We start from the raw sequence: 109,690 nt of genomic DNA on the forward strand, positions 1-109,690 counted from the left end.
TGGACCAGAGCCGTGACTTCACGTACAAGGCCACGCCCAGGCTGTGCCGGTTCGGTAGCGTGATCATGGTGCCGGTCGTGCTCGTCCATGTCTCCATCGTCCCGCCCAGCTGCAGGGCCGGGCCAGGGGGTACAGAAGCACCGCCCGGCCCGCGGGCTCGGCTTACGTCAGCTAGCCCTGTGCCCGCCAGTGCTCCAGCTCCTCACGGGTGCGGCCGACGTCTTCGTGATTCCTGCCGAGCAGGCGTAGCCGATCGGCCAGTAGTTGCTCGAACGCCGCGACGGCTTCAGGGATTTCACCTGCCAGCGCCTGCCAGTGGGCCAGTTGGTGGCGGGTGCGCAAGGTGACGGGGTGATCGGCGCCCAGAACACGTACCCGATCGGGAAGCAGTTGGGCGAAGGCGGTTGCCGCGCCGGCAGGATCACCGGCCACACCCATCCAATGGGCGAGCTCGTCACGGATGGGCAGTACCGCCCGGTGATCGGCCCCGAAGGACGGCAGCAGCTCGTCGAGGAGATGCCTGAGGCTGGTCTCAGCTTGTGCGGCCTGACCTGACCGCCCCAGCATGACAGCCATTTCCCGGCGCGTCGTCAAAGTGTCATGGTGGCCGTCCCAGAGCTCGTGCCACTGCTGCTGGAGTACCTCGAGGAGTTCCTGGGCGATCTCGCCGCACCTCTCCGGCTCGCTGATCCGCCCCTCGGCACATAGCAGTTGGCAGCGGGTTCGCAGCGTGTCGCGATGGCGGGCGCCGTGCAGGCGTTCCAGGTCGGGCAGCAGGTCCCGGAACGTGTCGATGGCCGCCAGTTTGTATCCTGCTGCCACCTGCCAGACTCCGAGGTCGTACCGGGTGCTCAGGGCCTCGGGATCGTCCTCGCCCAGCACCCGTTCCCGGTCCTCCACCAGGTCGCCCAACGCGTTCACCGCGCCCGCGGCATCGCCCACGACGCCGCGCCAGTGAGCCAGCTGATGAGCTGTGGCGAACGTGTCGCGACAGTCCGGGCCGAGCACGCGCAACCGGTCGGCAAGCAGGTCCTGCAGGTTGGCCACCGCCGTCTTGGGATCTCCGGTGCTGCGCCGGGCGCTCATCGTGTGCGCCCGGACCCTCGTGCCGTCCGCTCGAACGTACGACGCTCCTGACCGAGCACGGTGGTCGGGCCCCGGAGGCGGCTGCCGGATGTACCACACAGGCCGGGAAGCCGGCACGCCTGTCGTGGGTCATGTCGGGGGGGTTCAGGCTCAAGTGCGACCTCCGTTCCTTGCGCTACAGAAGCCGAAGGACGCAGGGTGTAACGCTCGTGGGTCGGCTGGACACATCTGTGGTGGAGGGTGCATGGAAACAGTGAGCGATGACCAGCGGTTCACCGAGATATACAGGGAGCACTTTGGTGCGATTGAGGCATACGTCGCGAAGCGTAGCGATCCGACCAGGACAGCGGACGTGGTAGCTGACGTCTTCTTGACCGCGTGGCGTAGGTTTCCGGACCTTCCGCGTACCGCACCTTTGCCGTGGCTCTACGGCGTTGCTCGACGCACCCTTGCCAACGATCGGCGCTCTCAGCAACGCCAGCTGAAGCTCGCGGAGCTCCTCGTAGATCAGCGGCCGGCCGCTGATTATGGCCCTCACCCAGACGATGTGATCGCAGAGCTTGACCTAGTCAAGGCTTTTGACCTGCTGAGCGCCAATGACCAAGAGGTCCTACGGCTTGCACTCTGGGAAGAACTGTCAATTTCCGAGAGTGGCAAGGCGCTGGGTTGTTCAGCAGCAAGCGCCAGAGTGCGCCTCTTCCGGGCCCGCAAAAGACTAAGGACTCTACTCGCGAAAATTTCGTCCAGCCAAACCATCAGCGGCGGGGATCGCGCGCGGAAGGAAGCTCATGCGTGATGTTGAGGAAACTTTGGCAGCGGCCGGTTCGCGAATCCAGGTGGCCCACGCCTTGCCAGAGGAGAGAGAAGCTCTCCTTGAGCGGATCCTGTCTGAACCCCAGTCCCGAACTCGTGGAAAAGTACGGCGCCGCAAAGCTTCAAGGAGGAGGGTGGGACTGACGGTTGCGCTGGCGGTGACGGGTGCGCTCGCGGCCACAGCAGTAGTTGTCAGTGACTTGCTTCCAGGGTCTTACCCGGAGCCGGCGTACGGCGCCACGCCGCCGATGCTCAAGATCAGTTCGGCACGTGACCTGTCTGCACGCGCGGAACTGGAGGCAGTTGCCCGCCGAACTGAGAGGCTGAAGGAACCTACGTCATCGAGCGATCACTTCGTGCAGGAGACCTGGTCCCTTAGCACCAGGATCGGGGGACGGCAGATCACCTCTGCCGTCGTTCCCGAACGCCGGGATTCCTGGAAAAGCGCTGACGGAACCATCAAATGGTCGGTGCGGGCAGAAGATCCTCAGTTCCAGAATGCCAAGCAGAAGGAAATGTGGCAGGAGCAGTGGGACTCGATAGACGAACCCACGACACGCACTGGTAACGGTGGCTCTTCCTACGGCAACCCGCCGGGGCCTGATGGGATGCGTAAGTGGCTCGCAAAGGGTTCGCCCGGGGACACTGCTGGATTTATCTCTGAATCTCTGGTTCAGAAAATGATGACCAATCATCTCTCGCCGCGGCAGCGAGCGGCAGTGCTCCGCGCGCTGGCAGCGAAGAAAGGTCTGCGCTTTTCTGGGTCCACGACTGACCGAGCGGGTCGAGAGGGTGTGGCATTTACCGTAGAGTCAACTAATTCTGTGGTGCCTTCTAAGCATATATTGATCATCGACCCCCGCCTCGGTCGCGTGCTGGCTTACGAGGAGGTACTGACCGGTGACCCTGGAATGCTGAAAGTGAAGACGCCGGCGGTCGTCAACTATGTGACGTTCCTGAAAGGCTAGCGACCTGGCGGCACTGGGCGGTACACATAAGAGGTCGATCCAAAAAAGACGGGGGTGGCGCGAGCACCACGTCACCCCCGCAACAGACCTACGAGTCAGACGTCCAGAAGCAGTCGGCCCTGTTGTCCAGGCTGGTTCCTACGAAGGAGTCGCTCGTGTGGGGCTGCTCACCCCACAAGAAGATCGCCCTGCTGTCGTAGCAAGACTTATCGAGACCGGTCTCGCCGCGCCCCTCAACGTAGATGACGAGGCCCCCCTTGTTTGACCAGGACGAGGTCTTGTTCTCGAACCCCCACTCGGAGAAGAACTTGATGTCGTTGTGGTTGTGCGGCGCGTTCCACTGGAGGCGCTGCCCGCCGAAGTTCTCGTACTGGTAGAAGCAGTACCAGTCGTTGCCGAAAACTTCCGTGGGGCAGTCGTCGCTGGCCGCCAGTTCGGCCCCTGCTTCCCTGGATGCCTGGACCGACTTGGTCGAGACTCCAGCGCGCTTGGCCTGCAGCTTGACCGCGGCGGGGCTGCTAGGCGGCGCATCGCGGTGACCCGGAAGCGGGAAGGCCAAGATGGCCTCGCCACCATCAAATGCGATCTCGTTGCGACTGATCTGGGTACCACCTTCTGTGGTTGCCAAGACCTTGTCGATCTTCTTCTGGAGGCTGTCTTCTCCAGACGCGGCGTTCGCCTGGGTGAGTGTGACCATGCTCAACAGGGCAGCGCTGAGCAGCGTAACTGTCTTCCGGAATCTAATGAGATCCCCCCCAAATATTCGGACACTTGTGCGTCCGGCGACAGTATGTGATCAAGGGATAGCCCTGCGCAAGCCGCTTGCTTGAACAGATCCCCCTCTGTCTATTTGGTTATAAAACGTCCTCAATCATTCAATTATGTTGGGGATCGTGCGGGTCCAAGTCGGAGGCCGGCCATCTGCCGGTGTCTGTGCTCGGAACTACCGGGACTACAGCCGTCGGGTCGATGTCCGACTTGCCCGTACCGCCTGCGGGCCCGCTCTGCTTGAGCCGGCAGCCCTGTCCTTCAGACGCTGACGCGCCCGCGGTCGGTGGCGCGTTCCGCTTCAGGGGGATTCGTGCGTGTACAGCCACACCTCATGCGCCGCGCTACTGCCCCGCCGGGCCTCGCCCTCGATCCGATTCAAAATCGTCTGCACCTGCTCCGAGTTCACAGCGCACTGCGCCAGCTCGACGTATGCGTGAATCGCGTCAAGAGACACGCGAAGCTCACGGATGGCATCCCCCAGGGCCTTCGGGCTCATGCCCACATCATCTGTGCCACACCTGTGAAACGCCTTGGCGCCGTCCAGGCGCTCCAAAGCGCCCTCTCAGGCTGAGTGGATCTCTTTGATCCTCGAGCTGAGGAGCGGGCGGCTCAGTCCTGGCGCTTCTTGCGGCGTCTGAGCCAACCGGCCAGTCCCGCCCGCCAACGGCGCCGCGGTGGCAGCGGAGTTGAGGCCGGCCGCGGCGGACGGGAAGGCTTGGGCGGGGCCGGCGGCACGGCAGGCGTGATGGGCTCCTGGTCGGCGGACGGCGCGGCAGGAACGGGAGGCGGAGTCCGAGGCTGGCCCGCAGGCGGGCTCTGCGGAGCTGCGGGGGCCGGGGGTTGTGGCTGCTGCTGCGTGGAGTCGGGCTCCGCGACTGCCAGTGGCGTGGGCAGGGTGGGCGGCGCGGTCCGGGGGATCGCAGGGTGCGGTGTCGTCGTGTGGCGTGTGGGAACGTCGCGGCGTCGACCGGAGCGAGCAACGGCCTTGGTGGGGCGGCGTGCTCGTGTGGAGGGCGTGCGGGCGGGCCGTTCGGTGGCGCGTTGGTGCGGGGTCAGGGCGGGCGGGCTGGTCGGCTGGGTTGCGGTGCCGGTGTTCTCGTCGCTGTGCCAGTAGGCGATCTGCCAGGCCTCGTCGGCGAACATCACCAGCTGAGGTACGCGGCCGCGGTTGAAGATTTTCCATTTGCCCACGGCCAGGACGTGTGTGCTGGCGGTGAGCGGTTTGATCAGGGTGGGGTGCATGGAGCGCAGTACGACTTCGAACTTTGTGCCGTCGAGGTCGCTGTGGTCGGCGAGGGAGACGAAGGGCCGGCCGCTGTCGTCCGGGCGGGCTCGTTGGACCGTGCCGTAGACGGCGATCGGGTGCGAGGGTGCTGCCTTTTCGGGGCGCTGCGGGTCCAGGCGCGCGGCCAGGTCTGCGTAGGCGTCGGTGGTGGGCCCGTAGCAGAAGCGTCCCCACGGGATGGTGGTCTTGCGGCCGTAGGGCTGCACCTTGAACTTCGCGACGACCTTGTCGTCGAAGGCGTTCAGTTGCAGGAACCGGGCGATCTTCGCGGCGCAGTTCAGCAACGGCGGCAGGGGCGGCGGCACGGTATCGATCTGCTGGGCCCTCACGTCCTGCGGCGGCAGCTCCGGCTTCGTCTCGTCCGGAACCGGCGCCACGTCGGCGAGGTCGCCCGGGAGGGTCAGCTTCAGCACGCCGTCGTCCACGTGCGCCAGGCCCTGGGCGCCCTGCGCGATCGAGGTGATCACTTCGACGGGGTTGAACGGGCAGGTCGCCGTGTGGCGGGTGTTCGGGTTGAGGGCGAAGTGCGCGCGGTAGCTGGCTCCGTTGCGCTTCACGTAGGTGCCTTTGGCGTTCACCCCGGCGTCGCATGTCCAGCAGATCAGCTTGTGCTTGTCCGTGTACCAGGCGGGCTCGTTGTCGATCTGCACGGCGAAGACGTGCAACCCGTTGTCCTTGATCCTCGCTCGGTACACGGCTCCCCCTACGCCTGATCCTGTGGTCCAGGTGATCACACTTGGTGTCGGCGCGGGGCAGTCTCCGCGCACATGGCAGCCGTTGTGGCCGGATCCGTAAGCGTGACGTAGAGCCGTCATACGCGTCAGTAGAGGCCGATTCTGTGACGGCTGTATGTCACGCTGCCCGCGCTCTGCGCGCCGCCCGGAGGCGCCAGGCTCTTGATCGACACCGCCCGGAGCAATACAGCGCGTCTCGGCGGCGGTGCCCGCCGGCGAATGTGATGTGGCCGCAGACCGGGCAGGTCAGCAGCCGGATCATGCCGGTGTCACGGTTCCATTCCGCCTCACCGAGCATCAATCCGAGGCCCCAGTCCCGGTCGGTGATCTTCCGGTCCCGGTACGCGTGAGCCCGACAGACGTCGTCGCAGTACCTTCGGCGGGTCGACGCATCCTTGGGAAGTCGTGCCCCGCAGGAGTCACAGAAGCGGAGACGGGCCATGCCTCCAGGGTCGTTCGCCGCAGTGCCCAACGCACCTAGCCAGCGCTGTCGGAACTCGTGGACAGAGCCATCGGATACGAGACGATCGGCGTCGGCCGCGGCCTGTCCCAGTCCCGGAACTTCACCGGATACACGGCCGTCGACCGGGGCCGGGGCACCTTCTTTCCGGAGCCCTCTGCGCTGCCGTTCCCTGTGGTGCTGGCGAAGTCGACGACCACCAGGGCGATCCCGCGGCCTGAACCTCCGCACTGGCGTGCTGGCCGAGGTGCATCCGGAGCGGTGGCGATGGAGGCTTAAGGCATGAGGGCCCTGTGGTCCGGCGTGATCCAGTTCGGGCTGGTCGTGCTGCCCGTGAAGCTGTTCTCGGCGACCGAAGAGCACACAGTCCGGCTTCGGGAGATCCATGCCGCGGACAGCGGCAGGGTGCAGCATCGGCGGTTCTGTGAGGCCGAGGACCGTGAAATCGGGTACGAGGAGGTCGGGCGCGGCTGGGAGCTGCCGGATGGGCAGCTGGTGCCGCTCACGGATGAAGACCTGGCGCGTCTGCCGCTGGCGACTCGGCACGTCGTGGAGGTGCTCGGCTTCGTGCCGTGGGAGGACATCGACCCGATCTCGTTCAGCAGGCCGTACTACGTCGGGCCCGGCGGCCCGTCCGCGGACCGGGCGTACGCGCTGCTCGTCGAGGCGCTCGCCCGCACCGGGCAGGCCGGCGTGTGCAAGGTCGCCGTCCGCTCGAGGGAACGGATCGCACTGCTGCGCCCCCGCCACGGCATCCTGATCCTCCACACGCTGCTCTGGCGGAACGAACTGCGCGACCCCGGCAACCTCGCCCCGTCCGCACCGGTCACCGACCGGGAGCTGGAACTCGCCGAGGCACTGATCCGCGAACTCCCAGGCGTCGAGGTCGACCAGCTGCGGGACGAGTACCGTCACGCGCTCGAGGAGCTGGTCGAGGCGAAGGCGTCCGGCGGCCAGCTCGCCGCGCCGCCCCAGCCCGCGCCGGCGATCGACCTGATGACCGCGCTTCAGGAGTCGGTGCGCGCCGCACGCGCCCACCAGGCAGGCTGAGTGACGGCAGGACGGCTCGGCGGTACTGCCAGGGGTGCGGTGATCCTTTGCCGGTGTGGTTGGCGGCAGAGGCGTTGTTCGTGGGTGGAGAGAAGCAGGTACCGGCCGGGGGCCTCTCTCGTGCCAGACAGTCACGGAGGCCGGCCACCGGCCGGTGTCTTTGTTCGGACCTGCCGGGACTACATCGGGTCGATGTCCGGCTTGCCCGTACCGCCTGCCTGCTCGCTCTGCTCCTTGAGCTGGCGGGCCTTGTCCTTCAGACGCTGACGCTCCTGCGGGTCAGTGGCACGTTCCGCGGCCTGTTCCAGGTCCGCGGCCCGGGCACGCATCTGCTTCTGCTGGGCACGACCGGACTCGCCTGCAGCGCTCATGATCACTCCTAGGATGGGAAGAGCGGGCCACCTCAGCGAAACAGGCCTCGTCACCCCCTGCATCTCGATCAATCACCCACTGCTATCTACGCAGTTGAGAAAGCCCTCCCGGGACGATTCCCGTGCGCTCACGGTGTGGGGCGCTTTCGCGCAGTGCCTGTTTGCGATGTCGAGGTTGGAGAGGGGCCTGGTCTGAGGGGGCGAGGCGGGTGGAGAGTAAGGGCATTTGCGGGCGTGGCCTGGCTGCAGTCCGTGATGAACTTCGGAGGAGGACGGACCTTGTGATCTGCCCCAAGTGCAAGCGTCTTATGAAGGTAAGGACGGATGGCTCCCGGGTCTGCTTCAGGTGCGGCATCGTCCGGCAACCTGAGGATGAGTGCCAGCCGGTCCCGGAACCTGACCTGCCGGGAGGCGCCGGGAGTGGCCGCGTAGTCGACCGCGCGTACTGCTCGCCCCAGAGGTAAAATAGGGGCGTAGCGGGAGACGCGTTAAGTGCTCTGATCAGGAAAGTTCCCATGGGCGGCCCCATGGAGATGCCCCCTCTCCGGAGGGGGTTTTCCCATGTCTGGGACCACTCGGAGGGGGCTTCAGGGCGTACAGGACGGGACGGCTGCCGGTCACAGGTGCGTACTGCGGCGGCCCGGTCAGGGAAGCAGCTGGTTCGGCACGGGCCCGTTCGCACCGGATCGGGCGCGTGCCGGCTCCCAGGTGCGTCGTCAGGTGGTTGGGGGCACGGCGCGGGTCAGGGGTTGGAGGTCGCCGTAGAGGGCGGCGTGCAGGGCGGCGGCCAGTTCGCGGGCCCGTACCTCGCCGTCCACGTCGTGCAGGTCGAAGGTGACGGGGCCGGCGGAGGAGTCGGGACGGATCTCCCCGGAGCGGATGAGGCGGATGACGGCCTCGCGCACCGCGTTGTACACCGTGCTGTCGATGGTGTGCTGCGGGGCGGTGAGCGCGTCGGCCTTCACCGTCCACGGCGGCTTGGGCCCGCCCTGTTGCTCGACCGCGATGAACACGACGCGCTGATCCTTGGCAGCCTTGCAGGCGGCCTCGAACGCTTCCAGACCGGTCGCGTCCGGGATCCGGTCCGCGGGGCATGGCGTCGGCAACGGCTCCATATGACAAGCATCCTCCCAGGAGACAGGTCAAGGCGCCGTGCGGTGACGCGGAGGTGTCCACGCGGGCAAAGCAATCGTTGTGATGGTGCGCGACAAACGGCTTCCGGCTCCGCCTCCCCCGGACCGTGCGAACCAGGGCCCTGGCCTGCCCCGTTTCGGGGCGTGGCCAGGGCTTTGCGCTGGGGGGCGGTGTTCCGGCCAACCTGCCGATCTGGTGGACTGGTGGGGCTGCTGCCGTGCCGGGGCCCCCCGGGGGGGGCCCCGGCACGGCAGCCCTGGAGCCGCGGTGCCGGCGTGTGCCTTGCGGCTCCTCGGGGGAGCGGTGGGGGGGGGGGGGGGGCCCCGCCCGCACCGCGCGGACGACGCCTTGCCGCAACCACGAGCCGAACGGCCACCCTCGGCGTCCGGATCACCGGCCCCGGCATGGCCCACGAGCGCGACGCGACCCGCCGAGAGCCTCCGTGAGCTGCGACAACGCCGCCCAACTGTCACCCTGGAGCCGGACAGCCCCGCGCCAGCCCGCCGGGACCACGTACGGCCGAAAGACACGGCAAGCGGAGGCCATCATGCCGATCAGTCACAGCGTCGACGGCGACACCCTGCGCGTGACCCTGCACCACAGCCTCGACGTCCACGCTCGGGCCGCGGCCGCCGCAGCGATCGAAGCCCTCGTCCACACCCACAGCCCCCGCCACGTCACCGTCCAGGTCCCCGCCGGAGAACCCACTCCCGCAACGCTCAGCGTCATCGTCCGCGCCCACCGCATGTGCAAGAACCTCGACATCCCCCTCAGCCTGACCGGAGCCACCAACGCCACCCAACGCCTGTTCACCACGAACACCGCCTAGGGCCTTGGGCGGGGCTGCCCGAGGGGAGGGGCCCAACCCTGACCGGCCGGTCCAGCAGCCTCGAAACCGGGCAGGTCGGCGAGGCTGCCGGCCGGTACAGCGGGTGCGGGACCCGGGGGGATGGAGCTCACCGCACCACGCTGGTCTATCGGGTGGGCCACGGGCACCTGTCTGCCAGTCTGTCCCATTCCCGGTCCATCTGCCCGGGCACGACACGTCCCTCCGCCTTCCAGCGGGTGGCCAGCTGCGTGAAGATCGGCTCACCAGACGCTGGAGGAATCGTTTCGTCGCCGGTGACCGGGGCTGGCTGCTGGGTTTTCGTGGTCACGTGGTTCTAACGCGCGAATCCGGCTGCGGTCACCCGTCGGATGCCGCGTGTCGCTCAGTGGCTCCGGTCCCACGGGATCGGGTACGAAACGGTCGGCTTCGGCCGGGCCCGCGGCCTGTCCCAGTCGGGAAACTTCACCGGGTAGACGGCCGTCGACCGGGGCCTGGGCTTCGGCTTTCCCGAGCCTTCCGCGCTGCCGCTCCCCGAGGTGCCGGCAAAGCCGACGACCACCAGGGCGATGGTGGCCAGGACACTCATCTCCCGCCGTGCGCCGGGCGCCCAGCGCGAGTGCTCCCTCACCCTCGTGCCGTCCGCACGGACGTACTCCCTCACGCGCACCACGTGGCTACTCCCCCGTCCAGACCAGTCCCGTGCGCCCCTGCGCACACGGGACCCACCAGCAAAGCAGCCACCACCGACAACACACCAGGAATGGCGGGCAGTTGTGGTTCCCAGGGAGCAGATCCGGTCACGGTCTGAGCCCGCGCGCCCGCCGCGCCTGACCGGCCGGGAGCCGCCGGGAACGGCCCCGTAGCCAACGCGGGTCCTGCTCGCCCCAGAGGTAACCTTAGGAGGGAAGCGGTACCCGCGTAATCTGCTCTGACCAGGGAAAACCCCTATGGACGGTCATGGGAATGCCCCCTCTGCGGAGGGGGCATTCCCATGTCTGGCTCGGTGGTGCGCGCGGCTGCCGCGCCGCTTCACCCAGGACGGGTCGTCGCGCCGATCGTGCGCAACCGGCAGTCTGCGCGCGGAAAGGGGCACGCGCGCGTGCCGCACGACACCTCTCCGTGCGCCATCGCCATAGCGGTGAGGTCACTCGAATGGCCAGGTCACGGATGCGGTAGCCAGCGCCCTCACGCGAGGATCAGCAAGAGCCCCGCCCGGACACCCACGTCTCTGCCGGCCGGGCGGGCTCCATCAGCTGACCAGGCACCCCGGCATCAGACCGGGCCTCTACGCATGGTCAGGCGCCTCGCCGGCGCGAGCCTTCTCCTTCACGTCCGCCTCGGCCTCATGCCGGGCGATGCCCTGCTCCTTCGCATAGTCCGTGACCGCGGCCTGCGTGTCCCGGGCCAGGTCCCGCCAGGCCCGCCACGCCGTCTCATACGTCGCCGTCTGCGCTTGTCCCCAGGGCGTCGCGGTGGGCGGCCCATATTCGTCGCGCAGGCGCAGAACCTCGCGGTGCGCAGCGTTGGCAGCCTGCTGTCTCTCGACCAGTTCGTCGAAGGTGTGTGCCACCAGCGGATCTTAAGACGCGCCAGGGTAGTCCAGCTGTCGGCACGTCCGTGCACACGCCGTGCCTGCACCCGTGGCAGCCGGACAGCGGCGCTTTGCAGGACGGTGCCGTCAAGGGCGCGGCGGTCGCCGGAGATCGCGTAGCGGCGGGCCGCGAGACCGTTCTCGAGGGGTTCGCCGATCTCGTCGCACAGCGGCGCCAGGACGTCGGCGGCCTCCGTGTCGGACAGGTGGGCCGGGGCCACTTCCAGCATCAGCTCCCCGATCGCGTACGTGCTGGCGGCGAGGTCGTCGACCAGGGTGCGCAGCGCGGTGAGCGCGGGATCGGCCGGCGCATTCTCGGGCGGCGGGTTCTCGGGTGCCGGCGGCGGGGTCGTGGTGCGGACGTCGTGGACGGCCTGACGGACCACCGCGCGCACGGTGGGCTCATCCAGGGGCGTCCCGCGGCTGTGGGTGAGCGTGGCGAGGCGGCGGGTGATCAGCTGGGCGACGTCGCCGCTGCGGGCGGAGACAGCGATCAGAGCACGCTGGGACAGGCCGTAGTCGAGCGCGGTCGCGGCGCCTGAGTTGCTGTCTCGCGTGCGAGACAGATCGGAGCTCGCCGTGACGGCTCCGTGGATCGCGGCCAGAGCGCGGGCGACGTCGAGGAGCCGGTACGCCTGCGCACAGGAGATGCCGAACTCCGCCTCACAGAACGACGCCCAGTTCTTGTAGCCGAGCGGCGACCACACCCGGACGGCGTGCGCGTCCCGGACCCGGGCAGCGAGCACCGCCACCGAGCGCCGCACGTCGTCCATCGCCTCGCGCAGCCCGGCCGTCACCTCACGGGCGCGGGCCTCGGTGAGCGGCGGGTGCGCCGGTTCGACGACGCCGGCCTGGTCGTGCTGGGCCATGGCTCCATCGTCCTGCGCAGCTGCGGGTCGGGCCAGGGCGTGCGGAAGCGCACAGCCGCGAGCCACGCTGCGGCCCCGGGTCAAAGGTCGAGGACGGCGCTCAGCGCTTGGTCGACGCGGGCCATGGTGGCGGCCTCGACGCTGCCGCGGTAGGTCTCGCCCGCAGGTGGTCGAGGGGATCCGCGCGGCAGCCCAGATCCTCCTCACCCGCGGGATGAACTCACCGGCGAGTGAATCAGGGCTGTGAACGCCCTGACCGCCTCGTGCGCACCGCTGACCTCGGCATCGTTGCCGGCGTTCCCTCGGCACCAAGAAGGTTGGCGAGATCGCTCATCGGCGCCCCCGCGAGGAAGACATCGCCACCGCGAAATCGGGCTCCCTTCCCCGATCGCTGACAAGACACGACGTCAGGCCGTGCTGTGTGGCATGAGGCGGGATACCTGATTCTGGTCGTGTCTCCACGGCTGAAGGCGCGTTAGCCAGGCGGCCGTCCCAACAGTGTCGAGGCTCTTCGCCACCGGGACGGCGCCCAGGTCCTGCTCAGGCAGACCCCCTCACAAACACAAACGCAAAGAGAGCGAGTCATGATCCTCATGAAGAAGACGCTTGCCGTCGCAGCTGTCACCGGTGCCGTCGTCCTGGGTGGCGCAGGCTTCGCGGCCGCCGACTCCGGCGCCGAAGGCTACGCGGTGGGCTCCCCCGGCGTGCTCTCCGGCAACCTGGTGCAGGCGCCCATCCACATTCCCCTCAACGTCTGCGGCAACACCGTCAACGTCATCGGGCTGCTCAACCCGACCTTCGGCAACACCTGCGTCAACCGCTGACCTGACCCAGCTCCCAGACAAAGCCCCGTCGGACCCCGTGTCTGCAGGGATGCTCGGCGGCAGGACTTCCTCCCCGGCCACCACGCCCCCGCATCGACAGCCACCGACGTCTGACGGCAGCAGGTAAAGGGCCGGAGCCACTGCCGATGGCCCCGGCCCCTCTTGTACGCCCGCGCAGTCAGACGCGTGACAGCGATTTGGGCCGAACTGGGCGACATGAAGGGCGAGCTGAGCGACGTGAAACGACTGCTCTGGGCGCCCGCGCGGGCTCAGGGCATCGACCCCGACGCCACGTAGGTCGGCCGGACAACGGCCGCTCAGAACGCCATCAGGGGCCCGGCACGCATGATGCGCGCCGAGCCCCTGTGGTGTCGGTGCGGGGCACGGTCCGGCCCGGGTCACAGGTCGAGGACGGCGCGCAGCGCCTGTCGACACGGGCCATGATGGCGGCCTCGACGGTGCCGCGGTAGCTCGCGTCGATGAAGCGGGCAGCGCGTAGTTGCTGAAGGTGCACGGCGATGGCGGTGCAGGGGATCGCGTGAGCACTACGCCCCGTACCCCTTACTGACCGGCAGCGCCGCACCGTCGCGCGGGCGCGTGACTCGTGGGGCGCATGTCACGGGTAGGCAGCGGCCTTCGCATCCGTGAGCGTGGGAAAGATCCGAAAGACCCTGTCGGTCCCCGTCACCTCAAGGGTGCGTGCAGACGGTGAGCTGAGCGGTCCACACAGCCAGGGCAGCCGGCCCCCGCCGCGTCCCGGCTTGAGCAACTCGCCCAGCAGATGCGCGCCCATGAACTGCACCCCGGACAGGTCGACCACAACCTGCTTGCCAGAGCGACCCGCGGACTCAAGGGCCAGACCCACCAGCTCCATGGCCGCATCGTCCTCGATGTCACCGCTCAGGAAGACGACGAAGAGATGCGTCTGCTCACTCATGAACTCGATGGGGCCGGGCGACGGGAACTGCCGATGCATGCAGCCATGATCTCGCACACCCCGTCGAGCCAGCCGGTTGATGGCGACAAAGCCGTCGACGGTGGGGTGGCTTCGTACGCGACAATGAGCAGCCTTTCGACAGCAGTTCGGGCGGCACCGAGGACGCCGTCGCCTCTCGGATGTTCACGGCTGAAGTTGGCTGCCGGTCTCCTGAGGGTGTGCTTCCGCATTTTTGATCTTCTGGGCTCATCGGGGGGCTCCGCGGCTTTCGTCTGCCTGCGGAGTGGGAGGTCCAGGCAGTATCAGGCTGGCCACGAGCAGGAGGGCTGTAGCGGCGGTGGCGGCTGCAAATGCCTGGGTGAAGCAGTGGTTCAGGTGCGTGGGATTCGTGTCGGAAGTGAGCACCGCGCGTTCCAGCTTCGGCGGGGCAGGCCAGCCGGGAGGCCGCAGGGCGGCTTTGTTCACGCGAACCGACAGCACCTGTAGACGAGTTTGGGCAGCACTCGAAGGCTCAGCAGAAATCGAACAGTTCATGCCTTCAGGCAGCACGGGCCCCTGCCGAGAGTTCAGCAGGGGCCCACGGTGTAGACGGTTACGGAGGGGCGGGACCTGTCCTCGATGAGGAGGGGTATGCCGGCGACATCAGCTGCCGTCTGCTGCCGGTCTGAGGCGCGGCCTCATTTCAGGTGCCGGGTGAAGAACTGGGCCGCGGCATCCCCCGCGAACTGCGGGACGCCGGTGTGCCCGCCCATGTTGGCGTGCAGCGACTTCTCCTTGGAGCCGAAGGCGTCGAACAGGTCCAGGGCCGTCTGCCGGTCGTTACCTTCGTCGTCCCACTGCAGCAGGACGTGCAGCGGAATGGTGACCTGGCGGGCTTCCTCGAACATGGCGCGAGGCACAAGACTCCCCGCGAACAGACCGGCGGCCACGATGCGCGGCTCGACCACCGCCAGCCGGATCCCGATAGAGATCACTCCCCCCGAGTACCCGACCGGACCACCGATCTCGGGCAGCGACAGGAGAGCGTCGAGGGCGGCCTGCCATTCCGGGACCGCCTTGTCGACCAGCGGGAGGATGAGGGCGTCGACAATCTCGTCGCTGACCGGCTCGCCGGCCTGCATCACCCGGCGCAGGTCGGCGCGGGCCTGGTCGAGGGAGGCCCAACTGGGCCGGTCGCCGCTTCCGGGGAGCTCGATGGTGGCCGTGGCGAAGCCCTGTGCCGCGGAGTGCCGGGCCCGGGCCACCAGCCGGGGGTACATCTTGGCCAGCCCGAGCGTGGGGTGGCCGAGCAGGATCATTGGCACTGGTGCGGAAGCGGATGCGGCTCCGGGCGTCCACAGGATGCCGGGGATCTCACCGAGGGTGAATTCGCGTTCGAGGACGCCGTCGTCGAGGCGTTGCTCGGAAGTGAAATGCATGGTCGTGCCTTTCGGGAGTGCACTAGAACGGCGCTCCCGGACGACCTGTCTATCGCCCGACCGTGACCCCGGAGGGGAGCACCCATGTCAATACTGTGTTCACGGGTACCACCTCCTCGTTCTCTCGCACGGCCTCCGGAAATGTAGCAGTGGTCGACCCTCGTCCGTCAAACGGTTTTGCGGGGGCTCCGTGGCCGGGCGCCGCCACGGAGACACTGCCAAGAGCTGCTGGGGGTGTCGTCGCGGCTTCCCGAGTTGCGGCTCTGCGAGGGTGGAGTGCATTGGCGCTGTCGTTTCTTACGAACATCGAACACGACGCACCGCCGACGGCTCCCAAACTCGTGTACAGGTGCTGCCGGTTCTCGCGAACAAGGCCAGCAGGGGCCAGGGCATCGTCACCACACTCCATAACTGATACAGACTCTTTCAGCCGACCTGGCCGGGCCGTCAGACCGACGCCGATTCCGGATTCACTCTCAGACGGGCGCGAGCTGCTGTGTCAGATGTCGAGGACGGCTAGTAGGGCATGGTCGACACGGGCCATCGTGGCCGGGTGGACGGTGCCGCGGTAGGTCGCCTCCGCGAAGCGGGCAGCGCGCAGTTGTTGGAGGTTCGTGGCGATGGCGGTGCAGGGGATCGGGTCGTCGATGACGACGGATATCGCAGTGTCGGGGTAGCGGTCGGCGGGGTGCAGCACGAGTGTGAGGACGGCTCCGTACGCCTCGTCCAGGCCCGTGAGGGAGACGACCAGGACGTCGCGGCCGTCGGAGAGGGTCCAGACGTCTGCGCGCTTGATCTCCTGGCTCACCTGGTGTCGCCCTCGCCCGCCAGGTCCTGGCCGAGGCCGAGGGCGGCGAGCTGGTGGTCGGCATCCAGGGTCGCGGCGCGGCGGGCGGCACGGACGATGTAGGCATTGACGCTCAACCCGGCCGCCTTCGCCGCCTGTCTGATCGCGGGGGCGAGTTCGTCGGGGACGCGCAGCGTCATCGTGGTGATCGACATGACGCGAGACTAGACACCGCAAAGTGGTGGCGTCAGGCAGTGGCGGCGATTGCCGGGCCCGGGTGCCTGTGCCCGTGGCATCCGGGAAGCGGCGGCTTACAGGATGGTGCCGTGAAGGGCGCGGCGGTCGCCGGAGATCGCGTAGCGGCGGGCGGCGAGGGCGTGGTCGAGGGGTTCGCCGATCTGCTCGCACAGTGGCGCCAGGACGTGGGCCGCGGCCGTGTCGGTGAGGTACGCGGGGGCGACTTCGAGCGTCAGCTCGCCGATCGCGTAGGTGCTGGCGGCGAGGTCATCGGCCGCGGCGCGCAGCGCGGCGAGCGCGGGATCCGCCGACGGGCAGGCGGGCGGTGGGGGCGGGGTGGTGCGGATGTCGTGGACGGCCTGGCGGACCACCTCGCGCACGGCCGGCTCGTCCAGGGGCTGTTGGCCGGTGTGGGTGAGCGTGGCGAGGCGGCGGGTGATCAGCCGGGCGACGTCGGCGCGGCGGGCGGCGACGTCGATCAGGGCGCGCTGGGACAGGCCGTAGTCGAGCGCGGCCGCGGGGTCGGTGTCTCGCGTGCGAGACAGGTCGGTGCTCGCCGTGGCCGCGTCGTGGATCGCGGCCAGGACGCGGGCGACGTCCAGGAGCCGGTAGGCCTGCGCGCGGGAGATGCCGAACTCCGCCCCGCAGTAGGAGGCCCAGCTGCTGTGGCCGAGAGGGAGCCAGATGCGGGCGGCGTGCGCATCGCGGACCCGGGCGGCCAGCGTCGCCACGCAGCGCACCACGTCGTCCATCGCCGCGCGCAGCCCCGCCGTCATCTCCCGGGCGCGGTCCACGCCCGGCAGATCACAGCCGGGCTGCGCCGGGTCGGCAACGTGCCCCTGGTCCTGGTCGCGGGTGCCCATGCCTCCATCGTCCTCCGGGCCGGTTGGTGGGACCAGGGCGTACGGAAGCACTCGGGCCACGGTGCGGCCGGGGTGAGAGGCGGTGCCGGCGGTGGACTTGATGGCCGCACTGGAGGAATCGGTGCGCGCCGCACGCACGCACCAGGGCGGCTGACCCGGTCTGCCGCCTCCAAGCGGCGCCACAGCATTTCCGCAGGTCGTCCCCGAGTGACGGGTTTTCCGGCAGTCGGGGACGACCTGGTTAAACGAAGCGTTTCCGCAGGTCGTCCCCGAGTGACGGGTTTCCCGGCTGTCGGGGAAGGCTGGAGGCACTCGGCCGCGCGGTCAGCGGTCGGTTGCCTTGGGGTGGCCGGTGGATGCGCGGTCGATCCAGACCGTGCGGCGCTCGACGTCGAGCAGGTACCAGACGCGACCGCCGGCCGTGACCTCGATCTGCCAGCGGTCCATCGTCTCGCCTCGGTGCTCGCCGCGGGCCAGCTCGCCCTTGAGCCGGTGATGGCGCTCGGTGCGGGCGGCCGGGGCCGGGTCGGTCCGCATCAGGAGCCAGGCGGCGCGCGTGTTGCCCGCGGCCTGGGCACCCAGCTGCTCCCATCCCTTGGCGGCCTCCCCATTGGCGAAGCGGATGTCCCACTCGTCGGGGCCCGGCGGCGGGGCGGCGCGCTCTCCGCGCTTGGGGCTCACGCCGCGGTTCCGGGTTCGGGCACCGGTCCGTAGTCCTCGCCGGAGTCGGTGGTGAGCGCGGCGTAGAGCTCGGGGTCGGCGTGCACCTCGGCGGTGTGGCGCCACTCGGTGAGCAGCTGGGCGACGCCCGCGGTGTTGTCCAGCAACGTTGCGGCGCCGAGCGCGTCGACCAGCTCGACGGAGAAGGCGCGCACGTCGTGCGCGGGGAGGTAGCGCACCCAGGGGAAGGTCGCGGGCAGCACGTCCAGGACCAGGGTGCGGCCCTGGGGGGTGCGCATCATCTCCACGAACATCCGGCTGGTGGCGCCCATCACCTCCAGGTCCTGGTCGGCCCGCGCGGCGGTGGTCAGCACCAGGTCCTCGTCATCGCGGCGTCGGAGCACTATCCGCCGCGTGCCGCGCAGGTTCGCCAGCGTGGCCTTGGGCTTGTTCAGCAGCTCCGAGAGAGTCAGCTCCAGTGCGCTCATGAGTTGAAGCTTAGTTGACAAGTCCAGGTTTCGCGCGGTCACGGGGACCGGGGCACTCGGATTTTCCTGTCCCGTGACAGCGGATCTTGAGCGTGTGCCATCGAAGTCTGAGTGATCGAGGCGGTCCCTGGGAAAAGGCGGTGCGAACGACTCGCCTCACGTTGGTGGTTGAGCGAGTGTGTTGCGCTCGACCAGGTCCATCAGGAACGAGTTCAGTGCGTGTCGAGCATCCTCAGCTTTAGCCAGGGACTGGCGCAGTTCTGTCAGGCGCTCCGGGGACGGCGCCTCGTCCGCGAGGAGGCGTTCACGCACCAAACGCGTGGCGTCGGCCAGGGCAGCAGTGGCTGCGATCACCTCTGGCTCTAGCGGCTCGTGCCATCCCGGAGGGTGGTAGCTGGGACTTCCCGGCCCTTGCGGCACCCGCACACCGTCGTGCGCCGCTTCGTCGACGGCCGCGCGAGCATCTCGTGCCACTTGCCTCATTTCTTGATCAAAGTTCTCTACGGACAGGCTTCGCCGCCACGTCAGGTCTTGCTCGTACCGGTGCAGGAGGGCATCCCATTCCCGGGTTGTGGAGCGGATACGAGTGAGCCGCATGAAGGCTTCAGTCCGCTCGGCGCGGCGCCGCTCTTCGTCCTGTCGCTGTTCGGCTGCGCGTGCCTGTTCAGCTTCCCGCAGCTCAGCGGCTTCGCGCGCGGCCTCCTCACGCTGTCGGGCACGCGCCGCCTCTTGTCGAGCCTCCGCAAGGGACCGGCGTTGAAGGTGCAAAGGCCCGGCATAGGCGGCTGCGGCGGTAATCACTGATCCGGCGAGGGCGCCAATCAATCCATACAGTGCATCCGACATGGCGTCACCCTGCCCCGAGCGCAGCGTGAGGCGCCAGGGCTTCCGATGCTTTTTCGGCCCCAGGGGCGGCGGGTTGCCCGGCCGGCCGGCAGCACCTCCGGCGTGGTCAAACTTCGTCGGCAACCGACCAGGGTTCGCTGACACAGGACATTTCCGCGGAAAATTTCCACTCTTGTCGACCCGACGGCTCGCCCAGAAAATCGAACACGTGATCTACTGAAATGCATGAGCACTATCGCCCCGTATGCCCTGACCGACCGGCAGCGCCGCATCGTCGCGTGCGCACGTGAGTGGATCGCCGAGCACGGTGAGGCGCCGTCCGTGCGCGAGCTGGGCGCGGCCGTGGGGCTGACCAGCTCCTCCAGCGTCGCGTATCACCTGCGGCGCCTGCGGGAGCACGGCCTGACCGTGGAAACCCGGGGCCGCCGCAGCGACCGGTGCCCGCACTGCGGGCAGTGATCGCCCGTTCCAAAATTCTGGAACGACCCGGCGGATGCGGGCCGACGTGTCACTCGTCGTCCTCGCATACGTGGCCGGACTCGACGATGGAGCCGTCCTCGAACCCGGCCTCACCGCGCCATCCGCAGTCGCCGCACTCCGCTTCCGCCGTCCAGTGCACGTCGGCCATCTCGGAGTTCCTCTCGTCCTGCTTCGGGTTCGGGAAACAGAGTGGTCAGGCGCCGATGCCGACGGAGGCCACGTAGGCGTAGGCGGCGTAGTCGCTGTCGAGGTCGGTGATGATGTCGTCCCAGATCTCGTCCATCAGGTCGGCGTTCTGGTCGGCCCAGGCGTCGACCATGTCGGCCCACACGTAGCGGACCGTGATCGAGCGTTCGGTGATGTTCGACCGGGCCCGGGCTTGGGGGACGGCGTTCTGGTCGACGGGGTAGATCTCCACGCGGCGGCCCTGGCCGTCGTTGTCGAGGTGCCGCTTGACCCAGCCGGAGCGGATCAGGTTCTCGCGGCGTCGGACCCAGTAGGCGCTGTCGAGGCGTTCCAGGTTGGCCTTGCCGGGGCGGGACTTGCCCCGAAACCACGAGCCCATGGCGCGGTCGCTGACGCCCTGGGCGCGCAGCTCGGCGCGGCCGGCCTTGCTGTCGAGGTAGTGGATGCGGGCCCTCTGGCCGCGCGTGGAGGTGATGGGCGAGGAAAAGCCGGACTCGTAGACGATGCGGTTGAGTTCCAGGATCAGGGCCTCGCCGCCCTTCAATCCCCTGGCGTCGTATTTCCTCCACTCGCCCCAGCGTGCCCACAAGTCTGGCGACCCGCCCATTAACGGTTACCCCCGAGGGTGTAGGTGTTCTTCGCCTTGACCTGGTTCAGTGCGCGGCCCTCCGGGAAAACCGGGCGCCAGTCCCCGGCGACATGCAGTTCGTCGGTGCCGGAAATCTCGACCACACTCAGGCCCGCCTTATTGGCTTTATAGGCCTTGCGCCACAGGTTCGTGAACGCCTTCGACCGAATAATGTGCATCCAGTCCGGGCGGCGAATATCCGTGTTCGCGCTGGATTCACCGATCGTGGACACGAACTTAGAATACATGGCCTTCACGTACTCCACGACAATTTCGTCGTCTTCCGCGATAGCACTCTGCCGGGTTTCCGCGAGGGCCCGGCGGAGCTTTTCCAGAAGGCTTTCCGTACCGCCGGACAGCATCGCCCGGTGGATCTCGGGCGCTGTGCACAGGTTCCATTTCGCGCAGTCGAGCAGCAGGCGGACCATGGAGTCCGGGACCCAGACCGGGCCCGGCTCCTTGCGGGCGCCGAGCGGGTTGGGCAGGTCCGCGTGCTCCCACACCGGCGGGGTGATCTGGTAGACACCGGACCGCCTCGGATCATGCACACCCGTGGTGTCCTCCACGAGTTTCCCGACCGGCAGCCAGCATTTGAACGCGGACAGATAGGCCGCATTCATGTCCAGCGCGGTCACCTCGATGGGATCGCCCTTCTTCGCCGCGTCGAAAGCGGCCTTGTTCCGCCACTTCGGGCGGCCCTCCCAGATCTCGTCCGCACCCTTCTGCGATTTCTTCCGCAGAATGTCATCGGTCGGCGGGAATTTCGAATGCGCGTAGCGTCCACCGACCCGGGAACGCTCGAACAGCGCCATCACGTCCGGGATCGCTGTCTTGATGAGCGCGGCCTGCGCGGCCTCGATGTCGCCCTGCGACCACGCCAGGACATCCCGCACCCGGGCATGGATCTGATCGACAAGGGTCTCCGAGGCGTAGCCGGGCGCCCGGCTCGCAGCCGGCGTCGTCGTCTGGTCGGCTGCGGTAGTCGGAGCAGAGTCCGGCTCTTCGGCGGCGAGCTCCGCGGCTTCTGCGGCGGGAGCGGGCTCCGCCTCGGGCGCCTGCCCGGCGGGCTCGCGCGCCGCAGGAACGGGCACGACGACGTCCACACCGTCGTCCACGGGCACAGGCTGCGGGTCACCGGGGTGCGTCGTCACGGGCTCACCCGGGCCCGTGGGCGCGAACTCCTCGTCCTGGTCCTCGTCTTCGGCGTAGTCGGCGATCGGATCAGCGGCGTCCAGGGCGGCGATGCACTCCTCGCGCGTCAGGTGCTGCCACATGCCCTCCACCGCGTCCGTAGCGGGCTCACCGCACAGCACACACGGCCCGCTCAGCGCCTCGATGCGCGGCACCGACACAGCCTTGGAGGCGGGAGCTGCGGGCGGCACTGGGAGCGGGAGAGATGCCTGCCCGGCTCCGGTGCCGGTGCCGAGGGAGGACAGGACCGTGACCGCGTGCGTCGGACCGGCCAGCAGATCCAGCACACCGATCCGGTAGTGCGCCGCCAGGCGGTCGACGTCCTCCAAGGTCCAGTGCTGCTTCCCGCTCTGTTTGCGCGACACCTGCGCCTGCGCCTGACCCAGCGCCGCCGCGAGATCCCCCTGCCGCTCACCGGACCGGCTCATGAGCGCCGTCACCGTGAGCCTCAACAGTTCTTCAGTACCGAGCGTCACGCATAACACCCTAGCACTTCGCATGCGCTTTCCGTATAGAGAATTCCAAATATGCCTCTCTGTAGGGTGGTCGCCCCCACGGGAGGACACAGCGATGGCAGGCGTGCGTGACCGCCCTATGGCCCGTGGCGTTACTCAGGCGTGCCTGTGAGTGATGAGGCGGTTCGGGCTGTCGTGATGCTCAAAGAGAGCGTGGACCAGGTCCTGGCCGTTGAGAGCGAGCGTCAGCGTGTGGGGGACTTCTGTCTGCGGGTAGGGCAGGCCGCCCTGGGCGTGGGCGTAGATCCGGCAGTGGTGTACGGCGAGTTGGCCCGGCTGCAGCAGTCGTCGAGTGCGGCTGGCATACGGCCCGAAGAGAGCCGTATCGATCTCGCGGCCGAGCTGCGCGCCTGCACCTCGAAGAAGGCAGCACTCACGATGCTGTACCACGAACGGATCAAGGCGGACGACAGCCGCAGCCTCAACGCCATTGCCGAGCAACTCATCAACGAGCTGGCCGGCTACGGCATCACACTGGACCGAGGCGCCGCCCACAAATACGTCACCGCACTGCACCAGCGCTGACAGCCCCGCCCGCCCCCGGCCCGGCCGCAGACGAGGAGATCCCCATGCCCGGTCCCGACCTCCCACCGGCCAGTCAGCCCATGACCGTCGAAGCCCTGCTCGCCCGCTGGCCCACAGGCGCCCACAACAGCGAGCTGATCGACGGAGTCCTGTACTTCACCGGCACCTTCGACGAGCGCGACAAGGCCTGCGCCGAACGCACCTATCCAGGCCGACGAGCCCTCATCAACTCCGCAGGCAATCTTGAGGTCCATCCCGCAGGCGAAGACGAGCCCATCTCCGTACTGGACCAGCATCGCTGAACGCCCCGATCCAACCGGCGACGTTCAGGCTGCTCGGATTTTCCGGGGAAATTTCCGACCCTGCCGACAAGGAGACGCGTGGCGCGGTCGACGGTCAGGCCACAGAACGCGCAGGCGGGCCGCTCGCACTGGTCACTGTCGACCGTGGTGAGGGCGGAGCCCGGGGCGGTGAGCTGATCGACGCGAGACGTGATCCCCGACGAGCCTCCTGCCAGCACCGTCATGGCGAAGATCCGGCAGGTCCGGCGTTGGGAGTGTCGTTCAGGAGACCTTGCGTAGCGAGGGGCCTTCGGCGCTCAGGTCTTGCCTGTAGGCGGGCAGGTCCTTGGGGTTGAGGTCGCGGAAGCCCTTGCCGTGGTTGTCGAGGACGGTGGTGCCTGTCTTGCCGTCCGCGACCCATTGCAGGGTGACGGTGTAGGTGCAGTCCTTGTTCGGTCCGCAGCCCTTGACCGGGGTGAGTTTGAAGACTTCCGGATCGCTGAGGGAAATCTTGTAGGGGAACTTCACGGCGGGGGTGACCTTGCCGAAGTTGTCAGCAGGCTTCGCCGTGTAGGTCGGCGGGGTGCGGGACAGGTCGAGATCGAAGTTGCGTACCTCGACTCCGCCGCCACACTCGCCGTACGAGACGACGATGCCGTGGGTGGGTGCCGGTTCGCGGGAGGTGACCTGCACGCGCATGCCGGTCAGGATCACGCTCTGCTGGGTGCGGCCCTGGATGGTCGCCTCCACCGCCTCGCCCAGGGGGACGGCGTTCTGCGGGGGCGCCGGAATCGCGGTCTGTGCGGCGCGATACTGGTCGGGAGTTCCGTCGAAGTAGGCCGAGCCGCACACATCGTGCAGGTTCTGTGCCTGCACGGCCAGGGGCGGCCGGCCCCTCCAGGCGTCTTCGTCCGCGGCGGCTCCCCCGGACGGCGAGGACGGGCGGGCGCTGTCGGACCCCTTCGTCGTCCGCTGCGTCGATGTGCTGGTCGGCGAGGTGGGGCCCGCGGCATGGTCCCCCGTGTCCTGGCTGGCTGAGGCGCCGTGGTCGAAGGGGTCGGTGAGCACGAGCGCCGTGATACCGAAGGCGACGACTGCTGCGAACGCGCCGGCTCCCAAGATCACCGGTAACCGGTACCTGGTCCCGCCCTGGGCGGGGACGGGCAGCGGCTCCACGCCAGTGGAGTCAAGGGGGGCAGTTGCAACGGGCAGTGGGTCCACGCCAGCGGAGTCAAGGCGAGCAGTTGCAACGGGCAGCGGGGGAACCGCGCCGCCGTCGGCCGCGCCCGCCTGCCCCGACTCTGCCGGGACGTCGCTCTGGGCGCGTTCTTGCCTCTGCCGGCGTTCCAGCTCATCGCGCCGGTTCCGTGCCTGGGCGTACAGACGGTCGGCCTCCCCCGCCGCCTCCCGCCCACCAAGGGCCCGCGCGATCGCGACGACCGTCTCATACCGGGGAAAGCCCCGGCCCTTGAACGTGTTGGTCAACGTGGACATCGACAGCGACGAGGTCGCATCGTTCGCCCGGATCCTATCGATGATCACCTGATAGGCCGGGGCCCCGTTGCTGTTGCGCAACTCCCCGAGCCACCGCGCCAGATCCTGACCCGGATCCTGTGGCGGTTCACTCTTCCCGCTCACCCGCAACCCCCTCAACTACCGTGATTCCACGTCAGGTTAGCCCCGGCAGACCCCGCACGGCAGAGGCCGGCTGTTCAGCGTTCTTCAACGGTTTTCAGAGACCTTCAATGACCTTCAGACCAGCGGACAAGGCCAGGTCACGGCGGTGAACTGAGGACATCCCCTCAGCCCGGCTGCCGCCCGAACGCGGCACGCCCTCACCTGCCCGGAGGCACCGTGACCGCCGACCGCAACCAGTCCCGCCACCACCACAACACCCCCTGGTGGGAACACGTCTGCGCCCGCGACGTACTGCGGGTCATCGCCGCCTGGGACCACCTGCGCACCCTCATCCCCGCCGACACCCCACACCCCTCCCGCTACCTCCACCACCACACCCGCCTCGCCCTCCACCTCCTACGCGACCTGCAACAGGTCCGCACCGTCTGCGCCCACCCCCACATCCGCACCCTCACCCAGACCGACCTCGACCGCGCCCTCACCACCGCCTACCACGCCATCGCCCGCCTCAACGAGCACCCCTGACCACCGCACACGCCCTGGGTGATCCGCACGGATCACCCGTGCCCAGCCCCGCCCGTCGCGCCGCCACAGACGACGGTGCAACTAGTCCCGAAACGCCCTGCCCCCACCGGATCTCGCGCTCTGCGGCAGGGGGCCAGGTCACGACTTGGAAAGGCCAGGGGGCCAGGGGCCGCCCGCCCACGAGGGACAGTGCCGGGCGGTCGATGGGCAACCGGCTGCACACGTCGCCGGCCGCGATGCGCGTGTCTCGCGTGCGAGACACTCCGGTGCGGCTAACCGGTCCGCTGCTCTTCCTCGTTCAGCTGACCCAGCAGCGCGCCGTACTCCTCGGGAAACTGCTCCCGCAGCAGCACCACAGGCTCGCGCACCTGTCACGAAGTTGGGCCCGGTCATCTTGTGGTGAAGGTGCCGAACGATGAACCCCGGACTGTCGTACGGCAGCCTCTTCGGCTGACCGTCGCCCCCCTCCGCGTCGGCGGGCGGCTGCTCCTCGGGCGAGGTGTAAACGCCGTTTACGGTCTGCGAGGCACGAGGCCCCTTGCTCCGTTTGCTGCGACACAGTCGCGCACGCGTATCGCCACCGCATAATTGCGACTTTTGTCTGGTTTTGTGCTGAGTGCTGAGGCTGCCTGTCGGGCGGCCCTGGAATTGTTCGGAGACGCATGATGCGTAAGACAGTTGTCGCTGTCGCCCTGGCCGCCCTCGCGGCCACCGCCGCCCCGGCAGCCGCCGCCGTCCAGGCCCCCGTCGGCTGGGGCAGTGCCGGCAAGGGCCTGTACAGCGTGGGCCTGACCAAGGACCAACGCCTGGTCGGCTTCGACGTGCGCACTCCCGGCGACACGTGGGACCTGGGCCGGATCAGTGGCCTGTCCGGTGACCGCACGCTGATCGGGATCGACTTCCGCGTGCAGAACGGCAAGCTCTACGGTGTCGGCAACGCCGGCGGCATCTACACCATCAACAGCAGCGCCAAGGCGGTGAAGGTCTCCCGGCTGACCGTCGCCCTTTCTGGCAAGAACTTCGGAGTGGACTTCAACCCGGCTGCGAACCGCCTGCGGGTCATCAGCGACACCGGCCAGAACCTGCGGCACAACATCGACGACCCTGCCGCGCCGTTCACCACCACCGTCGACGGCACGCTGACCAACCCCACGACCCCGCCGACCACGGCACTGGGAGTGACCGGGGCCGCCTACACGAACAACGACCTCAACACGGCGACCGCGACCACGCTGTTCGACATCGACACCGTCAACGACCGCGTCGCGGTGCAGTCCCCCGCGAACGCGGGCAACCTCGCCCCCACCGGCAACCTCGGCGTCAACGCCGGCCCCTCGGCCGGCTTCGACATCTACTACAACCGGAAAACCGGGGACAACAAAGGCTTCGCCTCACTGAGCACCTCAGGCAAATACCGCTTCTACAGCGTCAACGTCCTCAACGGCCAGACCAACAACCTCGGCGTCTTCCCCGCGAACCGGCAGGTCTTCGACATCGCCCTGCCCCTCGACCAGAACTGAACCAAGCCGGCGCTTTGGGGCCGGGCACCGCTCAAGCGGAGCCCGGCCCCCAGCGCATTCTCCAGCACGCCACACTCCCGCCCGCCGCACAGACGTGCCGGCCACCGACCATCACCTGCAACGTCATCCAGGCGCGCTCACCACCGGCAGGCACCCTCTCCTCCTCCACCGCCCCGATCGACTCCGGCCACACCTTTCTCGACATCAAGGCCTCCCCTGCCGCCGCGGTCACCGGACAGCTCCCCACATCCAAGGAAATACGTTCAGGGCTGTACCCGCCTCAGCGGGTACAGCCCTGAAGATTCAAACGGTTACCGCGGGTGGGTAGTCAGGTCAGCCGGTGTGGGCCTTGCTGTGCGCCGTGCCGGTCGCGCGTGCGGTGCCGGAGTCGCCGCCGCGGGCACCGTGGCCGCCATCAGTCCAGGACGTGTTCCACGCGTCACCCGAGTCACCGGTCTTGCCGGTCATGCCCGAGTCACCGGACGTGGCCCAGGCGCCCTGCTTGCTGTCGTGGTGCTTCCAGGCGCCGTGGTGGCCGCCCCGGTTCTGGCCGCCGAGGATGGCGATGGTGCCGGCCTGGTTGCCGCCGGTGGCCCCGGAGTCACCCGAGTCACCGCTGTTCCCGGACTGGGCCTTGTTGCTGCTGGTGGCGTTGCCGCCGTCCCCGCCACGGCCGGTGCCGCCCGAGCGGGCGCCGGTGCGGTTGTCGGCCTGCGAGGAAGCGTTGCTGCTGCTGGAACGCTCGTGGTGACGGGTCCAGCCCCAGCGATGCGAAGACGTCTGCTGCTTGGCATCGGACATGCTGTGCGCCGTGCCGGTGGCGTGCGCCGGGCCGGAGTCGCCGCCGCGGGCCCCGTTGCCGCCGGTCGTCCAGGACTTGTTCCACGCGTCACCCGTGCTGCCGGTGTCGCCGGTCATGCCCGAGTCGCCGGAGGTCGCGGAGGCCTTCGAGCCGCCGCTCATCCAGCTGTGGCCCCAGTCCGAGGCGCCCCAGCCGTGGCCACCGCCGTGGCGCCCGCCACGGTGCTCGTTGCCGCCGAGGATCGCGATGGTGCCGGCCTGGTTGCCGCCGGTGGCCCCGGAGTCACCCGAGTTACCGCTGTTGCCGGGCTGGGCCTGGTTGTTGCTGGTGGCGTTGCCGCCGTCCCCGCCGCGGCCGGTGTCGCCCGAGCGGGCGCCGGTGCGGTTGTCGGCCTGCGAGGAAGCGTCGCTGCTGCTGGAACCGCCGTGGCCCCAGCTGCTGCCGAAGGCGGGCAGGATTCGGTACTGGCCTTCACGGCCCCAGCTGCGCTGCTCCGACCACGCGGCAGCGTTCGCCATACCCATGGCGTGGGCCGGGCCGGAATCCCCGCCGCGGCCACCCCAGCCGCCCGACGTCCAGGACTCATTCGACGCATTACCCGAGTCACCGGTGTCGCCGGTGTCGCCCGAGTCGCCCGACGTGGCCGAGGCCTCACACCGCGCGAGGATGCAGATGTTCCCAGCCTGGTTCCCCCCGGTCGAACCGGAGTTGCCCGAGTTGCCGGTGTTCCCGGACTGGGCGTGGTTGTTGCTGGTGGCGTTGCCGCCGTCCCCGCCACGGCCGGTGTCACCCGAGGCCGCACCCGACTGGTTGTGCGCGGAGGCGCTGCTGTCCGTGCTGCCCTTGCCGCCGCTGTGCCGGCCGGAGCTGTTCGACTTCGCAGCGGAGGCGGCGTGGCTGGAGCCGTGCGCCTTCGCCGGGCCGGAGTCCCCGCCGCGGCCGGCGTCGCCGCCACTCGTGTGGGAGGAGTTGGAGGCGGTGCCGGAGTCGCCCGTCTTCCCGGTGTCTCCGGAGTTGCCGGAGGAGGCATGGGCGGTGCAGTCCGCGAGGATGCAGATGTTCCCGGCCCTGTTCCCGCCGGTCGAACCGGAGTTGCCCGAGTTGCCGGTGTTCCCCGACTGCGCCTTGTTGCTGCTGGAGGCGTTGCCTCCGTCGCCGCCACGGCCGGTGTCGCCCGTGTGGGCGCCGGACTTGTTCGACGCGGAAGCGTCGGCCGCCGGACCGAACGGGCTCTTGCCCTGCTGATGTCCGCCGCCGAGCAGACCGTCGACGACGGTGGTGATGCCGCCGCGCTCGTGCTGCGCCGGCTGCTCGGAAGCCTGCGCAGCGGCCTGACCCAGGAAGAAGATTCCGCCGGAGGCTGCCGCGACCACCAGGCCGCGCTTGAGGTTCACGTTCATGAGAATCTGCGTCCCTTTTCGAGAAGCCCAAACACCCCGCTCGAACCGCCGAACCGTCGGCAGCAGGAGGGCGCTGGACAGGAAGTGGCACACGCCGTGTGCCCTGGTCCGTCGCTACTCGAGGAACGTCATCCGGGCAGTCGTGGGCCACGGGCGTCGTACAGCAGGCCGGACGCGGCCACGTCCCACGCGGTCGATGCCAGCAGCCCGTGCCTCGTATCTGCACAGCCACTCGCGGGGCCGGTCCACAGCAGCGGGCCGAACAAGCCGCCCGAAGGCGAAGAGCCGCTGCCTGCGGGACCCGCGGGCGTGGTCGCACCGCCCGGCAGACCCTGCGGCATCGTCGACCCGCTGGTGTCCGAACCGGCTTGGCCCGCGGCCGAACCCGAAGCGCTCGCACCCGGACCGTGCTGCCGGGCCTGCTGCGGGTCCCAGGTATGGGTCGCCGTGGCTGCGGTCGGAATGGTGATGGCGTCTGCTGTGTCTGCACCACCGGGGGGAGGCGGTACAGACACAGCGGGCGGCACCACCGGAGACGACTCCACGGGCGGAACAGGGGTGGTGTCGGCCGGCGCCGGGGAGATGCCGACGGGTGCGGTCACCTCACCCAGGCCCGCACCACCGGTCACCGGCTCCAGCACCGGATCCAGCGGCTTCGTGACCGGACGCAGCACCGGCCCCGTGACCGGCGCGAGCACTTCGGCCACCGGGGCCACGACATGCGCGACCGGCTCCGTCACCGGCACAAGCGCCGCCGTCACCGTGGCCAGGGGCTGCGTGAGCGGAGCCAGCGCACGACCCGCCGGAGCCAGCACCGGCGAAGTCAGCTCCCCCACCGTGCGCCCGACCCCACGAAGGGCACCGTCCGACCCGGCAGGCCTTGCCGCAGCAGTCTCGCCGTTCGCAGCGCCCTGACGAGGTACCTGGGTCTTCTCCGGCGTCTCGGGCTGAGGCACCGCGGCAGGGGGCCGTTCGGACGAAGCGATGCCCGGCTTCTTGCTGTCAGCTGAATCGTTGGCCGCCGCACGCGAGAGGGACGGCGCCGAAGCACCGTCCCTCTTCTGGCTACCCGGCAGGCTCGTGGTCTTGGACGGCTTGTCCACGTGCGTCGACGCTCCGACGCTCTTCACGACACCGACCACACCGGAGACCAGGCCGCCGCCGGATTGCCGCTCACCCCCATGAACAGAGTCGGCGGCGCTCACGTGTGATGCAGCGGACCGGGGGTCGTGGTCGCCGGCCGAGGCGGAGGCGGAGGATGCGGCGATGAGACCGGCGCCGAAGAAGGCCCCGGCTATCCCCGTGACGGTCAGGGCCCGGCGCAGCAGACGCGCACGCGGCGAGACGTTGTACGTCTCGTCGCCCCTGCGTCCCGCTATCCGTCCCGGCACCCTCAACCCTCCCGAACCACACCACAGTTGTCGGTCAGTCACAGGCTGATCCGATGCCAATGGGCCAGCGGATTGGTCAGATCAACCGATTGATGGCGAAGCAGTCCACGCCCGGACGAACTCCCCAGGTCAGGGACCGGCAAGGGCCGGGAGAGGAGGGAGAGCCGTTTCGCGGTCGACGGTGGCGAGAGCCAGGAATCGTGTGCCAGAGCACCTGAGGTAGGGCGTCAAGCGATCGCTACAGGCCGCCCCGGCTTCGATGTCGACCTGCGCAGCATCGTGCAGGGCGGGCCGCTCCCACTGCTCTTGCCGTCGAGCGGCCCGCTCTGTCCCGCCACCGGTCACCTCCAAGCACCCGGCGGCGGGAGTCTCAGTCTGCCTGCTTCTCGCCGGGCCGCCGCGGCCAGCTCGTGCCAGCGCGGAAGCCGTTGGTGAGTGAGCCGCTGTAGAAGTGCCGGTGCACGCCACCGTGACCGGCCGACAGGGTGCAGCGCCGCGCGCTCTCCGGCTCTCGGACGAAGCAGATGCCGGGAATCTCCACGTATCCCTCCAGCGTCGTCCGCTGCGCGCTCATCGCCGTACCTGCCGCATCACGAGACGGAACCACGTTCCCGGAGCGCAGAGCCCCGGGTCGTCGGTGCACTGCTCGCAGATCGCCGTGTGGTCGAGCTGCGCGGGATACACGCGGCGCATCGCGCAGGGGCGGCAGCCGCGGGGAAACCAGCGGCCCACGGTGCCGTGGGCGTCCGTCTCCCGCACTCCGAGATCGATAGCGGTGGAATTGTTCAGCGCGACGGCGCACCACACGCACGCCGCGCCCCGCACCTGTGCCTGCGTCAGGGTGGTGATGGGAGACAGCACAACGGCTGCCAGATCGCCTGTCGTCGTCGCCATGACGGCACCGTAGAAGGCTGCGCGGTGCCGCGTCAGGAAGATTGCGCCGGATTGCTCGGCCTGCTAGGCGGTTGGGGCGGGTTGCTCAGGCGGCTGCAATCGCGGCCCGGGCACGCGCGATGAGGCGGTGCGCCTGGTGTCCGCGGGCGGCGGCCTGGTCGAGCTGATCCCACGTCCGCCCGTACAGGGCGAGGTCGTCGGCAGAGTCGTACTGCAGCTCGGTGTTGATCGTCTCGACGACGACGCGCTCCTCGTCGAAGATCCAGAACCCATGCTTCGGAGTGAGGGGCATCGGGGCGCCGAGAGGCACGATGCCGAGCTCGACGGTGGACATGCCGATCAGGCCGGCGAGGCGGTCGAGCTGGCCGGCCATCACCTCGCGGGTGCCGACAACGGCGTGCAACGCCGCCTCCCAGAGCAGCACGCGGAACAGCTTGCCCGGCTCGTACAAGACCTCTTGACGGCGCATACGTGCCTGTACAGCAGCGTCGGTGTCCCGTGGGGAGCGCATCAGTTCGGCGTTCTGCGTCAGGAGTTGGCGTGCGTAGGCGGGGGTCTGGAACAGGCCGGGGATGACGGTGGCCTCGTAGCCTCGCATGGTCGCGGTGCGCCGGTACTCGACGACGTACCGGTCCTGCACCGGGGCGTGCCCTGAGGAGAGTTGGCGCCGCCAGTGCCGTTGCTGAGACTCCAACCCGCGGAGCCGGGCCTTCAGCTCGGCCGCCTGCTCAGGCACACCGACAGCCCCGGCCCAGGCTTCCACGTCCTCGTCCGTGGCAGTCTGGCGTCCGTTCTGGAGCCGGGACACCTTGGAGCGCTGCCAGCCAAGCAGCTCGGCGAGGCTCTTACCGTCGAGGCCGGCCTCGACACGCAGCTCGCGCAGCCGCGCGCCGAGGGCTTCCCGGCCGTGCTGGAAGTCCGTGCTCACACGGACGAACGTACCCGCGCCCACACCTCGGCAGAAGGCCGTGCAGCCGCCTGCGCCGCATCACGGGCCCGGCACGCGGCGAGCACCTCGGTGGCGTCGTCGACCAGCTCGACGCCGACCGTGGTATCGGTGTCGTCGATGTGCATGCGCACCAGGGTGCGGGAGTCGAACAGCCAGAAGTCGTAGTCCGGCAGTTCGAGGCGCACAGCTTCGGCCCGGGGCACAACGCGGATGTCCTCGCCCGCCTCGACGTTCCCGGCGGCCGTGGCCATGAGGAACCGTTGCCCGTCCGTGGGCGGCTCATCGACGATCCGGACGCGGGAGAACCGCGCCCCCCGCTCGGCCTTGTCCCGCACGTTCACGTTCCACGGGTGATCCGGCTCCGGCACGGGGTCGACGCCACGCATGAACGCCTTAAACCGGGCACCGGCCCGGTCGGTGGCGTAGCCGCGGCGGGTCTCCAGCCGGAACGCGGTGCGCTCGAACTCGGCGAACAGATAGGTGATCTCCTCGAAGGGGATCAGGGACGGCACTGGTCACTCCTTGGGGGCGAAGCGGGCGAGCAGCTCGCGGGGGATGACGACAGCAGTCTCACGGACGCCGAGATCGCGAAGCTGCGCGAGGTGCTCGCCATCGGTGAGCTGGTCGCCCTGGACGACGATGTCGCCCGTCTCCACGACCTCGTACAGGGTCGGACAGTTCCCGTGCTCGGACGTGGTGCCGATGAACCTGAGCGTCATGTCGTCCTCCGTCTGCGCCGATTGGATGTCCAGCATGCGGCGCCGGCCTGCCGGGCGGGGGTGGATTGCCGGGGATTGCCCCGTGCGCTCAGCTGCCTGCCCGCAGCGCGCAATCGGCACAGCAACGAGCCGCCCCCGCGGTGCCATGCAGCCGCACCCAGTGGTGAGGGGGTGAGGTCCGATCTCGTCCAGGCCTGGCTTGGTGGCCTCGGCCCACGGCTCGGGCACGTCCGGGCCGCTCGAATTTTCCGCAGAAAATTCCGCCCCTGCCGTCGCCCGGGTCGGTTTCGCTGGCGCTGGGCAGCGTCCCCATCCAGGCGAACCGATGACCGGGACATCGACACCGCCCAGCGGACATACCCAGGACGCCGCGTACCGCACCCACCCGCCCGCCCACCCTAGGGCGAGCGGAAGGCAGTGAGGTGCGCCAACCACTCGCTGAATGAGGGTTGTTGGATGCCTTTCAACTGTGCGTTCGTAGCTGACATGCAGTCGAACGATGCCCCCACCGGAGTGATAGTCAACGCGAGCGCCGGAGACTGACGGCCTTGACAAGCACGAGGCCCCGGACCAGGAGCTGGTTAAGGGCCGTCGTGTGCTCCGCCGGCACCAGGTCCGGCAAAACAAATGGTCCGCACGCCGACCGGCATGCGGACCAAAAGAAAGAGGGGCAGTGGCCATAAATGGCGAGTGCCCCTTCAAGTCTGCACCGATTGTAGCACGGGAGACACGTTTGCCGGTTTCTGCTGGTCAGGCTCCGCTAGGGTGCCCAAATGGTCTCCACCGCAGTCCAGGACCCCTACGCACGCCATGTCCTTGCGCGTATGTCCGACTTCTTTGCCGACGAGCGTACGCCCTGGCCCCGTCGCCTGTGGGACATAGGCTCCGTCCTCGCACTGGAGGAACTGTGGGAGGCCGGCCACTGGCAGGCTCACAACGTGCTGTCGTCCTCCGCGTGCGACTGGCAGCGCCATGAGCTCAAGGCCATCCTCGGCCGGGACGCCGGTCTCGGCGACAAAGACCTCCGCAAGGAGATCACGAACCTGCTCAGCAAGCCCCTCCTCGACCCCAGCCCGGAGCGGCGCCGGCTGAAGGAGGTCATCGGGCACCTGCGCCCCGGCTACCTGGACCGGTGGGTGACTGCGACCGCGGTCGAGGAAGCCAAGCGGGTCAAGCCCGAGCGGTTCTCGCGGACCGTGGCCGCCCACCTCCTGGACCTCGGCTACAGCGGCCTCCACCTGCGCAACTGGGCACGCGGCCTCAAGACCGCCCGGGTGACGGCCACCGACATCGCCGAGAGCGCGGCAGAACTTACCCGCGCCCGCACGCAGACCTTCGACGTCCTGGTGGCCCTCGACAAGGTGCCCCACCGCGAACTCGCCGAGCCGCTGCCGAACTGGCTCGACAAGGGCAAGGTCGGCGCCTGGCTGCGCGAACACGGCCACAACACCGCGGGCTTCCGCACCGGCGGAGGCTTCGTCTACCAGCTCCAGGCGCTCGATCCCCTCGGCGCGGCCGACCAAGCCCGCCAGCTCCTGGACCGCATGACCGCCCGCTCGGAGTTCCTGCGCGGCCGCCGCGGAGGCGTACTGCCTCTGCCGTTCATCTGGGTCGCCGGGTACGACACCCCCGTACCGCTGGAACCTCCGGCCCGCGGCGTCGACGTCCTCTCCCTCGTCTACGAGGGCCACCTCTACAAGGTCGACAGCCGAGAACGCATCGACGACGCCCTCGAACTCGCCGCCGTCAGCAACCGCGGCGCCCTCGCACCCGCCGTCGCCGGCGGCTGGGCAGCTGTCGAGTCCCTCCTCGTCCACCCCGACGACCCCCGGGGCGACGGAGAACGATCCGGAAAGGCCGTCGCCGCCGACCGGATGGCCGCGATCATCGCCTGCTCCTGGCCCCGCGCCGAGCTGACCACACTGGCCCACCGCCACGCCCCCGCCCAGCCGGACGCCCTCTCCGAGGCCGTCGCGGCCTGCACCGCCAACCGCGAACGCGCCCGGCTCGTCGCCGACGCCCTGTGCGCCGGAGGACCCGAAGCCCTCGCCCTGAAGTACACCGACACCGCGGCCGCCCAGCGCATGGCCGCGCTCGTACAGAATCCCGGAAAACAGCTCGCCGAGGTCAACCACGCGTTCCGCATCGCGATGCGCCGCCTCTACCGCACCCGCAACATCATCCTCCACGGCGGTGCCACCCAAGGCGTGGCCCTGGACGCCTCCCTGCGAACAGCCGCACCCCTCCTGGGCGCCGGTCTCGACCGCATCGTCCACGCCTCATACACCGAAGGACTCGACCCGCTCGACCTTGCCGCCCGCGCCGAAGTCGCCCTCCAACTCGTCGACGGCGAAACCGGCCTGGCCACCGTGGACCTTCTCGAGCCGCCCGGCTGAGCACGGCCGGGGTGGCCGCCTCCTCTGTGCTAGATAGTTCAATGCGCCAGGTGTGGGTGCGGGGGCGCCGTCACCTAGGGTGAGTTGAGGTGCGGTGCGCGCATAGCCACGGGGGCCATGCGGTGCGGAGTCGCCCGCGGGAAGGGCGGACGGTCGGCGGCTCCGCGGCGTCCGGCCTCGGCCCCTTCCAGCACAGTTCTTACGATGTCCTCGCGTGGCCGGCAAGGCGGCGCCGGACTCCACCACGCGGTCCAAGCCGTCTCCCGCATGCACGCACGACCTCGCCCTCGCCGCATGAGCAGAGCAACCGAGCCCCCGCACTGACCTGCCCGAATACAGCCTTCTGCAACATGCTTCAGATGCGAATCTCGCCTTGGTTCGCGTGCAATGCCGCTGGCTGGCTTGGTCAACGAAGAACCCGCCCACGGCACTGCAGGAAATGATCAACATCGTCGGCACTATCAGGCCCCTGAACCTGTGCATCCCAGCCAATCAGCCACCACTAGGGTTTGTACACACGGTGACATCCGACTCCTCGCCCGCAGCCAGTCCCGCCTCGCAGAGTCGGCCGCCTTTTCGCGCAGGTCGAGGTAGAAGCGCGTGGTCTTGCCGTCTTGCTTGAGGCCGTGGATGCGTTCGTCAATGTAGCCGAGGCCGTTTAGGCGGTGCCGCCGACCTGACCCGGTCACCGGCTAGATGATGGGCGGTGGCCCGAGGCGGGCCACGTTCCGACCGCCGCCCGATCCGGCGTAACGGGACGCAAGGAGCGTGGCATTGCACCAGCCTGCAACACACGGGATCACACCAGCAGCTCGTCAGGATTCATTGACGTGCCGGGATCGGGCAGGGGCGTCAGGAAGGCACTGCTGTGAGCGACCGCTCGTCGTGGGAGTCCCGCAAATTCCGTTACTGGTCCGAGTGCAGTGGGCAGTCCCGCCGCACCGGCCTTCGCACCAGCCACCCGGCGCCTGCGGTCTCGCCGGCGCAGGCACGGCTGGAGAGCCTCGTCCTCGAGCAACTGGGCACCTCTCCGGACTTGTGCGCACACCCCTTCGGCATCGCTTCGCTGAGCCGCGTCGGCACGTCCCTCACGCTGCACCTCGACGCCTACTTGGGCCAGAGACGGTACTCCTTCCCTGAACACTGCCTAAGCCGTCTGCTGCCCACGACTCCCGCACCAGGCGACGGCACCGATGTGCCAGGGATCCCCGGCCTGCGGGTGAGTGGCATCGAGGCCAGCGGCCGGCAGCTGCACCTGCACCTGGTGAAAGACCCTGGGCAGACAGCTACGCTCGTACTCGCCCTGCCCAAGGGGCTGCCGGAGAGCTGGGGGGACATCGAGCGCCGGCACCGGCACTGGTGCGAAGAGCACGGTCTGCGGCCGCTGTGGACGGCCCCGCAGCTCGACGGCGTGGAGGCCAGCTACCTCAGCGCCTATCCCAGTCTCGAAGGCTCGCGGGCCAGGCGGGCCGCGGTGGGCAGCGCGCTGCTCCGGCGTATCTCGCTCTTCCACACCGTCACCGCCTTCTACCGGGTCCAATGCTGGGACGACGGCGACAGCTGGAAGATCGACGCCCGCACCGCCCACCCCCGAGCACGCTGGCACGACCAGCTCCTCCAGCGACTGTGCCACCCACGATGGGGCCTGCCGGTTCGCGTAGCCCACCGGTTCTGCCGCTGCGCCGAGCAGGACGCCCCATACCAGTGGGACCACACCTGCGCCTTCTACTTCGACGGCCACACCACCGGCAACGACGATCTACCTGCGCGTCCACGCCAGCCCCGAAGGGCACGACTACGACCGACAGATCGAAACACTGCGCCAGGTCGGCGCACCAGCGGGCTGGATGGCCCGTGCCTTTCCCGAGCAAGCAGTCCAGCACCACGACCGGCACCGTCAGGCGGAGCGGCTGCGGTAGCAGCACGTCTGTCACCGAATGAGAGGATGCCGCGCATGCCCGGACCGGACCTGCCACCACCAACAGCCCCTATGACGGCGGAAGCCCTGCTCGCCCGCTGCCACCGCCGCGCAGAAGGCAGAGCTCTTCCACGGCGTGCTGGTGTTCGCTGGTGACTTCGATGAGCGTGACCTGGAGACCGCGCGGCGCACCTATCCAGGCCGTCGTCCCGTGCTGAACTCCGACGGCGGCCTGGAAGTACATCCAGCCGACGCTGGAGCCCCCACACCGCTCGCAAGCCGGGCAGCCGGAGTTTCCGGGCCGGAGGACGGCACCTGACGTTACGTTGTCGAAGCGCCGGACAGCAGTACTCCATGAGGCAGATCCGCGCTGATCGTCGAGTGCGGAAAGCACAGGGATACGGGTCTCGCGTGCGTCGCGAAGCGGCGGCTTGGGACGGCACGCTGATCTCGGTTCATGAGCGCGGCATAAGGTAGCGACATGGATGAAAAGCGCCGCAACGACGATGACGAGACGATGACCGGCATACCTGCCGATGACATTGAAACGTCCGATGACGAGCCGGACGACGAGCCAGCCGACGCATGGCTGGCAGTCGATGGTGATGCAGGCGGAGGCTGGTAGGTCAGCCCGGTTTCGAGCACGGAACCGGCTTTGGCTCAACTTCTGCGAGCTACTCCTGAGGGCTCAGAGAGACGCTCCGCGTCACAGAGATAATCGGCGACTCACCGCTCCCCCGGGGCAGCCGTGGCGGTGGCCGCCACCGACGGCTGCTGGCCAGTCCAGGAGGGTCCGCCAGGGCAGCCAGACAGGTCGTCCGTATTGGTGCGTACAGGCTCCATTCGCTGGCACGCATGCGGAGATGACCTCACAACCCTGGAACGTCAGCGGAAGGGTCTGCTGCAGCGTTGGGTGACAGGTTGTCACCCAACGCTGCAGCAGACCCTTCCTCCTCATCATCTCGATTCGTTGAAACGACCCGGATATTCGACGGAGATACCTCTCCCCACGTGCGACTCCACTCGACCACCACACTACGGATCTGATCCAGCGTGGCGGGAGATATGTAGCTGTCACTGAACCTCTTTCATCCTGGATAGTCGCAGGTCAGTAGCGTGTGGACGGCTTGGACGATGGTGCCAATGCGGCGGGTGGAACATCTTGCTCGTCGGAGCAGTCGCCAGGACTTCAGCTGGGCGAAGGCGCGCTCTCCGGGGGCCCTCAGCTGGCGTGGTCGCGGTTGAACTGCTGGTAGTGCTCCGGCTGTTCGCGGTGGTGGTAGTAGGGGGTGCGGAAGGTGGCGCCGGTGCCCTGGTAGGCGCGGTCGGCCAGGACCAGGATCTGCCGGGTGAGACAGGCCAGGACGATGCCGTGGGCACGGGCCGCGGTCAGGTCGTGAGTGCGGCCTGGCGTCGCGCGGGAGAACCACAGCGGGGTGCCGTCGGGGCGGGCGATGACCTGCACGTTCATGCCGTGCTTGCGGTGTTTCATCGAGTAGTACGGCTCGTCCGCGCGGATCCGGTCGGTAGGGATCAAGGTGCCGTCGACGATGACGTGGTCACCTTCACCGAGGCCTGTGAGGACTTCGTGGAGGCCGGGCGCCCAGCCGACCAGGACGTCCAGGGCCTCGTCGACGTACCGCCAGGCGGTGGCTTGGGATATCCCGAAACCTGCTCCGAGCTGGGAGAACGTCTCGTTCTTGCGTAGGTGCACGAGAGCGAGGAGCGCCTGCTGGAAGCAGCCGAGCTTGCGCCAACGTGTGTTGCGGGCGCGGCGGTGCTCGTACAGCAGCCAGGCGACATGCTCGACGAGCTCATACGGGACGTCGAGCGTGGCAGGATACGGAACCAACAGGGCCCCTTCGGTCGCCGGTGTGATGAGTGGAATCACCACGCCAACGACGAGGGGCCGTGCCTCGTCACCACACCTGCTGACCAGCCCATTTCACCCTCCAGCACAGGATGAAAGAGGTTCACTGACATCGCTCATTGTTCCTCCGAGTGCTCATCGCGCGGGAACTCCTCGCCCAGCTGGGCGAATCCGACTGGCTGCGCCTGCCCGCCTACAGGGCTGAGCGGGTGGCGCTGCCCATCTTCTTCTCGCGCCCACACCCGCCGCCACGGACGCCTTGGGCGCCTAAGGGACGGCGGCCTCGACCTGGACCAGGTCGCCGCGTTCTGCACCCCAACAGGTCGGCGAGCACGCCGAACTGCTCCTGGCCGCGGACTGGCTCACCGACAGCGCAGTCGACGCCGATCAAGGACGACTGCGCGGGCAGCTCACCGAGCCCGGAACGGGCATCCCGCCCCCGCCGAGTCACTCCCTCTGCTCTGATCTTGCCGGGTCAGGGGTCGGACCCGGCGGGGAGGGAGGCGTCGGAGATCCCGGCATGAGGACAATTGCCTCGGTTCCGCCTCCTTCGGCAGGTCGCAGTGAGACAGTCCCCCCGGATCTCTGCACCACTCGCGCGACGATCGACAATCCCAACCCACTACCGGGCAGACTCCGGGCTGTGGGCGAACGCCAGAACCGGTCGAATACATAGGGCAGATCGTCCGGCATCACCCCGGGTCCCTCGTCGCGCACCGTGAGCTGTCCGCCGGTGAGCGCTATTTTCACGGTCCCCTTTTCAGGAGAGAACTTGACAGCATTGTCCAGGAGGTTCACTACTGCGCGTTCCAAGGTGGCCGGGTCTGCGAGAACGAACCAGTCCTCCATGGCGCTCGTGAACGCGAGGTTCTTGCCGCGCAATTTGGCCCGTTCCAGAGCCCGCCTCGCGACCTCGTGCATGGGTACCACTTGAAGGGAAGTCCCCCCTCCCGGTGCGCTGTCCGGGCGGGACAGCTCCTGGAGATCGCCGATCAGGCCGGCGAGTTCGCCGATCTGCGCAGCGACGGATGCAAGCAGATCAGCCCGCGCTCCCTCGGGTAGTTGTCGTCCCGACTTCTCGCTACGAATGAGGAGTTCAATGTTGGTGCGCAGCGAGGTGAGTGGTGTGCGTAGCTCGTGGCCGGCATCAGCGATCAGTTGCTGTTGGCGATCCCGGGAAGTGGCCAGGGCCTCGGTCATCGCGTTGAATGATTTCGCCAATCGCGCGATCTCATCGTCGCCGGCGGCCGGAATGCGCACGGTCAAGTCTTCGGTGCGAGCGATGTGTTCAACGGTCGCGGTGAGCCGTTCGACTGGGCGCAGCCCCGCCCGAGCGATGCCGATGCCCGCGGTGGCCGACGCTATGACGCCGATTCCGGCCACGCCCAGAAGGAGCAGCGCGAGGCTGTTCAGCGGTTGGGTGACGGAACTCAGCGGCTGTGCGATGGATACGGCGTAGGTTCCGCCAAGCCCCCGCGGGAGGTTCGGACGCGAGGTGGCAACACGCATTTCCTGCCCGTCCTCGGACTGGGCATCATGGAGTGACGAGGCCAAGACACCGCGAGCCACGGAGATGTCTGTGTCGACCACTTTGATAGCCGTGCTACCCGGTGCCGAGCACACCGCCCCGTCAGAAGTGATGACCTGCACCGTATAGGGCGTCGGCGTTCGATCTCGCTGGTCGGAGGCGGGCTGCTTGATCCCACAGGTGCTGAGCAGGTCCTGGACAAAACCTGGTGGAGCTTCGACGCTGCGCAGATTTGAGTCAAGCTGGCCAGTCAGCTGCTCACGGGTGACAATCCACGCCGCAGTGGCCACGGCACTCACTGCGATCGCCACAGCGAGAGCGGCAAGCAGCCCGAGCCGGGCGCGCAGCGTCAGCTGCCTCATGTAGGTGTTCAACGGCGATCGCCTTTCGGCAGGCTGGACATGGTGCAGAGTTCCTGGGAGACGCGAGGGCGGCGATGGTCGTCAATCTGATTGACGACAGCGGACCGCCCCAGGGTGCGGCGGCGCGTCGCCTTCTGTCGGCTCTCCTCGCGGGACGGTGCTTCCTGCCGCCAGGCCCCGCCGATCGACGCGGTCACTGGTGACGTAGGCGTCGCCCCCCAAGCGCGCATGGACGGAGTATCGGCGGCGAAGATGAGAATGTGCTGAAGGAGTTGACCGCCTCAACCACGCTGACTACCACTGGGCCTTCTCCGCCATCACCGCCTCATCAGGCCCATGACTCACTAAGTAAGTGCTTGAGATCTATTGACCTACTTTCAGCGAGATTGGTGCGTGTATAGCCACACCTCATGCGTCGCGCTGCTGCCACGCTGGGCCTCGGCCTCGATCCGTTCCAGAATGGCCTGCACCTGCTCCGAGTTCACCGCACGATGCGCCAGCTCGATATATGCGTGAATCGCGTCAAGAGACGCGCGAAGCTCACGGATGGCGTCCCCCAGGGCCTTCGGGCTCATGCCCACATCATCTGTGCCATATCTGTGAGACACCTGTGAAACGCCTTGGTCCCGGCGAAACACCGCCGTCACCCACGAGGTCGGCGACAGCGGCACCACACACTCCAGGCCGTACGACCGGGCCACACCGCCTGAGCCCATGCCCTCCAGCATCCCGGCCTGCGAGTTGCACGATCAGACATCACTCATCAGCGGCCGGATCAGTCGGGGGAGATCAGGGCTTGGCCGCGATGCATCCGCAGCGGTGGCGATGGACGCTGGATGCATGAGGGCCCTATGGTCCGGCGTGATCCAGTTCGGGCTGATCGTGCTGCCCGTGAAGCTGTTCTCGGCCACCGACGAGCAGCAGGTACGGCTGCGGGAGATCCATGCCGCGGACAACGGCAGGGTGCAGCACAGGCGCTTCTGTGAAGCCGAGGATCGTGAGATCCGGGAGTGCGGCGGTGGTCCGTTGCCGGTGTGGATGGCGCCGCAGGCGTTGTTCTGCGGCGGGGACGGCAGGGACCGGCCGGGGGCCTCCGGCATTTCGGGAGGCGGCCGGAGCCGCCGCCGAAGTCGATGTTCACGAGAACGGGCTCGTCCCTGGCAGGCCCGGCTTGTAGGGCCCAGCCCCGTTGGTGAGGGTGGGTCCCTGGGCCGGTGATTATCGATCGGCGACTCTTGATCACTTCTGAGCCTGCTGGCTAGGTTGGCCGGCATGACTGACCCCAGAGCCCTCGCTTGGCCACCTGCCCCGATCAAGACCGAGCGGCTCGTACTCCGCGAGTCCGAACCCCGGGATCGTCCGGCGGTCATCGAGCTCAACGCCTCGCCAGAGGTGGGCACCTACCTCGGTGGCCCCCAACCGCGTGCCGACCTCGAACGCACGGTGCCCGAGGTACCCGGGCAGCGCCCCGGCTTTTTCGTGATCGATCTTGACGGGGCGATGATCGGCACGATCATGCTCGGTCCGCACGCAGAGGGTCCGGGGCACGTCCGTCCGGACGTCGGGAAGACCGAACTCGGCTACCGGCTCCTGCCGCAAGCGTGGGGACACGGGTACGCCACCGAGGCGTGCGCAGCGGCACTCGACTGGTTCGCCGACGCGCTTCCCGGCGAGGCGGTGGTGCTGCGCACCCAGACCGCCAACGAGCGCTCGATGCGCCTGGCGGCAACGCTGGGGTTCACCGAGGTGGAGCGGTACGAGGACTACGGCGCCGAGCAGTGGTTCGGCGTGTGGAGGCCGGTCACGCCGTCCGATTGAGCTCGTGCTCGACGACGCGGATCCGCAACTCGACAGCACCGCTGCGACGGAGCCCAGCGCTGTTGAACTCGTGAACATCTCACCAGGCGGAGACGGCCGAATGCCTCCCGAAACGCTGTCGAAGCGCTGCCCGTTCTCGGGCTCTGGTCCCCTTCTTGTGGTGCGGTCACTCGCTGTCGGATCCGAAGCCGAGTTCCTGCGGCAGGTATTCCCAGGCGATCCCGGCGTGCAGCACGAACAGACGAGAAATACGCGGGTATCGGGATCAGCGACCGAGGAATGACCAGCGCCGTTTCCTATGCGGCGTAGGTTCCGGCTCGATCTCTCGCGGCGCGGGGGCGATCCGGTCCGGCTCCACTTCCACCTTGTCGGGGTGCACAGAAGCGGCCGGTGCGTTACTGCTGGTCGCCGCTAACCTGCTCGGTCTCGGCCTGGTCGGTGCCACCGTGGTCGAAGCCGTCCAGGACCAGACCGTGCCTGTGCCGGATACCGGGGCGGGCGTCTGAACGAGCGGATACGGTTCCCCCATGACAAAAACTGCCCGGACCATGAAACGTACGGGAGCCCTCGTCGCGACAGCCGCCGTGGCCGCGCTCGCCTTCCCCGCCCAGGCCCACGCCGCTGCCGTCGCCTGCGGCGGCGGGGTCTCGACGCAGAACATCGGCGCCCGGGGCTGTATTTCCGCCGAACGCTGGAAGGAGGGGGGAGTCTTCTGGCGCGACATCACCGCCCACGCTCTCATCACCAACTCCCGCTCCCACGCCTCATGGGTCGAGTACGAGGCGTACCTCCAGGCGGGCAGCGGCGACTGGGTGAAAATGGGCAGCGGCCGGACCATCGTGGAGCGGCGTTCCACGGTCGGCCCGATCGCCATCGCCTCCAAGTCCCGCATCTGTGACACGGTCAAAGCCACGATCCGCGTCCACGTGAGGCCAGCGGGGGGCGCCTGGTCGAACTGGTCCAGCGCGGCCACCTCGCAGTGCCAGACCTGACGCCGCCAGACCTCGCACACCGCAGCGCCCCCGCCTCCGCGACCAGGAGGACGGGGGCTCGCGTGTTTTCTGCGGGGGAATTATGCGGCTACGGGACGCCTGTGCAGCTCCTTGTCCTTGCAGTGGTCGCCGCCGCCGGAGACGTTCCTCGCGCTCGCGGTTGTGTGGTCGGTCACGGACTGGGCCGCCGCTGCGGTGGGGCCCGCCACGCCGGCCGCCAGGCCCAGTGCCAGCGAGGCCACCATTGCGGCCTTCTTGAACCTGTCTCGCGCCAGCGGCCCGAGAAGCGAAGAGGACCTGCACTCAGGACTCATCAACGAACTCCTTGCCTCAGGGCGTCGACCCGGCTCTTTCGTGATCGATCTCGACGGAGCGATGATCGGCCAGATCACACTCACCAAAACAAACGGGACACCTTCGTCAGGCCCAGCAAAGCCGAGCCGGTTTCTGTTGCTTCCGCGGGCTTGGGGATTCGGATACGCCGCGGTCGTCGTAGTCCAGCAGGAGGTAACCGGCGAGCTGGTAGATCTCCTCGCGGCCTAGGCGGCGGGGGTCCTTGGTGGCTTTGCAGTCCAGCAACAGGCCGCCGAGGATGTAGTCGGCGTCGGCGATGTCGCCGCTGCCAGCAAAGCCCGGACCGCACACGCGGGCCCTTTGCGGCATGGCCCGGAAGGCGGCGAACGGACCGTCGGCGAGCCGCATCTGCTGGTCGATGTCGGTCACGACGTACTCGGGGACCACCGCGGTGAGATCGTCCAGGGTCGTGGCGGGAGTGGCAGAGCTGAGCATGCTGAATCGGCGGATCTCACCGGTGCGGGCGACGTCCTCGAAGAAGCCGGCCACGAAGCACAGCCGGACGAGCGCGTTCTCGTCCAGGCTGCCGGGGTGGGTGAGGTAGGTGTCGACGGTGGCCAGCAGAGCATGACACCGGCGGCAACGGCCAGTCCGAGCCGCCCGCCCAGGATGAGGCGGAGGTGGTAGTCAATGGCGTGCCCGAGCGCCGACCAGTTCGGGTACTGCACGTCGATCGGCTGCACCGGGTGCGGGAGGCCGGCGATACGCGTCTGGTAGTCGCGGACCAGGTTCTGGCTGTAGGGCAGCTGGGCGGCCATGAACTGCGAGATGGGTGAGGAGTCGTACTTCAGCTGCCCGGTCAGACTGAGCTCGATCATCGGCCGCCCGGCCATTGTGCCGTCCCGGCCGGTGCCGGCGATGGTCTTTTTCATAACTGTCGATCCAGACGATGCCCTCGGTTGATTCCTCTCTGGGACGCGCGGCTTCATGTACCGCAACCCCATAGGCTGAAACAGCCGATGACCGCACCCGCGCCTGGAAACTCGAACTCGCCCAGTTCGCCGCCGAAACAGGGCTGACCATCACCGTGTGTCACCTACCGCCGGGCTCCCGGCCACCTCACCGGCGCCGACCGTCTCGTCGTCGTAGGGCATCGCGTGCAGAGTGGCTTTCAACTTGCCGTCGTCGCCCATTACCAGCAGAAGGAACTCGTCAGCGAGTTCAAGAACAACGGCCGCCAGTGGCGGCCGATGGGTGAGCCGGTGCCGGTGTACGTGCATCTGATCACCGGCTGGCCGCTGTCCCGGTGCTCGCGGGCCTGCTCGTTGAGATAACGGAACTGGGCATCGCGGTCTGGGTGCTGGCTGCCCTCGATCATCTTGGGCGTTGGCCTGCAGACTGAAGCCTTCCTCTCGCAGCAGGCCGGCGACAGTATCGGCACTGACGCGGTGCCCGGCCTGAGTCAGCTCCCGCGCAAGCGTGCGGGTGGACTTCACCGTCCACCGCAGCGGCGACGTCGGGTCACCCCGCACATCCGGCTCAACCAACGCCAACAGCGCCGACCGCAGCCCCGGATTCAGATCCACGACACGCTTGCGACCCCCGCCCGGACGCCGCACCCGCCCCAAAGGCTCCTCACCCGCCTCAAGTTCGAACACGCCCTTGCGTACCGTCGTCTCGCTGACCGCTGCCGCCTGGGCGACAGCTCGGACGCCGACGTGTCCCAGCCCCCGAACCTCCGCAGCCAGCAACAGCCGTCGCTGCCGCTCGTCCAGATGCGGGAGCAACACCGCGAACTTCACGGCGAGTTGGGTACGAGTCTCATCCGAGATACGCATACCACGCCAACGAGATTCAGGGCGGGAAGCAACACCTTGATTCCCTGCAAGCCCTTAAATCCCCTCATCCGGCCACCGTGAAACGATCCGGCCGTCTTCACCTGGCACGACAGCCTGGATCAGCGGCGCATCGTCTTCTGGCCACAGGAAATATCCCAGTTCATCACCCGCCGGCAGCTCGGTCTCACTCGGAATCTCGACACCCTCGCCACAGGTGACTGTTTGGAGAGCCGCGCCTTCCGCCCGTGCGACGATTACGACGCGTGGATCGTCTCCATCCATCAAGGATCTGACCGTCCGAACGAGTTCGTCTCGGCGAGCCCACTGAATCTCCAGATCCGTGATCGCTGTGATGAGCGAGTGGGGCCGCACCGACTCAGCAACCGGTCTTGGATTGCCCTCCTCGGCGAGGTGCCAGCGCTCCCCGTAGCTTCCCCGTGCCCAACGTTCCAGGATGACCATCGGAGACCGTCTGATGTGGGATTCGGATGCGACCTCGGCCCAGAATTCGGCGTCGGCAGGCCGGGAGATGAGCTCTCCCTCGTCTTCTTCCCAGCATGGTACGCGCACGGGGTACAACCCCATCCGTTCGATCTGCGCCAGAGAATCGACCGCGCTGTCTGGAAGCTGCACCGACAGGTAGAAATCGGTCTCGACCGCAACCTTCAAGACGTCTGCGCTCCGCAGAGAACACGAGACGTCCCCATCGCGAAGCATGCGCCGGAGCAGGCGCAGAGCAGTCCCTAGGTCGACAACTCTCCCGTCATACATATTGCCCAGCCATGAGGGTTCAGGAGAGCTCAGTATGATGTCGCGCATCTCGAACTGGTTCACGCCGGCTTCATGAGCCAAGTGCTCGACCGCGAAGACGTAAAGGTCCTCCGTGCGTTGGTATTCCTCAGCCGTGAGGACGCGACCGTCGAAGGACTCACCAATGTCGTCGAAAGACGTCCAGTCAGCGATCTCCCCTTCGCGTCTCGCCTTGTCATACTTGGAGATCAGAAGGCACAGAGTCATTTGCGGATCCACTTCAGCGTCACGTCGTTGCCCTTGGTGTACTCGACATCATAGGAGCCACTCCGAAGGTTGCTCTTCGTCGTCTGAAGCGACTGCTTCGTAGGCCCAGCCTTGAAGAGTCCACCACCATGCCCAGTCGTGTCCTGCGTGATGAATCTCTCCGCTGCAGGCGCCTTTCTGTTCTCCCAAATCTTGATTCCCTTCCTTGCGGAGTCATCCTTCGTCACCTTTGTACCCCAAGCGCTCAGCCATCTGCTTCGACTGTTCCTTGGTGAGGATCGGGCCTTCCGACCGATTTGGCTTGGAGAACCCCGAACCGGAACTGGAATTCGACTTCGCCTTGGCGAAGGCTTGCCCAAGTCCATTGTTGATGTTGCCGATGCCATCTCCGATAGTGACGGCCCCGCCACCAATCAGACCGGGTGCGGCTGGTTGTTCGTCGTGAAGGTCGGGTCAGTGTCATTGGTGCTGCAGGGCCGGGCGACCGAGCGGCTACGGGAGACAAGGGAGTTGATTCCCTTGGCGTCGTTGCGCGCGTACCAGGTGCGGGTGCAGGTCTCGTCGCCGGTCACCGAGTCGTCGCCGTCGTCCTCGACGGTCTCGGCGAGGCCGTAGTCGTCATAGGTCGTCTTGGTGGTGTGGACCCGGTCGTACGGGCTGATCTTGCTCGTGATGTTGGTGCGGGTGTGCGTTGCGGCGGTGCGCGTGTAGTAGGCCTCTGTGTCGGCGTACGACTTGTGCTGCGTGGCCGTCTTCTTTGACCAGAGGTCATTGACCGATCCGGAGACCTCGGTGGCCCCGTCGTAGGTCGCTGTCTCGCGTGTGAAGCCGGCGAACTGTTCGGAGTCGGTGATTGGGCCGGCCTTGATGCCAGAGACGTCGACGGACTTGCGTTTGTCTGGGTCGGGTGTCTTGCCGTCGGCGCCCAGGACGCGGTCGCCGTTCATGCCGCGCAGGTAGACGGTTGCCGTTTTGGACTGGGTGTGTCCGGCGACGCCGGTGATGTGGGTGACCTTGTCGTAGCCGCGCCAGATGGACCAGGTGCGCTCCTTGGCCGGGGTGATCGGGTCCTCGTCGTAGTGCCAGGCGCCGCCGTTGGCGGAGTACTGGTAGGTGTCCTGGACAGCTTCCGAGCCGCCTTGTTGGTCTGCGGTGGACACGGAGGTGACGGGGTACTTCTGGAACCAGTCCAGGCTCGGGTCTTTCTCGCCGTTGGGTGACCAGTACACCGGGTAGCAGCGCTTGGTGTTCTCGTCGAGTTTCGGCTTGGTCTGTCCTGCCGCGCATTCCTGGTTGGCGTAGTTGACTGTCGTCACCGCGCCGGTTTCGGATGTGATGGTGTAAAGGCGCGGCTTGTTCAGCGGAAGGATGTTGTCAGATGCACCGTCTACCCGGTTGGGGCGCATGACGTGGGTGAACTTGACCGGGTCCAGAGCAAGGTCGGTGCCCCGCTTGCCGGTGTGCTTGATCTCGTCGAGCCACAGTGACTGATCGGTGGAGTCGCCCGTGTCGCCCGGGTCCAGGTACTGCTGCTTGAGTGACCAGCTGTCCACCGGCGCGTATGCAGGCGTGGTTGCGGCCGCGTCCCAGGCGTAGGTGGTGATGACAGTCAGTCGTTTACGCGTGAAGAAAGTGGGGCCGCTATTGCCGGTGCACTTGTCGCCGTCTTTGCAGACGGCGTCGTAAGGCACGTCGGGCCAGTTGTCGCGGGTGTCCTCGGTCAGGGAATCGCATCCCGTGCCGGTGGCCACGCACCGTTCGTCGTAGGTGAAAGTGACCTTGTCGGAAGCGGCTGGGCTCGCAGAGAACAGGGAACCGGCTCTCTGGCCGTAGCGGATCTCCTTCAAGTAGCCGCCGCGGGTGTAATCGCTCCCGGTGGTGTCGTCGCCGAGCTCCCCTGGGGCGGCCCTCCCTGAAGGCCGCGCCATCGGCCAAGGTGTCACCCTTCACCGCCAAGACCAGCGACGACAACGGCGAATATTGGACCGTCATCACCGGCGGGGAGCAGATCCGGTCACGGTCTGAGCTCGCGCGCCCGCCGTTGGCTTCCAGCATCAGCTCGCCGATCGCGTACGTGCCGGCGGCGAGGTCATCGGCCACGGCGCGCAGCGCGGCGAGCGCGGGATCGGCCGACGGGCAGGCGGGCGGTGGGGGCGGGGTGGTGCGGATGTAGTGGACGGCCTGGCGGACCACCTCGCGCACGGTCGGCTCGTCGAGGGGGTTTTGGCCGTTGTGGGTGAGCGTGGCGAGGCGGCGGGTGATCAGCTGGGCGACGTCGGCGCGGCGGGCGGATACGTCGATCAGGGCGCGCTGGGACAGGCCGTAGTCGAGCGCCGTCGCGGCGGCCGGGTCGGTGTCTCGCGTGTGAGACACCTCCTCGCTGCCGGCGGTGACCGCGTCGTGTATCGCGGCCAGGGCGTGGGCGACGTCGAGGAGCCGGTAGGCCTGCGCGCGGGAGATGCCGAACTCCGCCCCGCAGTAGGAGGCCCAGCTGCTGTGGCCGAGAGGGAGCCAGATGCGGGCGGCGTGCGCATCGCGGACCCGGGCGGCCAGCGTCGCCACGCAGCGCACCACGTCGTCCATCGCCGCGCGCAGGTCGGCCGTCATCTCCCGGGCGCGGTCCACGCCCGGCAGGTCACGGCCGGGCTGCGCCGGTTCGGCAACGTGCCCCTGGTCCTGGTCGCGGGTGCCCATGCCTCCATCGTCCTCCGCACGGCCAGGCCGGACCAGGGCGTACAGAAGCACTCGGGCCACGGTGCGGCCGGGGTTACGGCGTCGGGGATCAATCGAACCGTGGTTGGCGCTGAGATTGATCATGGGTTCTGACCTATGCCGGGGTCATGGCCCGTTTCGACTGCCGAGAGCTCGACGGCATGGCATGTGATCAACAAGTCCCTTCCCGTGGCAATCTGCGGTCTCCAGACGATGACGTGAGGCCGGAGGTAGCCCGCCCGTGGTGGCCAGCAACAATCCCACCGTGGGGAGACGCCGCTTGGGGGCGGAGCTGCGCCGGCTCCGCCAGGCCAGTGGGCTGAAAAGCACCGAGGTGGCCGAGCGGCTCATGGTCTTCCAGCCCAAGATCAGTCACCTGGAGAACGGCCGCCGCGCGATCGGTCCCCGCGATGTCCGCGATCTGTGCGCGATCTACGGGGTGACGGACGAGCAGGTCATCGACTCGCTGATGGAGATGGCCAGGGAATCCGGCCGGCCAGGCTGGTGGAACCGTTACGGCGACCTGACGAACAGCGTCTACATCGGCCTGGAGACGGACGCCGCCTCGCTCCACACCTACGCCCCCCTGGTGATCCCCGACCTGTTGCAGACCCCCGCCTACGCGGCAGCGGTCATCGAGGAGACGATCCCCCTGCCCGCGGCCGAGCAGGCGGCCGCGCGCCTGAAGGTGCGGCTGCGCCGCCAGCACCGGATCTACGACCCAGGGTGTCCGCTGCGTCTGTGGGTCGTCCTGGACGAGACGGCCCTGCGCCGTGTCGTCGGCTCTCCCGACATCATGCGCGGGCAGCTGGAGCACCTGAACGCGCTCAGCGACGAGCCGCACATCACCGTGCAGGTCCTTCCCTACGCGGTGGGGGCGCATCCGGGTCTGTCGGGACAGTTCTCCCTTCTGAGGTTCGCCGGCAACACCAAGGCGGGGGTGGTGTATCTGGAGCGGTTCACCAGCGATCTCTACCTGGAGAAGGCGTCCGACGTGCAGGGCTACGGCGTGATGTACGACCACCTCCAGGCTCAGGCCCTCGATCCTGACCACACCCGCCGGTTCATCACCGACGTCATCAAGTCGCACATCGACGCGAGCTGAGTGCAGTCCCGGGTGTGCCGTCAGGACGCTCGGGGCACGGCGCGGACCCCCGGGGGTTCACGGTCGCCGGCCGCAGGCCCCCAGGAGGCCGCAGGCGCGTCGCGTTGTACGCGGAACCGGTACACATCTGCACCGCGAATCCGAGCTGGTGGGCCTGGGACCGACGCAACGCGGTGAGGTCCCGGTCCACGTCGTCCAGGAAGAAGAACCGCTCCAGCTCCGGCCGCGTCGGCTCCTCGGCGAACTTCCGTACGCCTCGGCCTGCTCATCAGTTAAGAATTCCACCGGCATGAGCGGACCGTAGCCACGCTCCGTTCATGAGTCGACGATCTTTCAGCGAACCCCCGCTCTGGGGGGCGATCACTGTGCCAGCCGCCATGATCAATCTCAGCGCCAACCACGGTGCGGTGGACTCGATGGCCACACTGGAGGAATCGGTGCGCGCCGCACGCACGCACCAGGGCGGCTGACCCGGTCTGCCGCCTCCAAGCGGCGCCACAGCATTTCCGCAGGTCGTCCCCGAGTGACGGGTTTTCCGGCAGTCGGGGACGACCTGGTTAAACGAAGCGTTTCCGCAGGTCAGACCCGAGTGAGGGCGGCGCCTCGCGCTCACAGCGGCCGGGTAGCAGCGGTCACAGGACGGTGCCGATAAGGGCCCGGCGGTCGCCGGAGACCGCGCAGCGGCGGGCGGCGAGGCCGTGCTCGAGGGGCTCGCCGATCTGCTCGCACAGCAGCGCCAGCACGTCGGCGGCCTCGGCGTCCGACCGCCCCCGCGAAGAAGACATCGCCACCGCGAAATCGGGCTCCCTTCCCCGAGCGCTGACAAGACACGACGTCAGGCCGTGCTGTGTGGCATGAGGCGGGATACCTGATTCTGGTCGTGTCTCCACGGCTGATGGCGCGTTAGCCAGGCGGCCGCCCGAACGGTGTCGAGGATCTTCGCGACCAGGACGGCGCCCAGGCCCTGCACAGGCAGGCCCCCTCACGAACGCAAAGAGAGCGAGTCATGATCCTCATGAAGAAGACGCTTGCCGTCGCAGCTGTCACCGGTGCCGTCGTCCTGGGTGGCGCAGGCTTCGCGGCCGCCGACTCCGGCGCCGAAGGCTACGCGGTGGGCTCCCCCGGCGTGCTCTCCGGCAACCTGGTGCAGGCGCCCATCCACATTCCCCTCAACGTCTGCGGCAACACCGTCAACGTCATCGGGCTGCTCAACCCGACCTTCGGCAACACCTGCGTCAACCGCTGACCTGACCCAGCTCCCAGACAAAGCCCCGTCGGACCCCGTGTCTGCAGGGATGCTCGGCGGCAGGACTTCCTCCCCGGCCACCACGCCCCCGCATCGACAGCCACCGACGTCTGACGGCAGCAGGTAAAGGGCCGGAGCACTGCCGATGCAACGGCAGTGCTCCGGCCCCTCTGTGCGCCCGCGCAGTCAGACCCGTGCCAGCGATTTGGGCCGGTGCCGACGCCGGCAAGTCCCACCACCACTCACAGCGGTGGCGGGACGTGGTTGCGAGCGGGCGACGGCCTTCAGCGGGCAGCGCGGAGTTGCTGGGGGTTCGCGGCGATGGCGGTGCAGGGGATCGGGTCGCGGATGACGACGGATATCGCAGTGTCGGGGCAGCCGCTGGCGGGGCGCAGAGCGAGTCCTAGGACGGCTCCGTACGCCTCGTCGAGGCCCGTGAGGGAGACGACCAGGACATCTTGATAGTCGGACAGAGTCCGGACGTCTGCGCGCCAGACCTCCCGGGCGCTCTCGATCGCCGCCTCTTCCTTCATGGTCTTCCCACTCACGGTGAGCAGCGCGCGCCGAATCTCAGGCTACCGATCCCGGCTGTTGCGCTCAGCCGGTTGAGGCTGACACGGCGGGTACGCCCACGAGTATGCTATTTGGTATGACGACTCGTAAGCGCGTGACGGTGAGTCTGCCCATAGACGTTCTTGAGGCAGCAACCAACGAGGCCGGCGGGAACCTGTCGGCGTACGCGGCGAAGGCCCTCATGGCGCAGGCCGTGCGGGACTCCGCCGCCCGGCTGACCCGGTGGCAGGAGTCCCGCCGCGACACGCTGGCCGAACTCGACGAGCTGCAACTCGACGCCCTGGACGAACTGAACGGCGGGAGTGCAGCGTGAGCGACGGTCTTCCGCCGCTGCGGCGCGGCCAGGCATGGGAGATCCCGGGCCGGCGCAGCGGGCACACCCTGCTCGTGGTCGAGGCGGACCCGGCACTGTCGGTGTTCCCGCGTACTGCGGTGACGGTGCTCGTGGACACCACCGGCACAGCTCCCGACACGCTGTTGTCGAACCGGATCACCGCACCGGTCACGGGCGATGTGATCGGCACGCAGATCATGACGCTCACGGTCTCCGCGATCACTGCGGGCAAATACCTCGGGATCGTCCCCGAGGAGGAGATGAACGCCGTCGCCCGCACCCTGCGCATCGCCCTGGACCTCACCGACTGATAGGGCGCCTGCGCACGGGGCTTTGGGTGGGCACACGGGAGCCCTGTGCGGCCTTCTGCAGGTTCTGGCTACGCGAGGAGATGTTGATCGGGAGTCGTTTGTCGACGGCTTCGGGTGTCCGCTGACAACGAAGTCGGCCCGGTGCAGGTCGTTGACCTGGGCGGGCCTGATTGACTGGCAGTCACGGTGCTGTGTGGTCGCGGACGTAGGCCCTGATCCGGCCGTAGGCGATCGAGGTGTCGTGCTCATCCATGAGACTCACCCAGATCTCCATGGAGGTTCGGCCTGCTTCGATCATGGGATCGATGAGGTGTTGGACGGGATCGATGACCGTGGAGCGGCGAGGCAGCGGCTTGCGGGGCTGGGGTTCTGGGCTGTCCAGGGCAGCGCGGACGGTTCGCCAGGTGACGTGATGCCGTTTGACCAGTGCTCTCCCCGACAGGCCCTCGGCTTCTGCGTCGCGGCGAATGCGCTGATAGAGCTCGGACTTTGTGGTGCGCTTCGGCTTCCGCGGCGGGCCCGCCTTGCGGCGTCGGCGGGGAGGTCGAGCATCAGAAAGGACCCGTTCCAGCACCTCGGGTGAGCGGCCTGAGAGGGCTGCGAGTCGTTCAAGTCGGGGTCTACCGAACCAGTTCGGGGTGCCGGTCAGGAAGCCGTGGAGGTAGCTGGGCTTGAGATGGTTGGCGCGGGCCAGGCGGCGGACGTAGGAGTCGGTGGTCTCGCCGAACTGCGGACGGACCTGGACCGGGAGCCGGTCCAGGCGCTCAGCGAGGGCGTCGGATGTGCCGTTCATCGCCGGGTGCCGGACCTGGAGCGGGGACGGGTGGTCTCGGCGGTGTGGTCGAGCGGGATGGCTTCGAGACTCTGCTTCGTGATCTTTTCGGTGCCGGTGAGGATGGCATCGATCGCGGCTCCGCGGATCTGGTGGGAGAGTGCTCCGATCATGCCGCCGGTCCGGTGGTGCAGATAGCGGTCCAGGCCGGTGAGAGTGCCCGGCTTGTGGTCGTGCAGGAGGAGTGTCTGTTCCAAGGTGGCGACGAGCCCCTGCCATTCCGGGCCGTAGGGAAACGGCTCGGTGGTGATGAGCGTGAAGCGTCCGGCGATCTGGGCCCCGCGGGTGCCGGACAGCAAATCACTGTGCTCGATGTCGATGCCGGCATAGCTCGGTCGGATTGAGCGCCTCGACTTCCCACTGCACCGGCTGGTCAGGGTCGAGTCCGTATCGGCGTGCGAACCCAACGACGTCTTCGGCAAGTAAGGCCTTTGACCGTGACGGCACCGCCGAACGCCAGGTGCTGACGATCCCCCCGACGACGGCCTCGCCCTCCAGCACTACAAGGGCGAGGCCGTCGTTCGGTGCTGCGGCTGCTTACGGCCTGTTGTTGAGTGCTGGTCACAACCATTCGTTGATGGATGCGACCAACACGGTCGCTTCGTAGGGACGGCTAGCTTGTCGTACCTCGTGGCGACAGCCCGGTGGCGCTTGCGTCGGTTGATCCCGCACTCGACCACGTGCCGCTGCTTGTAATCATCCGTGTCGAACTTCGGCGGCCGCCCGCCACGCGAGCCGAGACCCAGCCTGTTAGGAACCCGGTCCGCAGGCACCGGAATCGTGGCCTTGATCCCACGTCTGCGCAGGTAGGAGCGATTGCTGCGGGAGTCGTACGCCTTGTCTGCCCGCACCCGGTCGGGTCGCTTGCGCGGCCTGCCCAAACCGATCCGGGGAACCCGGATCGCTTCCAGGACGGGCTCGAACTGCGGGGAGTCGCCACGCTGTCCGGCCGTGATCACGAGAGCCAAGGGCTTCTGCCCCTGCTCCACCGCAAGGTGGATCTTGCTCGTCAGACCACCCCGGGAGCGTCCGAGTCCGTGGTTGCCCGGCTCGACGAAGACCCCGCCGGGCGGCTCCTTCTGGAAGTCCCCCTCTTTCGCCGCCCCGGCGGCGTGCTGGTGAGCACGGCAGACGGTGGAGTCGACGTTCACATCCCAGATGATCAGGCCCTTCGAGTCTGCCTCTGCCTGGAGCTGGGTGAGGATCCTCGCCCAGGTGCCGTCTCGCTGCCAGCGACGGAACAGGTCATAGACACGGTCCCACGGGCCAAATCTTTCTGGCACGTCCCGCCATGGGGCACCGGTTCGGGTCCGCCACCGTATGCCATCGATCAACTGCCGCCGCGTCCACAGTTGTGGACGCCCCAGCTTGATACCCCGCGGCAGCAACGGCTCAAGCCTGGCCCACTGCCCATTCGTCAGATCACCACGCATCACGACAGCTGATCGTCAACGAACAAGATCCACGTGCGAGACACCTCGGTGCCGGCCGTGACCGCGTCGTGGATCGCGGCCAGGGCGTAGGCGACGTCGAGCAGCCGGTAGGCCTGCGCGCGGGAGATGCCGCACTCCGCCCCGCAGTACGAGGCCCAACTGCTGTGGCCGAGAGGGACAGATTGCTCGCCGCCGCGACCCACGGCCTCAAGGCAACGGCTCGGTGAGTCCAGATCCACTCATCGGCCCTGCCTGCGCGCTCTCTGCGGGCAGCCGGGGCTCTCTGTTCCGTCCCGCCATTCGCCAGCAACCCAATACTTTCCACTCAAAGCGAGACAACGAATTGACCACTCTCGCAATCTTCACACCTCCTCCACACCACAAAGAAATTCGTCACGTTGAGTCACATTCAATTTCCCCCTTTTTGTGTTGTTTATGGCGTTTTGTGCAGCCTTATTTAAGATCTGGCTGGGTTATTCAATCGCGATTCCACGGCGCGCCTTCTCACATTCAGTGACCGGGGTGTCCAGTTTGGCCATCTAGGGGCAGTACGCCGCGATGGGGGATATTGCGCCAGCGTGGGGGCCGCCCTAACGATGGCTTCTTGGATTGAGCGCACGGCTACTCCCCCATGCAGCGGAATCGCGTGATGACACCTCAGATGCGTTTGGAACTTGGCGAGTTGTTTCCCTCCGAAGAGGTGGATCGCCGAATCAATAGCGAGCAGAATGGTCGTTTCGCGGCGATTGTGCCTTATTCATGATCTGTTAGATACTCGTCCAAATCGCATTGCTGAGAGCGGCGCCCGCGCAGAGTCTCTGGCAGACGTCGTCGCTGTGGTGGGTCTCGGAATGACTTATGGTCAGTCCACATCTGGAGGGGGGCCAGATCTGATGCCCCCTCTGGGCATCAACCATGCAGGGAGAAAGACGAAAATGTTTCGCATAGCTCCGCCCCGTGCCATTGCAGCCGCTCTGGGCGGCGCCATCCTCGCCGGTGTCATGGCGGGCTCGGCCTCTGCGGTCTCCTGGGGCACACTGACTGCTTCTTACGACGGGAAGAGCCGCGCGAGCGGCTACGGTGACTTCTACAACAGCGGAGCCACCTACGCGAAGAACAAGGTTTTGACCAAGGACCTTTCCGCAGACGGCAACACCGTCTACGCGGCGACGAATTTCCTTTTCTTCGGCGACACCTCCACCGGGGGTCAGGGCTGGGTGGACAACGGCTACGCGAGCACACCGGAGCACAACCACACCTACTACGTCACCAATTACCTGTCGAAGGGCCTCGACTCAAACAGCGAGAAGGCTCGTGGCGACATCAGAGTGTGTGTCCAGCTCGGGTTCCCCGTGTCCGACAGCTGCTCGGCCCATGCCTACCCCACGTTCAGCTACTGAGCCGGTAGGCGTCGAAAGCTTTAAGGGATTCTCTCTATGAACCACTCCCCTCGCGGGGAGCACGAGCCGTGCGGCAACACTGCCGCACGGCTTTGTGCCCGCGGCCTCATCGTCCGCTACCGCAACAAGAGCGTGCTGGATATCCCGTCGCTGACTCTGGGATCCGGGATCACTGCCCTCACCGGGGCGAACGGTGCCGGTAAGTCCACGCTCCTCAAGGTCTTTGCCCTCCTGGTGCCGCCCACGGCAGGGCAGATCGCCCTCGGCGATGACGACGTCACCCCTCGCAGCGCTGGCGCCGCCTACCGAAAGTCGGTGGGATACCTGCCGCAAAACGCCGATTTCCCGGGCCACTTCACTGTCGAGGAAGCGGTCACCTACTCGGCCTGGCTGCGCGGGATCAAGTCGCGCAACCGGCGGGAGGCAGTGCAGACGCTCATCGAGCGGCTCGACCTGGGCTCCCAAGCCGGCACTCGTCTGAAATTCCTCTCTGGAGGAAACCGGCAGCGGGCTTACATCGCACAGGCCATCGTCCATGACCCCGCGGTTCTGCTCCTGGATGAGCCGACTACCGGCATTGATGTGGAGCACCGGATCGAGTTGCGCGAGCTGCTCAGCCGCGTCGGCCGTGACCGTTGTGTCGTGATGAGCACGCACCACACCGAGGACATCGAACTCCTCTCACACCGGGTCGTATCGCTGCGCGAAGGGCGGGTGGTCTTCGACGGCACCCCGGCAGACCTCATCGGACAGGTGGAAGGCGCAGCCCAGAATGCTGCCGAACCCACCCCGGAGGCACGTGCCATCGAAATCGCCCTGCGCCGTATGGGAGGCACCGCGTGAACATCACCTCCCTGCTGATGCGGCGTTCTCTCGGCCGCACCCTGTTCCCTGTGTTCCTGGTTCTGGTGCTGCTCAACACGCTGCTGCGGTCGATGAACTGGCGCTACGAGTGGATGTGGGCGGTCTACCAGTACAACTTCACGGTGGTCCTGCTCGGCCCGCTGCTGGCCGGCGTCGCCGGGTGGGAGGGCTACCGGCTGGCCCGGTCCCGCCATTTCCTAAGCTCCCATCACCGTCCCATCGCGATGCTCACCTCGGCATGGGCAGCCTTGTTCGCCTGGTGCGCACTGGCATTCCTGCTGGGGCTTGGCGTGGTCTTCGCGATCACCGCGGCCGCAGGGACCCCCCAGTGGCCTGGGCTGCGTGGACTGCTCACTCCGATCCCCGCCCTGGCGCTGCTGGCCCTGGAGTGCGCCGGAGGCCTCGCCGCGGGATGGCTCTCCCACAGCCGGCTTGCCGCGCCGCTCGCCGCCATCGTCGTCTTCCTGGCCACTTTGCTCCTCTACACGAGCAGCTTCTCCGTCTTCGTCACCGTCGGGGGCGCGACCGGCTCTTTGATCGGCCTTCGGCCCAAGCTGGGCACACAGATGGCCCAGTCACTGTTCTTCACGCTCGCGACCCTGCTGGCACTTTTCGTCGGCGCCTGGCTCGCCAGTTGGTACCGCAGCCCCCGGTGGCCGGTGATGGCCCTCGTCTGTGCCCTCACCATCGGTTCCGCGGTCTACGCCACGTCCAGGGATCACCTCTACCTCGAGGCCCGCTCCGGTGACGTGGTGTGCTCGGGCAAGGCCCCTGAGATCTGCCTGGGCCGCAGCTACACGCGCTTCGAGCCCCAACTCAGGGCACACCTCACCCCCTACAACAAGGCCCTGGCCAGCATCGGGGTCACCGCGCCGGCCACCTACCGCCAGGACGCCACCTCCACCGGACGAGACCTCGGCCAACTCGACCTGGCCACGGTCACCGGGAAGACAGACGCGCTCGTGGACATGGTGCTGGGCACGTACTACGGATCCCGCTGCGAAATCCGCCCGGGCTCCGCCATGGAGAAGAACTACACCAACGCGCGCTTCTGGCTCGCCCAGTCCGTAGGCGCCGAGACCTATGACGATCGCGGCGTAGACCCAGTGATCGTCAAGGGAACGGTGCCAGAACGGACGAAGGCCGCACACGCGGCGTTTGCTGGGCTCATGGCCTGCCATGGCTGAGATCGCGAAAGGGGCCCTGCTGTACGTCCGCCGCTGGCGGCTCCATGTGCAGGCCCTGGCCGCAGTTGCGTGTGGTCTCCTGTGGCTTGCCGTGCCCCAGGACAAGTACGACGTCCCCGCCCGGGACGGAGTGACGGGCGCACTGTGGCCACTGGTACCAGGACTGTTCGCGGCAGTGCTTCCCCTCGCTCTGGGCACCGCAGCCGGCGTCGCCGAGCGACTGGCCCCGCATCCGTCACGCACCCGCCTGCTGGCAGTCGCCGCGATCGTGCTGCCCGCCCTAGCGATGGCCAGTTGCGGGGCCGTCACCAACAGCACGGTCGCCATGCGTAACACCATGCTCCTCACGGGCCTGGCCCTCTGCGGCAGTTGGCTCCTCCCCTCAGGAGCAGCGTGGGGGCCAGCCGTGCTCACACCCATGGTGATGTGGCTCGTGGGGACACGACCGTTCGGCTCGGTGGCCCCCTGGGCCGTCCTGCTCTTGCCCGGCGAGGTGACCTACGCCTGGACCGCGGCCGTAGTCCTCTTCTTCCTGGGAGCCGTCGTATACGTATGGCACGGTCCCCTCTGGGAGGAGCGAGCATAGGACTCTATGCCTGTACCACCCGGGCGATCGGCGGCCTGGGTCAGACATCGGACATTGGGCGAGGAGGGCTCCAAATGGGAGCCCTCCTCGCCCCCATTACCGAGAGGGTGGGTACACCGTCATTCGTCAGGGCAGCCACCGCCCGCCGCACCCCGACCCAGTGCCCCCGCCAGCGCTCACCCGGCCACCGCAACCGGTGAGCAGGCGTCATAAAGTAGCGACATGAATGAGAAGCGCCGCAACGAGGATGATGAGACGATGACCGGCATACCTGCCGATGACGTTGAGACGTCCGATGACGAGCCGGAGGACGAGCCAGCCGATGCATGGCTGGCTGTCGATGGTGATGCAGGCGGAGGCTGGTAGCCCAGCCCGGTCTCGCGCACGGAACCGGTTTTGGCTCAACTTCTGTGACCTTGCCCCGCAGGACTCAGACGCCATCCGCTTTCCGAACGTGGCGGCTGAGCACGGACGGCCCTCGCCGTGCTCGGCGATCCACTCACGCGCGCACGCGACGATGCGGCGCTGCCGGTCGGTTCAACCTTCGATGACAACGATCAACCTTCACTGGCACGGGAAATTTCCGCCCGCCCTGCTCCTCGGACACGTCGCTCCACAGGTCCGGTGCGACGACGATGGTCACTTCAGGGACGGACTTCAGCGCGGCCAGCCCCCACGCACCGTCCCCGTCCGTCCCTGCGGGGCCGTCCTGCGTGACCGTGCCGGCGACCGGGCACGTCGCAGGAATGTGGGCCAGCGTCGACAAGTCCGGGACTGGCCGTTCGCGCACGCATCGTGCTGGCGTGCGCGAACGGCTGGACCTACGCCTACGTCACGTCCTGCGAGGCGCCGTTCCGAGCGCATCAGCAGTCCCCGCATCCCCAGCCCGTAGTGCGCTGAAGATCCTGCTGGATCGATGCGGATGCAGTACCGACCAGTGGGCGGCACTCGCCTCCGCCAGGACCTTCGAGTGCGAGAGAAGATCGCCTTCGGCTACACCGTGGCTTCCCGCGTCGGTTTGTTGAGTGCCACTTCAGGATTGTCACGACGTGCCATATGCCGCTGGATCGCACGGCGCAGCACAAACCAAACCTCGCGGCAGCCAACACAGTAGCAATCCTGCATAAACACCAAGCTTAGCGAGGGATGCGCAAGTAGGATCCGTGCGATATTTTCACAAGCACAACTGGCCCGTGGATGGCGCGAATTTTGGAGACGGTTGTCTGCTCGCCCTCCACTTCGAGTCTATAGAAAGGCGGTCGCCGCCTAGTCGTTTCGAATCTTCTTTCGCCGACGAGATGCGCAGGTGGGTTATCCCAGGTGACGTTCTGCCCAGTCTCCATGCCGAAAAGGAACCCCATGCGCGGAATGTCGTTCGCATGACTCTGGTGATTGAATGGAATGAGTGAATCAGCCCTGTCTCCGGCATAGAGAAGTTGCTTGAGGACGGTTTCCATATTCGCATTGGTGCTGAAGTATGCGGAGATACTCAGGCTGCAGGAAACTTTATAGTCGTCTCCGGGACTCAGACTCCACCCACCGCCCTTTACGCACGCGTCTTGCACGATTGCGAGGCGCAGAGTCAAGGACGGGATTTCCGCGTAGGCGCGAACGATCTCTCTGAGCTGCTGTTCTCTATTATCACGTGCGGCTTGGGCCTGTCGGCCTCTCGCCCATCTGCGCACAGTCCAGGCTTTGGGCTGCCAAACAAAATTGTGCGCCCGGGCGATTACAGCGAGAGCGGTCGCCATAACCGCTTCTGCTGCTTTCCTGAGCAGGGGTCCTGGCGTCTTCATCGTGACGCTTTGACACGTGGCGGGCTCGTAGCGGCTGCTGCCGCGGCCGTGAGCGCGGTTTGAAGAGCCGTCCAAGCCACAACGGTGATGATGTCTGGGTTGCAGTCAACGAGATGAGGTGCGCTGAGAATGATCCACGCAAGTCCAGAGGCGAGGATAGTTAGGTGGTTTCCTCTGATCCTGGTCAGGTGGAGTCCCGTCCACGTGGCGAGGGGGACGAACAGCACGCCCACTATGTAGGCGGCGACGTGCTGCGTGGATCCGGCGAACCACGCATTGTGGTCGGCGGCCTCTTCCGCGGCTGCAGCGTGATCAGCCCACACGTACAGGCCTTCGAACAGTTTCCAACCAGCTAGCGTGGCACAGATGGTCACGACGGCTGCCTTTGCCGCACGTTGGAGGTAGGGGCTCATGCTCTCAGCGTCCTCCTGGGAATCGTCGTGTTGCATCCGTTCCGGTACTCAGGTGGCAGGGTGCCCGTGCTCAGACGCCCTGCCACCTGGTGCGTGTACTGCCCCTACCGATTGAGGGACGCTTCGAAGGCGTTGGCGTAGTTGATTGTGCCTGAGGTTTTCGGGTGGAAGGACTTCATGGACGGCTTCAGCAGGTTTGTCTCATCAGCCTTGGAACGGCCGGTGAAGACAAGGCCATGGATGGTCTCCGGGCTTCCGCAAACCGCTTGTCCGGAAAATGCGTTTCGCGGGTCAGCGAAGACGGCGTAGGTACCGGCATCGCTTGCGGCCCCTTTCATTTCCTCGGCGAGCCCGTCGGCCATCTCGTTCAGCCAAGGAGCTTCGTTTGCGCCGATACCTGGGGCACTTCCGCACTGGGCATTATTGTCGAAGAGGCGCGGGTAGCCCATGAGGACGATCTTCGCATTGTGCGCTTTCTCGTGAATCGCTTGGAGGGTCTTCGCGATTCTGGGTCGCACGACGCTGTGGGCCCATTCCGGCGCCCAGTCCCTGAGCACAGGTGTCCTATTGCCGGTCTCGTCTCCGGTGTCTGGGTCTACTTCGGGGATCGTGTCGTCCGGGCACGCCTTGAGGTTGGGAAGAATGCATTGCTGGAGGATGGCTGCGAACTGCATGTCATTGCCACCGATGGACAGGGAGACAAGCGTTGTGTTCTGGTCCAGGTATCCCTGCCGGATTTGTGGAAGTTCTCCGGAAAGGTCTTTGCTGAGGATGTCGTAGTGGCGGGCACCGGAACAGGCTATGAACTTATAGTCAAGCCGCGGGCTCCACGAGGTTTCCAGTTCCGCTGTCGTCTGGCTTTCGCCAGGAAGGACCGCGCGGCGAGACCAGGCCACTCGGGAGCGGTGGCAGGAGTTTGTAGCTCGGTCACCCGCAGCCTTGTTGTAGTAGTCCGACTCGGGGTCGTAGTCGTCGCCTCCCGGATCCGAGGCGCCCTCTCCGGAGGCGTAGGAGTCACCCATGGCAACCTCCACGTTCTTCGGTTTACCAGGAAGAGGTTGGAAGGCGACCGCGTCCCAGGCAACGTCCTCATCACCGGTGCCGTCCTCAGTGGCATTGGTGAGGGTGACGCTTGGGGTGCCCGTGAAGTGGAAGGCACCAATGCTGACCCAACGGTTGGCGCGCTGCTCCACGATGCGATGGGAGGACGTACTGTCAGAGCCTCCCACGACGTAGGCGGCCTGCCGCGTCTGCGCTCCGGTGTCAGGCACGTGCACCATGACCCGCGCCCAGGAGACGTCCTTCTCCAGGGTCCAGGTGCCCGTGACGGTCATCAGCCTCAGCCCGTTGTCACCGCCGAGGTGGGCGGTGTCGCGAGTGTGGGCGTACCAGAAGTGACCGTCGAGGCCACCGCCGATCTGATGCAAATCACCCTTGGCCTCGTACTGGCCAAGACCGGGGCCGGTCGCGGCAGGGTCGGCATTGAAGGTGAACTGGAAGTTGCCGGCGTCGGTTCCGGTCGTTCCGCATGAGCTATAGGTGTTCGTCTGGTCGGGCATGGAATGCACGATCAGCGAGTTGGGAGGCGTGCTGTTCTCGGTGTAACAGACGGGCGTGCCGTACTGGAGCCTGGTGCCGCGGCCCGGTTCGGCGATCAGAGTCTGGTACTTGATGTTCTCGAAGCCGCAAGTAGTGGCGCAGTCGCTCTTCCACGTGGCGTTGGATTCGTGCCACCAGTACTGGGTGTAACAGGCGGCGTCGGGGCAGTCGGGCGGGCTGGCGGAGTCGCAGTTGTTCTTCGTGTTGCAGAACGTGTCGAGCGACGGTGTGGCGTGGGCCCGGTTGTACGTCGCGCTACCCGGAGTGGTGTATGGGTCAGCGGTGCCGTTCCAGTAAGCAGGGCGGAAGCCGGCCGAGGAGAAGCCTGACTCTCCCGGCCAGTCCTGGCGGCCGGATGTGGCGTAGGAGTAGCCGGTGTCGGCGGACCAGGCGGCCCAACCCAGCACCTTCTCCTCGTACGGCCAGTCCTGCGGATGCGCGGCGTCCTTGACGGCATTCGGGTCGATGTCGGTGTTCATGAAGGCCAACCGGGACGGGGGGTAAACGGGGTTGGCAGGGTTGTTGTACCAGCCCAGGCCCCAGTTGCCGTTCGTGCCCTCGTCGGCGCGGGGGTTGAAGCCGAGGTTGTAGTTCCACAGGGCCGCGAACCAGTTCTCGACGCGGGAGGGATCGTCGTTGTTGACGGTGATCTTCTGGTCGGCCTTGTGTACCTCGTTCCACTTGTCGGCGAGGATGTACAGGGAGCCGGCGACGTTCACGGTGTAGTCCAGGGCGACGGCGCGCTGCGTGGCGGGGGCGAGTGCCTTCTCGCCTTCCTTCTCGTGTCCCGAGAGTCGCATGCCGTCGGTGACCTGCCCTACGCCGTATCCGCAGTCGGACTCGGCCCAGTTGATCTTCCAGTAGGCGGCGGGGTCGCCGCCCTTGTGGCCGTAGAAGCCGGCGTAGGAGGCCAAGGGGTTGCCCATTTGGCCGGGGATGGACCCCGGCTCTGCCTGCCACAGGTTGGACTCCTGAGCCATCACGCCCAGCAGTACGTTGGCCGGGATGCGTCCTCCTCCGGCCAACGCCGGTTTGGGGAAGAGGCCTTGAGGATCGACCGTGCCCACACCTGCCTGGTCACGCCACCCTCCCTGAGTGATGGGCGCAGCTACGTGGTCGTGCGGTCGGGGATCAGGCAGGTGCGGCGGGCAGCCGTCAGGTGCCTCGATCGCGTACCGATCTCCCACTAAAGAGAGCGAGTTGGCCAGCCGGAAAGCGCAAGCTGGTCGGCCTGGCCCTCCAGTCCGCGGGTCGCTCAGGCAAACAGGTCGTGGTCGACCTGTCCGGGGTGCACCACATGGGCGCACATCTGCTGGGCGAGCTGCTCAAGCCGGGACGCGGCGAAGGCCGGCTGCCCTGGCTGTGCGGACCGCTCAGCCCAATGTCTGAACGCACCCTCAAGGTGACCGGGACCGACAGTGTCTTCCGGATCTTTCCCACACTCCCTGATGCGACGGCCGCTGCCCGCATCTGACACACACAGGAGTTGCTCGAACGCCAACACCGAATACGGAAACAGAGAAGGGCCCGGCGCGCGAGGAAGTGCCGGGCCCTTCTCCCCAAGGGCGGTAGATGAGACGAGACCGGGGGGACGTAACCACCTACCGCCCTGCCAACCTAAGCGACCCCAGCACGGCAGACGCCCACGACGTCGGCGAACGCGTCGAACCCGCCACAGAACGCCGCCCGGACGGCGTAAGCAGGATCGGGACACTTGCCGCCGGAGCCAACGTCGTCGACTGCTTCACCGAGAGCTTCGACGGCACGTGCCGGGTCGACGACGCACCCGAGGATGCCGGATGCGATGACAGCCCACACGTGGCTGCCGTCCAAGTCGATTTCTTGCGGCGCGAGTTGGTGGCCGTCAGGGCACTCGAAGATGCCGTTGGAAAGAACACGGAGCAGTCGGGGTTCGGTGGCGCAGGTGCCGCAGGCGATCGCGTGCATCAGGCCCCTGAAGACACAGATCATCCGGCTGTCGCTGCCCTGCGGCAGCTTGGCCACACGAGCGGCCTCCTTCTCTGCGTGCGCCATCAATCGCTTGCCGGCGCCTAGCCAATTTGCCGGAGTCGAGTGGGCCGGTGGTCGCGATCCTGGGCTCGATGCGTGCGGTCGACGAAATCGGGCTCCCTTCCCCTAGCGCTGACAAGACACGACGTCAGGGGTGCTGTGTGGCATGAGGTGGGATACCTGATTCTGGTCGTGTCTCCACGGCTGAAGGTGCGTTAGGCAGGCGGCCGTCCGAACAGTGTCGAGGCTCTTCGCCACCGGGACGGCGCCCAGGCCCTGCTCTGGCAGGCCCCTCACGAACGCAAAGAAAGCGAGTCATGATCCTCATGAAGAAGACGCTTGCCGTCGCAGCTGTCACCGGTGCCGTCGTCCTGGGTGGCGCGGGCTTCGCGGCCGCCGACTCCGGCGCCGAAGGCTACGCGGTGGGCTCCCCCGGCGTGCTCTCCGGCAACCTGGTGCAGGCGCCCATCCACATTCCCCTCAACGTCTGCGGCAACACCGTCAACGTCATCGGGCTGCTCAACCCGACCTTCGGCAACGCCTGCGTCAACCGCTGACCTGACACAGCTCCCGGACAAAGCCCCGTCGGACCCCGTGTCTGCGGGGATGCTCGGCGGCAGGACTTCCTCCCCGGCCACCACGCCCCTGCATCGACAGCCACCGATGTCTGGCGGCAGCAGGTGAGGGGCCGGAGCCACTGCCGATGGCTCCGGCCATAGGAACGTTCGGTGCCGTCCGCGATGCGCCGTATGGAGGCGCCGCAAAGGCTACGGCCGGCCATGCTCCTGACCAGCCGTAGCCACGTCATGGAGCTCATGCCAGGGTTGGCGGGAGGACGCGGCAGGTGCTGCCGGGTGTGCGGTGATCCTGTGCCGGTGTCGATGGCGGCGCAGGCGTGTTCTGGGGCGGAGACAGCAGTGACCGGCCGGGGGCCTCTCACGTACCAGACAGTCACGGAGGACGGCCCCCGGCCGGTGTCTTTGCCGGGAACTGCCGGGACTACATCGGGTCGATGTCCGGCTGGCCCGTACCGCCTGCCCGCTCGCTCTGCTCCTTGAGCTCACGGGCCTTGTCCATCAGACGCTGACGCTCCTGCGGGTCCATGGCACGTTCCGCGGCCTGCTCCAGGTCCGCAGCCCGAGCACGCATCTGCTTCTGCTGGGCACGACCCGACTCGCCTGCAGCACTCATGATCACTCCTAGGGTGATGAGGAAGAGCGGGCCACAACAGCGAAACAGGACCCGTCACCCCCGGCATCTCGAGCAATCACCCACCGCTATCTACGCAGTTGGGAAGCCCACGCGGAACGACTTGCATAGCCGGTCCGGACACGGTCTGAGCCTCACGCCGACCTGATGGGAGACGCCGGGGGTGGCCGCGTAGTCGACCGCGCGTACTGCTCGCCCCAGAGGTAAAGTTAGGAGCGTAGCGGGAGACGCGTAAGTGCTCCGATCAGGAAGTTCCCGTGGGTGGCCCCATGGAGATGCCGGCCCCCTCTCCGGGGGGGGTTATCCCATGTCTGAGGCCCTTCAGAGGGGGGTCTTCCAGGGCGTACAGGACGGCTGCCATCACAGGTGCGCGCCCTGCGGGGCCCGTCAGGGAAACAGCTGGTTTCGGCACGCGCCCGTTCGCACTGGATCGAGCGCATGCCGGCACCCGGGCGCGGGTGCGTCGTCAGGTGGTTGGGGGCACGGCGCGGGTCAGGGGTTCGAGGTCGCCGTAGAGGGCAGCGTGCAGGGCGGCGGCCAGTTCACGGGCCCGTACCTCGCCGTCCATATCGTGCAGGTCGAAGGTGACGGGGCCGGCGGAGGAGTCGGGACGGATCTCCTTGGAGTGGATGAGGCGGATGACGGCCTCGCGCACCGCGTTGTACACGGCGGGGTCGATGGTGTGCTGCGGGGCGGTGAGCGCGTCGGCCTTGACCGTCCACGGCGGGTTAGGCCCGCCCTGTTGCTCGACCGCGATGAACACGACGCGCTGATCCCGGGCCGCCTGACAGGCGGCCTCGAACGCTTCCAGACCGGTCGCGTCCGGGATCCGGTCCGCGGGGCACGGCGTCGGCAACGGCTCCATATGACAAGCATCCTCCCAGGAGACAGGCCAAGGCGCCGTGCGGTGACGCGGAGGTGTCCACGCGGGCAAAGCAATCGTTGTGATGGTGCGCGACAAACGGCTTCTGGCTCCCCCTCCCCCGGACCGTGCGAACCAGGGCCCTGGCCTGCCCCCTTTCGGGGCGTGGCCAGGGCTTTGCGCTGGGGGGGCGGTGTTCCGGGCAACCGGCCGATCTGGTGGACTGGTGGGGCTACTGCCGTGCCGGGGCCCCACGGGGGTGGCCCCGGCACGGCAGCCCTGGAGCCGCGGTGCCTTGCGGCTCCAGGGGAGCGGTGCGGGCGCGGCGGGGGCCACGCCCGCACCGCGCGGACGACGCCCTTGCCGCAACCACGAGCCGAACGGCCGCCATCGGGGCCGGATCACCGACCCCGGCATGGCCCCAGAGCGCGACGCGACCCGCCGAGAGCCGCCGTGAGCTGCGACAACGCAGCCCAACTGTCACCCTGGAGAGCCGGGCAGCGCCGCGCCGGCCCGCCGGGACCAAGTAGGGCCCGAAACCACGGCAGGCGGAGGCCCTCATGCTGATCAGTCACAGCGTCGACGGCGACACCCTGCGCCTGACCGTGCACCACAGCATCGACGTCAACACCCGGGCCGCAGCCGCTGTAGAGCTCGAGGCCCTCGTCCACACCCACCGACCCCGCCGCGTGAGCGTCCAGGTCCCCGCCGGAGAACCGACGCCCGCCACGCTCAGCGTCATCGTGCGCGCCCACCGCATGTGCAAGGGCCTCGACATTCCCCTCAGCCTGACCGGAGCCACCACGGCAGCCCAGCGCCTGTTCGTCGCGAACACCGTGTAGAGGCCTGGGGGTGGGGTTGCCGGACCGGAAGGGGCCCAACCTGACCGGCCGGTCCGGCAGCCTCGGTGACCGGGCAGGTGCGGCGAGGCTGCCGGCCGGTACAGCGGGTGCGGGGATGAGGGAGAGCACCGCACCACGCTGGCCTATCGGGTGGGCCACGGGCACCCATCTGCCAGCCTGACCCACTCCCGGTCCACCTGTCCGGGCACGACACGCCCCTCCGCCTTCCAGCGGGTGGCCAGCTGCGTGAAGATCGGCTCACCCGGCGAAGGGGGAATCGTTTCCTCGCGGCCGGTGACCGGGGCGGGCTGCTGGGTTGTCGTGGTCACACAGTTCTAACGCGCGAATCTCAGTCACCTGGATGCCTCCACGTGACGCTTTAGTGGCTCCGGTCCCACGGATCGGATACGAGACGGTCGGCGTCGGCCTCGGTCGCGGCTTGTCCCAATCCGGGAACTTCACCGGATACACGGCCGTCGACCGCGGCCGGGGCACCTTCTCTTCCGAGCGGTCTGCGCTGGTGCTGCCGGTGGTGCCGGCGAAGCCGACAGCCACCAAGGTGATAGCGGCCAGGACACTCATCTCCCGCCGCGCGCCGGGCGCCCATCGTGAGTGCTCCCGCACCCTCGCGCCTCCGCCCGGAAATACTCTCGCACACGCACCACTGACTGCTCCCCCATCCAGTCCGGTGCGCCCCTCGCGCACGGGACCCACCAGCAAAGCAAAGCCACCACTGACAACGCATCAGCAATCGTGGGGAGTTGTGGTTGCAAGGGTGGCTGCGGAGGTCTAAGCGGGAGTCGTTTCGCGGTGTGTTGGGGAGTCACCGAGAGTGTCTTGGCGTGATCAATCGCGATCGCTATTGATGTCACCGATCTCCTAAAATCACAAAAGGTGACAACATGGACAATGTGGGGCATTGGCGCGGCCGTACAGGAGACCCGTTCACCGGTCACGGCAGTGTCCGGCCGCTCCCGGGCGACCGAGCACCGGAAAGGAGTCCCTCATGGCCAACATCAACGTCGCGCTGCACGTACAGGTCGAGGCCCAGCCCGGGAAGGAGGAAGAGGTCGCCGCCTTTCTCCGCGACGGCCTTGCCATCGTGCAGGAGGAGCCCGACACCGTCGCCTGGTTCGCCGTACGCCTGAGCCCGTCCACCTTCGCCATCTTCGACGCCTTCCCCCACGACGACGCACGCCAGGCCCACCTCGCCGGCCGCCTGGGCAGCGCCCTGACGGAACGAGCCGGTGAACTGTTCGCCCAACCGCCTTCCGTCGAGCAACTCGACGTCCTCGCCCACAAACTCCCCTGAAGACCAGACTGCCTTGTCCACGCCCGGCGCGTCGGACTGGTCCCAGCCGGCGCCACCGCACCGGATTGGGCCGTCATGGGGTGGGCCTGCCGTGCGCATCGGAGCACGCGAGGTTCGGCCCGGTAGGCGGAGGCGCGCGGGGTCGGGATACACCAGGCTGCGGGTACACAACCGCAGCAGAAAGGACCTTGGCATGACCATCAAGACGGAGTCCGTGTCCCTGGAGGACGCCCGGCGGGTCGTCGCTGCGGGGGAGGCCAAGGCCGACGAGATCGGCTCGCCGAGCAACATCGCCGTCGTCGACGTCGGCGGCAACCTCGTCGCGCACATCCGTATGGACGAGGCCTGGATCGGGAGCGTCGACATCTCCATCTGCAAGGCCTTCACGTCCCGGGCCTTCGACATCAGTACCGCCGACCTGGCCGCCAACGCGGGTCCCGGTGAGCAGTTCTTCGGGATCAACGCATCCAACAACGGACGCATCATGATTTTCGCGGGCGGTGTCCCGCTGCGGCACGGCGGCCGGATCGTCGGCGCCGTGGGCGTCAGCGGCGGCAGCGGTGAGCAGGACCAGACCGTGGCCGAGGCTGCGGCGACGGCATTCTGACGATTGGCCCCGCCATGCCGTGATCAGCGGAGCCCTCAGCGCGGCCGCTCGTTGGCATCCGTCAGCACACCTCCTTCAACCGGCAGCTGTGCGGGCTGATCGAGCAGGGCAAGGCCAAGCCGTCCTGGATCGTCTCCTCTCCCAGGAGCTGTCGCTGGACCGGGCCCCGGCCTTACCCGCACTTCGGCCACCGCGAGGACGGTTGGACCAAGGTCCTCCTCCACCTCGACGGCAGCTGAGCGGCGGCAGCGCGGACCCGAACCGGTCCCCCGCCGACAACCGGAAGGAACCACGCAACATGACCAACGAACTGCACGGCAGGAAGGTCGCAATCCTGGCCACGGACGGCGTTGAGCGCGTCGAGCTCGAAGAGCCTCTCGGCGCACTGCTGGGCGCTGGAGCGCAGGCCGAACTCCTCTCCCTCCACACCGGCGAGATCAACGCGCGCCAGATGGACATCGACCCGGCCGGAACCTTTACCGTGGACAAGAAGGTCGCTGACGCCCGTGTGGGCGACTACGAGGCGCTCCTGCTGCCCGGCGGCACCATGAACCCCGACCAGCTGCGCACCGACCCCGACGCCGTCGCCTTCGTGAGGGAGTTCGTGGAGACCGGGAAACCCGTTGCCACCATCTGCCACGGACCTTGGATCCTGGCGGAGGCGGGCGTGCTGCGCGGTCGCCGCCTCACCTCATGGCCCAGCATTCGTACTGACCTGCGCAACGCCGGCGCCGAGGTCGTCGACGAGGAGGTCGTGATCGACGGCCAGCTGATCTCCAGCCGCGGCCCGCAGGACCTCCCCGCCTTCTGCAAGGCGATCATCGAACGCTTCGCCGCCGCACTGCAACCCGCCTGACAGGACACCGTGAGCCTCGGGCGGACCTGCCCAGATGGAGATGACGTGCTTGACCGGGAGCGTGGCACGCAGCGTTAGTGCGATGGCACGCGGCATAGAAGGTCCGGTTCCGGCATGCGCACGTTGGGTGGCAGCCCTACGTTGGGAAAGCCGTCGCAAAGCCACCGAAATGACCGCCGGCACTTCCACGGCCGAATCGCCGTGGATCAGCAGAGGAGATCGTCATGGCAAGCAGCAACCGCGCCGTCACCTTCCAGAACCCGAAAGACATGCGCGTCGAGTCCCTGGACTTCCCGAAGCTTCAGATGCCGAACGGGAAAAAGGCCCCGCACGGCGTCATCCTCAGAATCGTCGCCACCAACATCTGCGGTAGCGACCTGCACATCTACCGCGGGTCCTTCCCTGTGCCCCAGGGCATGGTGATGGGGCACGAGATGACCGGGGAGGTCATCGAGGTCGGCCCCGACGTCGAGTTCCTCAGTGAGGGCGACCTCGTCTCCGTTCCGTTCAACGTCGCCTGCGGCCGATGTCGCAACTGCAGGGCGCGCCGGACCGACGTGTGTGAGACCACGAACCCCAAGGTGTCCTGCGGAGCGTACGGCTTCAACCTGGGCGACTGGACCGGCGGCCAGGCCGAGTACCTGTTCGTCCCGTACGCCGACTTCCAGCTCCTTCGCTTCCCGGACAGGGACCAGGCCATGGAGAAGATCCGTGACCTGGCGCTGCTCTCGGACATCCTGCCCACCGCGTTCCACGGCCTCATGGAGGCCGGTGCCAAGGCGGGCTCGACCGTGTACATCGCCGGCGCCGGCCCGGTCGGCCGCTGCGGCGCAGCAGCGGCGCGCCTCCTCGGGGCGTCCTGCATCATCGTCGGTGACTACCACAAGGACCGCCTGGAGCTGGTGAAGAAGAACGGCTGCGAGACGATCGACCTGAGCCAGGACGCAGCGCTCACCGACCAGATCGAGGTCATCCTGGGCGAACCCATGGTCGACTGCGCAGTCGACTACGTCGGCACCGAGGCACACGGCATCGGCCGCGAGGCCAAGGACATGGACCCGGCCTACGCCCTCAACCAGGTGATCGACGCCACCCGCGCGGGCGGAGCTACCGGAGTCATCGGGGTCTACGGCGCCGACCCGCTCGCGAAGTCGAAGGCCGAGCAAGAGGGAACGTACCCGCTCGACTTCGGCAAGGCCTGGATCAAGTCGCCGCGGATCTCCGCCGGGCAGGCACCGATCATGCACTACAACCGCGAGCTGATGATGGCGATCCTGTGGGACCGCATGCCCTACTTGAGCGCCATGCTCAACACGAAGGTGATCAGCCTCGACGACGCCCCCGACGCCTACGCGACCTTCGACACGGGAGTGTCCGAAAAGTTCATCATCGACCCCCACGGCCTCATTCCCGCCTGAGGAAACACACAAAACCAGGCCAGGGCGTACGGAAGCACCGGACGCAAGCGATCAGCTTGGCCGAGATGCACCCGGAGCGGTGGCAATGGACGCTGGAGGCATGAGGGCCCTGTGGTCCGGCGTGATCCAGTTCGGGCTGGTCGTGCTCCCCGTGAAGCTGTTCTCGGCGACAGAGGAGCACAAAGTCCGGCTGCGGGAGATCCATGCCGCGGACAGCGGCCGGGTGCAGCACCGGCGGTTCTGTGAGGCCGAGGACCGTGAAATCGGGTACGAGGAGGTCGGGCGCGGCTGGGAGCTGCCGGACGGGCAGTTGGTGCCGCTCACGGATGAGGACCTGGCGTGTCTGCCGCTGGCGACCCGGCACGTCGTTCAGGTGCTCGGCTTCGTGCCTTGGCAGGACATCGACCCGATCTCGTTCAGCAGGCCGTACTACGTCGGTCCCGACGGGCCGCCGACGGAGCGGGCGTACGCGCTGCTCGTCGAGGCGCTCGCCCGCACCGGGCAGGCTGCCGGCGGAGGAGTCGGGACGGATCTTCCCGGAGTGGATCAGGCGGATGACGGCCTCGCGCACCGCGTTGTACACGGCGGGGTCGATGGTGTGCTGGGGGGCGGTGAGCGCGTCGGCCTTGACCGCCCACAGCGGGCCCTGTTGCTCGACCCCGATGAACACAGCCCCCTGTTCTTTGGCCACCTTGCATCCTGCGGCCAGGGCGTCCATGCCGGTCGGCTACTCCCCCGTCCAGGCGTCCCGTGCGCCCTTGCGCGCACCGGACCCACCAGGAAACCAGCTGTCACTGACAACGCATCAGGAATGGTGGGGAGTTGTGGTTCCCAGGGAGCAGATCCGGTCACGGTCTGCCCCTCTGTGCCCACCGTGTTCTGACCTGACGAAAGACGCCGGGAGCGGCCCCGTCGCCAACGCGCGTCCTGCGCGGCCCAGAGGTAACCTTAAGAGAGAAAGCGGCACACGCGAGGTGCTCTGACCAGGGAAAACCCCTGTGGACGGTCATGGAAATGCCCCCTCTGCTGAGGGGGCATTTCCATGCCTGGCGCCCCGCAGAGGAGGTTGCCGGTCAGAGATCGAAGACGGCGCGCAGGGCCTGGTCGACGCTGCGGGCCATGCAGCGGCGGCGGTCACCGGGCGGTGCCGTGCACGGCGCGGCGGTCGCCGGATGCATGGTCACTCGAATGGCCGTGTCGCGCAGGCGGTAGCAAGGGTGGCTGCGTGAGGATCAGCGAGAGCCCCGCCCGGAGCGTTCCGCGCCTCTTCCAGCCGGGCGGGCTCCATCAGTTGAGGCTGGTCGCGCTCGGCGTCCCACCGGGGCTCTACGGCTCGGGATGCGCCTCGCCGGCCCGAGCCTTCGCCTTCACATCCGCCTCGGCCTCGTGCCGGGCGATGCCCTGCTCCTTCGCGTACTGGGTGACCGCGGCCTGCGTGTCCCGGGCCAGGTCCCGCCAGGCGCGCCAGGCCGTCTCATACGTCGCCGTCTGCGTTTCGGCCCAGTCCGCCGCGGTGGGCGGGCCGTACTCGTCGCGCAGGCGCAGAACCTCGCGGTGCGCCGCGTTCGCCGCCTGCTGTCTCTCGACCAGTTCATCGAAGGTGTGTGCCACCAGCGGATCTTAAGACGCTGCCAGGGCAGCCCAGCAGATCACGCGACCGGCACGTACGGGAGCACGGTCGCGCGCTGCGCCTGCGTCGATAGTGGTGCCTGCGAGCGGGAGCACCAAGAAGGTGCGGCCCGGACGAACACTTGGCGAGCGAGGGCTTGGGGCCACGTGTTCGCCTCGCAGGACGTCGAGGCGGCACCGTTCACAGGACGGTGCCGTTAAGGGCGCGGCGGTCGCCGGAGATCGCGTAGCGGCGGGCGGCGAGGGCGTGGTCGAGGCCTTCGCCGATCTCCTCACACAGCGGCGCCAGGACGTGGGCCGCCGCCGCGTCGGACAGGTGAGCCGGGGCGACCTCGAGCATCAGCTCGCCGACCTGGTGGGTGCCGGCGGCGAGGTCGTCGACCACGGCGCGCAGCGCGGCAAGCGCGGGATCCGCCGACGGACAGACCGGCGGCGGGGACGGTGTGGCGCGGATGTCGTGGACGGCTTGGCGGACCACCTCGCGCACGGCCGGCTCGTCGAGGGGGTTTTCGCCGTTGTGAGTGAGCGTGGCGAGGCGGCGGGTGATCAGCTGGGCGACGTCGCCGCGGCGGGCGCAGACGTCGACCAGGGCGCGCTGGGACAGGCCGTAGTCGAGCGCGGCTTCGGCGACGGGGTCGGTGTCTCGTGTGCGAGACGGATCGGTGCTCGCCGTGACGGCGCCGTGGATGGCGGCCTGGGCGTGGGCGACGTCGAGGAGCCGGTAGGCCTGCGCGCGGGAGATGCCGAACTCCGCCCCGCAGTAGGAGGCCCAGCCGCTGTGGCCGAGGGGGAGCCAGATGCGGGCGGCGTGCGCGTCACGGACCCGGGCGGCCAGCGTCGCCACCGAGCGCACCACACCGTCCATCGCCGCGCGCAGCCCGGCTGTGATCTGCCGGGCGCGGTCCACGCCCGGCAGATCACAGCCGGGCTGCGCCGGTCCGGCAACGTGCCCCTGGTGGCGGTCGTCCATGCCTCCATCGTCCTCCGCACGGGCAGACCGGACCAGGGCGTACGGAAGCATTCGGGCCACGGTGCGGCCCGGGTTCAGAGGTCGAGGACGGCTTGTAGGGCCTGGTCGACGCGGGCCATCGTGGCCGGGTCGAGGGCGCCGCGGTAGGTCGCCTCCGCGAAGCGGACGGTGCGCAGTTGCTGGAGGTTCACCGCGACCGCTGTGCTGGGGATCGGGTCGCGGATGACGACCGACATCGCGGTGTCGGGGTAACGGCCGGCGGGGTGCAGCACGAGGGCGAGGACGGCCCCGCACGCCTCGTCGAGACCGGTCGGGGAGACGACCAGGACGTGACGGTCGTCGGGCGGGGTCCAGACGTCGCCGCGCTTGATCTCCTGGCTCAAAGGGTGTCGCCCTCGCCCGCCAGGTCCTGGCCCAGGCCGAGGGCTGCGAGCTGGTGGCCGGCATCGAGGAGGGCGGCGCGCCGGGCGGCACGCACGATGTAGGCATTCACGCTCAGGCCGTCCGCCTGCGCTGCCTGCCTGATCACGGGAGCCAGCTCGTCGGGGACGCGCAGCGTCATCGTGGTGATCGACATGGCACCAAGATAGCCACCACATAGCGGTGGCGTCAGGTGAAGCAACTGTGATCGGGCTGATCCGGACTGCTCGGACTTTCCACGGAAAATCCGGCTCCGGCCGACCCGGCAGCTCACCCAGAAAATCGAACATGTGCTCTAATCAAGTATGAGCACCATCGCCCCGTCGTATGCCCTGACCGACCGACAGCGCCGCATCGTCGCGTGCGCGCGTGAATGGATCACCGAGCACGGCGAGGCACCGTCCATGCGCGAGCTCGGCGCGGCCGTGGGACTGACGAGCACATCCAGCGTCGCGTATCAGCTGCGGCGGCTGCGGGAGCGCATGGTCGTGGAAACCAGGGGCCGGCGCAGCGACCGGTGCCCGCACTGCGGGAAGTGATCCGGACCAACCCCGCCCGCCCCGCCCACCGTGTCTGGGAGGATGGGCGCATGACGCAGACGACGACGGACGGGCGGCTGCGGGACCTGGAGGCCGAGGCGTTCCGCACGGGCCGCACGCTGGCGGAGCACAGCCAGGACCTGGGGGACATCAAGGCCCAGCAGCGCACGGCGTTTTCGAACATCGACTCCCTGGCGGACGCGATCGGCGCGCCCGGTGGTCCCTCACGCAGCGGCTCGACTCGATCGAGGGCGAGCTGGGCAACGTGAAGCGGCTGTTGCGAGCGCTCGCCCGGGCCCAGGGCATCGATCCCGACGCCGAGTAGAGGTCCCGCCGGCCTCACGCTCAGGGCCGCTCCGAACGTCAGCAGGGCCTGGGTACGCATCGCATACCAGGCCCTGCTTGCGCTGCGGGTTGTCACGCGCCGATGCCGACCGAGGAGACGTCGGCGTAGGTGCAGCCGTTCGCGCACGCCAGCACGATGCGTGCGCGAACGGCCAGTCCCTGGGCGGTCGAGCGGCGCTTGGCCCAGCTCTCCAGCGTCAGCCGCTCGGCCTCCGACAACACGACAGGTTCCAGCCGGGTATCGCCCATCCGCGCAGCACAGCGCGAGCGCGCTACCCGCCGCAGCAGAACGCCGCAATCTGTACGTCCTCGTCCTGCGAGGCGCCGTTCCTAGCGCATCAGCAGTCCCCGCATCCCCAGCCCGTAGTGCACGCGCAGCCGGTGCAGCTCCCACAGGCCCACCGCCGTGACGGAGAGCGGGGCGCCCAGAATAAACACGTAGTGGGGTCAGGTGCGGCGGTGGCTGGTGTAGTAGCTGCCGACCTGCTCGTGGTACCCGGCGTCACCGACGTGCTTGTCCCTGTCGAACTCGGGCGAGCCCTTGATCTGATCCTTGGTGAGGTCGACGAAGACCTTCCGCTCCGTCTGGTCCACGGTGCGCACCGTGCCGGCGGGCAGCAGGACGTGCTTACCGAAGATCCAGACACCGGTGTCGACGACGAGGTACGCGGAGTCGACGTCGTCCGAGTGCTTGTCGACCTTGCCGATACTGCCGTCGGTGGCCTCGACCTTGTAACCGATCAGGTCGATCCCCGCAGTGTGGCCGGCGGTCGGCTGGTAGCCCCAGATGCTGTCACTCATAAAACGGCTCCCTCATCAGAATTTACTGCTCCACAGATGAAGCGGTGGAGTCGGATCGGCGTACCCCTAAATTGCGGTGACGCGCTCTCTGAAGACCGCGTGCCCTGCGTAGCGGACCCCACACATTTACACGGCGCGAAATTAAGTGTGGCCCGACGCGCCGTCCTGGGAGGTCATGGTTCCTGACAGCGCGTCCGGCCACACATCCCGTATGCCCCTGATTGAGCACACCATTACTTCTCATTTCTTCTCGTAATCGGCAGCAGACATGCGGGTGGGCCACGACGAAGATCCGTCGCGGCCCACCCGCATGAGGCTGTGCTGTTCAGGCTGGCCTACCAGCGGTACCAGCGGCCGCGCTTGCCGCCGTGCGCGGCCGGCCGGATCACGAAGCCGAGCAGCCACACCACCAGCACGATGACGGCGATCCACCACAGGGCCTTCAACGCGAAACCGGCACCGAAGAGAATCAGGGCGAGCAGAAGAACAAGAATGATGGGAACCATGAATATCAACCTCCGAGCAATCATGTGCCCAGCAAAAATCCCACCACGCCTCAAAATCGCGTTCGTTTACTCCGCTCCAACGCGGGGAGTGGTATTCACCAAATAGTGAGGTCATACATAAGGGGCTTGGGTGCGGAAAACGCCCGCGCTTACAGATACCGGCGCCCCACGCAGCAGGGACGCTCCTACCAGGCTTCCTTCGCCGTGTTTCGTTTTCCTGCCGGGCAAAAGGCGCATGCGCACGCCGTGCCGGGGCAGGAGCCGATTCGAGACGAGTGCACCACTAGGGGAGGGACGGGACATGGCAGCGACTTCTGCGCCGATCACCCAGACCGTGCGGATCGGGGGAGAAGCCGCGCCAGGAACGGGAGCTGCCGCCTGCGGTGAGCTGCCCTGGATCGAGGACGCGGGCACCGTGGCGCCCAAGGACGCCCGGGCTCTGTCGAAGCTGTTCTTCGACCGGCTCGACGTCCTGGAGGAGGGCACGCAGGCGCACCATTACGCGCGCAACACCCTCCTCGAGATGAACCTCTCCCTGGTCCAGTTCGTCGCGCGCCGGTTCCGTAACCGTGGCAGCGGCGAGATGGAGGACATCGTCCAGGTCGGCACGGTCGGCCTGATCAAGGCGATCGACCGGTTCGACCTGTCCCGCGAGGTCGAGTTCACCAGCTTCGCCGTTCCCTGCATCGTCGGGGAGATCAAACGCTTCTTCCGCGACACCACGTGGGCCGTCCACGTCCCCGCCGCCTGCAGGAACTGCGGGTGGACCTCGCGCAGGCCACAGAGCAGCTCGCCGCCGACCAGGACCGTGAACCGACCGTCAAGGAGCTCGCCGCACACCTGCAGCTGAGCCAGGACGAGGTCATCGAGGGAATCGTCGCCTCCAACGGCTATACCGCCGGCTCCCTGGACATGCCGGCCGACGGCGGGGACAACCCCGGCGCCACCCGCTCCTACGCCGACGTGATCGGCGACGTCGACCCCGCCATGGAAGCCACCGACAACCTCCACATTCTGGCCCCCCTGCTGGACAAGCTCGAGACCCGTGATCGGCGCATCATCGAGATGCGCTTCGGCCAGGAGATGACCCAGACCCAGATCGGCGCGGAACTGGGCATCTCCCAGATGCACGTCTCACGACTCCTCACCCGCGTCCTCACCCACCTCCGCACCGGCATGCTCGCCTGAAACTCCCCCGGGCGAACCGTGACGTGGCCTTGCCCGGACACAGCACAGGCCCCATCACCCCCGTAGGAGAATCCGTGCTGATGCCCCACCCCGCGATACTGCAAAAGCTTCTCGAGCAGTACAAGACACTCCTCGCCCTAGAGACCGAGAACGGCACCGTCCCCCTCCGACGCGAACTCGACGACGTCACCTACACCCTCTGCGTCTCCACCGGCACCCTCACCATCAAAGCGGCCCTCACCGCGGCACAACAGCAACTGGACGCCCACCTCACCGACCCCGCGCCCACACAGCGCGCGGCGCCAGGCGGCATACAGCTCACGGCCTGACCGCCTTCTACGCCCAGTCGACGACGCGCTTCACCACGAGTCGGAGCTGTCGTCACAACTGTCCGCTGGCTTCTCCCGTGATGGGGTCGAGGACGCGGGAGCCCAGCGGGTCTACACGTCACCGGCGCACTACTGCATCGACCACACGCACTCGCCTCACCACCTCCAGCATGACCCTGTGCGGGATCGAAACGGGCGAGCAGGCATCAGGCGAGGCGGTACCTGGTCCACACCACGTTCACGCAGACGGGCTGCCGCCCGATCATGGTCGCTGCGTTCGGAAACCCCTGCACCCGCCGGATTCCGGCGGGCACCGCCGATCGGTGCTCGTCCACAACTTCCCGGTCAAGGGTTCGTTGGGCTCAGCGAAACGCCCAGCCCATGACCGGAAGGTGTCGTCGTGACCAGTGCCATCTCAGTGGAAGACCGCTGTATCGACGCATTCAACAATCTCAAGAGGAGCCGGCACGTCACCACCGTGCTGTACCGGCTCAACGACAACCTGGACACCCTCACCCTGGACTTCGAAGGCAATCTCACCCACGACGAACTCCTCAAAACCCTGCCGTCCGATCCCCGCTTCGTGGCCTACGAACTGTGCTTCGCCGACCGGGACGGCAGCCGCAAAGAGGCGATCCTGCTGATCTCCTGGACCCCCCGGGGCACCAGTGCCGAGCAAGGGACAGCACAGGCCACCTGCTACGCCACCCTCAGAAACCAGCTCGACGGCGTCAACCTCTTCATCGAGGCTGCGACCGAGTCGGATCTGGAGTACAACCACCTCGTCCACGTCGCCCGGGCTTAACTCACTGCCGGTGATGCCTCGTCGCGCAACAGGACAAATCAGCAAGTGAGGCCCAAAGGCCGAACTGACCGACGTTCACCTTGCCGGCAGGCGGCTGCCGACCGGCGGGGCATGGATGCACTGCAGACAGACAGCACGACATGACACGCCCGCACAAATAGGGATCTATCTCGAGGCCGTCCAGGCATCCTGGCCCCTGATACAGCAGAGCAGTCCTGCAGCCCATGCCTCACGCCGGAGGAGGACTCACCGTGGAGCCGGAGCACGAGGCGGCACCGGAGCCGGTCGGCCGGATTCACGCGGCGCGGCTGGCCGAGGACCTGCGTGTAGCCACCGGTGAGGCGCGGCAGGCCGCGATGGTCCTGGTCGCACTGGTGCGAGACGCCCACCGGGCTCTCACTGACGCGGAGCGGCACCAGGCCGACACGAAGGCAGTCCGTTACCTGATCGAGGAAATGGTCGCGGCAGGCGGGCGGCTGGGCCAGATCGCCCTCGAACTCGCCCCCGCCCACCTGTCCGACCGGGAAGCCGCCGGCACCGTTCTCGCCCAGTACGCCCACGACATCGGCTGCGACATGGAAACCGTCCTCGCCACGCGCCGCTACGCACTCACCGGCAACCGCAGCGCACTGGAAGGCACCTGGATCCGCACTCTCTGAATCGAGGTCGCCGGCATGCACTTCAGGGCTGCACCCGGCGGAGCGGGTACAGCCCTGAAGATTCCACGAGTTGGTGCAGGTGAGTGGTCAGGTCAGCTGGTGTGGGCCTTGCTGTGCGCCATGCCCATCGCGTGCGCCTGGCCGGAGTCGCCGCCGCGGGCACCGTGGCCGCCATCGGTCCAGGACGTGTTCCACGCGTCACCCGTGCTGCCGGTGTGGCCGGTCATGCCCGATTCACCGGACGTGGCCCAGGCGCCCTGCTTGCTGTCCTGGTGCTTCCAGCCTCCGTGGTGGCCACCTTGGTTGTGACCGCCGAGGATCGAGATGGTGCCGGCCTGGTTGCCGCCGGTGGCCCCGGAGTCACCCGAGTTGCCGCTGTTCCCGGACTGGGCCCTGTTGTTGCTGGTGGCGCTGCCACCGTCGCCGCCACGGCCGGTGCCGCCCGAGCGGGCGCCGGTGCGGTTGTCGGCCTGCGAAGAGGTGTTGTTGCTGCTGGAACGCTCGTGGTGACGGGTCCAGCCCCAGCGGTGCGAAGACTTCTGCTGCTTGGCATAGGCCCTGCTGTGCGCCATACCGGTCGCGTGCGCCGCACCGGAGTCGCCACCACGGGCACCTTGCCGCCGGACGTCCAGGACTTGTTCCACGCGTCACCCGTGCAGCCGGTCTTGCCGGTGTTCCCGGAGTCGCCCGAGGTCGCGGAGGCCTTCGAGCCGCCGCTCATCCAGCTGTGGCCCCAGTCCGAGGCGCCCCAGCCATGACCACCGCCGCGGTGGCCGCTGTTGCTGCCGAGGATGGCGATGGTGCCGGCCTGGTTGCCGCCGGTGGAACCCGAGTCGCCCGAGTTGCCGCTGTTCCCGGACTGGGCCTGGTTGTTGCTGATGGCGTTGCCGCCGTCGCCGCCACGGCCGGTGTCACCCGAGCGGGCGCCGGTGCGGTTGTCGGCCTGCGAAGAGGCGTCGCTGCTGCTGGAACCGCCGTGGCCCCAGCTGCCAAAGGCGGGCAGGATCCGGTACTGGCCCTCCCGGCCCCAGCTGCGCTGCTCCGACCACGCTGCGGCGTTCGCCATGCCCATGGCGTGGGCCGGGCCGGAGTCCCCGCCACGGCCACCGCGACCGCCCGACGTCCATGACTCGTTCGACGCGTCACCCGAGTTACCCGTCGCGCCGGTGTCACCCGAGTCGCCCGACGTGGCCGAGGCCCCGCACCGGGCCAGGATGCAGATGTTCCCGACCTGGTTCCCACCGGTCGAACCGGAGTTCCCGGAATTGCCGCTGTTCCCCGACTGGGCCTGGTTGTTGCTGGAGGCGTTGCCGCCGTCCCCGCCACGGCCGGTGTCACCGGAAGCGACGCCGGACTTGTTCGACGCCGAGGCGCCGCTGAGTGCTGCCCTTGCCGCTGTGCCGGCCGGAGATGTCTTGCTTCGCGCTCGAGGCGGCGTGGCTGGAGCCGTGCGCCTTCGCCGGGCCGGAGTCCCCGCCACGGCCGGCGTCACCACCACTCGTGTGGGACGCGTTCGACGCGGTACCGGAGTCACCCGTCTTCCCGGTGTCTCCAGAGTTGCCGGAGGAGGCGTGCGCGGTGCAGTCCGCCAGGACACAGATGTTCCCGGCCCTGTTCCCACCGGTGGAACCGGAGTTCCCGGTGTTCCCCGACTGCGCCTTGTTGCTGGGGGGAGGGCGTCAAGCGATCGCTGCAGGTCGCCCCGGCTTCGATGTCGACCTGCGCAACATCGTGGCAGGGCGGGCCGCTCCCACTGCTCTTGCCGTCAAGCGGACCGCCCCAGCCCGCCGCCGGTCACCTCCAAGCACCCGGCGGCGGGAGTCTCAGTCTGCCTGATTCTCACCGGGCCGCTGCCTCCAGCCCGTGGCGGCGCGGAAACCGTGAGTGAGTTGGCCGCTGTAAAAGTGCCGATGGGCGCCGTAGTACCCGGCTGACAGGGTGCAGCGCCGCGTGCTCTCGGGCTGGCGGATGAAGCAGATGCCGGGGATCTCCACGTTCTTCTCCAGCGTCTTGCGCTGCGCGCTCATCGCCGCACCTGCCGCATCACGAGACGGAGCCATGTCCCCGGAGCGCAGAGCCCCGGGTCGTCGGTGCACTGCTCGCAGATCGCCGTGTGGTTGAGCTGTGCGGGATACACGCGGCGCATCGCGCAGGGGCGGCAGCCGCGGGGAAACCAGCGGGCTGCGGTGCCATGGGCGTCCGTCTCCCGCACGCCGAGATCGATAGCGGTGGAGTTGTCCAGGGCGACGGCGCACCACACGCAGGCCCTGCCGCACGCTTGCGGTTCGGACAGGCCGCCAGGGGGTGGGACATGGATGGGCGGCGCCTCAAGGGTGTTGCTCGGTCCGCTTCCCGCGCCGGACGCTCGACCCGTAATCTCGGCCATGTCGACTCCTGTTGGTCGGCCGGCCCCGGGACCGTTCACGCGGTTGCCGGGGCGTTGTACGACTCATGGAATCGGCGCGCTACTCAGGGTGACAGTGACGGGGCGTCCTAGTTTCTCGACGCTATGCGCCGACCCCCAGGAACTCGGCCAACGGCCGCAGCCCCGGAGGGTGGTTGGGGAGCGCCCACAGATCACGAACGATGGCTACCGCCAGGGTGTGATGCTGCATCCACGTCGGCGCCACCCGGCGGAGTGACTCCAGGGCCTTCACCGCCCCCACCGCGTCGCCCAGATCCGTATGGGCTCGGGCCACGTCCAGCAGCAGCCACGTCCGCCACGACGGCGGGGTGTCCTTACTCAGCCGCATCCCCTTCGCCAGAGTCAGAGCCTGATCGGGGTGCCCATACTGCACGGCCAGCCGAACGCGCTCGATACGCACCGACGACGGGCTGAACACGCTGACCATCCGGCTGTCGCTGCCCTGCGGCAGCTTCGCCACACGAGCGGCTTCCTTCTCCGCGGTCTCCATCAACGCAGCGGCCCGCTCGTAGTCGTTGCTGCGCGCGGCCGACGTGGCGGCCGACATCGTCAGCCCGCCCCAGACCTTCAGGCCGTCAGCGGTGCCCGTCAGCCCGCTCTCTTTCGTGTCGTCCGCAGCGTGCAGGGCGATACTCAGGGCGTCACCGAGGCGCCCCTGCCGCTGGTAGGTCCACGCAACGGAGTTGACGATCATGGGGCGTAGCAGCGGGTCGGACGAGCGCCCCGCGGCATCTATGGCGCGCTCCAGGCCGATCAGCGCGAGATCTGTTTTCCCCATCCGCACGGCGACGTGCCCGGCCAGCTGAAGGGCCTTGGCCAGCGCCGCGAAGCCGGCGCCCCGTTCCGCACGGTCGGGCGACGCCGTGGCGGTGCGCGCGTCCGAAATCATGTCGGGAAGCGTCTTCATCACGGTGTCGAACTCGGCCGCGTGGTACTGCGTCCAGCCGTCTGCGACCTGCTCGCGCAAGGAGGACAGTGAGAAGTCGGGGCTGGGCGCCTTCGGCTCGGCCACCCAGAGCACCGGCATGATGGCGCGCCGCACGGCCACGAACCGTGGCCCGTCGTTCTCCCCCGTCGAGACGGCAGGAGGGTCCCCCAGAAGGGTCGTCAGCTCCACGCCGAGGCCGTTCGCCAGCGCGTGGAGCGTAGGCAGGCGCGCCGAAGTCTTCCGCCCCTGCTCAAGCTGCCGGATCACGTCCACCGACAGATCCGAGCGCTCGGCCAACTCCTCTTGGGTCAGGGAGGCCAGGCGGCGCAGGCGCCGCAGCGTTCGCCCCAGATCGTCGGTAGCCACGCAGCCACCGTACGCCGACCTGGCGGCCAGGCAGAGTGCCCATCTGGTGCCACGTCGCACCGTCCCGCACTACGGGGACGCTGTTCTTGATCCCCCTGCTTGTGGAAGTCGTCGCAACGGTCACGCGGAGAGATCGAGGCGGCTCGCCTGGACTTGACGGAGGGTTCCCGCTTTCCATTCTCATGACGAGAGTTGCGGGCAGGCTTGCGGGTTGCCAGGTCAGAGCTGTTGTGGTCCAGACGCGGAGGGCCCAGGGCATGTTGGAGTGCGGCCGGAAGCTGCTCGGACACCTCGTCCCCCAGGCGCTCGAACTCTCCTTTCAGGAGGGGCGTTGCCAGTCGCGCGATCCCGTGGAACTCGACGTGCGCCCGGTAGGTGATCCGGGTGCCGCCTGAATGCGGCTCGAAGTGCAGGTCGTCCGTCGATGTAGCTGTCTTGTTGCGCCCGACGAAAGTGAGCCGGTCGTCGCTCATCCGCGTCAGTTCGTAGCGAAGCTCGGTGCGGCGTCCACGGAACGAGGAAACGTTCAGCCACTGCGTGCCCACCCTCACCGGAGCGCCGGCGCTGAGGGGCCGACAGCTGATGGTGCCCGGGTCCCACTGTTCGGCGTGGGAGAAGTCGGCCATGTAGGCCACGATCTCGTCGCGCTTGCGGTCCGAGTGCATGACACGTTCAACCTTGATCACTACGACTCCTGGGGGTCACATCGTGTTCCGTGCCCGGGCCGGGAACGACTGTCCTTCTTCCTTCCCTTACGCGATCATCGGACGCAGGTCATCTCGGTGCGGCGGCTTCGCCCTGGCGAACGCGCTCCACCGCGCCGCCGGCCTCCGCTTCTGCGCGCTGCCCCTGACACCGGAGCGCATCTACAGCCGGATCGGGGAGAGCCGGTCGATCCGGACGGTGCGTTGACACTCCGGACCGGCGCGCCGGTCGCCTGCCCGGTCGCACGTGCCGTCACACGATGCCGGTGACCGTGATGGTGATCTGTGATGTCGCGGTCGGATCCCTGGTTTTCAGGAAGGTCTCGATGGCGGTGCGGGTGGCCCGGGTGACGTCAACGGCTCGCGCTTCGGCGCGTGTGACGATCTGGATCTCGATCCTCCAGGGTTCACTGGCGCCGGTCCGGCTGACCCGCAGCCCGCCGGGCGGCGAGGCATGGCCGAGCCGGGTCACCGCCAGCGCCGATCGCAGCCGCTGCGCCACGTCGGGCTTGAGGAAGGCGACACCGGGCACCCCCTGGACCGTCCTGGCCAGTGCCTCCGCCAAAGCGGCCTGCGCCTGCTGGTTCATCCTTCCCGGCCTTTCTCCGTGGTGGCGGACGCGTCCTGACAGGCCGGTGCGTCGTCGCCGCTCGGCGCATGGTCGGCGCCTACGTCGTCGCCGGCAGATGCTTCATCGCCGACCGGTGCGTCGTCCAGATCCGTGATGCAGATGTCGACGCCGCCGATGTCCAGGCCGAGACGCCGGTCCGCGGCCTGTTCGACCCGCGAGCGGACCCTGTCGGCCAGTTCCTGCAGATCAGGGGTCGACCAAGGCGCGCGGATGCCGATGCGCACGGTGACCTTGCCGGTGCCTGATGCCGTCGCGGGGTCGATCCGGCAGGATCCGGCCCGGACGCCGGGTACCTGTTCGGCGGCGGTGCGCAGGGTACGGGCCGCGACGGACTCCATGATCCACATGTGGTCGGCCGGGTCGCTCAGGGGCAGCGGACGCCCCGGTCGCAGCTCCAGACGGACGACGTCCATGACGCGCTGCGTCAGCGCGGCGGGGTCGAACCCGGAGGAGACCTCGGCTTCGTCGGTGGCGTCCTCCATCTGCCGGACGGCCGTCCCCAGCTGGTCGAGGTCCTGGACGGCTCTCTCACAGTGGGGGCAGGAGTCGACGACCCCGTCCTCCCAGTCGCTCCACACCTCGAACAGCATCCGTCCGCAACGGAGCTGCTCGTCGTCGGAGTCGGGCGGCGGAGAGGCGGGCGGGTGGATGCGGGTGGTCATCGCCAGGCCCCCAATGCGTTGGTCAGATGACGTCGGGCGCGGAAGACGCGTGCGCGGACGGCTTGCTGCGTGATGCCGACCGTCTCCGCGATGAACTCGTAGGACCGGTCGTCCAATTCTCTCAGCACCCAGCAGGTGCGCTGCTCGGCCGACAGGCCCGACAGTGCCTCGTGCAGGTCGCGGACCGCGGCGCGCCCCTCGAAGATCCTGTCGGGGGCGACGGTGTGTGCGGGCGCGGCCATCTCGTCGACCGCCTCCAGAGCCGTCTGCGGTTTGCGGGCACGCAGGACGTTGAGGCACCGGTTGGTGACGATCCGGTGCAGCCAGGTGCCGAAGGACGACTGGCCACGGAACTCGGGCAACCTGCGCCAGGCGCTGATGAACGCGTCCTGCACCGCATCCTCGGCCTCGACGCGGTTGCTGAGCAGCCGGGTGGCCAGGCGGACCAGCGCCGGGACATGACGGCGCACCAGGACGGCGAAGGCCTCCTCGTCGCCCTCGGCCGCTCGTACGGTCAGCAGCGCGTCGTCGAGCCCGGCCTGGGCGTCAGGCGGTCTGGTCGGTGTGGGGTCCCCCGACACGGGGTGGCTCCTCTCGTTCGTCCTACTCGTTGGACACCGCGGCCGGGTTGTTGTGACGCGGGGCGTCGCTCTGGCGTGAAGCGGGGCGTCGCCTTGCTGTGACGCGGGGCGTCGCTCGCAACTGCTCGCAACTGTCGGCATCGGAGCAGAAGTTTTCCGGGGAGGGCGTAACAACCGCCGCCGGGCGGTGTCTGACCAAGTAGCAGCAACTCGCAGCGTCCGCCGATGGCGGCGCTTGATGGAGGGATCTTGCCATGACCACGCAGCAGACCGCCCCGGCGTCCTCGAACGCCTCCCGCGTACAGACGGCCAAGGCATCGCCGACGCCGTCCGCGACGGCGGTGAGCATGGGAGTCACGGGTGCGAACGAACCGGCTGGCAGCCGCGGCAAGACCTCGATCGCCGACGTGGTCGTGGTCAAGATCGCCGGAATGGCGGCACGGGAGATCCCGGGTGTGCACGACATGGGCGGCGGCCTGTCCCGCACCATCGGCGCGGTCCGCGACCGCGTCCCCGGCGGCCGGACCAACGTGGGCCGCGGCGTGAAGGTCGAGGTCGGCGAGCGGCAGACCGCCATCGATCTGGACCTGGTCGTCGAGTACGGCGTGTCCATCACCGACGTGGCCGGCGACGTACGGGAGAACGTCATCGCGGCCGTCGAACGGACCACCGGCCTCGAGGTCGTCGAGGTCAACATCACCGTGAACGACGTCCACCTGCCCGAGGAGGACGACGCGACCCCGGCCGAGGCCCGCGTCGAGTAACACCCGCACGGACAAGGTCATACGGCGTGCGACACCGGCCCTTGTGCGGGGCCGGGCGGGGAGTGGACGAGGAATGAGCAGAGCATTCACCGGAATGATCGCGGGGATGGCGCTGGCCTTCGCCGGGTACTTCGGCGGCTTCGGGGCGTTCCTGCTCGTGGCCGCCCTCGGCGGGGCCGGCTACGCGGCCGGAGCCTGGCTGGAGGGCGGCGGCCAGGTGGAGGACCTGCGGGAGAAGTTCGTACGGAGCCGGCGATGACCGGCCCGGCCCAGCGGGGCACGACGGTCATCGCCGACAAGGCGGTCCGCAGGATCGCCGAACGGGCGGCCGAGGAGGTCCTGCCGGTCCCTGCCTCCGGGACCGGCAGGGCCTCGGTGGCCGTCCACGGGCGACGCGCCGCCGTCGCGCTGCGCGTCGCCCTGCCTTATCCGGCGGCGCTGTCCGACACCGCCCGCAGGGTGCAGCGGCACGTGGCGGCCCGGACCGGCGAACTGACCGGTCTGGACATCCGTGCGGCACGACTGACCGTCACGCGGCTTGCCCTGTCCTCGACGCGGACTCCCCCGGTGGCGCAGGCGGAGGAGATGCCGGACCAGCGGCGCCCCCCGCGGCGCTGGTGGTCGCAGCGGCGAGTCCCGATGACCGTCGTAATCCTGCCCGTCGCCGCGGCCTGCGCCGCCGTCACCGCCGATGTGATCCGGGTGCATGCGACGGGCCAGGGCGCCGCGGCGTGGCGGATGACTGTGGTGTCCTGGCTCGCCGGCCACGGGCCCGGGGACACGTCCGTCGTCGTCGCGGGTGCTGTCGTCGCTCTGCTGGGCGTGTGGCTGATCGTGCTCGCGCTGACGCCCGGACGCCGTCAGCAGATGCCCCTGTCCGTGGCCTCGCGCGAGTGGAACGCCTCGGTCGACCGTGCGACGGTGGCCACCTTGATCCGGGACGCCGTCGGAGACGTGCCCGGCATGGACACTGTCGACGTACGGGCGCGCCGGCGACGCGTGCGGGTCCGGGCCCGCCTCGCCTTCGGCGACCCTGATCAGGCCCGCGACCAGGCGACCACCGCCGCACGACAGGCGCTGGCGGCATGCAGGCTGGGCCGCACCCCGCGGCTGAAGATGACGGTCACCCCGGAGCCCACGTGGCAGCCTCCCTCCGAGACCCCGGCCCCCGAGACCCAGACCCCGGCCGACCCGCAGCTCACCGGCGAGGTCACCGCGGGAGGTGAGCGATGATGAGGGAGCCGCGCAGTACCGCCAACCGCACCGTTCTGGCCGTCACGGGACTGGCGCTGGCTCTCGGTGGCCTCTGGTTGGCCACCGCCCGTACGTCCTTCGCCGCGCACCTGCCCGGCGGATGGCCCGTCCCGTTCGCCGGCAGTGTGCTGCTGGATCGCGAAGGGCTGGCCACCCTGCGCGGCCACGACTGGTGGACGCCCGCTGTCCTCGCGGCCGGCGTGTCGGCCACTCTGCTCCTGGCCCTGTGGCTGCTCAGCCAGCTCCACGTCCGCAACCGCTCCCGACTACCGCTGGCAGCGCCGGGCAGCGCGCTGCGCACCCACGCGCTGGAGTGCGCCGTGAGCGAGCGTGCCGCCGCCATCGACGGCGTCGCCCGCTGCCGCGTCCGCATCCACACCCGGCGCCGGCGCCTGCGGCTGCGGATCCACACGTGGCTCGCCCCTGACACCGCCCCCGAAGCGGTCCTCGACGCACTCACCGCGGTCACCGCGGAACTGGAGCGCGCCACCGCCCCGTACACCGTCGAGACCCGCGTACGACTCAGCCACCGCACACACCGCATGCAGCACGTCCGCTGACACCGCCCACCCTCCGGTGCTCTCACCTCACGCACCGCACCGCGCGCGCCGCCAGTCGCCGCTCCCCCGGCGCATGGCGCACCGGATCGCGGACGCCCAGTTCACGACCGCCCAGGGAGCCGGGGAGGAAGCGATCAATCCGCACCGGATTCCCGGCGACGGAGGCGGATGGATGGCTCTCACGGATCTCATCTTTGAGGGATTGTCATGCAGAGTCGAGTCCGTCGTGTTGCCTTAGCGGTTACTGCCGCCGCCATGCTGGCGGTGATTGCGAGGCGGAACGGCTTCACACGCCGCGGCCCGAAGGCCACGCTCGCCCCGGACCTGGTGAAGCGGGACTTCACCGCGAAGGTGCCGAACCGGCTGTGGGTCACCGACCTGACGATGACCCCGGCCGGTGAGGGGCGTTGTGGCTCTCCGCGATGCGTGAGCGTCTCGCGCCCTGTGGTGGCCCTGGGGAGACCTCCGCCAGCGCGGACGCCGACCTGGTCCTGACCACTCTGGAGTACGTCCTCGTGTCCCGAGAGGTCGAGCCCGCAAAGCTCATCCATCACGCCGACCACGGCTGCCTCGTACGACAACGCTCTCGCAGAGAACTTGTGGATGCTGATCAAGGCGGAGTGCGTGCGCGGTCGCGTCTTCGCGACCAGGGCCGAGGCGAACCCTGCGCTCTTCGAGTACATCGACGGCTTCTATAACAGTCGTCGCATCCAGGAACGGCTCGGCTGGCTCAGTCCGATCGAGTTCGAGGAGCAGCACTACACCAAGCAGGCGACGGCCGAACCGACGGACCTGAAACCCGTCAACCGGCTCTGACCAGCTGATCAGTGTCTCCCGCACAGCGGGGGAACCTCAGTTGTCGCCTTTGGCTGATCGAAGGTTGTTACTTCTGTGGAACGGCGCTGCGCATCTCGATGGTGTGACGGACCAATCCGGGCGCATCCGCAGAACGGATTCCGGTCATGGACCATGACACGCCGAACTCGCCGCTGCGCGGCATCAAACGCCTGGCGCTGGGAGCCCTGAGCGGTCTGCTCGCGGGGTACGCCGCCATCGCTGTCGCCGAACTGGTTTCGGCGGCGGTGCGGCCCGAGTCGGGGCCGGTCATCGCGGTCGGTGGGGCGGCGATCGACCGGACCCCACCGGGGGTGAAGGACTGGGCGGTCCGTCACTTCGGCACGAACGACAAGCTCGTGCTGCAACTCGGCATCCTGGGCGTCCTCACCCTGCTGGCGCTGATCCTGGGGATGGTGGCCACGCGGTGGCGGCTGATCGGCTCCCTCGGCGTTCTCGCGTTCGGCGTCGTGGGGGCGCTCGCGGCCACGGGCCGGCCGGACTCGACAAGCGCGACCGACGCCTTGCCGTCGGTCGTGGGCGCAGTGGCCGGCGCGGGGCTGTTGTACTGGCTGATCGGACGTCTGGGCTCCGTGCCGCACCCGGCGGAACCCCGTGTGGCGGGCACCGGGGACGGCGTTGAGGCCGAGGCCCGCGACGGCGCGGAAACCGCTCCCACGCCCGGCGCGGGCGGCTCGCCCGTCACCGACAGCACCGGGTGGGACCGGCGAGGGTTCATCCTGGCCGCGACCGCCGCGGCGGCGGCCTCCACCGGGTCCGGTCTCGCCGGCCGTGCGCTGAACGGCTCCCAGGGTCAGAATGCCGTTGCCTCCCGCAAGGGCGTCGTGATTCCGGCGCCGTCGTCCTCGGCTGCCCCCGTGCCCAAGGGTGCGGCCCTGCGCATCGACGGGATCAGCCCGTTCATGACGTCCAACGGCGACTTCTACCGGGTCGACACCGCGCTCGTCGTCCCCAAGGTCGACGCCACATCCTGGAAACTGCGCATCCACGGCAAGGGCGTGACGCGCGAACGCACCGTCACCTTCGATGACTTGCTTAAGATGCCGCTCATCGAGCGGAACATCACCCTCACTTGCGTCTCCAACGAGGTCGGCGGCCCCTATGTCGGTAACGCCCGCTGGATCGGCGTGCGCCTGGCCGACCTCTTGGAAGAGTGCGGGGTGCGGCCGCCGTCGAAGGGCGGCCCGGCCGATCAGCTGGTGGCCCGGTCGGTGGACGGCATGACGATCGGGAGCCCGGTCGAGGACGTGATGGACGGTCGGGACGCGATGCTCGCTGTCGGTATGAACGGCCAGCCTCTGCCCTTTGAGCACGGCTTCCCGGTGCGGATGGTGGTGCCGGGCCTGTACGGCTATGTGTCGGCCTGCAAATGGATCGAGGACATCGAGCTGACCACCTTCGACGCCTACGACTCGTACTGGGTGAAGCGGGACTGGGCGCAGCGTGCGCCGATCAAGACGGAGTCGCGGATCGATACTCCTAAGCCGTTCGGGCGTCCGAAGGCGGGGACGGTCATGGTTGCGGGTGTGGCGTGGGCGCAGCACCGCGGCATCGACAAGGTCGAGGTGCGCGTCGATGACGGGGAGTGGCAGCAGGCTCGGCTGGCCGCGCAGGACACCCGGGACACCTGGCGGCAGTGGTCCTATGCCTGGGATGCGACCAAGGGCGGTCACACATTGACGGTGCGGGCCACCGACCGCACCGGCGAGACGCAGACCGAGAAGCGCACTCCGACGATCCCCGACGGCGCGTCCGGCTGGCACTCGGTCGTCGTCACTGTCGACGCGTAGCCAACCGGGAAGAACTACGTTCAGGAAGCGGCGATGAGGATCCTTACGGCGGGCGGGGCGGGCGCGCATGAGTTACTGGTGTCGTCACCCGGTTCACACCGCGTTCCAGCGGTACACCCTGGGCGGCCGATTCAATACACGCAACTTCCGCATGCAAAAGCTTCTGTTCAGTTTCAGTGTCGGTCTGCTGCTGATGACGAGAGGTGCCTAAGAGATCATCTCAATTGGAGATGCCGGTAGTCTGATGCTGTGTTGCTGACTGAGCGTCTGGTCCCTGATGGACTGTGGGAGTTGTTCCAGCGGGTGGTGCCGAAGGCGCCGACTCGGCCGCAGGGTGGTGGTCGGCGCCGCCATGGGGACCGTGAGGTGTTGGCGGCGATTGTCTTCGTGGCCACGACTGGGTGCACGTGGTCGCAGGTCCCGCCCGTGTTCGGGCCATCCGGGGCCACGGCTCACCGCCGGTTCATGGAGTGGAGCCGACAACGGGTCTGGGCGAAACTGCATCGTCTGGTGCTGGACGAGCTGGGGGCTCGAGGCGAGCTGGACTGGTCACGATGCGCAATCGACTCGGTGAACATGCGCGCCCTGAAAAGGGGGACCTGACGGGTCCGAATCCTGTAGATCGGGGCAAGTATGGTTCGAAGATCCACTTGATCACCGAGCGGACCGGACTGCCGCTTTCCGTCGCTATCTCCGGCGCCAACCTTCATGACAGTCAGGCCCTCGAACCACTCGTGCGCGGCATCCCACCGATCAGATCTCGGCGCGGTCCACGCCGCCGGCGCCCCGCCAAGCTTCACGCCGACAAGGCCTACGACAACCGTCACCTGCGGAAATGGCTCCGCCTACGCCACATAACACCGCGCATCGCTCGCAAGGGAGTTGAGACGTCACAGAAGCTGGGGCGTCACCGGTGGACCATCGAACGCACCATGGCCTGGCTCGCCGGCTGCCGACGTCTCCACCGCCGCTACGAGCGGCAAGCCATCCACTTCCTGGCCTTCACCAGCATCGCCTGCACCCTCATCTGCTACCGCAGACTCACCAATTGAGATGATCTCTAAGGGGCGGGTCAGCGGCGGTCTGCCCCACGACAATCCCTGCCAGCGCCCGCGGGCACCAGAGCATCTGAGCCTCCTGCCCGGCCGAGTGTCCTCATTCGTACGCGCATCACTCGTTCGGGATTTCACCAATCCGCGGCCTGGGCTGCTCCGGATTCCCGGTGATGGAGGCGGATGGCCTCCACGGTTCTGATCTTTGAGGGATTGTCATGCAGACTCGAGTCCGTCGTGTTGCCGTTACTGTTGCCGCCGCCGCCATGCTGCCGCTGGCGCTGACCGCCTGCTCCGACAGCGACTCCAAGGACAAGGCGTCCGACAGTTCGTCGGCTGCCGCGTCGAAGGGGTCGGACATGGCCAGCCCGTCCGACGACATGACCAACGCCGACGAACCGTTCGGACCGGCGTGTTCGTCCGTGCCCAAGGACGGTGCGGGTTCCTTCGACGGCATGGCCAAGGACCCGGTCGCCACTGCGGCTTCGAACAACCCGGCGCTGTCCACGCTGGTCACGGCTGTGAAGAAGGCCGGCCTGGTGGACACGCTGAACAACGCGAAGAACATCACTGTCTTCGCGCCGACCAACGACGCCTTCGCGAAGATCCCGAAGGCCGACCTCGACAAGGTCCTCAACGACAAGGCCCAGCTCACCAAGATCCTCACCTACCACGTCGTGGGCCAGAAGCTCGCGCCCAAGGACCTGGAGAACGGCTCGTTCGACACGCTGGAGAAGTCCAAACTCACGACCTCGGGCTCCGGCGAGAACTACAAGGTCAACGACAGCGCGAACGTCGTCTGCGGCAACGTGAAGACGGCCAACGCCAACGTCTACATCATCGACTCCGTCCTCATGCCCAAGAGCTGAGTCCGCTGAGCCGGCAAGCCGCGCTGGCAGACGGCACGACCTGCGCATTCAGTTCTGCGCTCACCGATCCAGGTGGCGCTTGGGCGTTGCGGAACAGGTAGCTGGTGGACGGCCTAGAAGACCGTAGCGGGGGTCCTCGGGTCGGGTTGTGTCCGGGCCGGCGGGGCGAGTTGGGGGCTCGAAACGGCAGCGCCCACTCGCCCCGCCCGCCCTCGTCGTCCCCCAATGGAACGGTGCATTCAGTAGTAGGCGTGCAACTGAGAGCCTGAATGCAAGGTCGGCTGCCACGCGCAGGGGGAGGCCGGATGAACGCGGCGACGGTCATGCTCTGCCTGCCGCTCGGCCTGGTGACGGCAACGTTGGGGCGTCTCGTTCACACCAAACGCCCCCGCATCTCAGTGTTATAGACCGTGCTGGCTGCCGTTCTGGCAGCGCTCGCAGGCACCGCACTCGCAGCCGCTTTTGTACCGACGGATACCGCAGGCGTCTCCTGGATCACCCTGGTTTGGCTGCACACCGGCGAGATCAACGCCCGCCAGAGCGACATCAACCCCGCCGGCACCATCTCCGTCGACAAGAAGGTCGCCGACGCCTCCGTTGGCGACTATGACGCGCTGCTGCTCCCGGGCGGCACCATGAACCCCGACCAGCTGCGCACCGACCCCGACGCCGTCAGCTTCGTGCGCGAGTTCATGGGCACCGGCAAACCCGTCGCCACCATCTGCCACGGACCCTGGACGCTGGCGGAAGCCGACGTCGTACGCGGCCGGCGCCTCACCTCCTGGCCCAGCATCCGCACCGACCTGCGCAACGCCGGCGCCGACGTCGTCGACGAAGAGGTCGTCGTCGACCGCCAGCTCATCACCAGCGGTGGCCCCCACGATCTGCCCGTCTTCTGCAACACCCTCATCGACCGCCTGGCCGAAACACTCCAACCCGCCTGAGCAGCCCCAGCGACGAGTAGGCGCGGGTGACTTAAACATCAGCTCGCCGACCTGGTGGCTGCTGGCGGCGAGGTCGTCCACGACGGCGCGCAGCGCAGGGTGTCGAGGGCCGTCAGGCCGCTGCCTGGTCACGGCAGAACTATGAGCTGGGCTTGCTGCGGGTGTCGCCGCCGCGCCCGCGCAGAGTGACACCTGCCTCGATGAGGATGCGGTAGACGAAGCCATAGGAGCGTCCAGTGCTGCCCGCGATGCTCCGTATCGAGGCGCCGCCTTCGTATGCGGCCTTCAGCTCCGCGGCCAGCGTGTCACGTGCCACGCCGGTGATCCGCCTGCCCTTGTCCATGACCGTCTCCTTCGCCGTCCGAAGGGCGATCATCGCGCACACTACGACGGTCCGTCAGGGGATCTGCCAGCTTCGACCACGGCCCATTCCCCTCGCGCGAACCCGCGCCGGTGCCAGGGCAGCTCGGGATGCTCCTGGTGAAAGACGCTAGCAATGCCTCAGACGTCGAAGGTCTCGTCTGCGGCGATCCTGCGTGGCCATCGCGCGGACGGGCCTGTGGATGCGGAAGCTTGAGCGCAGGCACCCGGGCCCGGGCTGAGGAACCCGCCAACGCCAGCTGCGGCCACAAGCCCCGCACACGATACGAGGGGCAGCCTCGGTCACAGGACAGTCCCGTACAGGGGCGGCGGTCGCCGGAGATCGCGTAGCGGCGGGCAGCGAGGGCGGGCGATTCTCCCACCTGCCCGCAGGGCGGTCATATCGGCCCGAGAGGGGCTCCCATCTTCCGACCCGCGGGGCGTCAGCGCCCGCCCGAAGCCGCGGAGAAGCCCTCCCGGTCTCCCCCGGCCTGCCGGGCGGCCCTCACGGGATCGGGGTCAGGGTGGCCTGCAGCCCGGTGAGGAGGATGTCGAGTCCGCGTTCGAGTTCGGCGGCGCCGTCGTAGGCGGCGAGGACCGAGGCCAGACCGCGCAGGAGAGGGAACTCTCCGATGGGTAGCCGGTGCAGGCCCAGGCGGAGCAGGTCATCGCTCTCCTCCGGGTTGTCGACGAGTTCCTGCAGTTCGTTCAGGACGTGGCCGTGCAAGAAACCGAACAGCGCGCGGTAGATGTGTAGGGCGTCAGATCCGCTGAAGCCGGCCCTGGTGAGCAGGGCTAGGACGGCCTCCAGCGGACGCAGAGTGCCGCGGGGGCGCAGGGCCAGGGGGGTGGCCATGGGCCGGGTGACGAGCAGGGGTACGACGTGTGGATGGGCGAGTGCGAGGCGGCGGTACTGGCGTGCGACGGTGCGTAGTTGAGCGATCCAGTCGGTGGCGGCAGGGTCTACCGTCAGCTGGGCGAGGACGGTCTCGGCGACGCCGTCGAGCAGTGCCGCCTTGTTAGATGCGTGGCGGTAGAGGCTCATCGGGTCGCGCTCCAGTGCGCGGGCCAGGCGGCGCATGGTGAGCCCGTCGACGCCGTCACGGTCGATGATCTCCAGTGCGCAGGCCAGCACCCTGTCCCGGGTGAGTCTGCCGTTGGAGTACGGGCCGGATCCCTGGACGACTGGGGCGGTCGGGGAAGAGGCCATGTCAGCACTTCCTCTCGCAGAGGCCGACACCGGATGCCGAATCATCCTGTAGATCTACAATGTAGATACCACTGTAGTCGAGGAGCTACGATGTAAATCCTCTGGAGTGCGTCATGATCATTATTCTCGGGATCATCCTCCTGATCCTGGCAGCGATCGTCGCGGCGGCCGGAATTTTCAGCAACACGGGCAGCGGGCACGCGCTCACCAACACGTTCGCCCTGTTCGGTCACGACATGACCGGCTCCACCGGCACGCTCTTCCTCTACGGCATCATCGTCGGGGCCGTGGCCATGCTGGGGCTGGGCTTGCTTCTGACCGGCACGCGCCGCACCTCCCGCCTGGCCGCCGAGGCCCGCCACGGACTCAGGGAGTCCAACCGTGAGAACGCGGCCCTGCGCAAGGACCGTGGCACCATGAACGACCATCGAGGCAGCGCCCGCGGCGTGTCGGCGGCAGCCGGCAAGGATCGCGACGACCTCGCCGAGCAGCGCGATGATCCGATCAGCCGGCGGGAGCGTGACCGCCAGGACCGTGGCCGCGCCCAGTCGCCCGGCGCGCGGGACGAGGAAGCCCCTGGGGCTGAAGGCGAACGGGCCCCGGGAGACGGCCACCACCGTTGGCCCCACCTGCTCGGGCATCGGGCCGCCCACCGGTAGGGCGCCACCCGAGCCCGCGCACCGGCTCACGAAGGGAAGCGGAACGAGCCGGTGCGCTGTTCGCCCAACTGCCTTCCGTCGAGCAACTCGACGTCCTCGCCCACAAACTCCCCCGAAGACCAAGCTGCCTTGTCCACCCCGACGCGTCGGACTGATCCTGACCCAGCCCGAACGTGTCTGCCTGGAAGCGGGGTTGCTGGGCAGTCCGGCCGACACGGCCGTATGGGGGTGAGCGCCGGCCCATGCACTGCTGTGGTCCGGCAGTTGTCGCCCTCTTTCCGTACAGAACGCCCCTCACGGGCTCATGACTGCGGCCCGCCAGAAGGCGTCGGGGTGGTGCTGATCATGCCGGGGCGGGTCGCGCTGGGCCATGCCGACGAGCGCAGAGGAGACGGTCAGGTTGTCCCGAAGGATCTCCTCCTGGCGCTCGAGGAGCCACCGGCGAGGCCCACCCACCCGGCCCCGTGCGGAGCGCGGTCGGGCGCGCGCCGCAGCGGTGTCACAGCATTTCCAGCGGCCGTTTGCTGCCCGGCGGCGGGAACGCCCGCTCCAGGGTCGCGAGGTCCTCGGCGGTCAGGTCCACCTCCAGAGCCGCCCTGTTCTCCTCGACGTGCCCGCGGGAGGACGCCTTCGGGATCGCGATGACGTCCTCGTGCCGCAGGACCCACGCCAGGGCGATCTGCGCGGGCGTCGCACCTTGGGCAGCGGCCACCTCCCGCAGCGCCGTGTGGTCGAGCAGACGGCCCTGCTCAACCGGCGAGTACGCCATGATGGGGATCGACAGTTCACGGCACCTGGGCAGCAGACTGTGCTCGGGCCCTCGACGGCTGAGGTTGTACAGCACCTGGTCGGTCTGCGGCTCGGCTCCGGGCGGCAGGTCCGCGAGATCCTCCACGTCCAGGTTGCTCACCCCCCAGGAACGGATGGCACCCTCCCGCACCAGGGACTCGAACGCCTCGACCGTCTCCTCCAGCGGCACGGCTCCGCGCCAGTGCAGCAAGTACAGGTCGATCCGGTCCGTGTGCAGACGGCGCAGGCTCCCCCGGCACGCCTCGGCCACTCCGCGGGCGTCCGCGTGGGAGGGGAGCACCTTGCTGACCAGGAAGACCTCGTCGCGCCGTCCGGACACCGCCTCGGCCACCACTTCCTCCGCCGCGCCGTCCCCGTACATCTCCGCGGTGTCGACGAGGGTCATCCCCAGGTCCAGCCCGGCGCGCAGGGCCGACACCTCGGCCGCGCGGCGCCCGGCGTCCTCCCCCATCCCCCAGGTGCCTTGACCAAGAGCCGGGACCGCAACCCCGCGGGGAAGGACTACTGTCCGTGGATCCGCCATGGCTTCCTCCTGGCTGAGACGGTGGCCAAGACTGCCGACCACCCACTGCACCACGACATACATCGCAGATCAGATGGAATCTTCTCAGGCCGGAATGGAATTCTCCGTAACGCCCCTCCCAGAGGTGAACGGCGCTGTGCCCTGTACGCCGAACGGCTCTGAGCCGGTGCTGGAACGGATGGCCCCGGGCACAGTGGATCTGTCAGAACCGGTTCCCTGCCCGGTCTCGACGGTCAAAACTTCGGGATCGTGAATAAGTGCAACCAGCCGAGCGCGCAAGAGTTCTCTGAACCGGGCTGACACGAAATGGCGGCCTGCGGAAGGCTGGGGTGTGCCGACTTCGTCGCCCGTCGTCGCCCGGTCGTCGGAGCGGGCTGCGCCAACTGTTGGGGCCTTCAGTGAGGCTGGCCGAGTGCGGCCGCCGGACGCAGGTTCTCCTCGAGTTCCTCGGCCATGGCCGCGCCGGCCAATGCCCGTCCCAGCCGAGGTGCCTGTTTGAACAGGTTGTGCCCGGCGACGAAGAAGATTCTGTCGGCTTCCCAGACCGCCATGCCGTCTTCGCTCCACGGCAGGCTTGTCACCCAGCAGCGCAGGTGCTCGACGGGCTCGGGGTCGAGGCCCGGCAGTGCGCGGGAGACGTACGCGCGGGCGCGGTCACCGAGTGCCGCCAGTTCTTCGGGGTCCACGAAGCTGCCGTCCTCCCGAACCTGGACCGTTTGGCTGAGGCCCACCGCATATCGGCTGTTGCCAGGATAGGGGGCTGCGTAGACACCAACCTCCCCGAAGTCGCCGCTGCTGTCCTGCAGGCAGGCGACCCGTTTGGGGGGCGCTCCCCTGACCTGGAAGGTGAGGCGGATGTGGGCTGCCGGCCGTATCGGTAGCGAAAGCCCCACGTTGCGCGCCAGCCGCGCGGTGCCCAGGCCCGCGCACACCACGGCCGTTGCGTACTCTTCGCGGCCGACGGCGCTGAGCACCTCCACCGTGCCGCGGCCCGTCGGATGCAGCGAGATGACCTCGTCGGTGACCACAGCGTCACCCAGCGCGTCCACCAGGCTCTCAACCGCGACACGGGTGCGGATGGCACCGCCGTCCTCCTCGAGCATCGCGGGACCGCGGTAGTCGGCAAGCAGCGGCATGCGGGCGTGAAGTTCGGCGCTGTCCAGGGTCCGGACCCGTATGCCGCCGGCATCCTGCAGAATGCGCAGTCTCTCAGAAACGGAATCTCCCAGGGCGACCGCTCCGTCCTGGGAGATCAGTTCGGCGCCCAACCGGTCGGCCCACTCGTCCCAGACGGCGCGGCCCTGCCGGGCGAATTCGACCAGGCGGGCGTCGTCGTGCGCGTGGCGGAATATGCGGGACTGGCCATTGGACTGCCCGTGGCCTGGAACGCCGCTTTCGTAGACCCTCGCCGTCGTCCCGCGTTCGGCCAGTGCATAGGCGGTGCAGAGTCCGACGATGCCGGCTCCTACCACGGCCACCTCGGGAACCCGGTCCATTCGATCGCCTCACTTCGCGTCCCGGAGCTGTCCCCTACGGAGCAGGGGTTAGGTTCATCTGTCGCCGCCCGAACTGGTGGGTTACTAGGCCGCATGGGCGGCACTGACAGGCTCTACGTGAGCGGCGGAACCGCGTCTTCTTCAGCCTTACACCGGTCCGAAATATGTCAACCGCGACCTCACATGGCGCGGCCGAAGACCGACCGGCGGAGAGTCGCGGGGTCGGATGTCCTCGTCGAGGCCTGATATCCGAGCAGGACATCGGCCGGGCCGGTGACTCCGTGGCTGCCGTGAGCTTCCTCCGCTGTGCGGCAGTCGCTGATCAGCAGGTCAGGGAGGGCTGGCGGGGTTTCAGGTTCGTTCGTTCAGCGGATACCTGGTCGGCGTAGTACGTCTCCTCGAAGTCGATCGGGCTTATTAGGTAGCCGAGCCGCTTTTGGATGCGGCGGGGCTATCGAAGCCGTCGACGTTCACTTCGTCAGGGCGACGCCAGCGCCGCAACCTCGCCACGACTCCGGCAACCTCCCCACCTGTACACGGTGGCGCGCGTATGAGGCAGGCGGACCCGGCAGCGCGATCACCGGCACCGGCCTGGCTTGGAAGTGCGACGCGAACGGCCCAGGAGGGGCCGTGAGCTGCCGTAACGCCGCCCGACTGTCATCCTGGAAGGCTACTCCGTCCCTCCAGCCCGCCGGACGGAGTACGGCCCAAGGACACGGCGAGCGGAGGCCATCATGCTGATCAGCCACAGCGTCGACGGCGGCGCCCTGCACGTGACCCTGCACCACAGCGTCGACGTCAACACCCGGGCCGCGGCCGCCGTTGAGATCGAGGCCCTTGTCCACACCCACCGGCCCCGCCGCGTCACCGTCCAGGTCCCCGCGGGAGAACCGACGCCCGCCACGCTCAGCGTCGTCGTCCGCGCCCATCGCATGTGCAAGAGCCTCGACATCCCCCTCAACCTGGCCGGAGCCACCACGGCGGCACAACGGCTCTTGACCGCGAACACCGCCTAGACACCTCCCCCGGCCGGAAAGTCCGATGCGCGGATCCAGGCCGGTCTCGCGTTGGCAACCCGGACAATCCACATGGCGTTGAATCCGCGTCACCGCAACGACAGTTGAGACTGATGCAGGGTGTAACGGCAACGCGTGCCTGAGCTCGTCGCCGGGTCGCCCAACCCGTACATCGTCTCCGGTCTCGTCGCTAGCCTGCACTCCCTGCGGAGGTCGACGAGTGGCGTGGGAAGGGCATCGCGCGCCCTGGTCGCCGAAGCGGAGAAGGTAACGGGCTCGGATCCCGCGGGGAAGCTGGGCGCGGCCGTCATGTACTTCACGCCCGAACCGGACCTGACGGACTTCTACGCCGGGCTCGGCTTCACGTTCTCCCCCACGGCATCGGTACATCTGCCACGGCCCGATCAAGGACTTCCGCTTCTCGCTGAAGCCGTGGCGCCGGCGTCACGATGTAGCCCATGCCACCCCCTACGGCCAAAGCCAACGCGCGAAAGCCAGGTTCCCGGTGTCTGCGGGGCGGGCCTTGGCCCCGGGATGGCCCAGTCGGTCAGCTCGAGCCGTTGGGGTGGAGGACGACCTTGGTCCAGCCGTCGTCACGGGCGTCGAAGTGCTGGTAGCCGTTGGGGGCCTGGTCCAGCGGTGGCTTGGCCTTGCCCTGCTCTATCAGGGCGCACAGCTGTCGGTTGTATGCCTTGACGTTGGCCTGGCCGGTCCCCATCGACTGGCCCTTAATCCAGTGCAGGCCGTAGTCGAAGGCGACCTCACCCTCCGCCTTATACAGCTTGTCCGGGCTCCCCGGGTCGTGCGGCACGAAGACACCCACGCCCCCGATCGTCCCGGTGAACTTCACCGAGTGCACCAGGTTGTTGAGCGTCAGGTTCGGGTGCTCGACACCCTGAGGGTCGTGCGCCTGGTAGCCCACGCACTCACACCCACGGTCCGCCCCCAGACCGTGGGTGAGTTCGTTGATCTGGTCGATCGGCGAGGCCTTGGACAGTGCTAGCGCCGTCCAACTCGGCGTATCAGCCCGACAGATCGCTGGTTGTGGTCGCGGACGGTCAGCATTGCCAGCTTGCCACCGACCGCGACCCCGTCCGGTTCACGGACGGGGTCTGGCGTAGCTGGTCACTTCGCCAGTGGACGGCGTGATCTGGATCAAGCATGTGCCTGCCCTGCGCCCCCGGAGCACCAGACCAGCCAGCGGCGGTGCAGCCCCCGGACGGGGCGGTCGGGCAACTAGCCCGCTAGGCCCGGCACAGCACTAGCGTGACGCCCCGGTCTTGGCGAACTGGTCGACGATGGCCCGACAGAAGGCCGGCAGGTCCGCCGGCGAGCGGCTGGAGATGAATTGTCCGTCGATGACGACTTCCTCGTCGACGACCTCGGCGCCGGCGTACCCCGGCGAGATCCAGGCACGGCCAGGACGCGGCCACCGACCGGGCCCGGCGCCGTCCTCGACGGCCTCCCGCCCTGGCTATGTAGTGAGACGGGAGGCGTTTGTTGTCTGGTGCTTCGCCCGGATCGGTGATCAGCAAAACCGATTGCCCGGGCGCGGGACAGTGCGCAGAATCTCCGCTGCGATCTCTCAACGTCGCGACCGCCACCGTCCGGACTTCGCAACTCACATTGAGGATCACCGTTTTGAGCCACGTCATACGTGAGTACCGCCCTGCGGACGAGACGTCCTGGCTGCGCTGCCGGGTGCTCTCCTTCCTGGGAAGCGCCTACTTCGACTGCAGCGCAGGCAGTCCTCCACCTCATCGAGCTGGAGGATGATCTCGGTGAAGCTGGGCGCGGCCGTCATGTACTTCACGCCCGAACCGGACCTGACGGACTTCTACGCCGGGCTCGGCTTCACGTTCTCCCCCACGGCATCGGTACATCTGCCACGGCCCGATCAAGGACTTCCGCTTCTCGCTGAAGCCGTGGCGCCGGCGTCACGATGTAGCCCATGCCACCCCCTACGGCCAAAGCCAACGCGCGAAAGCCAGGTTCCCGGTGTCTGCGGGGCGGGCCTTGGCCCCGGGATGGCCCAGTCGGTCAGCTCGAGCCGTTGGGGTGGAGGACGACCTTGGTCCAGCCGTCGTCACGGGCGTCGAAGTGCTGGTAGCCGTTGGGGGCCTGGTCCAGCGGTGGCTTGGCCTTGCCCTGCTCTATCAGGGCGCACAGCTGTCGGTTGTATGCCTTGACGTTGGCCTGGCCGGTCCCCATCGACTGGCCCTTAATCCAGTGCAGGCCGTAGTCGAAGGCGACCTCACCCTCCGCCTTATACAGCTTGTCCGGGCTCCCCGGGTCGTGCGGCACGAAGACACCCACGCCCCCGATCGTCCCGGTGAACTTCACCGAGTGCACCAGGTTGTTGAGCGTCAGGTTCGGGTGCTCGACACCCTGAGGGTCGTGCGCCTGGTAGCCCACGCACTCACACCCACGGTCCGCCCCCAGACCGTGGGTGAGTTCGTTGATCTGGTCGATCGGCGAGGCCTTGGACAGTGCTAGCGCCGTCCAACTCGGCGTATCAGCCCGACAGATCGCTGGTTGTGGTCGCGGACGGTCAGCATTGCCAGCTTGCCACCGACCGCGACCCCGTCCGGTTCACGGACGGGGTCTGGCGTAGCTGGTCACTTCGCCAGTGGACGGCGTGATCTGGATCAAGCATGTGCCTGCCCTGCGCCCCCGGAGCACCAGACCAGCCAGCGGCGGTGCAGCCCCCGGACGGGGCGGTCGGGCAACTAGCCCGCTAGGCCCGGCACAGCACTAGCGTGACGCCCCGGTCTTGGCGAACTGGTCGACGATGGCCCGACAGAAGGCCGGCAGGTCCGCCGGCGAGCGGCTGGAGATGAATTGTCCGTCGATGACGACTTCCTCGTCGACGACCTCGGCGCCGGCGTACCCCGGCGAGATCCAGGCACGGCCAGGACGCGGCCACCGACCGGGCCCGGCGCCGTCCTCGACGGCCTCCCGCCCTGGCTATGTAGTGAGACGGGAGGCGTTTGTTGTCTGGTGCTTCGCCCGGATCGGTGATCAGCAAAACCGATTGCCCGGGCGCGGGACAGTGCGCAGAATCTCCGCTGCGATCTCTCAACGTCGCGACCGCCACCGTCCGGACTTCGCAACTCACATTGAGGATCACCGTTTTGAGCCACGTCATACGTGAGTACCGCCCTGCGGACGAGACGTCCTGGCTGCGCTGCCGGGTGCTCTCCTTCCTGGGAAGCGCCTACTTCGACTGCAGCGCAGGCAGTCCTCCACCTCATCGAGCTGGAGGATGATCTCGGTCTCGTCAATCGGGTTGGTCACGCCACACCCTGCCAAATGTCCGGACCGAACGAGCCCTTGATGTCGGAAGCTACTGTCGCGGCGTTCACCATCAACCCGAGCTGGTAGACGGTCGTCTTGGCCACCCCTCGGACCGCGAGGCGCACGGGGTTGTCGCCCGGGTGAGCGCCGATGATGCGCCCGAGTTCCTTGACGGACCTTTCGTTGATGCGGTGATACGGCAGGACGAGCTGTACCGGAGCCGCGCCCGTTCGCTCCGCGGAGGACACGTCGAGTGTCTGGAGCTCCTGCCCGAAAATACTGAGCGTGCCGTCACGGTCGTTGAGGCGGCCCTGCACCGAGACCACGGCGTCCTCAACCAGGGCGCCGGCGACGAGTTGGTAGGTGGCGGGGAAGAACAGCACCTCGATCGTGCCGTCACGGTCGGCCAGGTTGACGATCGCCCACGCATTGCCCTGCTTCGTCATCTTCGGCTGCACGCTGGTGATCAGGCCAGAGAGTCGGACCACCCCCTCTGTTCGCCCTGAGGCGATCAAGTCGACGATGGTGGTGTCGCGATGGGCGGCGAGGAGATTCTCGGTGCCGTCCAGCGGGTGCGCAGAGACGTACATGCCCAGCATCTCCCGCTCGGTGGCCAGGAGTTGCCTGCGGGGCCACTCCTCTTCGCCGATCTGCACCTCCATGCCAAAACCGGCGGCGTCTGCCGCGTCGTCGCTGCCCAGGCCCGCGAACAGGTCGTCCTGGCCGTAGGCGGCGGCCTTCTTCAGCGGAACGACGGCGTCGATGGCCATCTCGTGAGCGGCGGACAGACCTCTACGGGTGTGCCCGAGGGAGTCGAACGCGCCGCCCTTGATGAGGGACTCGACGGCGCGCTTGTTCAGGGCAGGGAGGTCGACCTTGTCGAGGAAGTCAGCGAAGGAGGCGTACTTCCCGCCGGACTTGCGGCCCGCGATGATCGACTCGATGACGTTCTCGCCGACGTTGCGCACGGACAGCAGGCCGAAGCGGACGTCGTCGCCGACGGCCGCGAACTCGGCCAGCGACTCGTTCACGTCGGGCGGAAGAACGGTGACGCCGAGCTTGCGGGCATCGGCGAGGTAGATGCCGGCCTTGTCCTTGTCGTCGCCGACCGAGGTGAGCAGCGCGGCCATGTACTCGGCCGGGTAGTTCGCCTTGAGGTAGGCGGTCCAGTAGGAGACCAGGCCGTATCCGGCGGTGTGGGACTTGTTGAAGGCGTATCCGGAGAACGGGAGCATGACGTCCCAGATCGCCTTGATGGCCTCTTCCGAGTAGTTGTTGGTCTCCATGCCGTCGTGGAACTTCTGCCACTCGGCGGCCAGGACCTCGGGCTTCTTCTTACCCATGGCGCGGCGCAGCATGTCGGCGCCGCCGAGCGTGTACCCGGCTAGGGTCCGGGCGATGGCCATGATCTGCTCTTGGAAGATCAGCAGGTGGTGGGTGGAACCCAGGATCGGGTCCAGGACCTCCTTGAGCTCCGGGTGGATCGGGGCTGGCTCCTGTTTGCCGTTCTGCCTGAGGGCATAGTTCGTGTGCGCGTTGGCGGCCATCGGACCGGGCCGGTACAGGGCCAGGGCGGCGGCGATGTCCTCGAATCGGCTCGGCTCCATCAGCTTCAGCAGGGCGCGCATGCCGCCGCCGTCGAGCTGGAAGACACCGAACGTGTCGCCTCGGCCGAGGAGCTCGAAGGTCTTCTTGTCGTCGAGCGGGATGACCTTGACCCTGTCATCGCCGTTGCCCGGGTCGACGGTGGCCAGGTGGACGCCACGGTTGTCACGGATGTTCTTCAGCGCGTGGTCGATGACGCCCAAGTTGCGCAAGCCCAGGAAGTCCATCTTGACCAGCCCCATGTTTTCGCAACTGGGGTAGTCAAAGCCGGTGATCTTGACGCCGTCCTTGGCGCGCATGTGCAGCGGGATGCGCTCGGTCAGCTTGGTCTTGGACAGGATGACCGCGGCGGCGTGCACGCCGGTGCCCCGTGTCAGTCCCTCGACACCCTTGGCGGTGTCGATGACCTTCTTGACGTCGGGTTCGTTCTCGTACATCGCCCGGATCTCGCCCGCCTCGCCGTAGCGCGGGTGGGCGGAGTCGAAGATGCCGTCCAGCGGGATCGACTTGCCCATGATGTCCGGCGGCAGCGCCTTGGTGATCCGCTCCCCATGCTGGAAGGGGTAGCCGAGGATCCGCGAGCTGTCCTTGATCGCGTTCTTGGCCTTGATCTTGCCGAACGTGTTGACCATCGCCGTGTACTCGTCGCCGTACTTCTCGGTGACGTAGCGGACCATGGTGTCGCGCTGACGGTCGTCGAAGTCGAGGTCGACATCCGGCGGGTTGATGCGCTCGGGGTTGAGGAACCGCTCGAAGAGCAGGCCGTGCTCCAGCGGGCACAGTTCGGTGATACGGGTCGCGTACGCCACGATCGAGCCGGTCGCCGAGCCTCGGCCCGGTCCGACCGGGATGCCGTTGTCTCGGGCGTACTTGCAGATGTCGGCGACCACGAGGAAGTACGAGGAGAACCCCATCGGACCGATGATGCTCATCTCGGTCTCGAAGCGCTCCATGACCTCGTCGGGGATGGGGGCGCCGTAGCGCATCTCCAGTCCCTTGAGGACGTCCTTGCGCAGCCAGGACTCCTGCGTCTCCCCTTCGGGGACGTCGGGGAACTGCGGCATCTCGTCGACGTTCTCGAAGACGGCGTCGTAGGACTGGACGCGCTCGGCGATCAGCAGCGTGTTGTCACACGCCTCCGGCATCTCCGAGAACAGCTCACGCATCTCGGCTGCGGTCTTGAGGTAGTAGTCGTTGCCCGAGAACCGGAACCGCTTCTCGTCGGCCTTGTTCTTGCCGACGCCGATGCACAGCAGGTTGTCGTGCGCATCGGCCTGGTCCGCGTGGATGTAGTGCGCGTCGTTGGTCGCCAGGAGCGGGATCTTCAGCTCCTTGGCAAGGCGCAGCAGACCGTCCCGGACCTGCTTCTCGATCGACAGCCCGTGGTCCATCAGCTCCAGGAAGTAGCTCTCCCGGCCGAAGATGTCCTGGTACACGGCCGCGACCTCGCGGGCCTCGTCGTACTGGTTCAGACGCAGCCGCGTCTGGATCGCACCGGAGGGGCAGCCGGTGGTGGCGATGATGCCCTCGGCGTGCTCACTGATCAACTCCATGTCCATGCGCGGCTTGCCAGCGGGGAACTGGCCGGTATAGCTGGCCTCGGTGGACATGTAGAAGAGGTTCTTCAGGCCCTGGACGTTCTCGGCCCACATCGTCATGTGGGTGAAACGGCCGCCACCGGAGACGTCCTTCGACCCCTCACCGTCATCCGACATGGCCCGCTGACCGCCGGGACCCCAGAACTCCTGCTTCCGGTTACGACGCGAGGACGGGGCGACGTACGCCTCGATCCCAATGATCGGCTTGACGCCGTCGAAGCCCTTGGACACCTGATGGAACTCGTACGCACCGAACATGTTGCCGTGGTCGCTCATGGCGACCGCGGGCATGCCCTGACGGTCGACTTCGGCGAACATCGGCTTAAGCTTCTGAGCGCCGTCGAGCATCGAGTATTCGGTGTGATTGTGCAGGTGAACAAAGCTGTCAGCCACCGGGCAGGCACCTCCGGGGTGGGTCGCGGGAAGCCCTCACCCTAGCCCTCCGCGAAGATCAACATCGGTCGCTTGAGACTCCCCCGAGAACACCGAGAAGGCACCGCGCTGGGTGACCTCGGAGGATCACGCAACGGAGCCACAGCAGTGGGCTGCGTGTCCGAATTGGGTGGATCAGGCAAGCCGACATGGAGTGCGCTAGAGGGCCGAGTCCCGCTATGCGATGGGAGCGCGCGAGCTCGACGGCCAACAGGCCGTTGCGGTGTTGGAAGAGACGTACTGGCTGAGAGAAGGGCGAGCCATCCGGACCGATGGAGTAGGCGAGGTCGTTTCAAGCTCGCCGCCATCGACGCGAGCGCGACGACGCAGCCTGAACCAGGAATTCAACCTTCTCCGGCGACCGGCAAAGGGCTAGCTGCCACCGGCATTTCAGAACATCCCGAACGCACTCATCCCAGTGGCTGAAAGGAAGACGACACCGAGCACCCCAAAGATGCCTCGCATGATGTCGGGCGAGAACCTTGGATCAACCCCGTCGCCAGGCGACCGCTGGGCTATCAGGTCATACACACGCAGCCCAACGCTCCGATAGTCGAGCGCGATAACCGTCGCGCCAGCACCCACGGCGCCTCCCCAGACCAAGCTCAGCCGGTCACCCACGGATCGCTCCTCCCCCAGCGGACTGCCCCATTCGTGATGCCCGGCGCAAGACCAACCGCTCCATCGCCACCCAAGACGGATAGTCTGCCGCCGGCGCACACAGCGCGAAGAGGTACGACAATGGACGGCGTCAGAGAGAGCTGGCCGCTAGCTGGTGTGGGATCGAAGCAATACGCGCCGCTACTCATGTACGTGAGGTCAATGAGTACAGCGCCGGCGAGCAGGAATCATTGACCTCACGTACATGAGCACTGCTTCGTAGGGCCGCTCAGGTTGCCCGCCGGAGCGGGACGACGACGTCTTCTCCGGTGCTCTTCTGGCCAAGCCGGTAGTAACTGATGTGGGCGAGCCGCTCGGTCTCCTCAAGCCAGCCTGCTTCGACGACCTGCCGACGAGTGCGCGAGAACACGGTCGGCGACATCCCGACAAGCTTGGCAAGGTTGGCGCCGGTCTCGATGACGCCGCCAGCGCGGTCGGTGGGATGCATCGCGTAGAGCATGACGACCAGGCGCTGGTTCGCGGTCATGCCGGAGGTGCGGTGAAGAACGTCAAGGAGCTTCTGCTTGTCGTCGTTGTTCACTGGGCCTCCCACCGCGAAGGGGTCATGTTCTGGAATCCGGGAATGTCGGGCGGGTTGCACGACTTGATCGCCTCCCGCTGCTCTACACCGGTTCCGTGAAAGGCAATGTACGGGCTGATCCGGTAGAGCCTGTAGTTGCCGATGCGTCCACGCTCGATCAAGATGCGTCGCTTGAGCAGCTTCCGGTTGATCTTTCCGACGGCATCAGCGGTCATCCCCACCCGCTTGGCAATGTCTGCACCAGTGGCCCGAAGCGGCGCCATACCCTCGGGCGAGACCCCAATCCACCACAGAACCAGGAACTTCTGGCTCGGGGTGAACTCCTTGCTCTCGGTGATCGCTTCGACGCGCGCCTTGTCAACCTGAGTGTGCCCGCCCGAGAAGGCATACGGCGCATAGGGGACTGCTTCGCCGGTGTCTGCGTCGACCAGCCTGCGCGCTGCTCCCAACGGGCCCTCCATCCATGGGCATCGATCTTGCGTGCATGAGGGACGGCCCTGAAGCCGACTTGATGAACCTAACGTACATGAGCCCTGTGTTCATGAACTCCGTTTCCCAGGCATGTCGCTGAGCCTCACATCAATCGCCTCGAGACGCTCGCGGCGCCAGCAACCGCGCCACTCATGGACTTCACGTCAATCTGCTCAGTTCTCAAAATCGTGGTGCCCAGTTCCTGAGGCATGGGTACCACGGTCTCCAGCA

At 67.8% G+C, this 109,690-nt stretch carries 117 protein-coding genes and 10 pseudogenes; 51 read left to right on the plus strand and 76 right to left on the minus strand.

The genetic code is table 11. The features are described from left to right. Window positions 1–171: 171 nt before the first annotated feature. On the minus strand, window positions 172–1,086 hold the full coding sequence (locus LGI35_RS44850) for a tetratricopeptide repeat protein (RefSeq protein WP_227300782.1): 915 nt from the start codon (window positions 1,084–1,086) through the stop codon (window positions 172–174). Window positions 1,087–1,330: 244 nt separating this feature from the next. Between LGI35_RS44850 and LGI35_RS44855 the strand changes: the two genes are divergently transcribed. Then, the gene (locus LGI35_RS44855; protein ID WP_227300783.1) at window positions 1,331–1,882 is read left to right on the plus strand and encodes an RNA polymerase sigma factor; all 552 of its coding nucleotides are present in this window, start codon (window positions 1,331–1,333) and stop codon (window positions 1,880–1,882) included. Next, window positions 1,875–2,867 carry a CU044_5270 family protein gene (locus LGI35_RS44860; protein WP_227300784.1) on the plus strand — a complete coding sequence of 331 codons (993 nt, stop codon included), beginning with the start codon at window positions 1,875–1,877 and terminating at the stop codon, window positions 2,865–2,867. The genes LGI35_RS44855 and LGI35_RS44860 overlap by 8 nt, the downstream gene beginning before the upstream one ends. Window positions 2,868–2,955: 88 nt before the next feature. Here LGI35_RS44860 and LGI35_RS44865 read toward each other — a convergent pair whose 3' ends face one another. The 3 genes from LGI35_RS44865 to LGI35_RS44875 form a co-directional block, all read right to left on the minus strand. Beyond that, entirely contained in the window at window positions 2,956–3,564 is a 609-nt protein-coding gene (locus LGI35_RS44865; protein ID WP_227300785.1) for a peptidase inhibitor family I36 protein, read from the minus strand. Window positions 3,565–3,936: 372 nt separating this feature from the next. Further along, window positions 3,937–4,134 (minus strand): hypothetical protein, encoded by a 198-nt coding sequence (locus LGI35_RS44870; RefSeq protein WP_227300786.1) that lies wholly within the window; start codon window positions 4,132–4,134, stop codon window positions 3,937–3,939. Between the two features lie 113 nt (window positions 4,135–4,247). Next, entirely contained in the window at window positions 4,248–5,618 is a 1,371-nt protein-coding gene (locus LGI35_RS44875; RefSeq protein WP_227300787.1) for a hypothetical protein, read from the minus strand. A gap of 781 nt (window positions 5,619–6,399) precedes the next feature. Here LGI35_RS44875 and ku point away from each other — a divergent pair. Further along, window positions 6,400–7,167, plus strand: a complete 768-nt coding sequence (gene ku / locus LGI35_RS44880; RefSeq protein WP_227300788.1) for a non-homologous end joining protein Ku — start codon at window positions 6,400–6,402, stop codon at window positions 7,165–7,167. A gap of 179 nt (window positions 7,168–7,346) precedes the next feature. On the opposite strand, the gene LGI35_RS44885 is transcribed toward ku, so the two are convergent. Both LGI35_RS44885 and LGI35_RS44890 read right to left on the minus strand, forming a co-directional pair. After that, a complete protein-coding gene (locus LGI35_RS44885; RefSeq protein WP_227300789.1) occupies window positions 7,347–7,538 on the minus strand; it encodes a DUF6381 family protein in 192 nt (63 codons plus the stop codon). Window positions 7,539–8,254: 716 nt separating this feature from the next. Then, window positions 8,255–8,653 carry a hypothetical protein gene (locus LGI35_RS44890; RefSeq protein WP_227300790.1) on the minus strand — a complete coding sequence of 133 codons (399 nt, stop codon included), beginning with the start codon at window positions 8,651–8,653 and terminating at the stop codon, window positions 8,255–8,257. A 566-nt stretch (window positions 8,654–9,219) separates the two neighbouring features. Here LGI35_RS44890 and LGI35_RS44895 point away from each other — a divergent pair. Next, entirely contained in the window at window positions 9,220–9,501 is a 282-nt protein-coding gene (locus LGI35_RS44895; RefSeq protein WP_227300791.1) for a hypothetical protein, read from the plus strand. 382 nt (window positions 9,502–9,883) lie between these two features. Here LGI35_RS44895 and LGI35_RS44900 read toward each other — a convergent pair whose 3' ends face one another. Both LGI35_RS44900 and LGI35_RS46455 read right to left on the minus strand, forming a co-directional pair. Beyond that, complete coding sequence (locus tag LGI35_RS44900) at window positions 9,884–10,171, minus strand: hypothetical protein (RefSeq protein WP_227300792.1); 288 nt, start codon at window positions 10,169–10,171, stop codon at window positions 9,884–9,886. A 656-nt stretch (window positions 10,172–10,827) separates the two neighbouring features. After that, window positions 10,828–11,961: a hypothetical protein gene (locus LGI35_RS46455; protein WP_341483514.1), complete on the minus strand. Its 1,134-nt coding sequence runs from the start codon at window positions 11,959–11,961 to the stop codon at window positions 10,828–10,830. Between the two features lie 584 nt (window positions 11,962–12,545). Here LGI35_RS46455 and LGI35_RS44920 point away from each other — a divergent pair. Continuing rightward, entirely contained in the window at window positions 12,546–12,785 is a 240-nt protein-coding gene (locus tag LGI35_RS44920; protein ID WP_227300796.1) for a chaplin, read from the plus strand. Window positions 12,786–13,401: 616 nt separating this feature from the next. Here LGI35_RS44920 and LGI35_RS44925 read toward each other — a convergent pair. The 8 genes from LGI35_RS44925 to LGI35_RS44960 all read right to left on the minus strand — a co-directional run bounded on the left by LGI35_RS44925 (window position 13,402) and on the right by LGI35_RS44960 (window position 19,021). Next, entirely contained in the window at window positions 13,402–13,722 is a 321-nt protein-coding gene (locus LGI35_RS44925; RefSeq protein ID WP_227300797.1) for an STAS domain-containing protein, read from the minus strand. Between the two features lie 677 nt (window positions 13,723–14,399). Then, complete coding sequence (locus LGI35_RS44930; RefSeq protein ID WP_227300798.1) at window positions 14,400–15,140, minus strand: alpha/beta fold hydrolase; 741 nt, start codon at window positions 15,138–15,140, stop codon at window positions 14,400–14,402. 499 nt (window positions 15,141–15,639) lie between these two features. Then, complete coding sequence (locus LGI35_RS44935; RefSeq protein WP_227300799.1) at window positions 15,640–15,948, minus strand: hypothetical protein; 309 nt, start codon at window positions 15,946–15,948, stop codon at window positions 15,640–15,642. Beyond that, window positions 15,945–16,142, minus strand: coding sequence for a YlcI/YnfO family protein (locus tag LGI35_RS44940; protein WP_227300800.1), 198 nt, complete (start codon window positions 16,140–16,142; stop codon window positions 15,945–15,947). Before LGI35_RS44940 ends, LGI35_RS44935 begins: the two co-directional genes overlap by 4 nt. Before the next feature lie 96 nt (window positions 16,143–16,238). Beyond that, entirely contained in the window at window positions 16,239–17,027 is a 789-nt protein-coding gene (locus LGI35_RS44945) for a hypothetical protein (RefSeq protein ID WP_227300801.1), read from the minus strand. A gap of 324 nt (window positions 17,028–17,351) precedes the next feature. Beyond that, complete coding sequence (locus tag LGI35_RS44950; RefSeq protein ID WP_227300802.1) at window positions 17,352–17,708, minus strand: hypothetical protein; 357 nt, start codon at window positions 17,706–17,708, stop codon at window positions 17,352–17,354. Then, entirely contained in the window at window positions 17,705–18,175 is a 471-nt protein-coding gene (locus LGI35_RS44955; RefSeq protein ID WP_227300803.1) for a hypothetical protein, read from the minus strand. The genes LGI35_RS44950 and LGI35_RS44955 overlap by 4 nt, the downstream gene beginning before the upstream one ends. A 156-nt stretch (window positions 18,176–18,331) precedes the next feature. Further along, the gene (locus LGI35_RS44960) at window positions 18,332–19,021 is read right to left on the minus strand and encodes a hypothetical protein (protein WP_227300804.1); all 690 of its coding nucleotides are present in this window, start codon (window positions 19,019–19,021) and stop codon (window positions 18,332–18,334) included. Between the two features lie 225 nt (window positions 19,022–19,246). Between LGI35_RS44960 and LGI35_RS44965 the strand changes: the two genes are divergently transcribed. Further along, window positions 19,247–19,480: a LexA family protein gene (locus LGI35_RS44965; protein ID WP_227300805.1), complete on the plus strand. Its 234-nt coding sequence runs from the start codon at window positions 19,247–19,249 to the stop codon at window positions 19,478–19,480. Between the two features lie 214 nt (window positions 19,481–19,694). On the opposite strand, the gene LGI35_RS44970 is transcribed toward LGI35_RS44965, so the two are convergent. Next, window positions 19,695–20,231 (minus strand): hypothetical protein, encoded by a 537-nt coding sequence (locus LGI35_RS44970; protein ID WP_227300806.1) that lies wholly within the window; start codon window positions 20,229–20,231, stop codon window positions 19,695–19,697. Between the two features lie 62 nt (window positions 20,232–20,293). After that, window positions 20,294–21,982 carry an acyltransferase gene (locus tag LGI35_RS44975; RefSeq protein WP_341483515.1) on the minus strand — a complete coding sequence of 563 codons (1,689 nt, stop codon included), beginning with the start codon at window positions 21,980–21,982 and terminating at the stop codon, window positions 20,294–20,296. Window positions 21,983–22,129: 147 nt separating this feature from the next. Between LGI35_RS44975 and LGI35_RS44980 the strand changes: the two genes are divergently transcribed. Next, a complete protein-coding gene (locus LGI35_RS44980; RefSeq protein ID WP_227300807.1) occupies window positions 22,130–22,546 on the plus strand; it encodes a hypothetical protein in 417 nt (138 codons plus the stop codon). Between the two features lie 44 nt (window positions 22,547–22,590). After that, a complete protein-coding gene (locus LGI35_RS44985) occupies window positions 22,591–22,848 on the plus strand; it encodes a hypothetical protein (protein WP_227300808.1) in 258 nt (85 codons plus the stop codon). 261 nt (window positions 22,849–23,109) lie between these two features. Here LGI35_RS44985 and LGI35_RS44990 read toward each other — a convergent pair whose 3' ends face one another. Beyond that, window positions 23,110–23,952 carry a hypothetical protein gene (locus LGI35_RS44990; protein ID WP_227300809.1) on the minus strand — a complete coding sequence of 281 codons (843 nt, stop codon included), beginning with the start codon at window positions 23,950–23,952 and terminating at the stop codon, window positions 23,110–23,112. Between the two features lie 729 nt (window positions 23,953–24,681). Between LGI35_RS44990 and LGI35_RS44995 the strand changes: the two genes are divergently transcribed. Next, window positions 24,682–24,990 (plus strand): hypothetical protein, encoded by a 309-nt coding sequence (locus LGI35_RS44995; protein ID WP_227300810.1) that lies wholly within the window; start codon window positions 24,682–24,684, stop codon window positions 24,988–24,990. Window positions 24,991–25,652: 662 nt separating this feature from the next. Then, on the plus strand, window positions 25,653–26,510 hold the full coding sequence (locus LGI35_RS45000; protein ID WP_423835786.1) for a DUF4394 domain-containing protein: 858 nt from the start codon (window positions 25,653–25,655) through the stop codon (window positions 26,508–26,510). A 333-nt stretch (window positions 26,511–26,843) separates the two neighbouring features. Here the strand turns inward: LGI35_RS45000 and LGI35_RS45005 are convergent, their stop codons facing one another. The 7 genes from LGI35_RS45005 to LGI35_RS45035 form a co-directional block, all read right to left on the minus strand. After that, window positions 26,844–28,712 (minus strand): hypothetical protein, encoded by a 1,869-nt coding sequence (locus LGI35_RS45005; RefSeq protein WP_227300812.1) that lies wholly within the window; start codon window positions 28,710–28,712, stop codon window positions 26,844–26,846. Between the two features lie 128 nt (window positions 28,713–28,840). Beyond that, entirely contained in the window at window positions 28,841–29,917 is a 1,077-nt protein-coding gene (locus LGI35_RS45010; protein ID WP_227300813.1) for a hypothetical protein, read from the minus strand. A 556-nt stretch (window positions 29,918–30,473) separates the two neighbouring features. After that, window positions 30,474–30,677, minus strand: a complete 204-nt coding sequence (locus LGI35_RS45015) for a hypothetical protein (protein ID WP_227300814.1) — start codon at window positions 30,675–30,677, stop codon at window positions 30,474–30,476. Next, window positions 30,674–30,997 carry a hypothetical protein gene (locus LGI35_RS45020; protein ID WP_227300815.1) on the minus strand — a complete coding sequence of 108 codons (324 nt, stop codon included), beginning with the start codon at window positions 30,995–30,997 and terminating at the stop codon, window positions 30,674–30,676. The genes LGI35_RS45015 and LGI35_RS45020 overlap by 4 nt, the downstream gene beginning before the upstream one ends. Window positions 30,998–31,082: 85 nt before the next feature. Beyond that, window positions 31,083–31,925, minus strand: a complete 843-nt coding sequence (locus LGI35_RS45025; RefSeq protein WP_227300816.1) for a helix-turn-helix domain-containing protein — start codon at window positions 31,923–31,925, stop codon at window positions 31,083–31,085. Continuing rightward, window positions 31,922–32,458, minus strand: a complete 537-nt coding sequence (locus LGI35_RS45030; protein WP_227300817.1) for a DUF6879 family protein — start codon at window positions 32,456–32,458, stop codon at window positions 31,922–31,924. The genes LGI35_RS45025 and LGI35_RS45030 overlap by 4 nt, the downstream gene beginning before the upstream one ends. Window positions 32,459–32,461: 3 nt before the next feature. Beyond that, the gene (locus tag LGI35_RS45035) at window positions 32,462–32,665 is read right to left on the minus strand and encodes a hypothetical protein (RefSeq protein WP_323136489.1); all 204 of its coding nucleotides are present in this window, start codon (window positions 32,663–32,665) and stop codon (window positions 32,462–32,464) included. Window positions 32,666–33,438: 773 nt separating this feature from the next. Here LGI35_RS45035 and LGI35_RS45040 point away from each other — a divergent pair. Next, window positions 33,439–35,061, plus strand: coding sequence for a hypothetical protein (locus LGI35_RS45040; RefSeq protein WP_227300819.1), 1,623 nt, complete (start codon window positions 33,439–33,441; stop codon window positions 35,059–35,061). A gap of 1,988 nt (window positions 35,062–37,049) precedes the next feature. Here the strand turns inward: LGI35_RS45040 and LGI35_RS45045 are convergent. Continuing rightward, entirely contained in the window at window positions 37,050–37,223 is a 174-nt protein-coding gene (locus LGI35_RS45045) for a hypothetical protein (protein WP_227300820.1), read from the minus strand. Window positions 37,224–37,460: 237 nt separating this feature from the next. On the opposite strand from LGI35_RS45045, the gene LGI35_RS45050 reads away from it, so the two are divergent. Beyond that, complete coding sequence (locus LGI35_RS45050) at window positions 37,461–37,604, plus strand: hypothetical protein (protein WP_227300821.1); 144 nt, start codon at window positions 37,461–37,463, stop codon at window positions 37,602–37,604. A gap of 463 nt (window positions 37,605–38,067) precedes the next feature. On the opposite strand, the pseudogene LGI35_RS45055 reads toward LGI35_RS45050, so the two are convergent. From LGI35_RS45055 to LGI35_RS45065, 3 genes and pseudogenes are all read right to left on the minus strand, one after another. Further along, window positions 38,068–38,873, minus strand: a pseudogene (locus LGI35_RS45055) (IS5 family transposase). 423 nt (window positions 38,874–39,296) lie between these two features. Then, entirely contained in the window at window positions 39,297–40,751 is a 1,455-nt protein-coding gene (locus LGI35_RS45060; RefSeq protein WP_341483516.1) for a sensor histidine kinase, read from the minus strand. 365 nt (window positions 40,752–41,116) lie between these two features. Then, window positions 41,117–41,314 (minus strand): hypothetical protein, encoded by a 198-nt coding sequence (locus LGI35_RS45065; protein ID WP_227300822.1) that lies wholly within the window; start codon window positions 41,312–41,314, stop codon window positions 41,117–41,119. Window positions 41,315–42,011: 697 nt separating this feature from the next. Here LGI35_RS45065 and LGI35_RS45070 point away from each other — a divergent pair. Both LGI35_RS45070 and LGI35_RS45075 read left to right on the plus strand, forming a co-directional pair. Further along, window positions 42,012–42,557: a GNAT family N-acetyltransferase gene (locus LGI35_RS45070; RefSeq protein WP_227300823.1), complete on the plus strand. Its 546-nt coding sequence runs from the start codon at window positions 42,012–42,014 to the stop codon at window positions 42,555–42,557. Between the two features lie 527 nt (window positions 42,558–43,084). Beyond that, window positions 43,085–43,549 carry a hypothetical protein gene (locus LGI35_RS45075; protein WP_227300824.1) on the plus strand — a complete coding sequence of 155 codons (465 nt, stop codon included), beginning with the start codon at window positions 43,085–43,087 and terminating at the stop codon, window positions 43,547–43,549. 80 nt (window positions 43,550–43,629) lie between these two features. Here the strand turns inward: LGI35_RS45075 and LGI35_RS45080 are convergent, their stop codons facing one another. Continuing rightward, window positions 43,630–43,794: a hypothetical protein gene (locus tag LGI35_RS45080; RefSeq protein ID WP_227300825.1), complete on the minus strand. Its 165-nt coding sequence runs from the start codon at window positions 43,792–43,794 to the stop codon at window positions 43,630–43,632. Between the two features lie 175 nt (window positions 43,795–43,969). Continuing rightward, window positions 43,970–44,392, minus strand: coding sequence for a hypothetical protein (locus tag LGI35_RS45085; RefSeq protein ID WP_227300826.1), 423 nt, complete (start codon window positions 44,390–44,392; stop codon window positions 43,970–43,972). Window positions 44,393–44,867: 475 nt separating this feature from the next. Here LGI35_RS45085 and LGI35_RS45090 point away from each other — a divergent pair. Further along, window positions 44,868–44,954 (plus strand): annotated as a pseudogene (locus LGI35_RS45090) (ISAzo13-like element transposase-related protein); the annotation flags it as partial. Window positions 44,955–45,074: 120 nt separating this feature from the next. Here LGI35_RS45090 and LGI35_RS45095 read toward each other — a convergent pair. The 4 genes and pseudogenes from LGI35_RS45095 to LGI35_RS45110 all read right to left on the minus strand — a co-directional run. Next, window positions 45,075–45,681: pseudogene (locus tag LGI35_RS45095) on the minus strand (ISAzo13-like element transposase-related protein); the annotation flags it as partial. Between the two features lie 54 nt (window positions 45,682–45,735). Beyond that, entirely contained in the window at window positions 45,736–46,698 is a 963-nt protein-coding gene (locus tag LGI35_RS45100) for a hypothetical protein (RefSeq protein WP_227300827.1), read from the minus strand. Continuing rightward, window positions 46,695–46,925 carry a toxin C-terminal domain-containing protein gene (locus LGI35_RS46275; protein ID WP_264484738.1) on the minus strand — a complete coding sequence of 77 codons (231 nt, stop codon included), beginning with the start codon at window positions 46,923–46,925 and terminating at the stop codon, window positions 46,695–46,697. The genes LGI35_RS45100 and LGI35_RS46275 overlap by 4 nt, the downstream gene beginning before the upstream one ends. Before the next feature lie 228 nt (window positions 46,926–47,153). Then, window positions 47,154–48,593: pseudogene (locus tag LGI35_RS45110) on the minus strand (RHS repeat-associated core domain-containing protein); the annotation flags it as partial. 1,058 nt (window positions 48,594–49,651) lie between these two features. Here LGI35_RS45110 and LGI35_RS45115 point away from each other — a divergent pair. Further along, window positions 49,652–50,515: a helix-turn-helix domain-containing protein gene (locus LGI35_RS45115; protein ID WP_227300828.1), complete on the plus strand. Its 864-nt coding sequence runs from the start codon at window positions 49,652–49,654 to the stop codon at window positions 50,513–50,515. Window positions 50,516–50,633: 118 nt separating this feature from the next. On the opposite strand, the pseudogene LGI35_RS46775 reads toward LGI35_RS45115, so the two are convergent. Then, window positions 50,634–50,806 (minus strand): annotated as a pseudogene (locus LGI35_RS46775) (DUF4158 domain-containing protein); the annotation flags it as partial. 26 nt (window positions 50,807–50,832) lie between these two features. Here LGI35_RS46775 and LGI35_RS45125 point away from each other — a divergent pair. Beyond that, window positions 50,833–50,985 carry a hypothetical protein gene (locus LGI35_RS45125; protein ID WP_227300830.1) on the plus strand — a complete coding sequence of 51 codons (153 nt, stop codon included), beginning with the start codon at window positions 50,833–50,835 and terminating at the stop codon, window positions 50,983–50,985. 162 nt (window positions 50,986–51,147) lie between these two features. On the opposite strand, the gene LGI35_RS45130 is transcribed toward LGI35_RS45125, so the two are convergent. Beyond that, window positions 51,148–51,306 (minus strand): hypothetical protein, encoded by a 159-nt coding sequence (locus LGI35_RS45130; RefSeq protein ID WP_227300831.1) that lies wholly within the window; start codon window positions 51,304–51,306, stop codon window positions 51,148–51,150. Between the two features lie 215 nt (window positions 51,307–51,521). On the opposite strand from LGI35_RS45130, the gene LGI35_RS45135 reads away from it, so the two are divergent. After that, window positions 51,522–51,761 (plus strand): chaplin, encoded by a 240-nt coding sequence (locus LGI35_RS45135; protein ID WP_227300796.1) that lies wholly within the window; start codon window positions 51,522–51,524, stop codon window positions 51,759–51,761. Between the two features lie 284 nt (window positions 51,762–52,045). Here LGI35_RS45135 and LGI35_RS45140 read toward each other — a convergent pair whose 3' ends face one another. Then, a complete protein-coding gene (locus LGI35_RS45140; protein WP_227300832.1) occupies window positions 52,046–52,309 on the minus strand; it encodes a hypothetical protein in 264 nt (87 codons plus the stop codon). A gap of 101 nt (window positions 52,310–52,410) precedes the next feature. On the opposite strand from LGI35_RS45140, the gene LGI35_RS45145 reads away from it, so the two are divergent. Together LGI35_RS45145 and LGI35_RS45150 are read left to right on the plus strand one after the other, a co-directional pair. After that, on the plus strand, window positions 52,411–52,647 hold the full coding sequence (locus tag LGI35_RS45145) for a type II toxin-antitoxin system CcdA family antitoxin (protein WP_227300833.1): 237 nt from the start codon (window positions 52,411–52,413) through the stop codon (window positions 52,645–52,647). Further along, window positions 52,644–52,979 (plus strand): hypothetical protein, encoded by a 336-nt coding sequence (locus tag LGI35_RS45150; protein WP_227300834.1) that lies wholly within the window; start codon window positions 52,644–52,646, stop codon window positions 52,977–52,979. The genes LGI35_RS45145 and LGI35_RS45150 overlap by 4 nt, the downstream gene beginning before the upstream one ends. A 181-nt stretch (window positions 52,980–53,160) precedes the next feature. On the opposite strand, the gene LGI35_RS45155 is transcribed toward LGI35_RS45150, so the two are convergent. From LGI35_RS45155 to LGI35_RS45170, 4 genes are all read right to left on the minus strand, one after another. Then, entirely contained in the window at window positions 53,161–53,772 is a 612-nt protein-coding gene (locus LGI35_RS45155; RefSeq protein ID WP_227300835.1) for a TniQ family protein, read from the minus strand. Then, on the minus strand, window positions 53,769–54,110 hold the full coding sequence (locus tag LGI35_RS45160) for a hypothetical protein (protein ID WP_423835787.1): 342 nt from the start codon (window positions 54,108–54,110) through the stop codon (window positions 53,769–53,771). Before LGI35_RS45160 ends, LGI35_RS45155 begins: the two co-directional genes overlap by 4 nt. A gap of 262 nt (window positions 54,111–54,372) precedes the next feature. Further along, a protein-coding gene (locus LGI35_RS45165) for an IS5 family transposase (protein WP_227300836.1) occupies window positions 54,373–55,247 on the minus strand; the annotation gives its coding sequence in 2 pieces (ribosomal slippage) (window positions 54,373–54,419 and window positions 54,419–55,247; 876 coding nt in all). Further along, on the minus strand, window positions 55,244–55,447 hold the full coding sequence (locus tag LGI35_RS45170; RefSeq protein WP_227300837.1) for a hypothetical protein: 204 nt from the start codon (window positions 55,445–55,447) through the stop codon (window positions 55,244–55,246). Before LGI35_RS45170 ends, LGI35_RS45165 begins: the two co-directional genes overlap by 4 nt. Before the next feature lie 732 nt (window positions 55,448–56,179). Here LGI35_RS45170 and LGI35_RS45175 point away from each other — a divergent pair. From LGI35_RS45175 to LGI35_RS45195, 5 genes are all read left to right on the plus strand, one after another. Beyond that, window positions 56,180–56,644 (plus strand): hypothetical protein, encoded by a 465-nt coding sequence (locus LGI35_RS45175; protein WP_227300838.1) that lies wholly within the window; start codon window positions 56,180–56,182, stop codon window positions 56,642–56,644. 36 nt (window positions 56,645–56,680) lie between these two features. Further along, window positions 56,681–57,487, plus strand: coding sequence for an ATP-binding cassette domain-containing protein (locus tag LGI35_RS45180; protein ID WP_227300839.1), 807 nt, complete (start codon window positions 56,681–56,683; stop codon window positions 57,485–57,487). Then, window positions 57,484–58,695, plus strand: a complete 1,212-nt coding sequence (locus LGI35_RS45185; protein ID WP_227300840.1) for a hypothetical protein — start codon at window positions 57,484–57,486, stop codon at window positions 58,693–58,695. Before LGI35_RS45180 ends, LGI35_RS45185 begins: the two co-directional genes overlap by 4 nt. Next, window positions 58,688–59,281 carry a hypothetical protein gene (locus LGI35_RS45190; protein WP_227300841.1) on the plus strand — a complete coding sequence of 198 codons (594 nt, stop codon included), beginning with the start codon at window positions 58,688–58,690 and terminating at the stop codon, window positions 59,279–59,281. The genes LGI35_RS45185 and LGI35_RS45190 overlap by 8 nt, the downstream gene beginning before the upstream one ends. A gap of 222 nt (window positions 59,282–59,503) precedes the next feature. After that, entirely contained in the window at window positions 59,504–59,647 is a 144-nt protein-coding gene (locus LGI35_RS45195) for a hypothetical protein (RefSeq protein WP_227300842.1), read from the plus strand. 1,426 nt (window positions 59,648–61,073) lie between these two features. Here the strand turns inward: LGI35_RS45195 and LGI35_RS45200 are convergent. Together LGI35_RS45200 and LGI35_RS45205 are read right to left on the minus strand one after the other, a co-directional pair. After that, complete coding sequence (locus tag LGI35_RS45200; RefSeq protein ID WP_227300843.1) at window positions 61,074–61,490, minus strand: hypothetical protein; 417 nt, start codon at window positions 61,488–61,490, stop codon at window positions 61,074–61,076. Window positions 61,491–61,594: 104 nt separating this feature from the next. Further along, on the minus strand, window positions 61,595–64,156 hold the full coding sequence (locus LGI35_RS45205) for an SGNH/GDSL hydrolase family protein (RefSeq protein ID WP_227300844.1): 2,562 nt from the start codon (window positions 64,154–64,156) through the stop codon (window positions 61,595–61,597). A gap of 203 nt (window positions 64,157–64,359) precedes the next feature. Between LGI35_RS45205 and LGI35_RS45210 the strand changes: the two genes are divergently transcribed. Further along, the gene (locus LGI35_RS45210; protein ID WP_227300845.1) at window positions 64,360–64,563 is read left to right on the plus strand and encodes an STAS domain-containing protein; all 204 of its coding nucleotides are present in this window, start codon (window positions 64,360–64,362) and stop codon (window positions 64,561–64,563) included. A gap of 143 nt (window positions 64,564–64,706) precedes the next feature. On the opposite strand, the gene LGI35_RS45215 is transcribed toward LGI35_RS45210, so the two are convergent. Then, on the minus strand, window positions 64,707–65,093 hold the full coding sequence (locus tag LGI35_RS45215; RefSeq protein ID WP_227300846.1) for a hypothetical protein: 387 nt from the start codon (window positions 65,091–65,093) through the stop codon (window positions 64,707–64,709). Window positions 65,094–65,416: 323 nt separating this feature from the next. On the opposite strand from LGI35_RS45215, the gene LGI35_RS45220 reads away from it, so the two are divergent. Next, complete coding sequence (locus LGI35_RS45220) at window positions 65,417–65,656, plus strand: chaplin (protein ID WP_227300847.1); 240 nt, start codon at window positions 65,417–65,419, stop codon at window positions 65,654–65,656. 442 nt (window positions 65,657–66,098) lie between these two features. Here the strand turns inward: LGI35_RS45220 and LGI35_RS45225 are convergent, their stop codons facing one another. Together LGI35_RS45225 and LGI35_RS45230 are read right to left on the minus strand one after the other, a co-directional pair. Beyond that, entirely contained in the window at window positions 66,099–66,290 is a 192-nt protein-coding gene (locus tag LGI35_RS45225; protein ID WP_227300848.1) for a DUF6381 family protein, read from the minus strand. Between the two features lie 484 nt (window positions 66,291–66,774). Further along, on the minus strand, window positions 66,775–67,173 hold the full coding sequence (locus LGI35_RS45230) for a hypothetical protein (protein ID WP_227300849.1): 399 nt from the start codon (window positions 67,171–67,173) through the stop codon (window positions 66,775–66,777). A gap of 557 nt (window positions 67,174–67,730) precedes the next feature. On the opposite strand from LGI35_RS45230, the gene LGI35_RS45235 reads away from it, so the two are divergent. The 6 genes from LGI35_RS45235 to LGI35_RS45260 all read left to right on the plus strand — a co-directional run bounded on the left by LGI35_RS45235 (window position 67,731) and on the right by LGI35_RS45260 (window position 73,088). Continuing rightward, window positions 67,731–68,012 carry a hypothetical protein gene (locus tag LGI35_RS45235; protein ID WP_227300850.1) on the plus strand — a complete coding sequence of 94 codons (282 nt, stop codon included), beginning with the start codon at window positions 67,731–67,733 and terminating at the stop codon, window positions 68,010–68,012. A gap of 1,006 nt (window positions 68,013–69,018) precedes the next feature. Further along, the gene (locus tag LGI35_RS45240; RefSeq protein WP_227300851.1) at window positions 69,019–69,324 is read left to right on the plus strand and encodes a putative quinol monooxygenase; all 306 of its coding nucleotides are present in this window, start codon (window positions 69,019–69,021) and stop codon (window positions 69,322–69,324) included. A 193-nt stretch (window positions 69,325–69,517) separates the two neighbouring features. Beyond that, entirely contained in the window at window positions 69,518–69,931 is a 414-nt protein-coding gene (locus LGI35_RS45245) for a GlcG/HbpS family heme-binding protein (RefSeq protein ID WP_227300852.1), read from the plus strand. Between the two features lie 298 nt (window positions 69,932–70,229). Beyond that, window positions 70,230–70,787: a type 1 glutamine amidotransferase domain-containing protein gene (locus tag LGI35_RS45250; RefSeq protein ID WP_227300853.1), complete on the plus strand. Its 558-nt coding sequence runs from the start codon at window positions 70,230–70,232 to the stop codon at window positions 70,785–70,787. 224 nt (window positions 70,788–71,011) lie between these two features. Beyond that, window positions 71,012–72,205 (plus strand): alcohol dehydrogenase catalytic domain-containing protein, encoded by a 1,194-nt coding sequence (locus LGI35_RS45255; RefSeq protein WP_227300854.1) that lies wholly within the window; start codon window positions 71,012–71,014, stop codon window positions 72,203–72,205. Between the two features lie 100 nt (window positions 72,206–72,305). Further along, window positions 72,306–73,088: a Ku protein gene (locus tag LGI35_RS45260; protein WP_227300855.1), complete on the plus strand. Its 783-nt coding sequence runs from the start codon at window positions 72,306–72,308 to the stop codon at window positions 73,086–73,088. Between the two features lie 443 nt (window positions 73,089–73,531). On the opposite strand, the gene LGI35_RS45265 is transcribed toward LGI35_RS45260, so the two are convergent. The 4 genes from LGI35_RS45265 to LGI35_RS45280 form a co-directional block, all read right to left on the minus strand. Continuing rightward, window positions 73,532–73,816 (minus strand): hypothetical protein, encoded by a 285-nt coding sequence (locus LGI35_RS45265; RefSeq protein ID WP_227300856.1) that lies wholly within the window; start codon window positions 73,814–73,816, stop codon window positions 73,532–73,534. 199 nt (window positions 73,817–74,015) lie between these two features. Continuing rightward, window positions 74,016–74,804 (minus strand): hypothetical protein, encoded by a 789-nt coding sequence (locus tag LGI35_RS45270; RefSeq protein ID WP_227300857.1) that lies wholly within the window; start codon window positions 74,802–74,804, stop codon window positions 74,016–74,018. Between the two features lie 74 nt (window positions 74,805–74,878). Further along, window positions 74,879–75,187 (minus strand): type II toxin-antitoxin system PemK/MazF family toxin, encoded by a 309-nt coding sequence (locus LGI35_RS45275; RefSeq protein WP_227300858.1) that lies wholly within the window; start codon window positions 75,185–75,187, stop codon window positions 74,879–74,881. Then, window positions 75,184–75,381, minus strand: coding sequence for a type II toxin -antitoxin system TacA 1-like antitoxin (locus LGI35_RS45280; RefSeq protein ID WP_227300859.1), 198 nt, complete (start codon window positions 75,379–75,381; stop codon window positions 75,184–75,186). The genes LGI35_RS45275 and LGI35_RS45280 overlap by 4 nt, the downstream gene beginning before the upstream one ends. 148 nt (window positions 75,382–75,529) lie before the next feature. Here LGI35_RS45280 and LGI35_RS45285 point away from each other — a divergent pair, with 148 nt between their 5' ends. After that, complete coding sequence (locus LGI35_RS45285) at window positions 75,530–75,763, plus strand: LexA family protein (RefSeq protein WP_227300860.1); 234 nt, start codon at window positions 75,530–75,532, stop codon at window positions 75,761–75,763. A 50-nt stretch (window positions 75,764–75,813) separates the two neighbouring features. Next, on the plus strand, window positions 75,814–76,032 hold the full coding sequence (locus tag LGI35_RS45290; RefSeq protein ID WP_227300861.1) for a hypothetical protein: 219 nt from the start codon (window positions 75,814–75,816) through the stop codon (window positions 76,030–76,032). A gap of 148 nt (window positions 76,033–76,180) precedes the next feature. On the opposite strand, the gene LGI35_RS45295 is transcribed toward LGI35_RS45290, so the two are convergent. The 3 genes from LGI35_RS45295 to LGI35_RS45305 all read right to left on the minus strand — a co-directional run bounded on the left by LGI35_RS45295 (window position 76,181) and on the right by LGI35_RS45305 (window position 77,415). Then, window positions 76,181–76,357 carry a hypothetical protein gene (locus LGI35_RS45295; protein WP_423835788.1) on the minus strand — a complete coding sequence of 59 codons (177 nt, stop codon included), beginning with the start codon at window positions 76,355–76,357 and terminating at the stop codon, window positions 76,181–76,183. Window positions 76,358–76,555: 198 nt separating this feature from the next. Next, window positions 76,556–76,909 (minus strand): PRC-barrel domain-containing protein, encoded by a 354-nt coding sequence (locus LGI35_RS45300; protein WP_227300862.1) that lies wholly within the window; start codon window positions 76,907–76,909, stop codon window positions 76,556–76,558. A 335-nt stretch (window positions 76,910–77,244) separates the two neighbouring features. Further along, entirely contained in the window at window positions 77,245–77,415 is a 171-nt protein-coding gene (locus LGI35_RS45305; RefSeq protein ID WP_227300863.1) for a hydrophobic protein, read from the minus strand. 301 nt (window positions 77,416–77,716) lie between these two features. Here LGI35_RS45305 and LGI35_RS45310 point away from each other — a divergent pair. From LGI35_RS45310 to LGI35_RS45325, 4 genes and pseudogenes are all read left to right on the plus strand, one after another. Next, window positions 77,717–78,603, plus strand: a pseudogene (locus LGI35_RS45310) (SigB/SigF/SigG family RNA polymerase sigma factor). A gap of 80 nt (window positions 78,604–78,683) precedes the next feature. Beyond that, a complete protein-coding gene (locus tag LGI35_RS45315; RefSeq protein ID WP_341483519.1) occupies window positions 78,684–78,932 on the plus strand; it encodes a DUF5133 domain-containing protein in 249 nt (82 codons plus the stop codon). Window positions 78,933–79,332: 400 nt separating this feature from the next. Next, window positions 79,333–79,737, plus strand: a complete 405-nt coding sequence (locus LGI35_RS45320) for a cofilin family protein (protein WP_227300865.1) — start codon at window positions 79,333–79,335, stop codon at window positions 79,735–79,737. Between the two features lie 251 nt (window positions 79,738–79,988). Further along, a complete protein-coding gene (locus LGI35_RS45325) occupies window positions 79,989–80,396 on the plus strand; it encodes a hypothetical protein (protein WP_227300866.1) in 408 nt (135 codons plus the stop codon). Window positions 80,397–80,488: 92 nt separating this feature from the next. Here LGI35_RS45325 and LGI35_RS45330 read toward each other — a convergent pair whose 3' ends face one another. Beyond that, window positions 80,489–80,968 carry a hypothetical protein gene (locus tag LGI35_RS45330; protein WP_227300867.1) on the minus strand — a complete coding sequence of 160 codons (480 nt, stop codon included), beginning with the start codon at window positions 80,966–80,968 and terminating at the stop codon, window positions 80,489–80,491. A 9-nt stretch (window positions 80,969–80,977) separates the two neighbouring features. Here LGI35_RS45330 and LGI35_RS45335 point away from each other — a divergent pair, with 9 nt between their 5' ends. After that, a complete protein-coding gene (locus LGI35_RS45335) occupies window positions 80,978–81,154 on the plus strand; it encodes a hypothetical protein (protein WP_227300868.1) in 177 nt (58 codons plus the stop codon). A 1,065-nt stretch (window positions 81,155–82,219) separates the two neighbouring features. On the opposite strand, the gene LGI35_RS45340 is transcribed toward LGI35_RS45335, so the two are convergent. The 7 genes from LGI35_RS45340 to LGI35_RS45370 all read right to left on the minus strand — a co-directional run bounded on the left by LGI35_RS45340 (window position 82,220) and on the right by LGI35_RS45370 (window position 86,693). Next, window positions 82,220–82,423 carry a hypothetical protein gene (locus LGI35_RS45340; protein WP_227300869.1) on the minus strand — a complete coding sequence of 68 codons (204 nt, stop codon included), beginning with the start codon at window positions 82,421–82,423 and terminating at the stop codon, window positions 82,220–82,222. Next, the gene (locus tag LGI35_RS45345) at window positions 82,420–82,782 is read right to left on the minus strand and encodes a hypothetical protein (protein WP_227300870.1); all 363 of its coding nucleotides are present in this window, start codon (window positions 82,780–82,782) and stop codon (window positions 82,420–82,422) included. The genes LGI35_RS45340 and LGI35_RS45345 overlap by 4 nt, the downstream gene beginning before the upstream one ends. Before the next feature lie 121 nt (window positions 82,783–82,903). Continuing rightward, the gene (locus LGI35_RS45350; protein ID WP_227300871.1) at window positions 82,904–84,115 is read right to left on the minus strand and encodes a helix-turn-helix domain-containing protein; all 1,212 of its coding nucleotides are present in this window, start codon (window positions 84,113–84,115) and stop codon (window positions 82,904–82,906) included. Then, window positions 84,058–84,801 carry an SRPBCC family protein gene (locus LGI35_RS46460; RefSeq protein WP_341483517.1) on the minus strand — a complete coding sequence of 248 codons (744 nt, stop codon included), beginning with the start codon at window positions 84,799–84,801 and terminating at the stop codon, window positions 84,058–84,060. The genes LGI35_RS45350 and LGI35_RS46460 overlap by 58 nt, the downstream gene beginning before the upstream one ends. A 271-nt stretch (window positions 84,802–85,072) precedes the next feature. Further along, on the minus strand, window positions 85,073–85,408 hold the full coding sequence (locus tag LGI35_RS45360) for a hypothetical protein (protein ID WP_227300872.1): 336 nt from the start codon (window positions 85,406–85,408) through the stop codon (window positions 85,073–85,075). Further along, the gene (locus LGI35_RS45365; RefSeq protein WP_227300873.1) at window positions 85,405–86,112 is read right to left on the minus strand and encodes an Asp23/Gls24 family envelope stress response protein; all 708 of its coding nucleotides are present in this window, start codon (window positions 86,110–86,112) and stop codon (window positions 85,405–85,407) included. Before LGI35_RS45365 ends, LGI35_RS45360 begins: the two co-directional genes overlap by 4 nt. Continuing rightward, window positions 86,109–86,693: an RNA polymerase sigma factor gene (locus tag LGI35_RS45370; RefSeq protein WP_227300874.1), complete on the minus strand. Its 585-nt coding sequence runs from the start codon at window positions 86,691–86,693 to the stop codon at window positions 86,109–86,111. Before LGI35_RS45370 ends, LGI35_RS45365 begins: the two co-directional genes overlap by 4 nt. A gap of 254 nt (window positions 86,694–86,947) precedes the next feature. On the opposite strand from LGI35_RS45370, the gene LGI35_RS45375 reads away from it, so the two are divergent. From LGI35_RS45375 to LGI35_RS45415, 9 genes are all read left to right on the plus strand, one after another. After that, window positions 86,948–87,457 (plus strand): Asp23/Gls24 family envelope stress response protein, encoded by a 510-nt coding sequence (locus LGI35_RS45375; protein WP_227300875.1) that lies wholly within the window; start codon window positions 86,948–86,950, stop codon window positions 87,455–87,457. Between the two features lie 73 nt (window positions 87,458–87,530). Beyond that, the gene (locus LGI35_RS45380; protein WP_227300876.1) at window positions 87,531–87,716 is read left to right on the plus strand and encodes a hypothetical protein; all 186 of its coding nucleotides are present in this window, start codon (window positions 87,531–87,533) and stop codon (window positions 87,714–87,716) included. Beyond that, the gene (locus LGI35_RS45385) at window positions 87,713–88,690 is read left to right on the plus strand and encodes a DUF6286 domain-containing Asp23/Gls24 family envelope stress response protein (protein ID WP_227300877.1); all 978 of its coding nucleotides are present in this window, start codon (window positions 87,713–87,715) and stop codon (window positions 88,688–88,690) included. Before LGI35_RS45380 ends, LGI35_RS45385 begins: the two co-directional genes overlap by 4 nt. After that, window positions 88,690–89,271 carry a hypothetical protein gene (locus LGI35_RS45390; protein ID WP_227300878.1) on the plus strand — a complete coding sequence of 194 codons (582 nt, stop codon included), beginning with the start codon at window positions 88,690–88,692 and terminating at the stop codon, window positions 89,269–89,271. Before LGI35_RS45385 ends, LGI35_RS45390 begins: the two co-directional genes overlap by 1 nt. Window positions 89,272–89,874: 603 nt before the next feature. After that, window positions 89,875–90,087, plus strand: a complete 213-nt coding sequence (locus LGI35_RS45395; RefSeq protein ID WP_227300879.1) for an IS3 family transposase — start codon at window positions 89,875–89,877, stop codon at window positions 90,085–90,087. Window positions 90,088–90,233: 146 nt separating this feature from the next. Then, on the plus strand, window positions 90,234–91,916 hold the full coding sequence (locus tag LGI35_RS45400; protein WP_227300880.1) for a sulfite oxidase: 1,683 nt from the start codon (window positions 90,234–90,236) through the stop codon (window positions 91,914–91,916). Window positions 91,917–92,171: 255 nt separating this feature from the next. Next, a protein-coding gene (locus LGI35_RS45405) for an IS5 family transposase (RefSeq protein ID WP_423835789.1) occupies window positions 92,172–92,968 on the plus strand; the annotation gives its coding sequence in 2 pieces (ribosomal slippage) (window positions 92,172–92,504 and window positions 92,507–92,968; 795 coding nt in all). Window positions 92,969–93,186: 218 nt separating this feature from the next. Next, the gene (locus tag LGI35_RS45410) at window positions 93,187–93,837 is read left to right on the plus strand and encodes a fasciclin domain-containing protein (RefSeq protein WP_227300881.1); all 651 of its coding nucleotides are present in this window, start codon (window positions 93,187–93,189) and stop codon (window positions 93,835–93,837) included. A 410-nt stretch (window positions 93,838–94,247) separates the two neighbouring features. Beyond that, window positions 94,248–94,781, plus strand: a complete 534-nt coding sequence (locus LGI35_RS45415) for a DJ-1/PfpI family protein (RefSeq protein ID WP_227300882.1) — start codon at window positions 94,248–94,250, stop codon at window positions 94,779–94,781. A gap of 139 nt (window positions 94,782–94,920) precedes the next feature. Here the strand turns inward: LGI35_RS45415 and LGI35_RS45420 are convergent, their stop codons facing one another. Together LGI35_RS45420 and LGI35_RS45425 are read right to left on the minus strand one after the other, a co-directional pair. Further along, the gene (locus LGI35_RS45420; RefSeq protein ID WP_227300883.1) at window positions 94,921–95,124 is read right to left on the minus strand and encodes a helix-turn-helix domain-containing protein; all 204 of its coding nucleotides are present in this window, start codon (window positions 95,122–95,124) and stop codon (window positions 94,921–94,923) included. Between the two features lie 522 nt (window positions 95,125–95,646). After that, complete coding sequence (locus LGI35_RS45425) at window positions 95,647–96,351, minus strand: TetR/AcrR family transcriptional regulator C-terminal domain-containing protein (protein WP_227300884.1); 705 nt, start codon at window positions 96,349–96,351, stop codon at window positions 95,647–95,649. 113 nt (window positions 96,352–96,464) lie between these two features. Here LGI35_RS45425 and LGI35_RS45430 point away from each other — a divergent pair, with 113 nt between their 5' ends. Beyond that, the gene (locus LGI35_RS45430) at window positions 96,465–97,010 is read left to right on the plus strand and encodes a hypothetical protein (RefSeq protein ID WP_227300885.1); all 546 of its coding nucleotides are present in this window, start codon (window positions 96,465–96,467) and stop codon (window positions 97,008–97,010) included. Between the two features lie 294 nt (window positions 97,011–97,304). On the opposite strand, the gene LGI35_RS45435 is transcribed toward LGI35_RS45430, so the two are convergent. The 3 genes from LGI35_RS45435 to LGI35_RS45445 form a co-directional block, all read right to left on the minus strand. Next, complete coding sequence (locus LGI35_RS45435; RefSeq protein ID WP_227300886.1) at window positions 97,305–97,466, minus strand: hypothetical protein; 162 nt, start codon at window positions 97,464–97,466, stop codon at window positions 97,305–97,307. A gap of 43 nt (window positions 97,467–97,509) precedes the next feature. After that, window positions 97,510–98,343 carry an aldo/keto reductase gene (locus LGI35_RS45440; protein ID WP_227300887.1) on the minus strand — a complete coding sequence of 278 codons (834 nt, stop codon included), beginning with the start codon at window positions 98,341–98,343 and terminating at the stop codon, window positions 97,510–97,512. A gap of 395 nt (window positions 98,344–98,738) precedes the next feature. Beyond that, window positions 98,739–99,839, minus strand: coding sequence for an NAD(P)/FAD-dependent oxidoreductase (locus LGI35_RS45445; RefSeq protein WP_227300888.1), 1,101 nt, complete (start codon window positions 99,837–99,839; stop codon window positions 98,739–98,741). A 734-nt stretch (window positions 99,840–100,573) separates the two neighbouring features. Here LGI35_RS45445 and LGI35_RS45450 point away from each other — a divergent pair. Continuing rightward, on the plus strand, window positions 100,574–100,855 hold the full coding sequence (locus tag LGI35_RS45450) for a hypothetical protein (protein ID WP_227300889.1): 282 nt from the start codon (window positions 100,574–100,576) through the stop codon (window positions 100,853–100,855). Window positions 100,856–101,402: 547 nt separating this feature from the next. On the opposite strand, the pseudogene LGI35_RS45455 reads toward LGI35_RS45450, so the two are convergent. The 8 genes and pseudogenes from LGI35_RS45455 to LGI35_RS45500 all read right to left on the minus strand — a co-directional run. Next, window positions 101,403–101,849, minus strand: a pseudogene (locus LGI35_RS45455) (MDR/zinc-dependent alcohol dehydrogenase-like family protein); the annotation flags it as partial. A 267-nt stretch (window positions 101,850–102,116) separates the two neighbouring features. After that, window positions 102,117–102,248: pseudogene (locus tag LGI35_RS45460) on the minus strand (DJ-1/PfpI family protein); the annotation flags it as partial. Between the two features lie 647 nt (window positions 102,249–102,895). Next, window positions 102,896–103,342, minus strand: a pseudogene (locus LGI35_RS45470) (MDR/zinc-dependent alcohol dehydrogenase-like family protein); the annotation flags it as partial. A gap of 267 nt (window positions 103,343–103,609) precedes the next feature. Further along, window positions 103,610–103,741 (minus strand): annotated as a pseudogene (locus LGI35_RS45475) (DJ-1/PfpI family protein); the annotation flags it as partial. 407 nt (window positions 103,742–104,148) lie between these two features. Further along, on the minus strand, window positions 104,149–107,748 hold the full coding sequence (dnaE, locus tag LGI35_RS45485) for a DNA polymerase III subunit alpha (RefSeq protein WP_227300890.1): 3,600 nt from the start codon (window positions 107,746–107,748) through the stop codon (window positions 104,149–104,151). 429 nt (window positions 107,749–108,177) lie between these two features. Continuing rightward, on the minus strand, window positions 108,178–108,408 hold the full coding sequence (locus LGI35_RS45490; RefSeq protein ID WP_227300891.1) for a hypothetical protein: 231 nt from the start codon (window positions 108,406–108,408) through the stop codon (window positions 108,178–108,180). Between the two features lie 268 nt (window positions 108,409–108,676). Then, on the minus strand, window positions 108,677–108,988 hold the full coding sequence (locus LGI35_RS45495; protein WP_227300892.1) for a cyclic nucleotide-binding domain-containing protein: 312 nt from the start codon (window positions 108,986–108,988) through the stop codon (window positions 108,677–108,679). Further along, window positions 108,985–109,437 (minus strand): MarR family transcriptional regulator, encoded by a 453-nt coding sequence (locus LGI35_RS45500; protein WP_227300893.1) that lies wholly within the window; start codon window positions 109,435–109,437, stop codon window positions 108,985–108,987. Before LGI35_RS45500 ends, LGI35_RS45495 begins: the two co-directional genes overlap by 4 nt. Between the last annotated feature and the right edge of the window lie 253 nt (window positions 109,438–109,690).

Origin of the sequence: Streptomyces longhuiensis, from assembly GCF_020616555.1 — a bacterium.
In the GTDB taxonomy this organism is placed as follows: Bacteria; Actinomycetota; Actinomycetes; order Streptomycetales; family Streptomycetaceae; genus Streptomyces; species Streptomyces longhuiensis.

What these genes read in the sequence shown, in the direction of transcription:
- LGI35_RS44850 (WP_227300782.1), bottom strand. Translation starts at nt 1,086, where the DNA reads ATGAGCGCCCGGCGCAGCACCGGAGATCCCAAGACGGCGGTGGCCAAC.
- LGI35_RS44855 (WP_227300783.1), top strand. Translation starts at nt 1,331, where the DNA reads ATGGAAACAGTGAGCGATGACCAGCGGTTCACCGAGATATACAGGGAG.
- LGI35_RS44860 (WP_227300784.1), top strand. Translation starts at nt 1,875, where the DNA reads ATGCGTGATGTTGAGGAAACTTTGGCAGCGGCCGGTTCGCGAATCCAG.
- LGI35_RS44865 (WP_227300785.1), bottom strand. Translation starts at nt 3,564, where the DNA reads ATGGTCACACTCACCCAGGCGAACGCCGCGTCTGGAGAAGACAGCCTC.
- LGI35_RS44870 (WP_227300786.1), bottom strand. Translation starts at nt 4,134, where the DNA reads ATGAGCCCGAAGGCCCTGGGGGATGCCATCCGTGAGCTTCGCGTGTCT.
- ku (WP_227300788.1), top strand. Translation starts at nt 6,400, where the DNA reads ATGAGGGCCCTGTGGTCCGGCGTGATCCAGTTCGGGCTGGTCGTGCTG.
- LGI35_RS44885 (WP_227300789.1), bottom strand. Translation starts at nt 7,538, where the DNA reads ATGAGCGCTGCAGGCGAGTCCGGTCGTGCCCAGCAGAAGCAGATGCGT.
- LGI35_RS44890 (WP_227300790.1), bottom strand. Translation starts at nt 8,653, where the DNA reads ATGGAGCCGTTGCCGACGCCATGCCCCGCGGACCGGATCCCGGACGCG.
- LGI35_RS44895 (WP_227300791.1), top strand. Translation starts at nt 9,220, where the DNA reads ATGCCGATCAGTCACAGCGTCGACGGCGACACCCTGCGCGTGACCCTG.
- LGI35_RS46455 (WP_341483514.1), bottom strand. Translation starts at nt 11,961, where the DNA reads ATGGCCCAGCACGACCAGGCCGGCGTCGTCGAACCGGCGCACCCGCCG.
- LGI35_RS44920 (WP_227300796.1), top strand. Translation starts at nt 12,546, where the DNA reads ATGATCCTCATGAAGAAGACGCTTGCCGTCGCAGCTGTCACCGGTGCC.
- LGI35_RS44925 (WP_227300797.1), bottom strand. Translation starts at nt 13,722, where the DNA reads ATGAGTGAGCAGACGCATCTCTTCGTCGTCTTCCTGAGCGGTGACATC.
- LGI35_RS44930 (WP_227300798.1), bottom strand. Translation starts at nt 15,140, where the DNA reads ATGCATTTCACTTCCGAGCAACGCCTCGACGACGGCGTCCTCGAACGC.
- LGI35_RS44940 (WP_227300800.1), bottom strand. Translation starts at nt 16,142, where the DNA reads ATGTCGATCACCACGATGACGCTGCGCGTCCCCGACGAACTCGCCCCC.
- LGI35_RS44945 (WP_227300801.1), bottom strand. Translation starts at nt 17,027, where the DNA reads ATGGGCACCCGCGACCAGGACCAGGGGCACGTTGCCGACCCGGCGCAG.
- LGI35_RS44955 (WP_227300803.1), bottom strand. Translation starts at nt 18,175, where the DNA reads ATGAGCGCACTGGAGCTGACTCTCTCGGAGCTGCTGAACAAGCCCAAG.
- LGI35_RS44960 (WP_227300804.1), bottom strand. Translation starts at nt 19,021, where the DNA reads ATGTCGGATGCACTGTATGGATTGATTGGCGCCCTCGCCGGATCAGTG.
- LGI35_RS44965 (WP_227300805.1), top strand. Translation starts at nt 19,247, where the DNA reads ATGAGCACTATCGCCCCGTATGCCCTGACCGACCGGCAGCGCCGCATC.
- LGI35_RS44985 (WP_227300808.1), top strand. Translation starts at nt 22,591, where the DNA reads ATGCCCGGTCCCGACCTCCCACCGGCCAGTCAGCCCATGACCGTCGAA.
- LGI35_RS45000 (WP_423835786.1), top strand. Translation starts at nt 25,653, where the DNA reads ATGATGCGTAAGACAGTTGTCGCTGTCGCCCTGGCCGCCCTCGCGGCC.
- LGI35_RS45005 (WP_227300812.1), bottom strand. Translation starts at nt 28,712, where the DNA reads ATGAACGTGAACCTCAAGCGCGGCCTGGTGGTCGCGGCAGCCTCCGGC.
- LGI35_RS45015 (WP_227300814.1), bottom strand. Translation starts at nt 30,677, where the DNA reads ATGAGCGCGCAGCGGACGACGCTGGAGGGATACGTGGAGATTCCCGGC.
- LGI35_RS45020 (WP_227300815.1), bottom strand. Translation starts at nt 30,997, where the DNA reads ATGGCGACGACGACAGGCGATCTGGCAGCCGTTGTGCTGTCTCCCATC.
- LGI35_RS45035 (WP_323136489.1), bottom strand. Translation starts at nt 32,665, where the DNA reads ATGACGCTCAGGTTCATCGGCACCACGTCCGAGCACGGGAACTGTCCG.
- LGI35_RS45040 (WP_227300819.1), top strand. Translation starts at nt 33,439, where the DNA reads ATGGTCTCCACCGCAGTCCAGGACCCCTACGCACGCCATGTCCTTGCG.
- LGI35_RS45045 (WP_227300820.1), bottom strand. Translation starts at nt 37,223, where the DNA reads ATGTACTTCCAGGCCGCCGTCGGAGTTCAGCACGGGACGACGGCCTGG.
- LGI35_RS45050 (WP_227300821.1), top strand. Translation starts at nt 37,461, where the DNA reads ATGGATGAAAAGCGCCGCAACGACGATGACGAGACGATGACCGGCATA.
- LGI35_RS45065 (WP_227300822.1), bottom strand. Translation starts at nt 41,314, where the DNA reads ATGAGCCCGAAGGCCCTGGGGGACGCCATCCGTGAGCTTCGCGCGTCT.
- LGI35_RS45070 (WP_227300823.1), top strand. Translation starts at nt 42,012, where the DNA reads ATGACTGACCCCAGAGCCCTCGCTTGGCCACCTGCCCCGATCAAGACC.
- LGI35_RS45075 (WP_227300824.1), top strand. Translation starts at nt 43,085, where the DNA reads ATGACAAAAACTGCCCGGACCATGAAACGTACGGGAGCCCTCGTCGCG.
- LGI35_RS45080 (WP_227300825.1), bottom strand. Translation starts at nt 43,794, where the DNA reads ATGGTGGCCTCGCTGGCACTGGGCCTGGCGGCCGGCGTGGCGGGCCCC.
- LGI35_RS45100 (WP_227300827.1), bottom strand. Translation starts at nt 46,698, where the DNA reads ATGACTCTGTGCCTTCTGATCTCCAAGTATGACAAGGCGAGACGCGAA.
- LGI35_RS45125 (WP_227300830.1), top strand. Translation starts at nt 50,833, where the DNA reads ATGAGTCGACGATCTTTCAGCGAACCCCCGCTCTGGGGGGCGATCACT.
- LGI35_RS45135 (WP_227300796.1), top strand. Translation starts at nt 51,522, where the DNA reads ATGATCCTCATGAAGAAGACGCTTGCCGTCGCAGCTGTCACCGGTGCC.
- LGI35_RS45145 (WP_227300833.1), top strand. Translation starts at nt 52,411, where the DNA reads ATGACGACTCGTAAGCGCGTGACGGTGAGTCTGCCCATAGACGTTCTT.
- LGI35_RS45155 (WP_227300835.1), bottom strand. Translation starts at nt 53,772, where the DNA reads ATGAACGGCACATCCGACGCCCTCGCTGAGCGCCTGGACCGGCTCCCG.
- LGI35_RS45175 (WP_227300838.1), top strand. Translation starts at nt 56,180, where the DNA reads ATGTTTCGCATAGCTCCGCCCCGTGCCATTGCAGCCGCTCTGGGCGGC.
- LGI35_RS45180 (WP_227300839.1), top strand. Translation starts at nt 56,681, where the DNA reads ATGAACCACTCCCCTCGCGGGGAGCACGAGCCGTGCGGCAACACTGCC.
- LGI35_RS45190 (WP_227300841.1), top strand. Translation starts at nt 58,688, where the DNA reads ATGGCTGAGATCGCGAAAGGGGCCCTGCTGTACGTCCGCCGCTGGCGG.
- LGI35_RS45195 (WP_227300842.1), top strand. Translation starts at nt 59,504, where the DNA reads ATGAATGAGAAGCGCCGCAACGAGGATGATGAGACGATGACCGGCATA.
- LGI35_RS45200 (WP_227300843.1), bottom strand. Translation starts at nt 61,490, where the DNA reads ATGAGCCCCTACCTCCAACGTGCGGCAAAGGCAGCCGTCGTGACCATC.
- LGI35_RS45220 (WP_227300847.1), top strand. Translation starts at nt 65,417, where the DNA reads ATGATCCTCATGAAGAAGACGCTTGCCGTCGCAGCTGTCACCGGTGCC.
- LGI35_RS45225 (WP_227300848.1), bottom strand. Translation starts at nt 66,290, where the DNA reads ATGAGTGCTGCAGGCGAGTCGGGTCGTGCCCAGCAGAAGCAGATGCGT.
- LGI35_RS45230 (WP_227300849.1), bottom strand. Translation starts at nt 67,173, where the DNA reads ATGGAGCCGTTGCCGACGCCGTGCCCCGCGGACCGGATCCCGGACGCG.
- LGI35_RS45235 (WP_227300850.1), top strand. Translation starts at nt 67,731, where the DNA reads ATGCTGATCAGTCACAGCGTCGACGGCGACACCCTGCGCCTGACCGTG.
- LGI35_RS45240 (WP_227300851.1), top strand. Translation starts at nt 69,019, where the DNA reads ATGGCCAACATCAACGTCGCGCTGCACGTACAGGTCGAGGCCCAGCCC.
- LGI35_RS45245 (WP_227300852.1), top strand. Translation starts at nt 69,518, where the DNA reads ATGACCATCAAGACGGAGTCCGTGTCCCTGGAGGACGCCCGGCGGGTC.
- LGI35_RS45250 (WP_227300853.1), top strand. Translation starts at nt 70,230, where the DNA reads ATGACCAACGAACTGCACGGCAGGAAGGTCGCAATCCTGGCCACGGAC.
- LGI35_RS45255 (WP_227300854.1), top strand. Translation starts at nt 71,012, where the DNA reads ATGGCAAGCAGCAACCGCGCCGTCACCTTCCAGAACCCGAAAGACATG.
- LGI35_RS45260 (WP_227300855.1), top strand. Translation starts at nt 72,306, where the DNA reads ATGAGGGCCCTGTGGTCCGGCGTGATCCAGTTCGGGCTGGTCGTGCTC.
- LGI35_RS45270 (WP_227300857.1), bottom strand. Translation starts at nt 74,804, where the DNA reads ATGGACGACCGCCACCAGGGGCACGTTGCCGGACCGGCGCAGCCCGGC.
- LGI35_RS45280 (WP_227300859.1), bottom strand. Translation starts at nt 75,381, where the DNA reads ATGTCGATCACCACGATGACGCTGCGCGTCCCCGACGAGCTGGCTCCC.
- LGI35_RS45285 (WP_227300860.1), top strand. Translation starts at nt 75,530, where the DNA reads ATGAGCACCATCGCCCCGTCGTATGCCCTGACCGACCGACAGCGCCGC.
- LGI35_RS45290 (WP_227300861.1), top strand. Translation starts at nt 75,814, where the DNA reads ATGACGCAGACGACGACGGACGGGCGGCTGCGGGACCTGGAGGCCGAG.
- LGI35_RS45295 (WP_423835788.1), bottom strand. Translation starts at nt 76,357, where the DNA reads ATGGGCGATACCCGGCTGGAACCTGTCGTGTTGTCGGAGGCCGAGCGG.
- LGI35_RS45300 (WP_227300862.1), bottom strand. Translation starts at nt 76,909, where the DNA reads ATGAGTGACAGCATCTGGGGCTACCAGCCGACCGCCGGCCACACTGCG.
- LGI35_RS45305 (WP_227300863.1), bottom strand. Translation starts at nt 77,415, where the DNA reads ATGGTTCCCATCATTCTTGTTCTTCTGCTCGCCCTGATTCTCTTCGGT.
- LGI35_RS45315 (WP_341483519.1), top strand. Translation starts at nt 78,684, where the DNA reads ATGCCCCACCCCGCGATACTGCAAAAGCTTCTCGAGCAGTACAAGACA.
- LGI35_RS45330 (WP_227300867.1), bottom strand. Translation starts at nt 80,968, where the DNA reads ATGGCGCACAGCAGGGCCTATGCCAAGCAGCAGAAGTCTTCGCACCGC.
- LGI35_RS45340 (WP_227300869.1), bottom strand. Translation starts at nt 82,423, where the DNA reads ATGAGCGCGCAGCGCAAGACGCTGGAGAAGAACGTGGAGATCCCCGGC.
- LGI35_RS45345 (WP_227300870.1), bottom strand. Translation starts at nt 82,782, where the DNA reads ATGGCCGAGATTACGGGTCGAGCGTCCGGCGCGGGAAGCGGACCGAGC.
- LGI35_RS45360 (WP_227300872.1), bottom strand. Translation starts at nt 85,408, where the DNA reads ATGAACCAGCAGGCGCAGGCCGCTTTGGCGGAGGCACTGGCCAGGACG.
- LGI35_RS45365 (WP_227300873.1), bottom strand. Translation starts at nt 86,112, where the DNA reads ATGACCACCCGCATCCACCCGCCCGCCTCTCCGCCGCCCGACTCCGAC.
- LGI35_RS45375 (WP_227300875.1), top strand. Translation starts at nt 86,948, where the DNA reads ATGACCACGCAGCAGACCGCCCCGGCGTCCTCGAACGCCTCCCGCGTA.
- LGI35_RS45380 (WP_227300876.1), top strand. Translation starts at nt 87,531, where the DNA reads ATGAGCAGAGCATTCACCGGAATGATCGCGGGGATGGCGCTGGCCTTC.
- LGI35_RS45385 (WP_227300877.1), top strand. Translation starts at nt 87,713, where the DNA reads ATGACCGGCCCGGCCCAGCGGGGCACGACGGTCATCGCCGACAAGGCG.
- LGI35_RS45390 (WP_227300878.1), top strand. Translation starts at nt 88,690, where the DNA reads ATGAGGGAGCCGCGCAGTACCGCCAACCGCACCGTTCTGGCCGTCACG.
- LGI35_RS45395 (WP_227300879.1), top strand. Translation starts at nt 89,875, where the DNA reads ATGCTGATCAAGGCGGAGTGCGTGCGCGGTCGCGTCTTCGCGACCAGG.
- LGI35_RS45400 (WP_227300880.1), top strand. Translation starts at nt 90,234, where the DNA reads ATGGACCATGACACGCCGAACTCGCCGCTGCGCGGCATCAAACGCCTG.
- LGI35_RS45410 (WP_227300881.1), top strand. Translation starts at nt 93,187, where the DNA reads ATGCAGACTCGAGTCCGTCGTGTTGCCGTTACTGTTGCCGCCGCCGCC.
- LGI35_RS45420 (WP_227300883.1), bottom strand. Translation starts at nt 95,124, where the DNA reads ATGGACAAGGGCAGGCGGATCACCGGCGTGGCACGTGACACGCTGGCC.
- LGI35_RS45425 (WP_227300884.1), bottom strand. Translation starts at nt 96,351, where the DNA reads ATGGCCTCTTCCCCGACCGCCCCAGTCGTCCAGGGATCCGGCCCGTAC.
- LGI35_RS45430 (WP_227300885.1), top strand. Translation starts at nt 96,465, where the DNA reads ATGATCATTATTCTCGGGATCATCCTCCTGATCCTGGCAGCGATCGTC.
- LGI35_RS45440 (WP_227300887.1), bottom strand. Translation starts at nt 98,343, where the DNA reads ATGGCGGATCCACGGACAGTAGTCCTTCCCCGCGGGGTTGCGGTCCCG.
- LGI35_RS45445 (WP_227300888.1), bottom strand. Translation starts at nt 99,839, where the DNA reads ATGGACCGGGTTCCCGAGGTGGCCGTGGTAGGAGCCGGCATCGTCGGA.
- LGI35_RS45450 (WP_227300889.1), top strand. Translation starts at nt 100,574, where the DNA reads ATGCTGATCAGCCACAGCGTCGACGGCGGCGCCCTGCACGTGACCCTG.